The following is a 112,297-nucleotide window of genomic DNA, read 5'->3' on the forward strand; positions in this document are numbered from 1 at the left end:
ACCCTGAATGTGCCTTCGTGCGCTTTCATCGTTGCGTACTTCACTTGGGCTGTTTGGCGAAGTACGCCGCCGCTTTTTTTAGGAAAGCGTTCTCCTCCTCCAGCCGCGCCACTTCACGTTTGAGCCGCGCATGTTCGGCCAACTCCAAGCGTTGTGCCTGATCGTCCTGGTCGTGCCGCCGCGCCTGGGCGCGCCAACTGTACAGCTGGGCAGGCTGCAACCCCAGATCACGAGCCACCGTGGTTACCCCTTCTGTGGCCGCTCGCAACAGTGCCTGCTGCCTGAACTCCAGGCTGAACTCCTGCCCCTTTCTGCCTGCCTTGCTCTTGGTCATCGTCCACCTCCTATTGCGATAGTTAATCGCTTATAGGGGTGTCCGTGAAACGGGGGCAAGATCAATCAGCCATGCCCAAGGCTGACGGATGGAGAGGGCCTTCATGGTCAGCCCTCTTTGCCGACCTGCTGCTGGGCCTCGATCTGTGCGCGGCGCGTGTCGTAGTGCTCGCGGCAGCAGAAACCTTGCCCCATCCAGAGGCTGTTCGACGGCCTGCCGCAGCAGCAGGCTGGGAACGGGTCGGAGCGGTTGGCATCGAAGTACGCCTGCGCCTCCTTGCCGTAGGGTTCGTCTTCGTCGGGGATGAGGCCGGGGCCGACGAGGCCGTTGTGGATCCAGTTCATGGCTTCTTTGGCTCCCTTGCCGTGCTGCCATTCAATCCACGCGGCCTGCTGGGCCACCGTCATGTCGTGGATGATCTTGCCCAGGTCGTTGAGGGTGCGCTTCAGGCGCGTGACTTCATCGCCTTCCGCAGGTTGCGCCGGATGTTTCGGCCAGCCTGGCAGACTGGTGGCCACGGCACCGCCGGCGGTCGCATACCACTCGATCATTTCCGCCACGCGGCGCACGGCGCGCTTGTCCTCTTCCTGCTCGTCGCGGGTCTGTGGGAACATCGCACCGCGTCGCGCGGCCTCGTCGCCCACGGCGCGGATGGCGGAGACGATGCCCTGGTAGGCCACCGGCGCGCCGGGCTCCTGTTCGCCTTCGGGCTTCAGCAGCGTGGGCAGCGCGCAGACCAGCAGGAAGCGCCACACGCTGCGCCAGTCGTCGAAGCCGACTTCGGCACGCACCTTGTGGTACTGGTTGTTGTAGGCTTCGTGGCAGGCTTTCTCGTCATTGGCGAGGGCTTCGCAGCGTTGTGCGAAGGCAGGCTTGTTCTGTTCCATTGGGGTGTCCCTATCGTTTTTCGGTTGCAATCCTGGGGAACTGCATCGGCAGGATGTCGCCCGGCATCGTGCGTCCGTCCAGGTCGGTGTCGATCACGACGGCGCCGCATTTCGCGCACCACCGGACGACGGTGTAGGCGTCGGGGGCCATGCTGTACGGTTGCCGCCCGACTTCGCGCAGGTCATGCGCGCCACGGTCGAATGCGCAGGCCATAGCTATTCCGGCGCCACGCAGATGTGCTTGCCGTTCTTGTTTAGGCGCGGCGTGATTCCGCCGCCCGGCGAAACAAGGTATTGGCAGCCGGTCAGCGCGTCCGTGACGGGCTTGACGCCGCTGCGGCCGCCGCCCCATGAACCCTTGTCAGTGTCGTCGCGTCCGATGGGCGTGAGGGAAATGGCCCACGAAAAAACGAGGCCGACGATGAAAAGCCAGGACAGCCAGAGGGCGAATTGCTTGAGTGTTGCGAGTTCCATGTGCGGGGCTCCTTTCCCGCCCAGGCTTGCGCCCAGGCGGGGCGCTGGTGGTTACGGCTTGCCGGAGACGACAGGGAAGCCGGTCGCTTCCTTGATGCGGCCCAGCTCGTCGGTGACGGCGGTCTTGAACACGCGGTCGGGGCGGATGAGCTCGTACCAGAAGGTCAGCTTGCCGTCCTTCTCGCGGTACTTCAGGCGCGCTTCCAGCGGGTAGGCGCTGGTGCTGCCGTCGAACACCGGCAGGCCCAGGGTGAAACGCTCGAACGCCTGCATGGTCGTCCGGGTTTCCTGCGTCGAATCATCGACGAACTCGAACTGCACGCCGCCGTCTTGCAGATTGACCTTGCTGCGCAGCTTCTTGTCGGAGTTGGCCTCGAAGCCCAGCGCCATCTTCAGGATGTCGGCGCCGGACGGCATACCGGCCACGCTGGCGATGTCGGACAGGTTTTTTTCCAGCCAGGCCGCGAAGTCGATCTGGCTGAAGTGCTGCTTGTTGCGGGACAGCCAGCGTTTCCACTCCACGGCCTGCGCGGGCTGGAACTTGCACTGGTGGTCACGCCACTGGGCCGCGCCGGCGTCGGTGCCGTGGTCGTTGAGCACGCCGATCAGGTTGAAGCGGCTGGCCTCGGCGTCGATGTCCGCGAAGATGGTGGTGGTGTCGGTGGCGCCGTGCTTCTTCGTGTAGTGGATGAAGCTGTCGGTGTCGGTGATCGTGACCTCGGCGCGCTTGCGCGTGGGCACGGGCAGCAGGATTTCCAGGTCGTGGACTTTGTAGCCATCGGGCACGGCCACGAAGGGGATACCGCCGTGGCTGGTCACGGGCTGCACGCTGGCAGCGCCGGCGGCGAGCGCGGTCTGGATGTTGTCGGTGGTTTGTTCCATGAGGAATAGGCTCCTTGGTTGCGGGTGGTGGGACTACTGGACGGCCTTCAGCTCGCGCACCGGGTCGGGTGCGCCGGACTTGAGGTCGAGCTTGGTTTGGCGCGGGTCTTCGCCAATGAGGTTGCCTTCGGGCGTCGCCCAGAGCAGCGATTCGGGCGGCAGGCCCTTGGGCTTGGTGATGCTCACGTCCGCCTTGACCGCCATCGCGCCGGCGGTGGAGGGCTTGACGGCAATCTTCAGCGTCAGCGTGCCGGCCTTCTGATGCGAGGCGACGGCGTTGATGAGTTCGCTGAACTTCGCGCCCGCCACGTCCATGATGGGCAGCAGGTCGCCGTCCTCGGTTTCGAGGCGGACGGACGCGAGGTTTTCGTTAAGCGGCTTCGACATTTCGGGATTTCCTTTCAGGTTGGTGGGTGAAGCGGGCTACGCGGCCAAAGCCACGGCGTCCGCCGGGGCCTGGATGTCCGTGGCGTCCAAGATGTCGATGCCGACGCGGTGGGCGACGTGCATTTCCAGATGGGCACCTTCGGATTTCTGCCAGCCGGGCAACATGGCGATAGCGTCGCAGCCCAGCAGTTCGAGCAAATCGACCCGCAGGCAGTCCTTCCAGCCCTTGCCGGGGTCGGGGTTGAGGTCGGCGGGATTCACCACGTCGTAGCCCAGCGCGCGCAGGCGCGCAGCCTCGGCGTGGAAGGCCGGGAAGTTGTGCTCGGGCAGGCCGGACATCGGGCCGCTGATGTAGATGCGGCGCTTCTTCGGCTTGCTGTGCTCGATGGCCTTGTTGGGGTCAGCGGTACGCCAGTCGGGCCAGTCGCGGGCCTCGTTCTTGGCCTGCTTCGCAACCAGCGTGCGGATGATGACTTTCGGCGATGCGCCGGCGCGCCATGCGCCATCGAGGGCCAGAATCACCACGTCGATCCACTCTTCGATGTCGTCCGGCTTGCTGCCGATTTCGCGCAGCTCCTTATTGATGTGGTCGATCACGCCCTGGGTGCGGCGGCCCGGCCCGAAGGTCTTGCGCGAGAACTCGGCCTGGCGCTCCAAGTGCGCGTAGAAGTCGAAGGGCTTGCCGCCACGGCGCGGATACATGGCGTCGGGCATGGCACGCCCGAACAGGGCGTAGGGGCCGTCCTCGGTGTCGTAGATTTCCAGCAGCATCCAGCCGTCGCCATCGGGCGGCGTGGGCGTCCAGTAACTGCAATCCGGGTCGCCGGAATCGAAGTAGCGTTCCGAAACGTCGTGGGGCGCATCGGATTCCATGCCGACGAAGGCCGATTCGATGCCGAACACGGCCAGCAGGTCGTCGTAGCGCACGCCCTCGTCGCAGGCTGGCAGATCGGGGTGGGTGAGGCGGCCGTTTTCATCGCGCACAATGGCACGCGGCGCCAGCAGCTTTTCGCGCAGGTCTTGCAGGTCTGGGCAAGTGGATTTGCTCACGGGCAGTCCTTTCTTGGGGATAGTGATGTGGCCCCGCGTTCGTCCAGCTCCCGCCTCATGCGCGCCCAGGTGTCCGGGTGCATGATGAGAAAGTTGCCGACGAGCATTGCGTGGGGGTCGGGGATTTGCGGGATGACGGTTCGGGTTGCTCGCCACGGCTTCCACGGGCGCGAGAACAGGCGTTCCCGCCACGCGCGGCGAACCTTGACCGGCGGGCCGGCCACGGTGAGCAAGGGGTTTGTCCGCACCTGCATCCCAATGAGGGAGCCGGGCGGGTAGTTCATGGCTGCGGTGCTGCGCCCATGAAGTCGAAAAGGGCGATCAGTTCCGCGAACTCGCTTTGGCCGCCACCGCCTGGGTTGAGAAGCCCCGTGTCGTTCACGCTGGCAGGGTCGATGAAGCAACTGTCGGCGATCAGCCTGCGCAACTTGGCTTGCTCCCTGCTGCCAGAATCAAGCCGTTCGATATAGGCTTTGGCCTCTTGCCAGTCGCGCTCTTCCATCTGGAATCGGTTGCTCCGGCGCCATGCGAACCCGCCAAGTTCATAGGCCAGATAATCGGGCTCGGAGCTCCATGCACCTTCCAGCAGCGCCCCGGTGATGTCGCAGGTGTAGAGCGCGTAGCTGTCCTCTTTCCCGAAGTAGATGCGCCCATCGTCGGAATATCGGTCGTATCCCAGTTCTTCGAGCTTCTTGTCCAGGGCGGAGGAAGATAGCGTCATTGATTCGACGCTTCCCTTGTCGCCCTCGATTTCCAGCCAGTAGGCGTCTTCGAGCGGCTTGACGCATTGCCTTTTGATGAAGGCGATACGGCCCTTCAGCGATTTCGGCGGCTGCTTTCCCCACGCTTTCACGGGATCCGGCAGCGGTGCTGGCGGAAAAGCCTTGTTGTACGCCTCGATGCCAGCGTCCGTGAGCGAGTAGCCGAAGCACTTGAAAACGGGGTCATGGCGCTGAAGCAGGCCGGCATCGGCCATGCGTTCGGCTTCCTCCCAGTCCTTCTCGTCCAGCAGCATCGGGGCGCCGAAGTTCATCATGCTGGTGACAACCTGGCTAAGGATTCCGGTGCTGTCCCCGCTCATGCTTCGCCCCTTTCCTCGCTATCGGTGGCCACCAGCGGAACCGAATCGACGATGCCCAGGATTTCGTTCAGGGCGTCGTACTTGCTGATGCCGTTCGGTTCCAGGTAGCGGTGCAGGACGCCAAGCACCTTGCGCAGCGCCTGCTTGGCCTGTTCGCCATCGGCAGTCGGCGGCGAGCTGCGGCTCACCAGGTAGGGCGCGGCGGCCAGCAGGCCCGCTTCCGTGCTGATGGACGGGGCGATCAGCCGGCCAGCGGCGGCGTGCCGCTCTGCGCATTGAGCCTCGGCAATTTGGAAGGCGTCGGTGGCGCGCTCCATGCGCGGGCTGCCGGCTAGGGTGATGCGCTCGCCGCGCTCCCAGAGGAACATGCAGAAGTTCGCCACGTCGCGCGGGTCGCCCTTCCAGAGGTGGCCCACCAGCATGTCGGTCAGTTCGTCGCCGGACACTTCCGCCTTGTCCTCCCAGCCGCCGCGCCCCTTCGCGCGAGCCACGGCCAGCTTGTCCTTCAGCACGACGGCGAAGCGATCCACGGCCTCGTCGTCGGGGTGAATGGCTTGGGCGTGCTCTTCGCTGTGCCCGAGTTCGCCGCACGGCTCCCAGCACTGAGAGCGGTTCGTACAGGCGTGCTCGCCCATGTGAGCGCCGTCGGGGCAGACCGCCGGCGCAGCTTGTTGAACGGTGCTCATGGACTTCCCCTATGCGGCCATGCTGTCGGCGATGCGCTGGCTGGCGGCTTCGAGGTCGATTTCGAGCAGCCAGGACACCACGACGGATTCATGGACACGGAAGTGCAGCGCCAGCGCGTCGATGATTTCGTCGTCGCTGGGGCGGCTCTTGCTGGTGGGCGCCGGGCTGGCGCGGGATACCGACGGCGCGGCGGAAGGCCGGGCCGTGGTGGTGGTTTTGGCCGTGGCCTGGGGCGCCGGGTCGGTCAGCGGAACGGCGGGCGTGGCGGCCTGCTGTTCGGCGCGCAGCTTCGCTTCGGCTTCGGCCTTCGCCTTGGCCTCTTCCTCCTGCCGGATGCGCGCGCGCTCGGTTTCCAGTCGTTCGGCCTCGGCTTTCTTGTGCGCGTCGATGCGCGCCGTTACCGCCAGCTTGAAGTCGTCGAACGGCTTGGCCGCGAGCTGTTGCAAGTCGGCCAGCAGCGCTCGGTATTCGGCGGCGTTGGCCTCGATCCAGCCCAGCTTCGTGCGCAGGTCGGCGGCCTGTTGCTCGGCGGCGATCTTGCCGTTCGCCAGGGCCGTATCCAGCTTGTCCTGCATACTTTCCAGCGTCTTCAGGCCCTTGATGACGCCCGCGAAGTCCGGCGTGGAAACGTCCATACGCAGGCCGGTAATTTCGCGCTGAAGCTCGGCGACGTGCGCGACGAATGCCTTGCGGGCCGTCTCCACCTTCTCCGCGCGCCGGCGCGTCTTTTCGCTTTCCAGCAGCTTTTCGGCCATGAGGCGGTTGTCGCGCGTCAGCTTGTAGAGCATGTCCTTCTGACGCTTGGCTTCATCGACGGTCTGGATTTGCGCCAGCATCATCGTCTCGGCGGAGTTCAGTGCGTCCTCGGCCTTCTTCAGCGCCTTGATTTGCGCGTCCAGGTCGATGAAGTCCTTGTCGGTTTCCGGCTCACGGATGAGGCGGTTTTCGAGGAAGTCGCGCAAGGCGGCCTCGAACACCTTGAAGTTGTCGCGCACCGTGATTTCACCGCTGATCTGCACAGCCACCGTCGGCAGCGCCTGCACGACCTCGGCGACGATGACCGGCTTCGCCTCGGGCAGCACGTAGTCGGCAAGGTCGCGGTCGAACTGCGCCCAGCCCGCCTCGATGCGAACGAACCAGGCGGGATCCGGCAGCACTTCGACATGCACGCAATTCTCCGGCGTGCCGTCGGACACGGTGAAGATGACGCGCTTGGCACCCGTCACCAGCATGATTTGCTGGCACTGGGGCATGTGCTCTTCGGGCAACACGCCGGCGGCCACGGAAGCGGCCAGTTCGGCGGCCCATTGCTTGTGCTCGAAGGCGGTGTCGTAGCCCATCGCCAGGCCGTCGCACGACGCCGACAGAATGCCGCCGGTGTCCTCGTTCGAGCACGTCACCGGGTAGAGGTCTTCGCCGATCAGGTCTTCGATGATGGGCCGCGCCATCGCTTCGACTTCATGGCCGTAGTCGAGGATGTTCACCTGCACCCAGTCGCTGAACTCCTTGGACGTGCCGGTGTGCTTTATGCGCAGCAGTTCGGAGCGCGTCGTTTTCTTCGACAGGCCCAGCATCGCGGCGGCCTCGCTGGCGCCGTGGTGGGTCAGGCGGAAGGCTTGCCACTCGGGGCTGCCCTGAACCAGGTCATGGATTTTCATTCTTAGGCACCTCCGGCACTGGCCCATCCCGCAATCTCCATCTTCATGTCGGGCGTGAGCAGTTCTTTCGTTTCGATCATGGCGATGAGGTCATTCACCGGCTTGCCGGCTTCGACCTGCTTCTTCCAGCCCGGCGACTTCTTGGCGAAGTTCTCGGGGCTGCACGTCGGCAGGGTCTTCCCGCCGCCCTTGCCCGCGCCGCCGGTGTTGCCAGCACCAGCACCCTTGCCAGCCTGTTCGGCCTTGTTCTCCATGACGCTCTTCCACGAGGATTCGCCGTCGCGGATGGCACCGTAGATGCCCCGCAGATTCACCAGCTCGGCGGGCGAGCAGGTGTCCAGCGTGTGGCCCAGGTATTCGGTCAGGTCGGCGGCCTTGACGCCGATTTCGTTGAAGGCGTCGGCGATGCGCTTGCGTTCGGCGTCGGGGTCGCGCGCGGCCTCGTCGAGGCGGATGGCCTTGATGATTCCCTCGGCCTCGTCCTGCATGTCGCCAGGGATGATGCGCAGGCCCAGCGTGCGGATGGCCTTGGAGATTTGCGCGGCGCGCTTGTTCAGCAGGTCGTCGTCGGTGGCTGGCACCGTATAGACGTTGCGGTTGTAGCTGTTCTTGCGCACGCTGATGTAGCTGCCGTCGTCGGCGGGCTTCGAGCGTTCGACGGTCTTGGTCACGCGCACGTCGAGCGGGTAGGTGAGGTTGGATTCCAGGTCGGTCACGCTGACGCGGTGGATTTCCTTGCTCTCGTCCTCGAAGATCATGGTGGTTTCAACCAGGACGTTCGTCATGCAGCGCAGCGCGACTTCGACGAAGCGGATCCCCAGACCTTCCACGCCGTCGCCGATGGGCTTGCGGTAGTAGGCGCTCTTGTTGTGCGCGAAGCTGGGGCGGCGGCACTCCTTGAGCAGGTCTTGGCGCACCTGATCCCAGTTGCGCGGGCGGCGCAGCGCCATGACGTAGCGCGCTTCGACGACAGCCTTTGCTTGGGCGGCCACGTAGGCGGACGCGGTTTCGGTAGTGGCGAGCGTGACGGCGGAACCGCCGAACTCTTGACGGGCAGCGAGCGCGCCGCCCTGTTGCATGTTGTCCATGTGTTTTCCTTGATGATGGGATGGATGGGCGGCGGTTACAGCGTGACCTTGGCGAGACGCCAGGACTTGCGGATGCCGTACCCGCGTTTGAGGTAGTAGTGAAAATCGGCCAGCAGCTTCAGCGTCTTCTTCATCGGGCCGGCTCCACGCTGATCTTGGAAATGCCGAACCGTTCGAGCGCGTCGATGGCGGCGTCGCAGGTGCTGGTGAAGAGCGCGGCGTAGCGGAAGCGTGCGCCCGTGGTCGTCGTCACCTTGACCTGGCACTTGATGGGCGGCTTAGGCGTGCGAAGTCGCCCGCCAAGGCCGCAGCCTGCGGTGTGCTCATGGCTTTCCCTTTCAGATGGTTCCGAACGGATGCAGGCACCGCTTGGCGTCGATGTACGCCTGCTGGGCCTGCAATGGGTCGGAGAAGTGGCCCAGGAATTGACGCTCCCGGTTCAGCGTGATGTGGGCGCGGAACGTGCCCTCGCGCCGGCCTTGGCTGACGCCTATCAGGCCGGTGCTACTGTGCCGCGCTGCCCGGCGGCGGTTCTGCTGGTTCTCGGTATTCGAGAGCTCGCGCAAGTTGCCGATGCGGTTGTCGTCGCGCCTGCCGTTGATGTGATCGACCAGCTTTTCCGGCCAGACCCCATACATGTAGAGCCACGCGAGACGGTGCGCGTTGTAGTCCTTGCCCGCAATGCGGATGCGGACGTAGCCGTTTCGCATCGTTCCTGCCGGGCTTCCGGCGGGAGCGCGGTTCGACTGGGGAACGCGCCAGGTGAAGACGCCGGTGTAGGGGTCATAGTGCAGAAGGAGCCGAAGCACTTCCGCCGTGATCGCCAGAGTGCCATTTTTCGCGCCGCGAAAAAACCGGGCAGCCTGCTCGGCAGGCTCGCCCGGATACATGACACATGCCGACATGACCCATTACACCTTTGCGAGGCGACCGCCGACATGCGTGCCGACGTACGCCGCGGGACCGTTGACGCGCAGGCAGAAGAGCCCGCCGCTCGCGCCGTGGCCCCACCCGCCGCCGTGGTACGCCACGCCGCCAGACCAGAACCACGAGTAGTTGCCGTAGGCCGCGTCTTCTTGCTCGTCGCGGGTCTTCTTGGGCATGAACACCGCGCCCAGGTCGAAGCCCTCGCCAACGTTGCGCAGGCGCTTATGGATCCAGCCATGCTCCGGCGCTTCGATGCCGGTGTTGAGCAGGTTGCGGTGGCCGTCCTTGTCCCAGATGAGGAACTCGCGGTTCGCTCCGGTCTGCAAGCCGTCCAGCATCTGCCAGACGTTGCCCCAGAGGCCCGTGATGCCACGGTAGGCCGCCTGTACCACCTCGGCGTCATCGACCTTGCGCACGCCGTTCCCGTCGGTATAACCCTCGCCAAGGATGGACTTGACGTTGGGCGTGCCGCACTCGATCAGGGCCCGCGCCTGGATGGCCGCGAGCTGGTAGATGCTCCACAACATCCAGCCCTCGCCGCGCGCGGCGGCGCGCGCCTGCATGGTGGGGAAGTCGATGCGCGCCAGCGGCATCAGGCCGGCTTGCGAGCCCAGCTTGCCGTCGCCGTCCGGCGTGCCCTGGTACTTGCCCAGCCAGTATTGCGCGAGGTCGGTGCCGTTGTTGCGGAAGGCCGGATGCAGCGCGTAGCCTTCGGCGGGTTCGTCGCTCACCCAGAGCGCCTTCTTGCCCAGCAGCGGGCCGTCGCGCACGATGTCGGAGCGGTAGTAGAAGGCCGGCACGCGCACCATGCTCTGGCCGTCGATTTCCTCGTCGGCGATGCCGGCGAAGGTCGGGTGGTTGCTGAAGAAGCTGGCGTCCGGGGTGATGATGGCGCCGCTGTTGTCGATGCGCGTCCAGGGCGCGTGCTTTTTGCCGAAGACGATGCCGATTTGGCTCATGTTGATGTCCTTTGCGTTGATGGGGTGCTTGATGGGCGGGGCGGGGTTCCGGCTTTCACCATGTCCGGCATGGGCCTGTGCGCGTTCAGGCTCGCGTCCTACTCGCTGCGTCTGGCTGCGCACGACCGCCGAAGCAATCCCAGGCCAGCATCCGCTTTCGTTCCGGTTTCCACGACCTCCGGCTGGTCGAACAGACGTGCGCCCGGTTTGATTCCCAGTCCAGCCTGTCAGTGGGGTCGGAAGGTGGTAGCGGCGGCTGGAATCGAACCAGCGACCTCCGGCTTATGAAGCCGGCGAGCTGCCAACTGCTCTACGCCGCAATTCGGTCAATTGAGCCCGGTTTCGGGCGGCGCGGTGCGCACGATGCGCGCCGCTTCCTCGAAGGCTTTTGCAAGCTGTTCCCGGCGCGCCGGCGACTTGGGCAGCCAGAACGTCACGGCGCTGCGGTCATCGTCCTGCGGCGGGTGGTGCAGCCTGTCGCTGCTGTGCAAGATGAACTGGACGGCGTGGTAAGTGATGCCGGTGTTGCTCGGCTTTTCGACGCGCAGCACTTCGTCGGTCAGTTCCTGGCTGTAGATGTTGATGCGCATGTCCTACCCCTATGCTGTGCGATGGAAGCGCCCGGTGAAGGCGTAGCGGAAGTGCGCGCGGGCGCTGGTATTGCCGACGGTGCGCTGGCGGAAGGTGCGGTCGTCGTACTGACCGCCTTTCGCCATCCAGCCAAAGGCGATGCCAAGGTGCAGCGCGCGATCACGCCAGCCGCGCCCGCTGTTCTTGCGGAAGCCGCCAAGGATCCCAGGCGGGGTCGGGCCATCGACGGCCCAGCCGGTGCCGGCCAGGGCGATGCGACGGAAGAAGCGTTCGATGCGTTTCATCATGGCTTTGCTCCGGTGGTTGATGAGGTTGATGGCGGTCGGGCTACCTGCACCATTTGCAAGCGCGCTTGTCTCGGCCTGGCTGGCAGGCGTCATCGGAGCTCGTCCGCCGCCTGCCCGTCCTCACGGGTAGGGGATTCGGTCATGCGATCGCCATCAAGGGGCGCCCCGGAGACGGGCTCCAACTTGCCCGTGGGTGCTTCGCTCTGGGGTTGGTCGGCGCTGGATTTGCCCAGGGCGCCTCTTGATGGCCCCGGCGATTGCCGGGACGCATGGGATTACGCGGTGGCGGTTTCCTCACTGGCGGGCGGCTCGGCCACGCGCAGGTACGGGTGCTTCTCGGTTTCCTTCTTGATGTGCTGGCTGAAGTGCGTGCCCAGCGATTCGGCGCTGTCGAAGGTGGCGAAGTCTTCGGGGGTGAAGTTCGCGTAGTGGTACAGCGCGCCCTGGCTGCCGTCGCCGCGCTTGAAGCGGATGGCGAGGGTGTTGGTTTCAGCGTTGTGGCCGATCTCGGCGATGCGCGAGGATTCGACCGCCTTCATGGCGATGGGGCTGGCGTCAATTTGCATGGTTGGCCTTTCGGTTGTGGTTGAGGGGAGCATCAGCACCGGCGACTGGGTGCAATCGGCGGTGGTGATGGCCCTGTTTCCAGGGCATCACTCCGGACAGACGCTGGGCCTGGCCGGTTGCGGCATTGATGCGACGTAGTGCGCGCGCCGCGCCCCTGCTGTGCCCGCTGTCACGGGCGTCTCGCCCCGACTTCGCGGGGCCTGGTTGCAAGGGGCTTCTACTTCTGCCCGTCGTTACCTGCGCCACGGACGGGTGGGCGTTCGCAGTTCGCAAATAGCGAACGTGCAAACCGAATCTATGGTTTCAACGCAGCCCCACGGGCCACTCCCCCAGGGAGATTCGGGTTTCGCGCACTTTTGCTTCTGCCGTGCGCGCCACGGGGCAGGAGGTTGTCGCCGCGCCCTCTTGCGAAGGGGCCTCGCCTCTGTTCATCCACCAAGTTTTTAAGGAGCACCGCGCTCTGCATTTGCCTGCTGTTGCGCGCTTAAGTAAGGCGAATGATAGCACCGTGCTTTTCTTTGTCAATAGCACCGTGCTAAATTTTTCGACAAAAGAAAACCCGGCCAAATGGCCGGGCTTCTGGGCGGTGCGGGGGGGGGGAGGGGCGGCTATCTCATGCCGGCGCCCTGTAGGCCGGTCAGCATGGCGGGTACACCTGGCCGCAGGGTTTCATCGGACAGGGATTGCAGCACGTCGGGATTCAAGCCGGACAGGTCGGATATGCGCGCGCGGATGGCGTCGCCGGCGTACTGCGGGCTCGGGCCGCGCCGCTGCTTGCGTGCAAAGGATGCCTCGATCAGGCCGCCGGACATTGCCGCCGTGGCGCAGGCAGCCACCACGTTTTTGTCGGCGCGCTTGGTCTTCGATGCGTCGTCCCAGCACTTCATTTCGTCGGCGAACATTTGGGGCACGCCACCCTCGGCGTAGGCTTGGAACATCATCCCGGCAATCGTCGATATTTGCTGATCGGACAGCGCGGGTGGTGCTGCCTGCGCTACGCCGGCCAGCAGCACGGCGGCAAGGAGCGTGGTGCGAAGCATGGTCATGGTGCGATTCCTTTCTGTTCTTTCTTGGCCTGATACTCTGCCATCTTCTCAATGAGCGTGAGCTTCATTTCCATGCCCACGGCGCGTTCGGCGCGCTGCTTGGTGATGCCAAGGGCTTCCGCAATCTCGGCGATCTTCTTTCCGCTCGATTTTAATTCCTTCGCGCGCATCGGCCCTACACCGAACTCCCAGAACGTCACGGCCTGTTGCGCGATGGCCTGGGTGATGGACTCTTCCGATTCAGGCAACTCGCTCTGCGCAATAGGGCGCACGAAGTCGGCGCGTAGCTCGCGGTTTCGCGCTACGACACCGAAGCCACCGGCACTCGCCGCAATGACTGCGACGCGGTTGATGTCGTGCATGGTGGATGGTGGAGGAAGCATCGCCGGTTCTTCTTCCTCGTGCTCTTCGCCCTCATCCTCAAATACTGCCGTAGGGCTGATGCCGACGCATAGCCATGTGTCGGAGCCTTCCAGTTTCACCTTGACCTCGAACCCATCGAGCAAGGCACGGTCGTCGTGCTGGGCTGTATGCTTCTCCAACACGCAGATGGTGGCCGGCCCGTACAGCGCCTTGTGCGCCTCAAGGTTTGGGTCGTTCAGGAAGACATGGGATCCGCCGCGCAGCTTTCCTTCGACGCAAGGGATGCTCAGCTTGGCTACCTGGGCGGTGATGCGCGCCAAACCAGTTTCCACGACACGCTCGCGGTGTGCCGGCTCGATGCTGCACAGGTCGTCTGGCGCGCCCTCGTTGATGTGATAGAAGCCCAGCATGAAGCGCAGGATGGTTTCTATGTCATCGGTGGCGACTTCGATTTTTTCTTGCACTACGTTCCCCTCGACCAGACTAGCGTCAGCTTAGGCGGCGGGTTTCTTTTTTCTCTCGGCGCTGAAACTGTCGGCAGCTTCCTTCGTCATTCCAACGAGGAACTTAACTGCCGACGGATCCAGCCACGGCGGCGCGCTGCCGATGTTGAGGACGGCATTGACCAGCTCTCGGCGCACCTCGTCCGCGCGCTCGTAGGCCGCCCAAGGCCCTTGCGCATCACCGGCCTGAGCCGCTTCTTTCGGCTCGTGATCGAGGGTTCCGCGCTCCATCCCTAATTTTTCTTCGATTTCGCGCGCGAGGTCGCTGCCCATGCTCCTGACCTTCCCAGTCCGGGTATTGGGTGCTTTGTTCTTGATTTGGGTGAGGGTCGCGTCCGTGCGAGTGCGGCCCAGCGCGGCGTTCAGGTCGGCCACCGTGCCGTGCGTTTCAACCAGCCGCAAGAGCCAAGCGTGACGCACCTCTTCTATTGTTCTCATACCCTCTATTCCATAGCACCCTGCTAATTATTGAAAGACGCACGGTGCTATTGCTTTTGTTTAGCACCGTGCTATTATTCGCAGCATGAACCTGCGAACCTACATCGATCGGCAACGCGGACGGGCTGCCGCCCTTGGGCGGGCGCTCGAAGTTGCGCCCGTGCTCATTTCCCAGTGGGCGAACAACACCCGCCCCATTCCCGCCGAACGCTGCCCGACCATCGAGAAGGCCACGGGTGGCGCCGTGACGTGCGAAGAGCTGCGCCCCGACGTGGATTGGGCCTACCTGCGCGGCTCTGGCGCTGCTGCAAATAACGAGACGACTGGAAGCGAGGCTGCGGCATGACGGGTTTCCTTTCTTTCGACGAAGCCAGTTTCCACCACCGCCAAGCGCGGGACTAGACGAAAAAAAGGAGACGTTCGCCAATGCGCCGCCCCATCAAACAAGCCCACCGCGCCCTGTTTCTGGCCCTTCAGGCCGACGCCAAGGAATACCCTGGCGGCGTCCGTGCCATCGCCGAAACAATGGGCATAAACGGCAACACCCTCGCTAACGGCATCAACCCCGACCACGAGGCCCCGCCGCCGTCCTTCAGCGTCATCCTCGAAATCGTCGTTGTGGCCCAAGCCAAGCGCGCCATCTTCGCGCTGGCCCACCTCGTCGGGCAGGTTCCTATGGACTTCGAGCTGGAAGCCCGGCCGCCTGCCGAGGCCGTCAAGCTGTTTCTGTCCCTGGTGAAGGCGTCGTCCGAACTGTTCGGTGCCGGATCCGAGGCCGCGATGGATGGCCGCTTCGACGGCGACGAGCGCCGCACGCTGGAACCGCTGCTGCTGGCGCTGATGAAGGCCAGCGGCGAGCTTCTTCAGGCCATCCGGGGGAACTGACCATGATGGCCGCCGAAACCCTGCAACGCCCCTCGCACGCCCGCCGCGCCGCTACCGCGCGCCGTCTGGGCGAGCAACAGATGCAGCTTTCCTTCGACGCCGCTACTTCCGCTGACCCCAGCTTCGGCGCGCGCGCCTACGCCTTCATCGTCTCCTACGTGCGCGAGCAGGCCGCCACGCTGGGCAGTGTGCCCGGTGAGCAGGTGACGCTTGCGGCGCGCGAGGCTGGCATTCGCCCGAAGGACGACAGGGCTTTCGGCGCCATCTATGCCAAGGCCATCCGCAACGGCGACCTCCGCGTGGCGGGCACCTGCGCGCGCGTGCGCGGGCACGGCACCGCCGGCGGACGCCTCTATGCGCCTGGCAACGGGAAGCCGTCGGAGGGCCAGGCTTGAACGTCCTCTTTGAAACCGGGGAATCCGGCGCGACCGCGACGACGCATGACTGGCTGACCCCGCCCGAACTGCTGGCGACATTGGGCGAGTTCGACCTCGATCCCTGCGCCAGCGAATACCAGCCGTGGCGCACGGCGCGTCAGCAATTCACTATCCGCGACGACGGCCTGACCCGTGAATGGGATGGCCGCGTCTGGTGCAACCCGCCCTATGGCCCGCACGCGGCCCAGTGGTTGGAACGCTGCGCTGCCCACGGGAATGCTGTCGCCCTGGTGTTTGCCCGCACTGAAACCGCCGTCTTCCAAGATCACGTTTGGCCCAAGGCCGACGCCATGCTGTTCCTGCGCGGGCGTCTGTCGTTCAGGCTTCCTGGGGGGGGGACGTGCCGGAAATTCGGGCGCACCGTCCGTTCTGATCGCCTTCGGCAAGGGCAATGCCGACATCCTCGCCACCTGCGGGCTGGCTGGCGCGTTCGTGCGTCTTGGAGGTCGTGATGCGCATTGACCCATGCTACTTCGGTGACTGCCGAGATTCCATGCGCGCGATGATCGCTGCGGGGGGGCGTAAGGTGCAAACCATCGTCACTTCGCCGCCGTACTGGGGCCTGCGCGACTACGGCAACCCGCCGGGAATCTGGGGCGGGGATCCCGCCTGCGAGCACGCCTTCGACATGGAGCGCACCGAGCATGAGCACCGCACGGGGCTTGGCCTGGCCGACCTTGGCGAGAAATACGCCGGCGGTGGGCACAAGCAAGGCCAGATCGGCAGCATCGTGGTGGAGCAAGGCACCTGCCCGAAGTGTGGAGCATGGCGCGGCGCCCTGGGTCACGAACCAACGCCGCAGCTTTTCGTCGATCACCTGGTTGAGGTGTTCTGCTACGCCCGCGACCTGCTGGCCGATGACGGCACGCTCTGGCTGAACCTGGGCGACAGCTACGCCTCGAAACCGAACGGCCCGAAGGCGAGCGCATCTTGCGCGCTGAACTCGCAGGCGCACGGGAAATGGCGCAACGAACACGGGCAGCGCAGCCGTGGCCTTGCTGGCGGCTTGAAGCACAAAGACTTGGTGGGAATTCCGTGGCGCGTCGCGCTGGCCCTTCAGGACGATGGCTGGTATCTCCGGCAGGACATCATCTGGCATAAGCCGAATCCGATGCCGGAGAGCGTCGCTGACCGCTGCACGAAGGCCCACGAATACCTGTTCCTGCTGTCCAAGTCGGACAGGTACTACTTCGACAACGAGGCCATCAAGGAACCGGCGCGCTACACCGGCCTGGCGAATCAGGACGCCAGTGGCTTCAAGAACCCGATGGACTTCAACGGCAAACACGCCAGCGCCACAGTGCGAGGTGATCGCGGCAGCAAGCGCAACAGCTTCGCGCGCGTTACCAAGGACAGCGCCGGCGAGCACGGTCAGAAGCCCCAATTCCGACCTGACCGCGAGGACGTGGATTACGCTGGGCTGCGCAACAAGCGCAGCGTCTGGACGGTTGCCACCGAGGGCTACAGCGGTGCGCACTTTGCCGTGTTCCCGCCGGCGCTCATTGAGCCGTGCATCCTGGCAGGCAGCAGGCCGGGCGACATCGTGCTTGACCCGTTCCTTGGCTCTGGCACCACGGCGCAGGTTTCTCAGGCCCTTGGTCGGCATTGGGTGGGCTGCGAACTGAACCAGGAATATTCGCCGCTCCAAGATGCGCGCACGCGCCAGCGCGGCCTGATGCTGACCGTGGAAGGGGCTTGCGATGCGTGATTACTCGAAAGTCGGCCCCCAGTTCTGGATCGGCCCCACCGGCAAGAAGCTGCGCGCAGCAGGCATGGAGGCGCAAATCGTTGCCATGTACCTGCTTACCAGCCCGCACGCCAACATGCTGGGCCTGTATTACTGCCCCGTCATGTTCATTGCGCACGAAACCGGGCTTGGGATTGAAGGGGCTAACAAGGGGCTTCAAAGGGCCATCGAAGCGGATTTTTGCCAGTACGACGAGGCATCCGAAGTGGTCTGGGTGATGGAAATGGCCTCGTACCAAGTGGGGGAGGCCCTGAAAGCCAGTGACCTGCGGGTGAAAGGAGTGCAAAACGAGTACGCATCCCTGCCAGAAAACCCTTATTTGGCGCGGTTTTACGAGAAATACAGCGATGCTTTTTGCATGTCGTCTTGCCGTGGAAACAGTAGCCCCTCTGAAGCCCCTCTGAAGCCCCTTGCAAGCCAAGAACAGGAACAGGAGAAAGAACAGAAGCAGGAACAGAAAGATAAGGGCGCTGCCGCGCCTGCACCTTCGTCCCCTGGGCCTGACGGCGAAGGTTCGCCTGCTGAACCCGGCCAGCCTGACGGTGCCGGTGCTGCTGCACCTGCTGCCGATGGCGGCAAGGGCGGCGACAAGCTGCCGCGTGCTCTGGGCGTGCGCGATCTGGTTGCCGAGGGCGTGGAGCGCCAGCACGCCGAGGACTGGCTGAAGGTGCGCACCGCCAAGCGCGCACCGCTGACCCCGACCGCATGGGATGACGTGAAGGCCGAAGCGGCCAAGGCCGGCATCACCCCCGCCGATGCCGTGAAGGTTTCCGCGACGAACTCGTGGCAGGGGTTTAAGGCGACGTGGTACGCGAAGCTTGGGCAGGAGGGCCAAGCCCATGCCGGGCGCGGTGGTTTGCCCACCAACGGCACGCATGGCGGCTACGAGAACCGCAACTACGGCCAAGGGGGTGCGCTGTGAGCACGATGACCCGCACCGGCTTTCATACCCCGCCGCTGACCCGTCCCGCCACCTGCGAGAAGCACGGCGAATACGAGGCCCGCTGCTACCTGGGCGATGTTTGGACAAGCTGCCCGACCTGCGCCGCCGAAGAACAGGCCCGCCAGCAGGCCGAGGCTGACGCCAAGGTGCGCGCTGACGCGGTTGCGCGCTGGCAACGCAAGATCGGCGAGGCCGGCATCCCCGAGCGGTTTCGTGACCGCCGCCTTGCCACCTACGCCGTGAATTTGCCAGGACAGCAGCGTGCCATTGACTTCGCAAATGCCTACGTCGCCCAATTCGGCGAGATCCGCAAGACGGGCCGCTCTGCGCTGTTCATCGGTCTGACCGGCACCGGGAAGACCCACTTGGCCGTCGGCATCGGCCTGGAGGTTATGGAGCATCACGGCGCCGCCGTGCTTTTCACCAGCGTCATGCGAGCGGTGCGACGTATCAAGGACACATGGACGCGCGATAGCCGCAAGAGCGAAAGCGAGGCCATCGCCGAGTTGGTGTTCCCTGACCTGCTGATTCTTGATGAAGTTGGTACGCAATTCGGTTCCGACACTGAACGGCTGATCCTGTTCGACATCCTGAACGAGCGGTACGAGCGCCGGCGCCCGACCATCCTCATGTCGAACTTGGCCCTGAATGACGCCGAAGAAGGCGGGCGCGTGGTGCCGGGCATCAAGTCCTATCTGGGCGAGCGGGTGTTCGACCGCCTGCGCGAGGACGGCGGCCAGTCCGTCGTCTTCGACTGGCCCAGCCATCGGAAAGGGGGCGACCATGCCTAAGCCCGGCGAGCAGCACCACAAGGCCCGGCTGTCCGACGCCAAGGTGCGCGAAATGCGCGCCATGTACCACGGCTGGCAGGCCGGCACCTGCGCGCATCGCAAGGGCTACGGCGTTCTGGGCCGCCTGTTCGGTTGCAGCCCCTGGACGGCGCGCGACATCGTGACCTACCGCACGCGGATTGGAGCCTGACCATGAGCGACGTGGTTCTGGTGAAGACCCTCAACGGCGCGCTGGCTCCGGCGGACGCGGAGGCCGCCGCCTTCGTCGAAAAGCTGAAGGCCGGCCAGGGCGTGCGCGCAACGGTGCGCAAGGCGCGCAACGTCAAGTTCCACCGCAAGGCGTTCGCCCTGTTCAAGCTGGCCTTCGAGGTCTGGGAGCCGGTCACGCCCCTGGAATACAAGGGACTGCCCGTCGCCAAGGACTTCGAGCGGTTCCGCAAGGACGTGACCATCCTGGCCGGGTTCTACAAGCCGGTTTACAACGTGCGCGGCGAGCTGCGGCTGGCAGCCGAAAGCCTGTCCTTTTCCCGCATGGACGATGAGCGGTTCGAGCAGGTGTTCCGCGCCGTGCTCACGGTGGTCTGGGCTCGAGTGCTGAAGGCTGCCGGCTACGCCAGCGAGGAAGAGGTGGAGCGCGTCGTCAATGAGCTGATGAGGTTCGACCAATGAAGCGCGCCCCGACCGCCGCTGAGAAAAGCGCGCCCCGACCGCCGCTGAGAAGCGCCATATGGGCCGCGTCGCCGCGCTTGGCTGCATCCTCTGCGATCACCTTGGCCTGGGCGCCACGCCGGCGCAGGTGCATCACATCCGCGAGGGGCAAGGGGCCAGCCAGCGCGCCAGTAACTTTCTGACCGTGCCCCTGTGCCCGGAGCACCACCAGGGCAACACCGGCCTGCATGGGCTGGGCACCAACGCCTTCGAGCGCACCTACCGGCTGTCCGAGCTGGACTTGCTCGCCATGACCATCGAACGACTGGGGGCCGGATGCCGGTAAATGCCGACGACACCGTGAAGTGCATCGACTGCGGCCACTACCGGATGAAGGATGCCGGGCAGATGGGCCGCCTGGGCTTCGGCCTCTGCGCCATGAGCCCCAGCACGTCGTCCTTCCCGTCGTCGGTGTATCCCCGCCAGTGCGCGCAGTTCCGCCTGGCCGACGAGAAGACCCTGGGCGCGCGCCGCGCGTGGCTGGAAAAACGCGGGGAGGCTGCCTGATGGCCGCGAATACCTTGCGCTGGACGGAAGAGCAGCTTGCCGCGCACCAGAAGCGCACGGCGGAGCCGGCCCGCGCCGGTATGGCCGAAGGCGGGCAGGCCGCCGCGCTCCCCGTCGCCACGGGCACCGTGCGCGAGCCCGACATGAACAAGACCGAGGCCGAGTACGCCCAGATGCTGGAAGCCCGCCGCGTGAGCGGGGAAATCCAGTGGTGGGCCTACGAAGTCATGACCCTGAAGCTGGCGGACAACACGCGCTACACGCCGGACTTCCTGGTGATGCTGGCCGACGGGGCCTTGGAGGCACATGAAACGAAGGGCGGATTCATCCGCGAAGACGGGTGGCTGAAGTTGAAGGTGGCCGCCGGCATGTTTCCGTTCCGGTTCTTCCTCTGCCAAAAGCAGGCGAAGAAGGCGGGCGGCGGCTGGACTATCAGGAGGGTGTAACGATGGCAACAGAGAAGAAAACCATGTCCCTGACCACGCGCCAAGAGCAGGCGGCGGCGGTCAAGACCATCGGTGCCCGGATGCGCGCGGCGCGGGAACTGTGCAACCTGTCCCAGAGCGCGGCAGCGCGTCGTCTGGGGTATGCGAACCCCTCGAAGCTGTCGAAGGTGGAGCTGGCGACGGATACCAACAGCGTGCCCCTGTGGCTCATCGTGCGTGCAGCGCGCGTGTATGAGGTGTCCGTGGACTTCCTCTTCGGTGCTACCGATGACTGGGAGGTGGGCGCCCGGATGACCCAAGAGCGGGAAGTGTCCGCCTGGATGTTCGACACCTTCGACAAGCTGCGCCAGCGGGACATGGAAACCCTCAAGCGCCTGCATGACCGGGTGCAGACCCTGACCGATGCCGTGGCCGTCATGCTGGCTATGTCCGAGGATGCCAGCGTCGCCCTGGCCCGGTTCGCCGAGCTCAACCCCGCGTTCGAGGAAATGCGCGCCGGTTCCCGGCTGGTGTCCGCCGTGGAGCGCGCCAGCGATTCCGCCAAGGCGGCGAAGACCAAGATGGAGCGGTTCCGCATGGAGTGCGCCGTCGCCGCCCCCCAGACCCATCAATTGAGCCTGGCGCTCTGACCTTGAAGAAGACGAGATCCGTATGGCTGCACCCCCGAAGCTCTCCCCGCAGAAGTGGACTGCCGTTCGTGCCAAGTGGGAGAACGACCCGCGCGACGGCTACACCTGGCTGGTGGCCGAAATGGAACTGCCCGTGTCCGCCCCTGCCGTGCGCAAGCGCGCGACTGCCGACGGCTGGCTGAAGAAGGCTCCGCTGCACCTGCCGGGCGAGAAACCTACGCCCGAAACCATCGAAACCAAAGCAAAGACCGGCAAGAGCGGGAAGTCGAAGGCAAAGGTTTCTGGCCGCATGGTTTCCGAGAAGGGCGAAACCATCGCCGGAGAAACCATCGAAACCTTGCCGACCACGACCATGCAGGCCGTGGAGCGCGACCCGGACGAGTTCGGAGTGTTCGCCGACCTGACCGACCAGCAAGAAATCTTCGTGCGTGAATACCTTGTGGACTGGAACGCATCGGCAGCGGCAATCAGGGCCGGATACAGTCCCAAGAGCGCGATGACGCAGGGCTGGCAGCTTCTACAAAATCCGAAGGTGAGCCAAGCCATCGTCACGCTCGCCATGGCGCGCGCCCGCAGGCTGGGAATCGACGGCGACGAGCTCATGCGCCTGTGGGCCGCCATCGTCACGTTCGACGCGAACGAAATCTCCCAGCTTCGCCGGGTCTGCTGCCCGTACTGCTGGGGCGAGGGCCATGCCCGGCAATACACCCCGTCCGGGCTGGAAGAGGCCAAGAAGAAGCATGACCGCGAGCGCGCCCGCCGGAAGAAGGCGGACAGTGCCGACGACATCGGCGAGTTCCCCGACTACACCGACGCCTGGTATGACAAGCGCAAGGCCCCGCACGAGGACTGCCCGGAGTGTCACGGCCACGGCATCGAGGAAGTGTTCTTCAACGACACCCGCAACCTGTCGCCGGCGGCGCGCCTCGTCTATTGCGGCGTCAAGGTGGGCAAGGAGGGCATTGAGGTCTTGATGCTCTCCAAGGAGAGGGCGATGGACAACCTGGCGCGCGCGCTGGGCCTGTTCAAGGAGAAGGATGTCGAGGTCAACATCAACATGGTGTCGGGCGAAGACCTCTACCGCATCTACGAGGACAAGATGCACCAGGCGCGCACGCGGCAGGCGGCAGTGCTGTCCGAGCGCGGCCTGATCGAGGACGCCACGCCGGCAGCGAGCGGCGACGAGGACGAGCAGCAGCCGCAAGAGCCGGAATCCACGGACAGCTAGGCGCACGCATCATGGCGACCAAGAAGAGGAACCGGAACCTGCTGGAAGACCCGCGCTATGCGGAGTTCGTGGAGCGGTATCACGCCGACCCGCTGCGCTTCGCCGTGGAGGTGACGGGCTTCATGCCCAGCGCCGACCAGATGGACTTGTTCCAGGCCATCACGCCGGAGAATGCCAAGGTGTCCGTGGTGTCTGGCACCGGCACCGGCAAGACGGCCAGCTTCGCGCGCATCGCGCTCTGGCACTTGCTCTGCTTCCCCGTGGCGGTCTATGACGGCAAGGTGGAGGTGGGCAGCAACACCTACATCGGCGCGCCGTTCATCCAGCAGGTTGCCGACGGAATCTGGAAGGAAATGCAGGATGCCCGCATCGCCATCGCCAACGGGCCGCACGCTTGGCTGAACGACTTTTTCACCATCACGAAGACCCGCGTGCATGTGAACGGGTTTGCCGAGCAGTGGTTCATCACCCAGATCGCCATGAAGAAGGGCGAGGCCATCGGGGTAGCGGGCAAGCACCGATACTGGCAGCTCATCATCATCGACGAAGCCGCCGGCGTGTCCGACGACCACTTCGACGTGATCGACGGCACCCAGACCCAGGGCGGGAACCGCACGCTCATGGCGTCGCAGGGGGCGCGCAACGCCGGGCGCTTCTACGATTCGCACCATACGCTGAAGCGCGAGAACGGGGGGAGCTGGCACGCGCTGCGCTTCAATTCCGAGCTGTCGCCCTTCGTCACGACCCAATGGCTGCGCGAGCGCGCGAACGAGAGCGGCGGGCGTAGTTCCGTCGAATACCAGATCCGTGTGCTGGGCCTGTTCGCCCAGAGCAGCAGCAACGTCCTTCTGACCCGCGCCGACATCGAGGGCGCCTTCGAGCCGCGCAAGCTGATCGCCGACGACGAACCCTGCGGCCTGGTGGTGCTGTCCGACGTGGCCCTGGGCGAATACCGCGACGATTCGGTTGCCATCGTCGCCAAGATCATCGGCGACACCGACCACGGGCCGGACGCGCGCCGCGTGGAATACATCGAAATCCCCATCGCGGCCAACGACAAGAACGAAATCGACCTTGCCGGCGACCTGGTGAATCTCGTCGGCAAGCTGTCGAACGCGACGCTCTACGTCGATGCTGGTGGCGTGGGCGCGACCGTGTGCAAGCTGATCGAGCGTTCCGGCGCCACGGTGGTTCGGGTGAATTGGGGCATCCCCTGCTTCAAGAACGAATACAAGAGCCGGTTCTACAACCTGCGCGCGTGCGCGATGGTGCGCTTCCGTGATGCCGTCCGGCAGGGCCGCGTGGTGCTGCCGCAGGGTATTTCCAAGAAGCTGCGCGAGAAGATCATCGACCAGGGTTCCCGGCTGCCGTACCACTTCAGTGAGGCCGGCGGCCTGCGCTACGTGATGATGTCCAAGGAGGACATGCGGCGCGAGGGCATCAAGTCCCCCGACTTGATCGACGCCATGAGCTTTGCCTTCCTCGAAGGCGCTACCTACATGGTGAGCGACAGCGCCGGGGAATTGACCAACAGCCTGACCGACGAGGTGTCGAAGAAGGCCGCCGAAATGTTCGCCGACGTGTAGGAGAAACCCGATGATGAAGGACGCAATTACCCGCATCTTTGCCGTGGCCGTCACCGGCCTGGCCGTGTCTATGGCCGTCGTGAGCGCATGGCAGCGCGCCGGCGCGGAGGTGGATAGGTGGCTGCTGGCCGGGCTGTCGTCCGTGATCGTGCTGGCCGTGCATCTGCTTCCCGCGCTGCTGGGCCGCTTCTCCCGTCTGGTGGTCTGGCCGGTCTGGTGTCTATGCTTCCTGGCTGCGCTCTGGGGGCATATCTGGTTCTTCGCCAACGCCAGCCACGGCGCCGCCGAGGGCCGGGCCGCGTCATCCGCCAAGGCCAGCGCCATGCAGGAGCAGCGCGCCGCCATCGAGGCCGAGCTTTCCCAGAACAAGGCCCGCTCCGCCGCGACTGTGGCGGGCATCCTTGCTGGCACGAAAGACCCCCAGCGCCGCGCCGCGCTGGAAATCGAACTGGCCCAAGGCAAGCGGGCGAACGACCTGCGCGCCCGGCTGACCGCGCTGACCGACCAGGAAGCTGCCGGGGCCGAGGTGGATCCCGTGGTGGCGCGCGTGGCCGCCGTGACTGGCCTGCCCATCGAGGCTTTGAATACGTGGTCTGGGGTGGTGATCGCCATGCTGCTTGAAGTGCTGGGCTCCCTGCTGTGGGTGGCGGCGCTGGCCGGTCAGGCTGTCGCGCGGCGGGGCCAGCCGGACGACGCCGACATGGTGGAACGGCTCTACGCGGCTCTGGAAAACAGCGAAATCAGCCCGACCGCCGAGGACGTTTGCAAGTTCATCGGTGGCTGCAACCACGACACCGCCCACCGCCTGCTGCGCGGCCTTGAGGTGCGGATGAAGGCCAGGTAGCCCGCAAGAACGGGAAAAAGCGACCCTGCCAGGCGACGCCCGCGACCTACCATCAGGCGAGTGAAGAAAGGGGGCTCCCCATGCAAACCAACGTCATCACCTACAACCTGAAAGAGCGGGGCCGGCAGTATCGCGGCAAGGAGCGGCATTTCAACATCCGCGCCATCGTCGCCGCCATCAACGGCCCGGCCTGCCAAGAGCGCGTGCGCAACCGCGACATGCAGGGCTACTACGGTCACTGGCCGCGCATCAAGTTCGGCCTGAACCCTGCCGAGGGCGGACTGGAAGGCGGCAAACCGTCCATCGTCGAACCGGCTCTCGTGACCACGCTGCTACGCGCGCACGACGACGGCACCATCGAGCACCAAGCCGAGTTTCTTGATACCGATTCCGGCCAGGTGTCCGCAAAGCTGTACGCCAGCCGCACCGGCGGCTTTTCGTCCGCCATCGACCAGACCCGGCCCGAGTTCTTCGGCTTCGACTACGTGCTGGAACCGAACTACAGCACGAACCGGGGCTACACCCTGGACGACGTGCGCGACATGACGCTGGACGACATCGAGGCCGCCATCTACGACGAGCAGTTGCGCGGCATGGCCCGCCTGCTGGACGCCGCGAACAGCGAGCGCGAGCGGGCCTGCGAAGTGATCGAGCGGTTGAGCGCCGAAAACGAACAGCTTCTGTCCATGCTGGCCGCCAAGGGTATCGATGCTGGCACGGCGCTGGACGCCGCCGGGATTGCCCCGCTGGTGCTGGCCGGTGGCGTGAGCGAGCGCATGGCGCGCGACATGGCCGCCTTCCATAACGCCGGCGCACTGCCGCGCTTCATGGAACCGAAGCCGGAAGAGGCTCCCGCCGATCCGCTGTATGGCCGGCTTATCGGCAAGTTCACCCGCTGATAGGGCGCCGCGATGCTCCAACCCGTCAAGGAAGCCTTCGGGCAGTTCATGGGCCGCTTCTACGCGACCCTCGTGCCGACCACGAAGCCGCTGGAAGGCTATGTCACGCGCGGGGTAGCAAAAAGCATGGCCTGGGCACCGTCCCGCATGATCGACGCCGCCGAGGACATGCTTTCCCTCTGGATGCGCAGCGACATCCACGACGCTCCCACGCGCCCGCCTGACATGCCCGCCATCCTCGTTGCGCTGGCGAAGGACTACACCCCAACTGGGCGCGACTACACCCGCCAGGTGGCCGACCGGGAAATGGTCGTCATCCCCACCGACGAGAAGGAGCGCATGTTCGGCCTGCGCGCAGTGGCGGGCGACATCCGGGCGCAAATCGTCATCTTCGCCACGGACGAGCCCACGGCGCACTCGCTGGCCGCGCAATTCGGCCTGTTCCTCGATGCCACGCCGAACCGCCGATTCACGGCGCGCTACACCTTTGCCAGCCAGCCGATGGACTGGCCCGTGCAGGTGGCGCTTCCCGACGTGCCGGCCATGAACATCCCGACCGAGGCCAAGAACCTGACGGTGCTCGCCATCGACATCACCCTGCGCGCGGAAATCCCGCTCTTCGACGCTCCCAAGACTGGCGAGCCGAATGACGGCAAGGGCACGCCGGGCGACGCTGCGGATCCTGCCGGCTACCTCGTGGTGCAGCAAATCGGCATCACCAGCCGCGAGGCCGGGCCGAACGGCGGCGCGACCGACATCAGGCCCTACGGCGTGGCTGTGCCTGACGCCGGCGGCGAAGGGGGCGGGGCATGATCCAGATTCAGGCGACCTTCACCGGCTACGGCGGCCAGCCGTGCAGCCTGTTTTCGGCCTACGACACCGACGCCCGCGTGCTGGTGGTGAGCGCCGAGGCCGGATACCGCGCCGACCGCCGCGAGGGTTGCACCATCCTGACCAACGTGCCGGACATCACCCGCGACAAGCTCTTCGCCGATGCCGACCTGCTGCCTGCCATCGCCGCCTTCCAGTCCCTGAAGAACGGCGTGGCGGCGGACGGCAAGGCCCCGCGCCTGGTGTTCGGCGACCGGGCGAACCGGGCGAACCCCGGCAATGCCATCGAGCAGGACGGCATCGAAACCAGTGGCCCAAAGTACCGCATCAACGCCAGCGTGACGTGCGCGCAGGTGGCCGCGCTGGCGACCTGCCTGTACGCCCTGCGCTCCGACACGGTGGAAAGCACCGTCCGCATGGCTGAAGCCTTCCGGCACCTGGCCGGGGGCGGCATCCTGACCATCTGAAAGGCCCGGCCATGCTCGACCAAGACACCCGCGCCGCCAAGTCCTTCTACCGTGAAGTCCGCAAGTTCGCGGAGAGCGTCAAGCCCTGGGACACCACGGCCATCTACTACGAGACGAAGCCGGACGAAGCCCTCGACCTGACGCTGGTTGCCCAGCGCGTCTATGGCCGCCGCGACGAATACCTGACGGTCATGGCCGCCGCCGGCCTGGACAGCATCGACCAGCCGCTTCCCCAGAAGCGCATCGTGCTTCCGAACGAGGGCCAGCTCATCGCCATCAAGCGCCGCGTCGGGTTTGAATCCATCGCCGACCTGCGCGAAGCTGGCGCGCCGTCCTGGGCTGGGGCATAGGCATGGCGACCAAGAAGCCCACGGGCCGCTCCGGCGGCGGTTCCAGCCCCAGCGGCTGGCTGCCCAAGCTGCGCGGCTCCGCGACCGACCAGAAGGCCCGCGCCGCCGAGGACGCCGCCCAGCGCCGTGCCGCCGGCGAATCCGCAAAGTCCGTCATCCTCAACGCCAAGGACGTGCAGGGCGAGTACGACGCCCACCGGATGCTGATGACGACGATGGGCGGGAAGGTGCGCCCCCTGACGCATGACGACCTGGCGCAGTTCCGCCACAACGTCCGCATCGCCCAGGGCCGCTACAAGGGCGGCATCCGCGCCCGGCAGGTGCTTGACCTGTCCCTTCCTGATGACCGCGCGCGCGCCAATGCGGAGATTCGCACCGCCGTTCCAGTGGCCGCCTACGGGAGCAAGGTGCGGTTTATGACCAACGCCGGGCCGAACTCCGACGTGTCGCACCACCACGTCATCGTCGATTTTCTGTCCTACGCCTCTGCCGCGTCCGGCGCGCGCGGGGACGGGAAGAAGTCGGCAGCGTGGATGCGAAAGGAACCGCTGCGCATCGAGTGCGACTGCGGGCGCTGGCGCTACTGGTTCCGGTACATCGCCACCATCGGCAAGTTCAACGCCGGGCGCGACGAGACGGGCTACCCGAAGGTACGCAACCCGAACCTGCACGGCGTCGCCTGCAAGCACATCCTGCGCGTCATGGCCGAGGTGGAATCCTCGCCATCCATCCAGAACTTCCTCGCCCGGCTGATCGACAAGGCCCGCGCCCAGGACAACAACCGCGTGAGCGTGCAGATGTCCCAGGAAGAGGCCGAAAAGCTGGCCGGGAAACCTGCCGCCCGCATCCGCGATGTGGAAGCCACCATGCGCCAGCGACAGCGCGCACGGGAGCGCGCCGCGCTTGTCCGGGCCGCCAAGAAATCAGCGCCCCCGCCGCCGAAGAGGAAGGCGACCGCAACCCGCCGCGCCGTTCAGTCGTCGGCAAAGACCCTGGCCGCCCAGTTCGGCATGACGCCCGAGCAGGTGATGAAGCTGCTGGCCCAGGCCCAACAGAACCAGAAGGGATAGAGCGATGCTCAACAACGTGCCCGAGGCAATCAACCGCATGGCCCGCAATGTCGTGGTCAATCACCCCAACGCCTTCAACATCCAGCTTTTCCGCAAGAACGTCACGCGCTCCGGTGCCGGCGAGGAAACGGTGGATGGCAACCCGACGCTGGGCGGCCTGGCCGTGCTCAATACCGGCGATGAAGAGCAGTTCGAGTACGCCTACGTCGGCAACGGCTACGCCCTGCCGGCGGATCCCTTCGGGGCGTCGCCGATGATGGACAGGAAGGACGCGAACACGGGCGGTATCGACGAGTTCCGATTCCTCATCGAGCCGGAAGGCCCGTCGGGCAGCGCGGAGTGGTTCGACGTGCGCACCAACGACGTGATCTACGTGCTGCTGGGCGACGGCCCGAACCCGGCGCGCATCGCCTTCGAGGTCGTCGGCTACGAAACCACGTCCAACATCCCGCCATACACCACCCGGTATGTGACCAACCGCCGCGACGACCTGCACCTGCCCGCCGTGCCGGTGGAAGACATTGAAGACGGGGCGCTGGATGAATCCTGAACAGCTCCACATCATCCCGCTGGGCGACTTTCGGGAGCACGAAGTAAGCGATTCGTGCTGGTGTCGCCCGACATCCGACGATGATGAGCCAGGTCTGTTCGTACATCACGCGATGGACGGGCGCGAGCAATTCGAGAGCGGCGAAAGGCTCCCGTCGTAGCCCCTGGACGGGGTAGTAGAAAACCGGAAAAACCGCCTTTGGCGTGATTTTGCGGCCCGGAGAATGACCAGCAGTCGGCTACCAGTCGGCATTTCCTGTGTTTGAACTTCTCCGAAAGGACACGAAACCATGACCAAGCGCATCCAACAGGATTACTTCAAGCGCGAGACTGCCGAAGTATCCAATTTCATCACCTCCCTGAAGGACAACGTCGCCCCGAGCGGCACCTTCGATTCCGCCGCAGCCGCCGACTTCATGGCGACCGCGACGAGCCAAAGCTCGGGCGTCAAGATCCCCGAAACCCTGCAAGCCGTCCTCGACGACTGCAAGGACGATGCCGAAAAGGAGCGCGTCACCCGCGCCATCCTCGACGGCGTGAAAATCTACGAAGAGCAGCACGGCATGACCGTCCCCGCTGACGTGGCCGAGCAGGCTCTGCACCTGGCCTACGCCACCACCAGCGAAGCCAAGCGCAAGTACGGCGCTGCGCTGGATTCGGCCTCGTCCGTCCATCACGATCAGGGTTCCATCCAGCCGAACCGCGCTGTGGTGTCCATCCTGACCACCTTCGCCGAAGCCATCCCGTTTGCGCACTACCTGCCGGCGGACATCGGTTCCAACGAAGCCAAGCTCGCCATCGTCAGCCACCAGGCCGGCAATACCTTCGGCGCCTACTCGCAGAACGACCTGCTGGACGGCACCCACTCCGGCGGCGCCTACGTCGGCGCGTCCCGCGTCAATACCAGCACGCCGCTGACCGCTGACGGCACCGTGGGCGGCAAGCTGACCGTCGGCCAGGCCACCAGCGACACCTGCGACCAGAGCGCTACCGGCGTCAAGCTGCTGCGTGGCCGCTCGCAGGTGTACGTGAATGGCGTGCTCGCCGCGCAAGAGCCGATCAACAGCTCCGGCTCCGGCAACTCGCCCATCAACGGCAGCATCACCATCGCGGGCACCACCTATGTCATCGGCGGCACCATCAACACCGATACCGGCGTGTATGCGCTGACCACGACCCCGAAGATGCCCGACACCATCCCCGTGACGGTGGAAGGCTTCATCGACTTCGAGCGCGACCCGAGCGTGACGCCCTCGATCATCACGTCCGTCAGCACCTTCCCGCTGTACGCCGCCCCGTGGCGCGTCATCACCCGTCAAAGCATCGACGGTCGTACCCAAATGGCGAACGAACTGAACCTGGATCCGTACAGCGAAAGCATCATCGCCATCCAGAACCAGTTTGCCAACGAGCGCCACTACAACGTGCTGGCGAAGGCCCGCCGTTTGGCCGCGAACAACCAGTCCACCTACAACTTCGACTGGGCGAATCGTTCGACGCAGCTCAAGCGCAACGACATCTGGCACGACTTCGGCGCGGCTCTCGCCAATGCGTCGCAGCAGATGGCCGTCGATACCATGAACCACGGTATCACCCACCTGTATGTCGGCAAGGACATCGCTTCGCAGTTCCTGACGCTCGCCAACGACATCTTCGAGCCGTCGGGCATCGCCGTCCGTCCGGGCATCTTCCGTGTGGGCCGTCTCTTCGGCCAGTACGAGGTGTACTACACCCCGAAGGAAGTGGCCGAAACCGCCAACAGCGGCAACATCCTCTGCGTGGGCCGTGCTACCGACGTGGCGCGCAACCCCATCGTCCTGGGCGATGCCGTTCCCCCGACCGTCAAGCCCCTGCTGGCCGGCGATGACCTGCGCGAAGGCGCCGGCTTCTACGCCCGCAACTTCACGGCGGTCAATCCGCACGGCCCGTCCTCGCTGGGCTGCGCCACCATCAACGTGACCAACCTGCGCTAATCGCCCAGACCGGAAAGGAGCACCAACATGACCAAGATCGTCAAGCTGGGCGCTCCTTCCCTCACGGGGAAGGACGCCAACCAACTGGTGGCCGAGGCTTTCGCCGACGCCAAGTACCCGCTCACCGTCACGGTGAAGAACCACATGCCGCGCGATGTGGTTTTCCCCGAGGTGCCGGGCCTGTTCCTGAAGCACGTCGCCAACGACAAGGAAAGCGCGAAGACCGTCAAGGTTGCCTCGCACGACCTGTTCCAGCGCGTGGCTTCGAGCATCGAGCAGATCGCCGAGCTCAACCGCTACAAGCTGGCCGTGACCATTTCCGCCGGCGCTATCCCGGCTGAAACCGATGGCGATGCCAGCGGTGAAGGTGCCGGCGGCGCGGGTTCGGGCGAAGGTACGGGCGCCAGCGGCGAGGGCGGCGAAACCATCGTCAAGAAGCCGTCCGAAGGTCTGTCCTACGACCAACTCAAGGACGCGCTGAAGGCCAAGGGCATCGAGTTCCAGGCCAATGCCAAGAAGGCCGACCTGGCCGCGCTGCTGGACGCCGTTCCTGTTGCCCCCGAGGGCGACAAGACCGCCGACCCTGCCGCGCCGACCGGCGATGCCAGCGGTGAAGGTGCCGGCGCTGCCGGTCAAGAAAACGGCGCTGCCGACGGCCAACAAGCCACCGGCGCGTAATAGAAGGGAGAGGCCATGAGTACCGCTTTCGTGCGACAACTCGGTGCGGAATCCGGCGTTCAGCTCAACCCGCTGCGCGACAACTCCGAAATTCCCGCCGGCGATAACTCCGACCAGGTGTTCGGGATCATGATGCGGGCCACTCGTGGCCGTATCGACAAGCCGTTCGCCGTGGATCGCGGCAACGTGTTCAAGAAGCTGGGCAACGGCGAGCAGGTGCGCTTGTCCGCGCTCAACGAGGCGTGGGTGCATGTCGTGGAAGCCCTGAACAAAGGCGCTTACCAGGCCATCATCCAGCGTCTTTCCACGACCTCCGCCGCCATCAAGTGGCTGGTGGTGGCCGTCGAAATGACCGCCGGCGACCCGGCAGCCGAGCCGCCCGTGGCTCCGGCCCCGACGGGCGACTTCACCTACACGGTGATGACCGAAGACGCCTTCGAGGAACTGGAAACCCCGTTCCTGTTTGCCGTCAAGCACCTGGAATGCCACAACGACGGCATCCAGATCGAGTTCCGCGCGGAATCCGTGCAGGACGCCGGCCTGGATGTCGCCAACGACAAGCTGACCCTGCGTCTGCGCGACAAGGACGACAACCTGCTGTACGAGTTCTACGGCTCGCTGAAGTCCGATTCCAAGGACGACTACGGCAACTCGAACTACCTGCCGGACGTGGCCCAAGGCCAGACCGATGCTGTCGAATTGCAGACCGGCGTGCTGGGCGCTGCCGCTGTCATCGCCGCCGGCTCCGAAGCCTACGGCTACGACACCAACGGACGCCAGCAATGGGCGAAGTCCGGCGTGCAGGTGTGCTTCTCCGAAGGCGGCACGGCCTACACCACGCAGGACTACATGGGCGCGCGTGAAAAGCTGCAATACACGCAGTTCGACTACGCCTATATCTCGTCCGGCGGCACGCAGGCCCCGGCGCTGCTGGCCCAGCTCGCGCAACTGGCGTTCGACACGAACCGCCAGCTCCGCTTCGACATCCCCGGCAATCTGTCGGTGGAAGCGGCCATCGCGTTCGTCAATCAGCTCAACATGGGCGCCAGCCAGACCGCGCATCTGATGCACGCCTTCTGGGCTCCGCTGAAGTCCGACGACCCGACGGGCGTGAATCCCAACGGCTACTTCGGCACGGCGACGCTGAACATCGCCTACGCCTGCGGTCGTAACGCCCAGGTGAATGCCAAGGGCTTCGCGCCGAAGAATTACCCGATTGCGGGCCGCGAATGGGCTATCCAGCGCGTGAAGATCACGCAGACCGTCAAACTGCGCGACCAGGACTTGAACGCGCTCGCGCGCGCCAAGATCAACCCGGTGGCGTACGAAACCTACACCGGCGGCGGGCGCTACGTCTTCCGCGATTCGCTGACCTGCGCGCTGGTCGAATCCAGCCTCAAGAAGCTGATCGCGGTGGCCGACATGAGCACCAGCATCGACGAGGCCGTGACGCGCGCTGCGAAGGACAACCTGCAATTGCCGATGGACCTGTCGGTGAAGAAGACCAAGGACTTCCTGCAAACCCTCTTCGAGGGTGCGGAGGCGTCCAAGTGGATCGTGCCTTCCAGCGAGCCGGAAATGGGCGGCAAGGCGTTCGTGTATGACGTGCGGCCCAATGAAATGCGGCCCTACGAAGACATGGATGTGACCTACGCCCTGCGCTACGACGGCACGAACCGCCGCACCTTCGTGACGCAGACCTTGAGCAAGTAACCGCCACCCGCAAACCGTATAAAGGAAAGGAAGCAAAACCATGAACGTGACTGAAATGCTGCGTGGCGCGCTCAAGCGCCCGGATCCCGCTGCCAAGAAGACGCTGGACAGCGCCGACGACAAGGAGCCGAAGCTGTCCGGCGCCGACGACTACACCATCGCCGACATTTCCGTGTCGGCTGTGGCCGCCGTCCAGCAATGGGCCGAAACCGACGACCTGGACGATGGCGAAAGCTACGCCGACCGCCTGATGGCTCTCTTCGTGGGCATCGCTGATGCCAACAAGGACGGCGACATCACCGAAGACGAGCAGGGCGTCCTGCAAGTGGCGCTCAACACCGCCTGGGACTACCTCGTGAAGTGCGGCGTGTCCGAAGAGGACGCCGGCGCGCTGCTGAACGACTGGGACGGCGAGGCCGCCGACCGCGTGCGCGACCTGGTGGCATCCGTGCTGCCCGATGGCGAAGACGGCGCCGGCGATGACATCGACGCCTTCGTGTTCTCCGACGACGACCAAGAGCCTGCGCTGGACGCTGCCTACCGCAAGAAGGTGGTCATCCGTAGCGGGAAGAAGGTGCGCATCAACAAGCGTATCTCCGGCCACGTCCGCCTGTCTGCCAAGCAGAAGGTGGCGATCCGCAAGGCGCGTATGAAGAGCCATTCCGCCGGGGCGATGATGCGCCGCATGAAGTCCCTGCGCATCCGCCAGCGCGCGGGCCTGAAGTAAGAAGTTCTCCTTGCCATGATGGGGCCTTGGGCGCTGCTGCGAGAGCGGTAGCGCCCTTTTTATTCTATGCCGAACATCCCTTCCATTCTCCCGCCCACACTGGTAGGCGGCGGCCTATCCTCTCTCTGGGACGGGCTTTCGCCGCACCTTATCGCCAGCTTCTACGAGGTGGTCAAGACCGGCGACGATTCCTGGGGGCGCACCTCGCAGAGCGACGCGGCCACCGTGCTCGCGCCGCTGACCGAGGCGAACATGGAAATGGTGCTGAACTGGCAGAGCCCGTTCGAGCAGGCCGGGCCGGAATCGAAGGCTCCGGCGCTCATGGCGATGCTTCAGTCCGGCGCGCTTCAGCCCATCGTCGATGTCATGCTGCCCGGCAACAAGTCGGGGACGAAGACGGAGGGCGGCGCCCAGCAGAAGTCCAACGACTTTCTCAAGCAATTCGAGGGGCGCACCGGCATCACGAAGCTGAACAGCACGCAGGTGTTCAACGGGATGCCGCCGGTGAAGATCCAGGTGGTGGCCCTGTTCCGCGCTTGGCGCGACCCGGCAAGCGAGGTCGAAGCCCCGTTCAACAAGCTGATGGAGTGGGCCTTGCCAATCGAGCTATCGAAGGACGGCTCCCTGCTGGCGCGCGCCGCCGAGACGACGAAGGGCGACATGGGCTATGTCGAAGCCCTGATGCCGTCGAAGTCGCCCACGCGCGTCGCCATGAAGTTCAAGGGCCGTACCTACTCGCCGCTGGTGATCGAGTCCATCGGTATGCCCATGAACTCCCCCGTGGATGCGAACGGCCAGTACGTCGAGCTCGCCGTGCCCATGACCCTCTGCACGCTGACCGCCCTTGACCGCAAGGACTGGGCGAATTCCCAAAAAGTCAGCCTCACGTAGGAGCACCAGACCCCATGATCTACTTTCCCCCACTTCGCACGCGACGCCTGACGCTGCAACTGCGCGAACTGTCCATCGGCGATTCCCTGGCCCTGGCCGCCATGCCCGGCCACATGGAAGAGGCCAGCACCACGGCCTTCCTGCACGCCGCCGTCGATGCGTCGAAGGGCGGTGTCGATGACCCGGCCCGCTGGACGGTGCAGGAGCGCATCCTGGCCGTCTGCCACTATCTTTCCGCCACGACCGAGGACGGCCCCGACTTCTCGCTGGGTGCCGGACGCTACTCGGACTACCTGCAAGGTGAGGCCGACATCCAGACTTCGGTGCAGGCCGTCGAGGTCGGTGAGGTCGGCGGCGACACCTGGCACGTCCGGCACCTCACTGGCGCGATGGCCGAATCCATCGAGCGCATGGTGGGCGAGGTCGAGGGCCTTTCTGGCCGCCTGCATTGGTTGTTCGGCGCGATGGCCGCGCAACTGCTGCGCACCGGCGAGGACGCGCCCGAGGCCGCTGACGGCGAAGGCTCGTTCGACGAATACCTGCTGGCGCGCGTGCGCGTGCTGAAGAGCTACCCGGACAGCGATTTCACGCGGCTGATGGGCTTGTACCTGGAAGGCCGCGACAAGCTGCGCCATTTCTTCAAGCTGGAATTCACCGAGGACGGCATCGTGGCTATGCCGAAAGGAGGGGTGGCAAGCAACTTGCCGCCGGCCCGATTTCCGGTTCATTCCTGTCTCTCCCGAATGGCGCGCGAGTTGGTCGGAAAACCTGATGGGGACGGCATCTAGCCTCACCCTATATTCATCCACATCACTGAACGAAGCCTTGGCGATGCAGCCCAGCGTCGCCAAACGGTTCTTCGAGGGCAAGCCCTTCGAGGACTGGAAGAAAGTAAAGGAAGCCGAGTTGAAAACCCAAGCCGCAGCCGTTGATCGCCTGAACACCGTGATTCGCTCTATCGGCAATCTCGGCAAGGTGCTTGCCCGTCGGAGGATGTAAGGATGCTGGACGGACTTTCACCCGAACAAAAGGTAGGCGGCACCGCCGGCCTGATGCTGCTGGGCTTCATGATCCTTCGATGGATTGGCCTGCGCGTCAGCAAGGACGCCGTGACGCTCAAGGCCGATGCCTCTGACCGCGATGCCTTCACTCGCTTGCAGAAGCGGGTCGAGGACTTGGACGAGCGCCTTGCCGAAGTCGAGGCGGCGCGAAACCACATCTTCGGCTTCGTCACAAAGTGCATGGCGTACATCAGCCGTTGCGAGTGCGACGGCGTGGAACCGCCAACGCGCGAAGAGTTGCAGCGCGACTACTACGACCTGATCCAGGGCATGGCGGACAAATTCAAGAATGGGGGGTGATATGGCGACGCCTGAATCCAAACGGCTTATTCCCGCCGACTTCCATAAAGCCGCGCTGCTGCTGTCCGTGCCCGTGGCAGCGGTGAAGGCCGTCACCGAAGTGGAAAGCCGGGGCTCCGGTTTCTTCGACGATGGCCGCCCCGTCATCCTGTTCGAGCGGCACATCATGTATCGCCGCCTGAAGGATGCCATCGGCCCGCAACTGACCGAAACCTACGCCAAGAGCCACTCCGGCGTCGTCAATGCGACGCCCGGCGGATACCGTGGCGGCGTCGCCGAGTGCGACCGCCTGGACGAGGCGGCGAAGATTCACCGGGCCTGCGCGCTGGAATCGGCGAGCTGGGGCCTGTTCCAGATCATGGGCTTCCACTGGCAACTGCTGGGCTACGGCTCCGTGCAGGAGTTCATCAATGCCATGTACCGGGACGAGGCCGCGCAACTGGACGCCTTCGTGCGCTTCGTGAAGGCGAACCCGGCCATCTGGTCGGCGCTGAAGGCCCAGGACTGGGCGAAGTTCGCCAAGAACTACAACGGCCCGAACTACGCGGCCAACAAATACGACACCAAGATGGCCGCCGCCTTCGAGCGGCACGATACGGAACTTGCCTGACGGCAGAAAGGGGCACGATATGTCGCTCAAGGATCTCATCACCGACTACGACGGCGAAACGCTGGAAACGGGGCGAGTTGCCGCCATCGTCGGCATCGCCGCATTCATCGTCCTGGCTGCGTGGGGCGTGATCGCCCAGGGCAAGGACTTTGACATGCAGGCGTTCGGCATCGGCTTCGGCTCCCTTGTCGGCGGCCTGGGCGTGTACCTCATGGGCGACAAGAGCAAGCCCAAGGAGCACGCGCCGGGAGGCGAGGCGCAATGAACCCGCTCAACCCCTTGCTCTGGAAGGCGCTGGGCGTCATCGCCATGATCGCCGTGGGTATCGGGCTTGGCTACAAGGCCACGTCCGCTTACTACTCGCCCAAGGTGGCCGCGCTGGAAACGCAACTAAAGGCGGCCAACGACCGCGCCGATTCCTTTGAGCAGTCCTACAACGCCGTCGCCGCCGCCGCGCAGAAGCAGAACGACGAACTGACGAAGCTGGTTGCGCAGGCCGCCGAGCGCGAGCAGCAGGCCAAGGCCGCCGCCGACAAGGCAAAGGCCGAATCCGCCGGCTATCAGGCGCAGGCCACGAGCATCTTGCAGTCCCAGCCGCCAGTCGGCGCCAACGAGTGCGCCGCCGCGTCCGCCGCGTTCGACGCCGAACTGAAGACCGAGCGAGGGAAGCCATGAAGACCGCCATCCTCACCATCGCCCTTGCTGCGCTGACCTGCCTTGCCGGGTGCGCCACGCCCGCGCAGCGCGCGCCCGACGTGCAGCAGGTGCTTGTCCCTGTTCCTGTCCCGTGCAAGGTGTCCGCGCCGACGAAGCCGGCCTACGCCGTCGAGGCGCTTCCGCTGGGCTCCACCGTCTTCCGCCAGATGGCGGCCCTGCGCGCAGAGCGCAAGCAGCGCCAGGGCTACGAGGCCGAGCTGGAAGCCGCCATTCTGGCCTGTCAGTAGGCGGAAAACTGCGCCGGGTGCTGGGCAGGGCGTGCCATACAGTGCCTATGTACGTCTCCATCCCCTACGAAAGGACAACGACATGACCGTTTCTACCTCTGCCCTTTTGAAGGGGCACTACGACGCGACCCGCGCCTTGGGCGCGAAGGCCATTTCCAGCGACTTCTCTCTGGAAATCGAAGGCTTCGAGCAAAGCTGGCTCAAGTGCAAGCAGTTCCCGTGGCCGCAAACCGCGCCCGCCGGCGAAATCGAAGTGCCGATGCCGCTGGGTTCGATGATGTACCAGGCCCAGCAAAGCAAGATCGCCCACCAGGGCCAAATCTCCCTGCTGGAAGACGTGGCCGGCAGCGTCGATCAGATGCTGGTGAATCTCATCGCCAAGGGCGGCTACTTCAACGCCAAGGTGTACGAGGGCACGCCCCAGCAGTACCTGCGCGTCAAGCGCATCGTCGATTGCTTCATCCAGGTGGATGACCCCGACCGTGACTGGGAGAACCGCTCGCAGGTGCTGATGATTACCGGCACGGCGTTCTTCCACTACTTCGGCGAAATCGGCGCCGGCAACTCGAACGACTACCGCTAATGACGACGCTCTCCGCGCTGGCTACGCAGTTCGCCACGCAAGAGCGCCCCGCGGGCAATCTGCTGGACGAGGAAACGGTACTTGCGCAGGCAATGGCGGCTACCCGGTTCTATGCCGGGTACGCCGTCATACGCGCGCGCGAGAACGCCGACCCAGTGCCGGCCATCAATGGCGACCTGGAAATCACCGACCCCGAATGGGCGCTGATTCGCCCCCTGTTCCTGCTGTACGTCGAGCGTGAGACGGCCTTGCAGCTTGAAGCCTCACGCGGCATGGGTGTCGATCCCTTCGGGCGCAGCGCCAGCGAGATTGCCGGCGACATCGCCCAGACCGAAGCGGAAATGCCGCATAGGGCTTTCTTTCAACCCATCCTGACGGTGTAGCCGTGATCGTGACCTTCGCCGACGGTAAGCAGCTTCGCGGCGACCTCATCAAGTCCGCCACGCTGCGCTCCGACCTTTCCCCCATCCCTCTGACGCTGGAAGCCGAGATCCGGGCCGGCGATGAAGGGCTGGACAAGCGGCTGGCCGAGGGCCAGGTGCTGACCGTCGGAGGCGACGCGCTGCGCATCGTCAAGTCCAAGCGCATCGCCGGGCGCTCTTCCCAGGGGCAGCGTGACATGGAGGCGTACAGCGTGACCGCGCTGCTCGATGCCTGCCAGGGCGCGGCCTACGTGCGCCAGCGCGCCATCATAAAAGAGAACGCCTCGCTGGCCGCCATCTATCGGGCCGCCGGCGCGACCATCAAGGGCGTGGATGCCGACTTCCCCGTGCCGCGCTTCTACTGCCCCGTGGGCGACACCCCGACCTTCCATATTGCCCGCGTGCTTCAGGAAGAGGGCGGCGCGGTGCGCTGGAAGAACGGCAAGCTGCAATTCGTCCGGCTGGGCGACCTGTTCAAGCAGGCCACGGTGCTGACCCTGCCCGACAACACCAGCGAGGACGTGGAAAGCGGCTTCCTCGAACAGCATACCGTGCCCTGGTTCTTCTCGCTGGCCGCATCCGGCGCGGCTGTGTTCGGCAACCGCGACAAGCCGCGCGCGGTGCGCTACTCCCCATTCAAGGACGCGCAGCGCCTGCGCAACATGACGCGCTGCCTGGTGCATCGCAAGACCTCGCGGACAACCATGCGCGGGAACGTCGTGGCCGGCGACCTGATCGCCTACGCCGGTGGCGCGAAGCTGACCGTCATCACGGCGGCCCACGTCTTCAGCAGCGGCACGGACGACGGCGGCCAGCAGGAAGCCTATACCCGGCTCTGGGTGGGGAGCCTCGAAGAATGAAGGCGGGCGAAACCTACGGCTTCTGGCCGGGCCGCTATCCCGCCATCGTGCGCGGCTACGACGCGGGCGCGCGCATGTGCCGCGTGGAGATTCCGGGCCTGACCGATGGAGGCGACGTGCTGCCGCTGGCCGAGATCGAGTATTCCCTGGGCGACAAGTCGCGCACCGGCGAGAACGCTACCGAGGTCGAAATCACGGCGGGCGATACCGTCTGGGTGGCGTTCATCGGCGGCGACGCGCGCTACCCCATCATCACCGGCTACCGGAACCCACAGGCGGGAAATTCGACGGGCTGGCGGCGCTGGCACCATGCCAACATGGAGTTGCTCGCCGATGCGCTGATGAACCTGATCGCCCAGGGCGACGTGCTCATCAAGTCCGGTTCCCATGTGACGGTGCAGGCTCCTTCGGCCACGGTGCAGGCGGACGATACGCACGTCACCGGAAACCTCACCGTGGATGGCGCCATCGTCGGCAAGGGCGGCCTGGCCGTTTCCGGCGGCTCTGGCGTTTCGGTCGAGGGCAACATCGGCGTGCAAGGAAACATCGACGCCTCCGGCGCCATCATGGACGGCGGCGGAAACAGCAACCACCATTCCCATTGAAAGGGCTCACACCATGAAGAACCTGCTTTTCAGCTTTGAAGACCTGTCGGCCAAGGACAAGGCGGCCAAGCAGGCCGTTCGCTTCTTCTCGCGCGCCGGCGCGAACGTCGTGCAGCAGGACGTGCCGACCACCGTGAAGCGTTCGTCCGGCATCACCTACCGGGAAATGACGCTGACCTTCGCCGATTCCCAGCAAGTGGTGTTGCGCATCAAGCAGTCCGGCGACATCTTCCAGGTGCTGGTGAATGGCAAGGTGCTCCCCATCAAGAACCAGGACGACCATGTGAAGGCCATCGCCGAAATCGTGCAGGCGATGGACGCCGGGCGCGTGAAGTTCCAGAAGGTGCTCGCCGCCGCGAAGGTACAGCCGCCCGTCGGGATCCGCACCGCCGCACCGAAGATGGAGCAGGTGCTGACCCAGAAGCGCGACGCGCTGAAGGAATCTATCGCCTCCGTGCGCGAGCAGATCGCCAGCCTCGCGTCTGCCGCCTGATGCGATGAGCAGCAGTCCCGCGCCGCAGTCGCCGCCGGAAGCGCCGGCCAAGCGGCTGCGCGCGATGGCCGACGAAATGGCCGACATCGCCGCCGAGCTGGACTACTTCGGCGGCTTCTCCAAGAAGTCGCAAGCAGGCCGCGACCTGGCCGAAATCTGCATCCTCATCCATCAAGTTGCCGCCGACATTGAGGCGGAAAACCACCCGAAATAACGGGCAATGCGGGCCATACCATGCCTGCATGTCCCATACCCCTCTCCACCTCATCGAGCGCGCCGCCCACGAGGGCGCATTCGGCCAAAACCTGACGCCTGAACCGTCGGAAGCCCAGTGCCGTGCCGGCAGCTACAAGGTGGGGCGGGTGAGCCTGTACGGCCTGAATCTTGCCATCGAGCAGCCGCGCGGAAGCACGCGCTCCGGCGTGGATGAAAAGACTGGCAAGGCGTGGTCTAGCCGCATGGCGGCGCACTACGGCTACATCGGCGGCACAACCGGCGCGGACGGCGACGGCGTGGATTGCTTCATCGGCCCGCTACCCGAGTCGGAGCGGGCCTACGTCATCAATCAGAACATCGGCGGCCAGTTCGACGAGCACAAAGTCATGCTCGCCTTTCCCGACCTGGCATCGGCGCGCGCCGCCTACTTGAACAGCTACGAACGCGGCTGGGACGGGCTGGAAAGCATCGTCCCGGCTTCTCTTTCTCAACTCAAGTGGTGGCTGGACAACGGCGACCTGAAGAGCCCGCTTCGGGCCGACACCCTACCCAAGGAAGGACTTGACACCATGAAGAAAACTCACTGGAACACCGACGCGCTGCCCTACGACACCACCTTGGACAAGGTGCTGTACGACATCCGGCGCTCCGACAGCGGCGAGGGCCTTCTTCTGGATGCTGTGACCGCCCAGGAAATCATCGACGACGCCGAGGGCGCGCTGGCCTTCGACGCGCTGGTGACGCCCTACGCCAAGCTGGAACGCCGGATGGAACTGCTGCGCGGCAGCATGGAGCGCACCGGCGACAAGGTGAAGCCCATCGCCCTGCAAGTCACCGACCCGTTCAAGCAGCGCGGCGTCGCCAACGTGGCGGCCATTTTCGAGCTGTCCGACGGCCAGACCGTGACCATCTTCTTCCACAACCCCGACGTGACGCCGAACAAGATGGCGCCGGCGGATGAGGTTATCTCGTGGAAGTGGCTGCTGAACAAGAAGGACATCACCATCGTCGTCGCGCCGGAGCGCGGCGCCGACCTGAACATCCGCGAGGTGGCGCGCCGCATCATGCGCCTGGCCGAGAAAAACAGCGAGGCGTTCCAGCGCGTGAATGCCACGCGCGCGGCCCGGATGCAGAACATCCAGACCCTGAAGGAAGAAATCGCCACCCTGGAAACCGAACTGGCGACCGCCCAGCATGAACTCGAAGTGGCGAAGGTGGCCGCCGAGGGCAAGCCGGAGTTCGACCCGACCACGCCCGAGGGCTACGCCAAGGTGCGCGGCGACGAAGCCCTGCAACTCTACTGGCAAGACCGCCTCGACGCCTTCTTCCAGGGCCGCATCGTTGCCGTCCGAAATGCCCTGCGCGCGCTGGGCTGGGAGGGCCGCGAGCCGAGCGATACCCGCCTTTACAAGGGCGACGCCGAAGTACAGCCGACCTTTACGCACGTCGGCGCGGGCCGCAACGTCGCCGGCTGGGCCATGAACGGCATCGACGACGACCTGACCAAGACGCCGGAAGACTACGCCGCCCAGGTGGATGCGGCGGCGATGGCCGAGGTGGCGCGCCGCGTACAGGCCGCGAAGGAGGCGCAGCAGAAACCCGACATCACCTATCGCAACAGCGCCGACGGCCTCTTCACGTCGTTCTTCCCGAACACGCCGGAAGGCGAAAAGGCGTGGAACACTATCAACGCCACGCCGGGCGCTGAAGGCGGCAAGGTGCTGGCCGCCCATGCTGCACCGACCATCGCGCAACTGCGCGAGGCCGGCTACACCGTGGCCGAGGACACCAGCCCGGCGACGACGCCCGAAGAGGACGAAGCCATGCTGAAGGAGCTTGGCAGGGACAAAGCTGCTGCCGAGCAGGCCAAGAAGTCGGCCAAGTGGTGGGAGGGCTCTTTCGGCGAGAAATACGCCGCCGTGTACCTGCTGGGCAAGTCTCGCGGCAACGACTACCTGACGCTGACCGAGCAGGGCGGAGCCTACCTGGCGCACGTCAAGGACGGCACCCTGGGCCGCGAGCGGGTGGGCGCGCCCACCGAAATTGTGGAATGGTTGCGCTCCGATGTGTTCGTCGGCATGGGAGACGCCTTCGCCGGTAAGTCTCTGACCGTGGATGACGTGCGCGCCAAGCTCAAGCTGGTAAAGGGCGAGGACATCCTTTTTGGCAAGGCCGCCGGCCAGCAGGACGACGCCCAGAAGCTGATCGACGCCTACGTGCAGTCGTTCGCCGCCGCTGCCGCAGTGCTCAATGCCGCCGTCGCTGCGGTGAATTGGGACGGCATCATCGACACCCAGACCATGCGCGCCGAGCTCGACAAGCTGGGCGTCGCGTCGCGCACCGGCCAGTACGACATCATCGGCAAGGCGTCGCAGGCGCTGGAAGCTGGCGGCATCAAGACCTGGGACGAACGCCTTTCCAGCTTGCGCGAAGACCACGGTTTCGCCGCGTGGAGCACCGCCCTGGATGCTGCCGCTTCCGCGCGCGACCGGATTCAGTCCATCGCCAAGGAACGCCTGATCGCCAAGGGTACGTCGGAAGTTGCCGCGCTGACCCCCGAAACGCCGCTCGCCGACGTGGCTGCCGCCGTATTCCACAAGGCCGGCATCGACACCGGCAGTCAGACCCCGCAAATCGTCGCCGCCATCGAGGCGAAGGACGCCGCGCTGGCGTGGAGCATCTTGAGCAACCTCGACAACAAGTCCAGCGCCGAGATTTTCGAGCGCGCCACGGGCATCAAGCTGGCGAAGACCCAGCGCGACCGCCGCCCGCAGATCGACGAATGGGCGGGCATCACCGCCGAGAAGCGCGCCGAACTTGAAGCGCAGCGCAGCGAGGCCCAAGAGGCCAAGCGCCGCGACGATAACCTGAAGTGGGCATGGAACGGGCTGACTTCCATCAGCGTGCGCACGACCGACGGCACCGTGAGCAACGGGCAGGACTTCGTGAAATCGCTCTTCGAGCAGGGCTTCGGCGAGGTGGTGGCACGCAAGCGCGGCGCCGCGACCTCGTACTACGTCCGCAAGGGCGACCGCATCACGGGTCTGAAGAGCAAGAACTTCAACGGCTTCCTGAAAGCCGCGCTGGCCTTTGGCGGGCTGCGCCAGGCACTGGAATCGCTGGGCGTGGCGGAGCCGCAGACCGAGAAGACCGACGCCGAGAAAATCGCCGCCGTCGATGAAGCCTACCGCTTCACCAGTGCTACCGACGAGTTCAAGCTCTGGCTGTCGGAATCCGTGCTGAAGGGCGACTACTCGCCGTTCGTGACCGCGAAGGGCATGGACGAGGCCGCCAAGCGCCACGGTGCCGAAATCGAGTGGGGCGAGTTCGCTGGCGCCGCGATGGATTCCGTGCATACCGTCGCCGGTGAGCAGTTTGACGGCGGCGAGTTCGACACGCTGCGCGTCATGAAGAAGAACCCCAAGATCGAGGACGGCGACGTGCCGTCCAAGGCATCCCGCGATTCGCTGGTGGAGCGTGGCTACGTCGAACGCGGCGGCGGCTTCAACTGGCTGACCAACGAGGGCCGGGATCTTGTCGCGGCGCTCGACGACACCGGCCATGCCGTCGCAGCCCTGCAACAGGCGCTGGATGTGGTGAAGAACAATGAGCCCATCAACCGCAGCGAGGGGAACACCGAGCAAGCCGACCTCGAAGCCGAGGTAGCGGCCAGCATCGAGGAAGCCATCGCCATCCTGACCGAGGGCGACTACGAGCCGGACGAAGCCGAAGCCGGAGCCACGTTCGACGTGGAGACGGCCCTGGACAGCGCCGCCGGTTTTGAGGTGGAAACCGAGGTGCGCGCCATCGCGGCCACCAAGTCCTTGCTTAACGACTTCAGCGCCTTCCTGGCGTCGGATGCGAAGTTCGCCGCCGCGTTGGATGGCGCGCGTGAAATCGCCACCTTCGATAGCGCCATCGTGCCGCTGCGCTCCGTGATGTCCTTCGGCGCATCGCTCTCCGGCGTGGAAATGACCCAGGATGAAACCGAGCGCATGGGCGCTTTCGCGCGCGACGCCCGCACCATCAGCGACCACCTGACCGGGCGCGCCGTGGCGGAGAAGTCGCCCGCCCTGGACGGCGTGGATGACGACGGCTACGTGGGCAAGGTCAAGAAGGGCGACCAGGTGCTGGGCCGCATCAACATCGGCGACGACGGCAAGGCGATGGTGTATGTCGGCGAGGCCGGCGACGAGCGTGTGAAGGGCAACGAGGGGCGCCCGTTCATGTATTCCGAGGATGACGCCCCGGAAATGGTGGAAGCCCTGTTCGTCGCTGAAGAATCGCCCGCCGCATTCGTCGGCCCGGCAAAAGACCGCATGGACGCGCTCAAGGTGCTGACCGATACCGGCATGAACCGCTGGATGTCGGAAGCCCAAAACAAGGCCGTCATCGCCGGACTGATGGGCGAGGAATGGCAGTTCTTCGCGGACAAGATGAAGGAGCTGGCCGGCGTCATCGCCGCCATGCCGAAGACCTATGACCAGGACGGCAAGGGCGACGAGGCTGTGGCGCACCTGCACTACTTCCGTGGTGCGGGCGACTGGTGCATCACCGAGAAGGACATGGAAGGTCACGGCACCGAGCAAGCCTTCGGCTTGGCCGACCTGTACGGTGACGGCGGCGAGCTGGGCTACATCAGCATCATTGAACTCACGGAGGCCGGCGTGGAACTGGACTTTCACTTCAACCCCAAGACCATCGGGCAAATTCGCGGCAAGACTGCCGCCGAAGAGCAGCCCCAGCAGGCCGCAACCCCGGAAGCGACGCCTGCCGCTGCTGCGCCTACCAGCGACGCCGCCCAGGCTCTGCGCACCTTCGCCGCCGCCACCAACAACGAGCTCTACGACCCCGACTACAACGGCGGGGAGTGGATGATCGAGGCGGTGGAGACGCAGGAAAGCATCGCCGACTTCGTGACCGCATCCGCGAACTACCAGGAATCGACCGCTCCGAAGTTCGGCGAGATTGCCGGTTTCAAGTTCGTGGCCTTCTCGAAGGTGCAGGTGCGCAAGGGCGACCAGCGCCGCGAGCTGTCCGTGGTGGACTTCGGCTACGCACGCTTCGCGCTCAACGCCGACCTGACCAACTTCAGCTACGAGGTCTGGGACGGCACCTATCCCGACAAGACGGCGGCGGCTGACCAGAAGGAAGTTGATCGCGCGCTGTTCCAGTCCGTCATCGACGGCACGGTGCCCGACATTCTGGCCCCTGACCTCGCCGACACGCTGGAAGCCGCCTTCAACCGCAACCAAGGCGACCCTGCGCTTGTGACCCTGTTCGAGCAGGCTGTGTCCGCCTACCAGAACGCCATGCTGGCCGCTACCGCCAACCTCTCCTGAAGGGAAGAAAGACATGCTGAACCGTATCGCCTTCGATAGCGCCGTGGGAAAAGGCGGCGTGCTGGCGCGCCTGAAGCTGGCCGCGCGCGCGAACCAGATCCGCGTCGAACTGGGCGCAGGCCAAACGGCCACGGGGGGGCGCTACCGCCCAGGCTGAAGCCGCCGCGCCGCCGGATGCCGTCGCCGGCGATGACGCCCCGCCCGCGCCGCGTAACCAGACGGCCCAGTATTACGAGTTCGACCCGAACCGCAAGCCGGCCCAGCGCAAGAAGGACAACACCGCTGCGATGGCTTTGCTCCGTCGCATCGACGCTGGCGAGGTGGATGCGGCGCGCCTGACGCCGGAAGAAAAGCTGGTGCTGGCGAAGTATTCCGGCACCGGAGGCGCGCTCATCGGCGCCGACGGCAAGAAGGGCAGCGCCTACGAGTATTACACCCCCAAGCCCATCGCAGAGGGCGTCTGGGAGCTCATGGGCGAGCTGGGCTTCTCGGGCGGCAAGGTGCTCGACCCGTGCGCTGGCGTGGGCGTCTTCGGCGCGACCGCGCCCCTGTCTGCCGCTATCGATGCGGTGGAGCTGAATGAAACGTCGGGCCGCATCAACGGCCTGGTGAATGACGGCCCCGGCTACACCGCGACGGTTTCCCCGTTCGAGAAGGTGGCCGCAGCCACGCCGGACGAGCAGTACGACGCGGTGGTGACGAATGTCCCCTTCGGCGGTGTCGCTGACCGCGGCGGGAACCAATTGCTGGACAGCCGCTACCAGAAGAAACCGCTGCAAAACTACTTCATCCTGCGCTCACTGGAAAAGCTGAAGCCGGGCGGCCTGGCCGTGTTCATCACGCCGCCGCGCTGCGTCTCCGGCAAGGGCGGAAAAGAAGAAGAGTTGCGCGTCAAGGCCAGCTACGTGGCCGAGTTCTTGGGCGCCTACCGGCTCCCCAATGCCGTATTCGGCACGGCCAGCGCGGGCACCATGACGGACGTGATCGCGTTCCGTAAATACAGCCGCGACACCCTGGACAAAATCGCCGAGCTGCTCGAGCAGTCCCCCAAGGTGCTGATCGAGGCGAACGTGCAGTGGCAGCCCTTCATCGAGGGCCGCTACTTCGACGGCGAGGGCAAGCGGTTCGTGCTGGGCGAGTTCGTTCGCAAAGACCCGGCCAAGTTCCGCGACGTGGATCGCGTCATCACCAAGGCCCCCATCAGCGAAATCGCGCGGATGCTCAAACGCTTCCCCGATTCGCGCGTGAATTGGGACGTGCTGGGCGAGGCTGAAACCACGCCCATCATCTACCGCGACGGCGACACCATCACCCAGGCCGGGCAGACCCTGCAAATGCAGGACGGCCGCTGGGTTCCGATGGCGCGCAGCGAGGACAGCGCCAGCATGGCCGACCTCGTGGGCAAGATGCAAGACCCTTACGCCGCCTTCGAGGCTGGCGCCACCTGGCCGGACGCTGAAAAATGCGTCGATTACATGGTGGAAAACTCGCAGTCGCTGGACATCCCCGACTGGCTGCGCGGCGCAATGGCCGAGATTCGCCGCCTGAAGACCGACGGCGACCGCGCCCAGTTCTGGAATGCCGGCATCGTCGGCATGGCTGCCGCCCAGGTGCTGCAAGAACGTCTTGGCGAGGAAACCGGCGTCAATTTCTTGGCCGAGTATCCGGCCCTGTCCGACGCCATGCAGCGCGTCGCCGGCGTCGCCAAGAAGCGCCCGTCGGCGCTGGGCGGAAAGCTGCGCGACGGCCTGCTGACCATCGGCAACCACTACCAGAAGAAGACCGGATTTTCGGCAGTCTGGCGCGGCGACGTGCAGCAGGCAGCCCCGAGCGTCGAAACCACGGCGGATTCCACCTTCGCGGGCTTGCGCTACAAGACGAAATCCATCTGGGCCGGGCTGGACGACGCCAAGGCCATCTACGGCGAGGGCTTCGACCCGCACGCCGACCCGGCTTGGTGCCTGTCGCCGGACGGCAAGAGCGTCACGCGCGCGGACGATTACTACGTGGGCAACTACGCCGACTTCCTGACGCGCGTGGATGCCGACATCGCCAGCGCGGCCACCGAGGAAGTGCGGGCCAAGCTGCTGCGCCAGAAGATGGACGCCGCCGCCCGCATCGACAAGGTGGATGTGTCGAAGCTGACCTTCAACCTGTTCAGCCCGCACGTCTCCCTGGAAGAGAAAGCCGACTTCCTGCGCCGCTTCGTGCATCCGTCCGCCGCCGTCATCTACGACGAGCGCACGGGCGAGAAGCGCGTGGACATCGACGTGCCGGGGAGCAATCTCACCGACCGCGAAAAGCTGCTGAACCGCATCGGCGACTACCTGAAGAACGGCACGATCACCCTGGGCGGCGTCAAGCTGGGCATGGAGGACGCCAAGGCCCTGCAAGAGCTGCGCCGCATGGTGAATACCGCCAACGAGCAGTTCAACGGCTGGGTGCGCGGCAACCGCGCCATCGTGGCCCGGCTGGAAGCCATCGCATCCGACCCGGCGAAGCTGCGCTTCCGGCAGGTGGAGGACGAGGCCCCGATGCCGATTCCCGGCATGAACGCCGACCTGACCCTGCACGGCTACCAGAACGCCTACGTGCGCAAGACCAGCCGCGAGTTCGGCGGCATCAATGGTTTCGGTGTGGGCTTGGGCAAGACCTTCACGGCGCTGGCCGCGACCCAGTACGCCCAGAGCATCGGCGTCAAGGCCAAGACGGCCTTCGTCGTGCCCAACTCCGTGCTGTCGAACTGGCGCAAGGAAGCCTCGCGCGCCTATGCCAGCACCGATGATTGCCTGTTCATCGGCCTGCGCGTGGGCAAGGACGGCAAGGCGACCGTCAGTTCGTCCAACTTCGACGCCGACCTGACGGCGGTGATGGAGAACCGCCACAGCAAGATTTTTATGACCCTCGAAGCCTTCGAGCGGATCCGTCTGCGCGACGACACCATCAGCGCCTACGAGGCGTTCATGCGCCAGGCTGACGCCAGCTTCGCCGAGAGCATGGACAAGAAGGAGGACGAGCGCGCCAAGGGAAAGCAGGCGGGCCTGCTGGCCGTCCTGTCGGACAAGCGTGGCGGCGCGCCGTACCTCGAAGACATGGGCATCGACAGCGTGGTATTCGACGAGGCCCATGTCTTCAAGAACTCCGCCCAGACGGTGGACTTCAAGAGCGCCAAGTTCCTGTCCTTGTCGCCGGCGTCCCGGCGCGGTATCGACGCGCAGGCCAAAGCCTGGTTCATCCGTGGCAAGTCCGAGCGCAAGGACGGCGTGCTCATGCTGACGGCCACGCCGATCACCAATAGCCCGCTGGAAATGTATGCGATGCTGTCTCTGGCCGCCGGCCACGAGCGCGTCAATGATATGTGCCTGGGCATCCGGGGCGCCGACAACTTCATGGAAATGATGTGCGCCAAGGAGAACCAGGACGACGTGACGATGGACGGCGTGGCGCGCACCACCGACGTGTTCGTGGGCCTGAACAACGTGGGCGTGCTGCGCAAGGCCATCGGCGAGGTGGCCACCATCAAGAGCGCCGAGGACGTGGGCGAGCAAATCGTGGTTCCCGACCGCGAAGAGAAGGCCACGCCGGTAACGTTGCCGCCGGACATCGTGGATCGCCTGAAGCTCTACAAGGGCGCGTTCCGCTGGGCCATCGACCTCATTTCCGAGAAGTCGCCGAACCGTGGCGACCAAGCCGCCTACGACCAGGTGGCGGAGCACTTCGGTGAGGAATTGAACCTCATCGGGCACCCCTTCAATCTCATCAACAAGATGACGCTGCTGATTGCGGATCCCGAGCTCGACCAGCGCGCCACCTTCTACAGCTTCATCCAGACCCAGGCCGCCAAGGCCAAGGACGCCATCGCCCAGTTCAACGGCAAGAAGTTCATCGAGGAACGCCCCCGGCCCGGCCCCATGACCGACGAGAAGGCCATCGTCGGACACCGCACCATCAAGGACGCCGCCGGCCAGGAAACAGAACTGCTGAAGATTCAGGTGCAGGCCAAGGTCATCGACGGAAACCGCGTGGTGATCGACACCATCGACCCCGACACGCAGAGCGCCTTCGAGGCCATCGCCGAAAAGCTGGGCCTCGACCTCGACGTTTCCGTGCCGCCGAAGCTGGCCGCCATGCTCGAAAACTTCCAGCACGAGCAGGCCAGCCCGCGCGGCATCGACGAGAACGGCGCTACGGCGTCCATCGTCAAGCAAATCGTGTTCTGCGACATTCTCCCGCTGCACAACAAGATCAAGCGCCTGCTGACCCGTCGCGCCGGTATCCCGTCCGCTGCTATCGCCGTCATCACGGGCCGCACGAACAACTCGCCCGACGAGATTCTTGCGGTGCAGGACGGCTTCAACGCCGCCGGCGAGGACAACAAGTACCAGACCGTCATCGCCAACGAGAAGGCCGAGGTGGGCATCAACCTTCAGAAGGGCACGCAGGCAATCCACCACCTGACCATCGGCTGGACGCCGGACAGCCTGGAACAGCGCAACGGGCGCGGCGTGCGCCAGGGCAACAAGACCCAGCGCGTGAGCCTCTACTACTACGATGCCGACGGCACCTTCGACACCAGCAAGCGTTCGATGGTGAACAAGAAGGCGGACTGGATCGGCCAGGTAATGGACGTGAACGGCACCGGCAGCGTGGCCGTCACCGGCGGCCTGTCGAAGGAGCAGATGGAAGCCCTGATCGACGTGGTGGGCGACGCCGACGCCATGCGCCGGATGCAGGAAACCATCGCAGTCAAGGAGGCGCAGGCCCGCGCGGCCAATAACCGCGACCGCCAGATGATTAACCTGGACACCATCCGCAAGCAAAATGCCTTCCTGAACGACAACAAGAGTGCGGACAGCTTCATCATCCGCAAGGTCATCGGCCTCTGGAAACTGGAACGGCAGGCCGCCACCCTGCGCGACCGCATCAGCAACCCGAAGGCCACGGCTACCGCCGTCGCCAAGAACGAAAGCCTGCTGGCCGAGCTGACCGCCAGCATGGGCGGCCTGCGCCGGCAGATCGAGGAATCGGCAACCCTGTTCCGCACCGAGTGGCGCGCCGGCGGCCAGGTGAAGGAAGCGGCCACGCTGGACGCCTTCTTCTCTGCACTGCGCAGCAACCCGAGGAAGCAGAAGGACGACGACATCGAATCCATGCTGCGGGGCCGCACCTATCCGGCGTTCGCCATCGAGGCGACCGAGGGCGGCCCCATCACCAACGAATGGCAGGCCGAAGTGGATATGGCCCAGTCCATGATCGCGGAATCCAAGACCAACTTCGCGCGCCAGGCCGAGGAATCCGGCGGTTACCCGGCGGGCGTGGCCGAGGACATCGCCGCCGGCAACGGCATCATCTACAACGGGAAGCCGCTGCTGGACGGCACCTTCGTCCGCGTGAAGGGCGGGCTGGCCGTGCTGTCCCTGGTTAAGGGCGTCCCGCGCGCCTTCGGGCGGATGCTCAACGGCCAGCCGCTGGCGGCCAACACCCAGGACGTGCTCGCCGGCGAGTGGGTCTATCGCGGCACCGCCGACTACGATGCCTGCATCACCGACGCCGCCAAAATCGAGGACAAGGTGAATGGCGGCGGAACCATTGAAAACGGCTTCAACGAGGTCGTGCCCGAGGTGGCGCAGCGCCGCAAGAGCGAGGCGCTTGTGGCGTACAACACGCTTGGATACCTGTTGCCGCAGCCATTCTTCCCATACGTCATCGACGCGGAAGAAGCCGGCAAGACGCCGGTCATGCAGCGCATCTTCGACAGCCAGAAGGCCATCATCCGGTCGTTCAACAGCGATGGGCATTTCGTGGTGCCGAGCGATACGGCGGTGGAGCGCATCGCCGGCGGCTATGGCAACAGTGGCGACAAGCGCCGCGCGGCCATGCGCGAGTTCGCCACGGCGAACGGCCTGAAGCTGACCATCGCGGACTTCGACAACTTCGATATGTGGGTGCAGAACGAGATCGAGAGCAATGTCTCGCTGGATGCCCTGAAGGCTGCGCTGACCGGGGAGAGCGAGCCGGAAATCATCGAGCAGGCTTCCGCCTTCATGCGCGCGGCGGCGCCGTGGTTCGACTGGCAGGCGAAGGATCCGGCCAGCGACTATCTGCCGTACCAGTTCAAGTGCGCCATCGAGGAAGCTGTGCGCAAGGTGGTGACGGGCGGCCAGCCCAAAGGCGACCTGCCGAACGACGTGGTGGGCATCAAGGGCAACACCCGTGCCTGGAAGGAAACCATCAAGCAGTGCGCCGGCGTGGCCGGGAGCGGCAAATTCAAGTGGGACGGAGACGCCCTGACGTGGAACGTGTATCGTTCGACGTGGGAATACCTCATCAAGACCTACCCGAAGGCGCAGGAACAATTGGAGCTCGCCCCCGCCACCCGTGAAATCTGAAGGGAAACATCATGGCCTATACCGAATACAAGTTCGACAAGAACACCATCAAGGCTCTGGTGACGGAGCGCGCTGCGGGACTGCGCGCGAACCGGGGTTTCTCGAACCTGCTGGGCTTCGGGCTGGGCGTGGTGGCGGAGCGGTTGCAGAAAGACCCGCGCCGCTACCGCGACTATGGCCCGTACTGGTGGGCGCTGAAGGACGAGCTGAAGGCGGGTGGGTTCGATCTGGGCGACCAGAGCGACCCGCTCATCAAGCGGGCCTACCAGGGCGAAAGCGGCGAGGAAACCCTCATCATGGCCGACGAGTTCCGCGCGGCCTACCTGGCGTCGAACATCATCTACAGCAACCAGTTCCTGCTCGACGCCGACAGCCCGGACTTCTACACCCTGTTCGACAAGGACATGGAGTTTCCGACGCAGTAACCCTTCTCATGGCGCGGCGGTTGCCCGCCATTGCGCGTCCTTTATCGTGAGGCGGAAAACAGGCCGATAGTGGCACGGCGGGGCATCCTACCCTTGCCGCATGGCCGATATTTCCAACACCCCCGTTCCGCCCAAGCCCGGCTTCCTGGCCCGGCTTGGCCTGTCCCGCAAGCGGTGGGCATCGTCGCACATCGCGCCGGCGCAGCAGATCACGGCTTCCGATGCCTTCATGTACGGGGCCGGAACGACCACCATTGCATCGCTTCTGGGTTCCGGCAGCAAGGGCGCGCGGGCGCGGCAAATCATCTACGAAAAGTGGTCGATGATGGAGGGCGACCCCATCATTTCGACGGCTCTCATGCTGCTGGTCACTTCGGCCCTTGGTGGGCACGAAACCAACGGCGACCTCGTTTTCGTCGAAAAGAAGTCCGAGACGAAGAAGGACAAGCGCCTTTCAGCCATCGTCGATGACATCGCCGCCGAGTTGGCGCCGCTCTTCAACAAGACGGCCTTCCAGGCGGCTTACATCGGCGGTGCATTCGGGGATTCCTACGCGCGCCTCTACACGAACTCGCGCGGCGTGGTGGACATCCACATGGACGAAACGATCCGCCCGCCGATGGTGCAGCCGTTCGAGCGCGGCAGCCGCACGGTGGGTTTCGCGGTCTATACCGGCGAGAAGGGATTTGAGCGCCTTGACGTGTCACAGATGGCCCGCTTGAAGATGCCGCGTGTCCAGTGGGTGCCGCAGTACGGCGTCGTCGAAAAGGCGGTGCGCCTGGCAATCTCCGAGGACGACATCGACAGCCTGCCCATCATGCCCAGCATGGTCGGCGGCTCTCTGCTCTACAGCGCCGAAGGGCCTTACGACAATCTCACGGCGTCCCTGCTGGGCTTGGTCGGGCAGCGGTGGATGGATTCGATTGACGAGCAGATGGTGGCGGTCAATTTGGAATCCATGAACCTCGATCAGCAACAGCGGTTCGTCGAATCGGTCAAGGCTATGCTCATGGCGTCGAAAGCCTACGCCGAGCAGGCCGTGAAAACTGGCCGCCCGGTCATGGAGCGGATCCGCCACATCATCCCGGTTTTCAACGAAAAGCAGCTTTCCACGGTGGGGCCGGCGAACGGCGGCGCACCTGGCCGCGCTGCGACCATCAGCATCGAGGACGTGATGCTGCACGCCCGGATGCTGGCCGGCGCGCTGGGCGTCGATTTGTCCATGCTGGGTTTCGCTGACCAGCTTTCCGGCGGCTTGGGTGAAGGCGGCTTCTTCCGCGTGTCCGCCCAGGCTGCCGAGCGAGCGCGCATCATCCGCGTGGCGCTGGCCGACTTCTTCAACCACGTCATCGACATCCACACCATGCGCCGCTACGGCGTGGTGTTCGACCCAAAGGAACGCCCCTGGACGATCAACTTCTTCGGGTCTATTTCGGCCCTGGAAGCCGAGAAGCAGCGCACGCGCTCCGATTCGATGAATGCGGGAATGCTGCTGGCCCAGGCCATGCAGATGATGAAGGAGCTGGGCGCGAGCAAGGAGGTGATGACCGAATTCCTCGTGAAGACCATGATGCTTGACGAAGACCAGGCCAAGCTCTACGCCAGCGTCGTCGATGCGAAGCCGCCCGAGGACGACGGCGGCATGGGCGGCGGCGGATTCGGTGGCATGAGGGGCTAACCCATGTCCCTCTACAACAACATCGCGGAGAGCCTTTCCAGCAACGGCCTGTTCGGTTCCATCAAGTCGGGCCTGAACTCCGTGCTGGGCAGCGCCGGCAGCGCGGCATCCGATGCCTTGGGCGGCGGCAAGCTGGCGAAGACCGTAACCAGCATGGGCCAGAGCATGGCGTCGAACGCCGCCATGAACCTGGTCAATAAGTACGTCCCGCTTCAGGCCCAGCGCATGATTAACGTGGGCGGTGGCGCCCTGGGCGATGTCCTGCAAGGCAACTGGGAAGACGCCGGGATGCGCCTGCTGGATTCCGGCCTGCTGAACGACCTGCTGCCCGGCATGGGCGGCGTCGCCTCGCAGACCATGTATTGGGGCTCGCCCACGCCGCTGTTCGGCGGCATCAGCCCGACCGAGGCGCGCAACATCTACGACGACATGCGCGGCCAGAAGCTGGCGAAGAAGAACCTCTGGCTGATCGAGGTTTCGAGCCGTCTCAACGGCGATATGTCGCAGCGGTTCAACCTCTTCGCAACCGAGGTCGAATACGAGCCTTTCATCATCGCCGGCGAGAAGCGCCGCGTCGGCGGTGCCGTCATCGACGCCGTGCAGGGCGCGGAGCCGGTGGAGTTGCGCCTGACGACCATCGACGACCAGCAAGGCACGCTCAAGCGGTGGTTTGCCGCGCACCACGGCACGGCGGCCGCCCGCGACGGTACGGTGGGAGTGCCGGACAGCTACGCCATCACCATCAAGGTAGTCCATGCCTTCATCACCCGTGGCAGCAACCGGGGTGGATACGAGGACATCGGCATGTTCCGCCCGGCCAACATGGCCGTGAGCCTGTCCCGCCGCGAGGACGGGCTGGAAGAGGTGCAAATGTCCTTCTCCCAACTCGACACCTTTATGAGGCCGTAGCATGGCGCTCAAGCACGACGCACAAGGCTTCCTGACCGGCGACCCCATCGACATCGGGCGCGCGCTCAAGGTCTGGGATGACATCCACGACGATGTGCGCGCTATCCGGCGCGCGCTGACCAGCGGCACGTCCGGCGGGTCAGCGCGACCTGGCCGCGCCGACAAGACCAGCAACGAGGTGGCGCGCCCGATGGCGCCCGCCCCGAGCACTCCCCGCAGTTCCAGCCAGATCCCGGCGCTGCTGCGCAAGACCGCCACGCCGCAGACCGGCGGGGCCAGCGCCAGCGCAATCCGACGCGACGCCCAGGCGGTAGAAGTTGCCGGGCAGGCGGTGGCCGCAGTGCGCGCGGCCAGCCAGGCCACGCAGCGCGCCATCGCCAAGCCGGTATCGCGCGATGGGCGCGGGCGCTTCGTGCGTGGTGAGGGGCGCGGCGGCTCTGGTGCGCCCGGTTCTGGGGGCGGCAATGGCGGCGGCGGAGACGGAGAAGAAACCGGCGCTCTGCGCGGCGTCTCCGACCGCATCGCCGGGGCCATCAGGGAATCCGGTAGCGGAATGGAGGAAGCCGACCCTGCCGTAAAGGCCATGAACGAGGTGGCGCGCCCGATGGCGCGCGGCTACGAACTGCTGACCGGCGGCAGCCGCGAGAAGCGGCAGGAAGGCTGGCTGCGCCGCATCTGGACTTCGCTGACCGGCTTCCGCAAGGACGAAACGACCTTCAACAAGGCGGCCAACAAGAGCCTGAAGAACATCGAGGAAAAGCCGGACGACGGTGCGAAGGGCGGGTCTGGCCTGCTGGGCGGCCTGTTCGGCGGCCTTGGCCGCGCGCTGACGCGCATCCCGGTTGTGGGCGGACTGCTGGGAGCGGGCGGTGGCCTGCTCAAGGGCGCGGGCCGCCTGCTGGGCTTCGGGGGCAAAGAAGCCGCCGCAGCCAGCGGGGCCGCGAAAGAGGCCGGGCTGTTGGGCAAGGCCGGCGGCCTGCTGAAGGAGGGCGGCGCGCTCTCCAAGATGGGCGGGTTGCTGAAGCGTGTCCCGATTCTGGGGGCGCTGCTGGCCGGCGCCGGCGCGGCGGCGGATGTGTATTCGTCGGAATCCGATGACACCCTGTCGCGGCGCGAGAAGGACAAGAAGACCGGGGCCGCCGTCGGCGGGTTCGCCGGCTCGATGGCCGGCATGGCCGCCGGTGCGGCTGGCGGTGCGGCGCTGGGCACGCTCATCTTCCCTGGCATCGGCACGGCCATTGGCGGCGCTATCGGCGGTGCCGTGGGCATGTTCCTGGGCGACGACGCTGGGAAGATTCTCGGGGACACCGTAGGCGGCTGGGTCAATGACCTGCGCGCCGCCGACATCCCCGGCATGATCGGCAACGCCTGGAACGAGGTCAAAGTCACGGCGCTGGGCACCTTCGACTGGGTGAAGTCCGGCTGGGATTCGGTGGTTGGCTCCCTGCAAAAGGGATGGGACGCCACCATGACCGCGTTCGCCGCCGTGGGCGACACCATCAAGAAAGCCTGGGGCGGCTTTGTCGATACCGCGAAGGCTGGCTGGGAATCCGTGTCCGGCGCGTTCGCGTCGGCCTACGAAGGGCTGAAGTCCTTGCCCGGTATCGGCCCTGCCATCAAGGCCGCCGAGGCAGGCGCGCGCAAGATCGCTGAGGTGGCAGGCGCGGTGAAGGATGGCGCCGTCGAACTGGGCGGAAAGGCTGCCGATGCTGTCCAGTCCGGAGCGAGTACCGCATGGAACGCCACGAAGAACGCCGCCGGCAGCGCGTGGAGCGGCACCAAGGACTTCGCCGCCAGTATGGTGCCGCAGGGCCTGAAAGACCGCATCGCGGCGCGCCGCGCGATGGAAACCGGGGCCGATTACAAGCAGGGCAACATCGCCGGGCTGGACGATGCCCACACGCGCGCGCTGGTGGCATCCACCGCCGCGACCGAGAGCGCCGGCGGCAAGCTCGACGTGGTGAATTCCGCCGGTTACATGGGCCGCTACCAGGCCGGCGCGGGCTGGCTGGCGGATGCGGGCCTCATCAAGGGCGGCAGCGCAGCGGTGCAGGCCGTCATGAAGGCTGACGGCTTCAGCAACGAATACAAGTGGGGTCAGGCCGGCGGCATGTCGAAGTTCCTGAAGAACGCCGACAACTGGAACGGCGGCATGAGCTACGACAAGTACCTGGGCAGCGCCGACGCCCAGGATTCCGCTTTCAAGACCAACTCCGACAAGTCCTATGCCCGCCTGCTGGCGCGTGGCGTCATCAAGGAGGGCATGAGCCAGGACGAAATCGCCGGGATCCTGAAGGCCCGCCATATCGCCGGCGAGGGCGGCGCGGCGCAGGCTGCACGCGGCGAATCCGGCCCATCCGACGCCAACGGCACGTCGGCCCTGAAATACAAGAATGACCTGGCCGCCGGCAACATCTACGCCAAGGCATTCGCCGGCCCCGATGGTGCCCCGGCGACGCCCGCCGCGCCCGCGCGCCCGTCCATCGCATCGGTGGCCGCGCCCGCCGCGCCGGTGGTGGCGAGCGCCAGCGCGCCGGTGGTGCCGTCGGCGCCCAGCGTGCCGTCCGTGCCCGAGGCCCCGCCGGTGACGGTGCCGATGGCGTCCAACGATTCCGGCAAGCCCATCCAGGTATCCATGCCGTCGCCGGATGTTGGACAGGACGTGCGCGACCGGGGCATCGCCCACGTCGCCACGGGCGGATTGAGTGCATGAAATGAACAGCACTGCGCAACCCTGAACGACAAAAAACAACCCGGAAAACAGCGGGTTTCCTGTAGTTGCCAGCACCGCACACTTTCAGCATGGCGACGATCACGGGAAAAGACATTCAGGAAATGGTGCGGCACTGGCTGAACACGCCGGTGGAGGGCTATTTGGGCTCCGGTTACGGCCAGGACGCCAAGGCCCTGCTGCAACTGCCGCAGGCTGACGGTGCGCCCGAAGCCTTCCTCGAAAAGATGCGCCAGGACATCCCAGCGCTTCAGGCTCTTCCCCCCGGTTCGCTGAACCTCTACGCCGTGCGCACGCCACCGGACAGGGTTGATCTGTTCGTGGATGTGGCCGGCGTGGCAATTCAAGTGCCGGGGGCATAGAGCATGTACACCAAGGCAGACTTCCAGAAGAAAATCGCCGACACCATCGGCAACTACCAGTCCATCGCGCCGCTGTACCAGGCGGGCGACCCGCGCACCCTGCAACACCTGGACGCGATGGCGACCATGCTGGCGATGTTCTCCGCCCAGGTGGAAACCGCCCAGGCCGAACCCTACGACAAGGTACGTGATTCGACCGTGCTGGCCGACGCGGCCATGCGCGGCATCATCCGCAGCGGCACGCCGGCGCGCGTGCGCATCCGCGCCATCAACGGCGGCACCGAGGACTTCACCGTGGAATCGGCGCGCACGCTGCTGGATTCGTCCGGCCTGCTGTACCGCGCGGAAACCCCCGTCACTATCCCGCCGGGCGGCGAGGCCACCTTCGAGGCCAGCCAGCTTCGCGCCGTGACGACCACGCACACGGTTTCCGGCAGCGAGCCGTTCTATGCCGTGCCCGTGCCGGCGGCGGACGACGACGCCTTCCTGTGCTCCATCGCCGTGAGCGACGCGCAGGGTGGGTACGCCTACCGCAACCGCTACGTGAATACCGAGGCCGATGAGCGCGTGTTTCACGTCGAAGCCGACGACCGCCAGCAGGTCTATGTCCGCTTCGGCTTCAGCGGCGTGGTGGGCGTACAGCCGGCGGACGGGGCCGAAATCACCCTGACCACCTACTACACCAACGGCGCCGTGAGCCCAGCCTTCGGCAGCCCGTTCTCGTTCGAGTATCTTGGTTCGCCGCTGGAAGCCGTCGTGGAGCTCAAGATGGACGCGCTCTTGCAGCCCGGCCAGAACCCCATGCCCATGTCGGTGCTGCGCGACCTCGCGCGCTACCCGTCGGTCTATGACGACAACGCGGTGTTCCTGGGCGAGTTCGGGTTTCTGGTGCGCAAGAAGTTCCCGAACCTGCAATTCCTCTCGATCTGGAACGAAACCGAGGAAGAGCAGGCGCGCGGTGCGAGCCTCGACAACATCAACGCCCTGTTCGTGGCCTGTCTGTCTGAAGAGGGAGGCGAGGCCGTGCTCGAAGAAGCGGATCCCGCCGCGCCCGTGGCGCCGGTGAAAATCGCCGAGGACGACCTGACCGAGACGCAGCGCACCATCCGCGCCACGATTCTGGCCGCCGACAACAGCTACCGGGTCTATTTCTTCACGCCGGTGCGCTCGAAGATCGCCATGTCCGTGGGCGCGCGCGTGAGCACGTCCTACGTGGCTTCCGACGTGCGCCAGAAAATCATCGAGGCCGCCCTGGGCGAGTTCGGCCAGGCCGCCGCCGCGTCGCGCCGTGGGCGCAATCGCCCGCTCTACAAGCGCGTGTATGAGCTGCTGCGCCAGAAGGTAGCGGCGCTGGCAAGCGGCGATTCTGACCTGACCGTGAACATCGTGGAGCCGCCGTCGCTGGCCGCACGCCCTGAAATGTGGCGCTACGTGTCCGCCGACAGCCTGGCCGTGACCGTCGAAACGGCCAACATCGTCACGCCCACCTGGGGCGGGTGATCGCCATGTCCTTTGACTTCTCGAATGCCCAGCTCCCGCGCCTACTGCCGCTGGAAAACAGCTATGCCGAAAACGATGTTGAAGACGACCTGAAGCGGCTCTTCCTCGACCTCTTCAACGACATGCTGGCCCCGGATGTCTTCGACGTGAATGTATCAGGCGCCGCGCACCTGGGTTCCTTCGACCTCGTGCGCAAAGCCGTCAATACAGACGGCCTGGTGCTGCTGCAAGGCGACCGTGAAGAGGCGGCCACGCGCTACCTGTACCGGGCCTGGAAGTCTGGCGACGTGCAGGGGCGCGGCCTGCACTTCCTGAAGACCTACCTGCAAATGCTATTCCCGAACCAGTGCGAGATTGAGCAGCTTTGGCAGGACAAGGACTACCCGTATCCCACTGCGCTCTACACCTCGAAGCCGAGCTTCGCGTGGTGGCTGCATCAAGTCGGCGAGCCGGGCCTGAAGCTGGATGGCACCTGGGGCCTGGGCCGGCGCATCGAGGACGCGGACGAAAGCCGCAAGGACAGGGTGGTGGATACGAGCGGCATGTTCCTGACCAGCCGCATCATGATCTCGCTGGGCTTCGACGTGGATACCCAGTCCGTCGCCAAACTCATCCAGATTATCAAGGACGTGATTCCGGCACGCCTCGTGCCGGTGTTCCGTTTCTGGCTGAACGAATCGTTCCTGCTGACCATCCTCGCGTCCTACAAGTTCTGGATGCGGAAGGACATGCTGGCGCGCTACCCGTGGTGCGGGCGCGTCATCACCGATGATCCGTCCGGGCGCTGGAAGCTGGGGATTGACGGCGAACTGCCGCGCCTGCCGCAGCCGTTCGGAACCTTCAAGCTGGGCCACAAGTACGGCCAGAAGTCGAACTGGCACCTGCACAACTGCCGTGTCACCGGCGCACAGCGCGTGACCATCACCGCCGAGGCCCCGGCCTGGCGGGTCGAAACCTTGCCTCTGGAAGAGTTCGAGTACGTCACCCCTCCGCCACCAACGAAGCTCTACCACCACACGCGCCGCCTCGATGGCGGCTGGACGGTTGGTAGCGGCCTGCACATCGGTGCATTCCGTCTCGACGGCTCGCATCGGCTCCCCACTCGGAAAATGACCGAATACCCGCGCTTCGGTCAATTCAAAATCCGCAACTACCAGCAGCCCGTCCTGCTGCCGACCTCTCCCGCGCGCCTGACGCTCTCCGGCGCATGGAAGCTGGGCGGCCCCAGGAACGCGGAATTTGAGTTCTACAAGATCGAAGGAGCGTGACCGTGCCCGAAGCCGTAGTCGCCGATAGCTACCGCCGCCGCGTCGCCGCCCACATGGCCGGCACGGGCGTACTCAAGCCCATCGCATTCATCGCCTATGGCGACGGTGGCCACAACCCCGACAACACCGCCAAGCCCGCCGACAGCGGCGCCGCCGGCCTCTACCACGAGGTCAAGCGCAAGCCCGTCACGGCCTTGGTTCAAGAAGACCTGTATTCCGCCACCGGGAAGGGCGTCGTTGAATCCGACGACCTCAACGCCGGCGCTCTCTCCGAGGCGGCCTTGCTCGACACCGACGGCAACCTTGTTTGCTGGAAAACCTTTGCGCCGAAGTACCTGGAGAACGGGGAAACCTACGGCGTCAATCTGAAGATGCGATTCTGAAAGGAGCTCTCCCCATGTCCCTGCCCAACCAAAACATCACGCCGATTCCGAACAACGAGCCGGATGCCGTCCCCTCGCTGTGGAACACGCGCTACCAGGAAATCGACGAGAACTTCGCCGCCCTCGACGAGCGCCAGACGACCGTCGAAGACGAGCTGAACGCCGCCAAGGGCGACGCGCCCACCTTCGCCGACAAGATGAACCAGGTGGCGCAGGCCGTTGCAGACCTGGGCGGCGACATCGGCGACTTGCAGGGCATGACCGCGCCCATGCTGGCGCGCGCGGTGCGCCTGGACTGGGACTATTCGGGCAACAACATCAGCCTTGAAATGTGGGCCGGCGAATACACGCTGACCGACACGCAACCCATTGCCGTGACCTCTGCCGTCGCCGGCGACGATTCCATCGACGTGACCGACAGCAGCTTCTTCACGCCCGGCCAGAACTACGTCATCTACAACGCGACGCACGCCGAGCAGGTTCACGTCAATGCCGTACTGAACGGCACCCGCATCCGCATTTCCGATCCGCTGGCGAACGCCTACGGTGGCGCCGGCGCGTTCCTCGCCCGCACGTCGTTTGCCGTCGCCAACGGCACCGCGCAGGCCAAGCCGGGCGCGGCGTACTTCTCCAAGCCCATCAATCTGGGCTTCGATGGCGTCAAGCGCGCCGTCGTCATCCGCCGCACGCCCACCGCCTCCGTGGTGAACGTCGATTTTCTGATCGACGGTGAATGGGTGTCCGCGCCGCTGGCCTGGACGCGCGAAGGTGGCAAGGTGCCGGCGGGCTACATCGACTGCGAGTACGAATTGCTCGTCAATGGCGACACCGCGCTGCGCGTGACCGTCGTGGGCGGTGCTGGCAACACCGAGATCCAGCACATCATCGGCCTGGGCTCCACCACGGGCCTGCGCGGCACGCACACGCCGCCGCTGAAGCCCGCCATGTCCAACCCCGTCGATGGTGCTGAAAACCTGACCGACCGCCCGACGCTGGGCCTGACCGGCTACGTTTCGCCCACCGATACGCCCGTGGGCGCGGTGCAATTCCAAGTCTCCGCCACCGCCGACTTCGCCGAGGTCATCATCGACAGCGGCACGCAGGTGGGCGGCCTGTCCTGGCAGGAAATCGGCCTGCGCCTGCAAACCAGCCATGACTACTTCGCCCGTGGCCGCGCGCGCGACGCCGAAGGCGCGTGGTCGCCGTGGTCTGACCCGGTTTCGTTCTCCACCGCCGCGTCGTTCGTGTATGTGCAGGCACCGTCGAACGTCGGCCCGGCCAACAACCTGACCAACGTCGCCGACACGCCCACGCTGTCGTCCAGTGCCTTCGCGGTCTATGCGGGTGCGGACACCCAAGCGGCGGCCCAATGGCAAATCCGCGAGGCCAGCGCATCCTATGACGCTGCCACCTACGACAGCGGCGAAGATGCCACGCATCTGACCTCGCTGGCCGTCCCCGCCGGCCTGCTGCAGTCCTCGAACACGCAATACTTCTGGCGCGTCCGCCACAAGGGCGCAACCATCGGCTGGTCGGAATGGTCGGTGGAGACGAAGTTCACCACGAAAAAGATTTTCGGCACGGTGATCGGCATTGCCCTGGTTTCGACTGGTGCGACTTCCGGTTCATGGGCGCGCATCGACGAGGATGGCAACGCCAAAGCTACCGACGCCGCCTTCTTCAACGCCCACCCGACCTATGCCGGCATCGTCGATCAGACACTGGACAGCCAGGCGATGGTGAAGGTGCCCGCCTTCTACATCAAGACCGGCATCGTGGCGTCCGGCGCCTACGTCGGCAAGAAGGCCATCTGGGTTTCGGACAAGAAGGAAACCGGCTTCGAGATTCACCCGGCTTTCAAGAACGCCGGCGCTGACCTGGCCCAGTATTGGGTCGGCAAGTACCAGGGCTCGAACGCCTCCGGCAACAAGCTGGCGTCCGTGGCCGCCGTCGGGCCGCTGGTTTCCATCGACTTCCCGACGATGCAGGCTCGCGCGAACGCGCGCAACACCGGGGGCGTTACGGGCTTCTCGCTGTGGAGCATCTACCAACTCTCCGCCATCCAGATGCTGGCCCTGATCGAACTGGGCAACCCTGACGCCCAGACCTTGGTCGGTCAAGGCAATTCGAACAGTTCCGGCGCTACCAACGTCGATGCGTCTCCCACCTCGCAAGCCTCGTGGCGCGGCATCATCGGCCTCTGGTCGAACGTCTGGCAGATGGTCGATGGACTGCAAACCGACGCCAGCCTGAAATACAAAATCTGGGACAAGCAGGGCAACAAGACCTACATCACCACGAACCAGGTGGCGCCATCGGCTTCGGCCTCCTACCCGGTCACGATGTCCGTGGATGCCGGCGCGAACTACGACCTGTCGCAAGTGTTCCTGCCCGCCACCATCGACGCTTCGGCCTCGAACGGCACGTATGCGGACGCCTTCTGGTCGGCTGCGAACTGCGTGGCGTACCACGGCGGCAATTGGGGCCACGGCGCGACCGACGGGCTCTTCTGCCTGCACGTCGGCCTTCCCGCGTCGGGCGTCGACCCGAGTATCGGCGGTCGCCTCGCAAAGGTGTAATGGGTCATGTGACCTGTGTCATGTAGCAGTTGGGCGAGCGCGCCAAGCGCGCCGCCCCTCTCAAGAAAGGAGCAGTAAATGCAAATCGAAAACGGGAATCTGGTGGTGGAAGTCGAAGGCTCCACCATGACCGTGCCGCTGCCCGAGGTGGCAACCGCCGCCAAGGTCAAGGCGTACCTCGTCCCCGAGGCGTACCGCCCTGGCCGCCTGTTCATTTCGGTCACGGTTCCCGGCCAGCCGGAAGACGTGCCGGCGTGCAGTCAGGATCTGGTCGAACTGCTGGGCGAGGACATCCTCGAAGTCAGTGACGCGGCCATCCTCAATGCCGCCAAGGCCGCCAAGCTGACCGAAATCAACGGCGAGTGTCAGAAGGCGGTGGCCGCGCTGGCCGCCGACTACCCTGATAGCGAAGTGCAGTCCTGGCCCCAGCAGGTCAAGGAAGCCACGGCGCTGTCCGCTGACCCGCAGTCCGACGCGCCGCTGCTGACCGCCATCGCCACGGCGCGCGGGCTGCCCGTCGCGGAACTGGCCTCGCGCGTGCTTCAGAAGATGAACGCCTATGTGGCGGCATCCGGCGTGCTCATCGGGCAACGTCAGGCCGCCGAAGACCTCATCACCGCTGCCGAAGACCTGGAAGCCCTGTCCGCCATTTCCTGGTAACTGGGCGGGGCGCCAGGTGAAGCAATACTGCGCACGCCTTGCCCTGCTGCTGGGCTCCATGCTGATGACGCTGACCGGCAATCTGCTGGCGCTGCTGTCGGCCATCGCGGGAAGTGATCGCGCTTTCCGCGTCGCCGTCTCCAACGACCAGACCCTGAACGCCGCGCTGGATGGAAGCGAGGACGAAACCATCAGCAGCCGCGCCGGCAAGGCCGCCCGAGAGGGCAAGCGGTGGGGCTGCGTCCTGTGCAGGCTACTCAATGTCTTCGACAACGACCATTGCCAGAAGACCATCGAAGAGGACGAAGGAGAGAGGCTGGTTTGAAAAGCAACGACGCATACCTGAAGCTCATCACCAAATTGGAAGAACTCGACGCCTACACGCACACCGTCCTGCATCAGTTCCCGAAGCTCGAAAGGCATCTGCTCTGCGCTGAAATGCGCGCCGCCATGAACAAGGTATGCCGCCTGGCCGTCGTAGCGTGGAAGCGCCGACAGAAGGCTTCATCGCTTTTCGACTTGGACGTGGAAATCGAGGTGTTCCGACACTTCATCCGCAAGGCCCATCGCCTGGAATACATCAACACGCATCGCCTGGAAGTTTGGATGAAACACACGAACGAAATTGGCCGCATGGTCGGCGCGTGGATCAAGCACGAAGGAGCCGCCATGTAGTAGCACCCACCCGGTTTTTTTGAATGGGCAAGGGCTTATAACGGCGGCAATTGGGACAACGGCGCGAACGACGGGCTCTTCTGCCTGAACGTCAACAATCCCGCGTCGAACGTCAACACGAATATCGGCGGTCGCCTCGCAAACGAATAGTGCCAGAAGGCGCGTGGCCCAAGGGTCGCCGTCCAGTGCATATCCTTTGGGGCCTTTGTCCTGACCATGTTGTCGAAGATGAACAGGGCGCTGCGGCCAGTAGCCGGGAAACCGGCGGACGTGGCAGCGCCCGACCACACCGAATAGGAAGACATGCCGCGCACTGTGAATGGTCTTTGGGACGAACTCGCCTCCTTTGAAAACCTGCACCTGGCCTACATGGGCGCCCGCGACGGAAAGCGGTATCGCAACGAGGTAATGCAGTTCGCGGTAGAGGCTGAAGAGCACCTCTTCAACATCCAGAATCACATGCTCTGGAAGACTTGGAAGCCCGGCCCGCAACGCGAGTTCGTGGTGCGCGAGCCCAAGCTACGCCTGATTCAGGCGCCACCGTTTCAAGATCGCGTCGTCCATCATGCCCTGGTGCAGGTGGTGGAGCCGCACTTCGAGCGCCGCTTCATTTTCGACAGCTACGCTTGCCGCGAGGGCAAGGGCACCCAGCGCGCCGTCATGCGCGTGCAGCACTTCCTGCGCGTGGCGAAGCGGAACTGGGGCGATGGCATCTACGTGGTGAAGGCGGACATCAGCAAGTATTTCGCCAGCATCCAGCATCACATTCTCATGGACGAGGTGGAGCGCGTCATCGCGGATCCCGACGTGCTCTGGCTCTGGCGGCAAATCATCAGCGGCTACGGCCACGAGGCCGGGCTGGGCCTGCCCGTCGGCGCGCTGACCAGCCAGCTCGGGGCGAACGTCCTGCTGAACCGCCTCGATCACGTCGCCAAGGACGACATGGGCCTGCGCTTCTACGTGCGGTACATGGACGACTTCGTGGCGGTGGTGAAGGACAAGGCCGAAGCGCAGCGGGTGCTACAGGCCCTGGAAAGGGTTGTCAATGCCCTGGGCCTGTCGCTGAACCCGAAGACGGCGATTCACCCGTGGCAGCGCGGCGTTGACTTCTGTGGCTACCGTATCTGGCCGGCGCACATCCTCCCGCGCAAGCGCAACATCAAGCGCGCCCGCGCGGACTTCCGCCAGCTTATGACCCAGTATTTCGCCGGCGAAGTCGAGCTGCCCGACGTGCGCCAGCGCGTGATGTCGTTCCTCGCCTACGCGAAGCACTGCCAGGCCCACCGCACCGTCGAAGGCGTACTTGGCGACTTGGTGCTGGTGCCTGGCCTGCGTGACATCCCAGCCAAGCTGGCGCTAGGCCGCTGACAGCAGGCGGATGACGTTGCTCCCCTGCGTGGGCTTGACGAACGCCGGCGTGGGGGCGCCGGTTTCGCAGGCCACGATGAACTCGCACCACTTTTCCAGCGCCTCGCGGCGCTCTGGCCTTTCCTCGCGCACGTCGTAAATCTCGTCCAGCTCGCCCAGCTTGTGGTTGAGCGCCACCTCGGATTCCTCCCAGGACACACTCATGTTGCGCAGGTGGCCCTTGGCCGTTGAGCGGGTATCGTGCGGGGTGAATTTGCGTATCTCGATGTCGTGCCGCTCGAAGGCGCGGCGGATGGCCGCCCAAAGGGTCGTACCCCCGACGTGGGTATCGCCGCCCTTGTTGCGGCGCCGGCGCTCTTGGCGCGCGGGCAGCACGTAGATGGATTCCCCAGACATTTCAAATAGGGCGCGGAACCACTCGATCACCACGGGCGTGAGTGGCACGAGGAAGCCCCGACGAGTTTTCACCGATTCGTCCGGTATCCACCACATGCCCATGTCAAGGAAGATGTGCTCTTTCTTGGCCTTCGCCAGTTCGATGCCGCGCACGCACGTTGCCAGCAGGATACGGAAGGCGTAGGCGTTCTCCGTGCCGATGATGTCGATGTCGGGCAGCAGTTCGCGCAGCTCTTCTTCCAGCAGCATGACGCGCTTGCGGATGGGTGGTCGCGGCCCCTTGATGGACTTCAGCTTGACGCCAGTGCAGGGGTTGGCGGCGATGATTTTCAGGCCGCAAGCATGGTCGAACAGCTTGGATGCGGAGGTGAGGATGCGCTTCGATACCGTCCAGGTGCGCTTGCAGTCGGTGAGCATCGCCACGATGTCGATGGACGTGACGCGCTGCACGGGGCGCGCGCCGATGTAGGGGATGATGATTTGGTCGTAGTCGCGGTTTCGGTAGTCGATGGTGTCCTGGGCGTACTCGGTGAGCAGCAGGCACTTTTCCCTGTAGTCGGCGATCAGGTCGCGCACGCTCCACGCGGCCTGCACCCGGTTCTTTTCTTCTTGCTTTTCGATAGCCGGGTCGCGGCCCTCGTCGATGGCGACGCGGGCGACGCGGGCCTTCTCGCGTGCGGAGGTCAGGGAAACGTCGGGGTAGTTCCCGATGGTGAGTTCGCGCCGGCGGCCTTTGCCGATGCGGTAGCGGAGAATCCATGTCGCCGTGCCGGCGCCGGATAGGGTAAAGGTGAGGCCGTCGCCATCAGAGCGCGCGATGGCTTCGCCTTTCGACACCCAGTTCCTGATCTGGATGTCATTCAGTAGGTGTGTGAGTTTTGCCAAGTAGCCCCTCCCTTCGGGGTGGGTAGCTAGTTGGCCGGGAGCTTCTAGCTACCCACCTAGCTACCCACTTTATGCGCGATGTAGGGGCGCATCTTGACACGCTACGAAACGATGATTCAAGAGGTTGAGGGGAGAAGCCGGGGAGTTAAAAACGTATTGAGACGTTATGGAACGCTAATTTAGTTCGCAGGTTTCGAGCTTGACGCCCGGGTCGGCCTTGAGCCTGGCCAGGCCGTCGCGGCCGTCCACCGCGAAGGCGACGGTAAGGCCGTTGGCCTGGAGGAAGTTGCCCACTTCGTTGCGGACGGTGCTGGAGTCGTCGACGACGAGGATCTGTGCCATGTGCGTAAACCCTGCGGGAAGATCAAAAGAGTTCGAGTTCGCCGGCCGTCTCGGCGGGCGCTTCGTCATGCCAGTCGAAGTCCAGCGGCTCGTGCGCGTCCACGCAGAGGCTGGCCCGCACGATGACCGCGTCGCCCGCCGCCAGCTCGAAGTGCGCCAGGTGCTGGTGCGGCAGCGCCCGCAGATGCGGCCCGCTGCGGCTGTCGATGGTGTGCGGCGTGGACATGCCCGTGTGCCGGAAGAAGCGGCCCAGCGCGCGGTTGACCATGCCGCAGCACATGTTGCCGCGCTCGGACAGCGCATCGCGGAACACGCGGTCGCGTTCGGCCGCCGTACCGGCGGGCAGGCCCTGCGGCACGAAGTACGCGCGGCTCGCGGCCGTGTCGGGCACGTGCAGCGCCATCACCAGCCGCAGGTGGTTCGAGACGATCATCAGCACGACCATGTGCGAGCCGGCGCCCTGGCCCGGGTCGTCCACACGGGCCACGTCGGGCAGGCCGCCGTCCGGGCGCGCGAATGCATCCCGCAGCCCCTGGACCGCCATGCGTTCCAGGCTGTCGCGTGCATTTGGGCTGATGATCATGCGAGTTCGAACGCGGCGGCGGGCAAAGCCAGCGATTCGCTGTTCTTGCGGCTGACCAGTTCCAGGCTGCGCACGGCGCCGAGAATCATGCGGCCGCCGGCCTGCATGTCCTGGAAGGTGGTGGTGGTGATCAGGTCGTTCTCGTAGAGCGTGCGGCGGTAGTCGGCCGACAGCGCCTCGGCCCGCGCCGACAGCGAGCGCATCTCGTTGGCGACGATGCTGAAGCCGCGGCCGGTGGCGCCGGCGCGCGCGGCCTCGATGGACGCGTTGAGCGCCACTATCACCATCTGCCGCACGATGTGCGAGAACTCGTCGTTCTTGTGGTGCATGCCGCGGTTGTGGTCGAGCAGCACCTTCATGTCGTCGTGCCAGCGCTCGAAGGTCTTCTCGGCGCCGTACAGGTCGGTGATGCCCGCGGCCAGTTCACGCGCATGGCCGAGCGCCACGCCGCGCAGCCGATCGGCCTGGCCAAGCACGTCCTGCACGGCCGCCTGGCGGTCGGCCCGGGCTTCGGACCAGCGCTGCTCCCAGGTGCCGGCGGCCTGGCGATGGGCCGCCTGCTGGGCGGCCAGCTCGGCACGCAGCATGTCGGCTTCGGCGCGGGGAACGGCCAGTTCGCGGCGCGCCGACTGCACCTGCCGTTCATGCGCCTCCAGCCGCGCCCGCAGGCGCAGCAACCAGGGGACCGCCGCCAAGCCGCCGGCCAGCATGCCGGCGATGAAGTTCCACACCGGTGTCATGCCGCGATCAGCGCCTTGTCGCCGGGGCGCACGCCGTGCCGGGCGGGCAGCGTGATGACGGTGCGAAACGGGCGCACGCGCGCGCCCTCGATGCCCAGCAGTACGATGGCGATGCTGCCGCCCTCGGCCTCGACCAGGCCGCGCACCGCGTCCATGCCGACGCCGCGACCGGAGATCTCGGTGACCTGCTCGGCCGTGGAAAAGCCGGGCGCGAAGATCAGCTGGGCGGTCCCGTCGGCGGAGGGTGCGGCGTCAGCCGGCAGCAGGCCCTGGGACAGCGCCTTGGCGCGGATGCGGTCGAGGTCCAGGCCCTGGCCGTCGTCCTGCAGCGCGATGCGCAGCGCGTCGTCGTCGAGCGCGAGGGTCAGGCCGATGGTGCCGGCGGCCGGCTTGCCGTGGGCGATGCGCGCCAGCGGCGGCTCGATGCCGTGGTCCACGGCGTTGCGCAGCAGGTGCATGAACGCGTCGCGCAGCATGCCGCAGACCGGCGGGCGCACGGCGATGCCGTCGTCCTCGATCGCCACGTGCGGCTCTTCCTTGCCAAGTTCCACGGCCAGCGCGGGCAGCGCATCGATCACGCCGCGCAGCGCCTCGCCGATGCGTTCGGGCTCGCCGCGGCGGACCGCGCCGCCGCGGCCGAGCTTGGCGGTGTGGATGTGCAGGTACTCGTCGAGCGCCGCGCGCACCTCGGAGATCTGCGCGCGCAGTTCGTCGGGCACCCAGGCGGCCCGGCCGCTGCGGACCGCGTCGTAGTGCTGCTCCACGCGGTGCACCACCTCGGTCAGGTGCTGCAGGCCATAGGTGCGCGCGTTGCCCTTGATGGTGTGCATGTTGCGGAACAGCAGGCCCACGGCCTCGGCCTGGCCGTGCGTCTCGACGATGCGGGCGTTCTCCTGGAGGTAATGCGCGGCGCCCTCGGCGAAGGCATGAAACTTCTCCGGCTCCACGGCCAGGATCTCTCCGATGAGACCCAGTTCGCGGCGCTGCGCGGTGGCGGCGCGGGCCAGGCTGCGCAGTTCGGTCACGTCGCGCACGCACAGAAGCAGGCGCTGGATCGTGCCGTCGTCGCCGGCGATCGGCGCCCAGCTCAGGTCCAGCGTCTTCACGCGGCCGTCGGGCATGCGGCGCTGCACTTCGGTGGGCAGCAGGTGGGCGTTGAATTCGAAGTTCATCGCGTCCTCGCCCAGGCAGGCGTGGAGCGCGGCCTCGGTCTGCGCGCGCAGGTCGGCGCCGAGGTCGGTGTGGTCGAATACCAGGGCCATCGCGTCGCGGCCGGCGATCTCGTCGGTCTCCAGGATGGTGCGCAGGAAGTCGGAGAACTCCGGATGCACCGTGCCGCCGGCCTGCACCGTCAGGATGCCCTGCGGCACGTGGTGCAGCAGGGCCTGGATGTCGGCCGCCTTCTGCCTGACCAGCGCCGTGCTCTCCTCGATCTTCTGCAGCATGGCGTTGAAGGCGGTCATCGAGCGGCCGATCTCGTCGTTGCGCGTGACCTCCAGGCGGTGGGTGAAGTCCTGGCTGGCAGCGATCTCGGTCATCTTCGACTCCATCTGCGCGATCGGGTGGATGACCTGGCGGTACAGCAGCCAGCCGATGGCGCCGAGCGCCAGCACGGCGATGCCGCTGATGGCCGTGAGCATGGTCGAGGTGTGGGTCAGCTCGCCGTTGAGCGCGGCGATGGCGGCATCCTTGCTGCGGCGCTTCTCGACCTGCACCGCGTCGATCATCTGGCCCTGCTCGCGCAGGTACTGGTCGACCGTGGCGCCCATCGTGGCCTCGGCCAGCGCGGTCTGGCCGGCGAGTTTGAACTGCGCCGTGTCGTTGATCGACGAGAAGTAGTTCTGCAGGCTCTCCTGCGCAGCCTTGATGAGGCCGCTCTGGGCCGGGCTGTCGGCTTGGGCGAGCTGCTCGGCCAGGGCCTTCTGCAGGCCGTCCTTCCTGGCGTTGACCTCGTCGAGCAGGCGCCGGGCCGTGTCGTTGTCGGGCGCGGCCACCATGGCCAGCGTGGCGATCTGCACGTCCTTGAGCTGGGTCATCAGCTCCACCGACTTGATCGCGCTGGGCACGACGCCGTCGGTCACCGTGCGCACCTGGCCCGAGTTGCTGCGGGCCTGCACGATGGCGTAGCCGCCGATCACGCCCAGCGCGAGGAAGACGAGGACGACGAGGAGGATGATGCGCTGGCGGATGCTCATGAAGGCAGGCTCGAAAAAAGGGCCACGCCAGCCCGCAGGGAGCCGGCACATGCATCCAATTATTTCGGGCCGACATTGCGCTTTCGTGACGGCCTGCGGCCCGCGCCGGCCCCGGACCGCATACTCCCATCTCTAATGCCTTCTAGCGCACGATTTACGCGCTCTATCGGCCTATACTCCCCGCAGCCGGTCCACCTCGGCGTGCAGATCCTGCGCCCAGGCGCGGCGGTCGCGGCCCTGGGCGCGCTGGGGCGTGCCGTAGCGCACGACGGCCACGATGCTGCTGGCGCCGAGCGTGCGCCACAGCGATCCGATCAGCACCTCGTCGCCGGTGTAGCTCGGGGCGAAGCTGGTGGCGCCGGTGCGGCCGTCGGCAAAGCGCAGGGCCACCGGCACGACCGGCGCGTCCGCCTCGATCGCCGACTGCAGCAGGTTGGCATGGAAAGGCAGCAGCGTGCGGCCATCGCCCGTCGTGCCTTCGGGGAAGACCGCCAGCAGGTCGCCGGCGCGCAGCCGCTCGGCCATGCCCTGCACCACGCGCGCGGCGTCGCGGCGCGAAGTGCGCTCCAGGTAGAGCGTGCCCGCAGCATCCGACAGCGTGCCCAGCAACGGCCAGCCTTTCACGTCGGACTTGGAGATGAAACGGCAGTAGTGCGCCGCATGCAGCGTGGGGATGTCCAGCCACGAGATGTGGTTGGCCACGATCAGCCCCGCCTGGCCGGCCGGCGGCTCGCCCGCCACACGCAGCGTGATGCCCGCGCGGTGCAGGAAGCCGCGGGCCCAGTGCCGCACCGCGGCCTGGTGCTCGGCCTCGGACATGCGCGCGAGCCGGGTGTGGATGATCCAGATCCCGTGCAGGATGTGGGCGAGCACCCGCACCAGCCGGGTGGCGGCGATCAGGTGGCGCCGGGGCCGCACGGCCGCTTCAGCGCGCGAAGGCGATCTGCCCGCCCACGAGCGTGGCGCGCACGCGGCCCGGCAGCTCGTAGCCGGAGAACGGCGTGTGCCTCCCCTGGCTCGCGAGCGCGGCGCCTTCCACCGTCCAGGCGGCGGCCGGGTCGAACACCACGAGGTCGGCCTGGCCGCCCTCGGCGATGCGGCCGACGCTGGCCGCCAGCGTGCCGAGCGCCGGGCCCAGCACCCGCGCCGGGCCGGCGGTGACCGTGCCGAGCGCCTGGGCCAGCGGCACGCCCGCGTCGCTGGACCACTTGAGCGCCAGGCTCAGCAGCAGCTCCAGCCCGGTGGCGCCGGGCTCGGCCTCGGCGAACGGCAGCGTCTTGGCGTCCTCGTCGACCGGCGTGTGGTCGGACACCAGCGCGTCGATGGTGCCGTCAGCCAGCGCGGCCGCGAGCGCCTCGCGGTCGCGCTGCTGGCGCAGCGGCGGCGACAGGCGCGCGCGGCTGTCGAAGTAGCCGATGTCCACCTCGGTCAGGTGCAGCGAATTGATGCTCACGTCGGCCGTCACCGCCAGGCCTCGGGCCTTGGCCGCGCGCAGCAGTTCGACGCCGGCGGCACTCGACAGGCGGCACAGGTGCACCCGCGCGCCGGTGGCCTGCTGCAGCTCGAAGATGGTGTGCAGCGCGATCGTCTCGGCCGCCACGGGGATGCCGGGCAGGCCGAGCCGCGTGGCCAGGGCGCCGCTGGCCGCGGCGCCGCGGCCGAGGTGGTGGTCCTGCGGGCGCAGCCAGACGGTGTAGCCGAAGGTGGCCGCGTACTGCAGCGCGCGCTGGAGCACCTGGGTGTTCTGCAGCGCCACGTCGGCCTGGCCGAAGCCCACGCAGCCGGAGCCGGTCAGCTCGGCCATCTCGGTCAGCACCTCGCCGGCCAGACCGCGCGTGAGCGCGCCGAGCGGGAAGAGCCGCGCGCGGTGCAGCTTCTCGGCGCGGAACTTGAGCATCTCCACCAGGCCGGGCTCGTCGAGCACCGGGTCGGTGTCGGGCGGACAGACCAGGCTGGTCACGCCGCCGGCCACGGCCGCGGCGGTCTCGGATTCGAGCATGCCCTCGTGCTCGTGGCCGGGCTCGCGCAGGCGGGCGGCCAGGTCCACCAGGCCCGGCGCGACGACGCAGCCGGCGGCGTCGATCACCTTGTTGGGTGCGAAGTCGGCCGGCGCGGAACCGATGCCGATGATGCGGCCGGCGGCCAGCGCCACGTCGGCCACGCGGTCGAGGCCGCTGGCCGGGTCGATCACGCGGCCGTTGCGGATGAGGGTTTTCATGCTTCTGCCCTCCGCCGGGCCGCCCCAAGGAGGGCACGCCCCCTCGGGGGGCAGTGAACGAATGTGAACGTGGGGGTCATTGGTTCCCTGCGACGATGGACATGACGGCCATACGCACCGCGATGCCGAAGGTGACCTGCGGCAGGATCACGCTCTGCGCGCCGTCGACCACGGCGGAGTCGATCTCCACGCCGCGGTTGATCGGGCCCGGGTGCATGACGATGGCGTCGGGCTTCGCGAGCAGCAGCTTCTCGGGCGTGAGGCCGAAGCTGCGGAAGTATTCCTGGCTCGACGGCAGCAGCGCACCGCTCATGCGCTCGTTCTGCAGACGCAGCATGATGACCACGTCGGCGCCGCGGATGCCGTCCTCCAGGTTGTGGAACACGCGCACGCCCATCTGCGACAGGTCGCCCGGCACCAGCGTGCGCGGGCCGACGACGCGCACCTCGGCCGTGCCGAGGGTGGTGAGCGCATGGATGTCGGAGCGGGCCACGCGCGAATGCAGCACATCGCCCACGATCGCCACCGTGAGGTTGCTGAAGTCCTTCTTGTAGTGGCGGATCGTGTACACGTCGAGCAGCCCCTGCGTGGGATGCGCGTGGCGCCCGTCGCCGGCGTTGACCACGTGCACATGCGGCGCCACGTGCTGCGCGATCAGGTAGGGCGCGCCCGACTCGCTGTGGCGCACGACGAAGATGTCGGCGGCCATCGCGCTCAGGTTGGCGATGGTGTCCAGCAGCGACTCGCCCTTGCTGGCCGAGGAGCGCGCGATGTCGAGGTTGATCACGTCGGCCGACAGCCGCTTGGCCGCGATCTCGAACGTGGTGCGGGTGCGGGTGCTGTTCTCGCAGAACAGGTTGAACACGCTTTTTCCCCGCAGCAGCGGCACCTTCTTGACCTCGCGGTCGTTGACGCTCACGAAGTTGGCCGCCGTGTCGAGGATCTGCGTGAGCGTCTCGCGCGGCAGTCCCTCGGTAGAGAGCAGATGGATCAGCTCGCCATGGGCATTGAGCTGGGGATTTCGTCGAGCCATGGTGTCGTCGTTGTCAGAGGCTTTCGATGTGGAAGCTGAAGACACCGGCCTCGGTGCGCGCCAGCGCGAGCTGCTGCGCGGCCGGCAGTGCCACGCGCGCGGCGGCGAAGTCGGCGGCGACAGGCAGCTCGCGCCCGCCGCGGTCCACCAGCACCGCGAGGCGCACGCGCTGCGGGCGGCCGTAGTCGTACAGTTCGTTGAGCACGGCGCGGATGGTGCGGCCGGTGTAGAGCACGTCGTCGAGCAGCAGGATGTCGGCGCCCTCGACGTCGAACGGCAGCTGCGTCTGCGCCGCGGCCGCCAGGCCGCGCTGGGCGAAGTCGTCGCGGTGCATGGACGACGAGACGACGCCGTGCGGGCCGTCGCGGCCCAGGTCGCGCTGCAGTCGCTCGGCCAGCCAGGCGCCGCCGGAGGTGATGCCGGCGAGCTGCGTGGCCGGCTCCAGCAGGCTGCGCACGCCGCGCAGCAGCTCGCCGTACAGGGCCTCGGCATCGAGGGTGAGAGTGCTCATTCAGGAAGACTCCTCAGGAACTGGTCCAGGATGATGGCGGCAGAAGCCGCGTCGGCATCGCGTGCGCCCGCGGACAGCGCCTCGGTCGTGCTGTAGCGCTCGTCCACCTCGAACACCGGCAGGCCGAAGCGCCCGCGCAGCTGGCGGGCGAAGCGCCGGGCGCGTGCGGTGTTCTCGTGCGGTGCGCCGTCCGGGTGGAAGGGCACGCCGACGACCAGCGCGTCGGGCGACCATTCGCGGATGCGCGCGGCCACTTCGGCAAAGCGCGCGTCCTGCCCTTCGGCGCGGATGGTGCGCTGCGGCGTGGCCTGTCCGAGGAAGCGGCTGCCGCTGGCGACGCCGGTGCGCTTGGCGCCGAAGTCGAAAGCCAGGAAGGACTGCAGATTCGCCGGCACGGCGGGCACCGGTGCGGCATCGCCGCTCACGGGCCTACCCCTCGTTGCATGGCTGTGCTCATGCGTGCCCCGCCTCGGACAGCAGCATCCAGGGCTGCAGGCCCAGCAGCGACAGGGCGCGCTCGTAGCGCTCGCCCACGGGCGTGTCGAAGATGACCGAGAGGTCGGCGCCGACGGTGAGCCAGCTGTTCTCGGCGATCTCGGATTCGAGCTGGCCTTCGCCCCACGACGCATAGCCCAGCGTGACCAGCACACGGCGCGGGCCGGCGCCGGTGGCGATGGCTTCGAGCACGTCCTTCGACGTGGTCATCTCCAGCAGGCCGCCTGGCACGGCCATGGTGGAGGCGTAGGCGGGCTCGTTCTCGGGCGGGTCGGCCTCGCCCTCTTCCAGCACGATGCCGGCTTCGCCCTCGGCGGATGCGGCGCGCACCGACATCGGCTCATGCAGCACGAAGCCGCGCTCGGTCTGCACCGGGCCGCCCTGCAGCACGGGCGCGTCGGTTAGGTCATCGCGGCGCAGCGACAGATCGACCTTGTCGAACAGGTGCCGCATGTTGATCTCGCTGGGTTTGTTGATCATGAGCCCGAGCGCGCCCCTTTCGCTGTGCTCGCACAGGTAGATCACGCTGCGGGCGAAGGTCTCGTCGCGCAGACCCGGCATGGCGATGAGGAAGTGGTGGGTCAGGTTGAAAGACGAGGGGGCGGAATCGGCGGCCATAGCCCTCGATTTTATGACACCCCCCACGACGGCTCCGTCCGCCCCGCCTCCGATGCTCATGTGGTTCCGCCGGGACCTGCGGGTGGCCGACAACGCGGCGCTGTACCACGCGCTGCGAGCGGCCGGGGCGAGCGGGGGCGCGGTGCACTGCGCCTTCGTGCTGGACACGGCCATCCTCGATGCATTGCCGCGCAGCGGCCGGCGCGCCGCATGCGGGGCTGATCGTGCGACACGGCGCGGCCGCCGAAGTTATCCCGAAGCTAGCGCGCGAACTCGGCGTGGCGGCGGTGTTCGCCAACAACGGCGGCTGGCAGTGGGCGGCCAGCGGGCTTGAGGTTGGCGTCCTCCAGCACCTGTCGATGCGCTGCACGCGTCGCAGGTGGCGCGCAGCGCCATGGATCAACGACACGTCCGTTGCGGGAGTCCTTGCCTGCTTCGATGATGGCATACTCCGCGCCGATTTCCGCCGGAGGAGGAGCGCGTGGCACCGTCTGCCCTTGCTGCGGAGTCATGCCCGGCTCGCGGCGCAAGCCCGGAGCTTCGGCCCGTGCCGCCTCGCCTTGACCGGCCCTTTTTCTTCCGCCCCGCGCATGCCGCTCGACACCGAACCGCTCTTCCCCGTATCTGTGGAACCCGATGCCTGGCGGCACTTTCCGCGCGCCATGCGCCGCTGGAGTATCGGCCTGCTGCTGGACCGCGTGGCCAAGCCCTTGGACCGCTGGCGCGCCTGTGTCCGCAATACGCTGGGCACTGCGCCTTACCGCCGCGATCCGGCTGCGACGATCCTCGCCGACGGCCAGGGCTGCGTCGTGGCCGTCGGCGATTTCCGGGGCAGGACCGGGCTCAGCCGGGCAGCGCAATACGAAAGCAACAAGCTGCGGCTGCGCCATCCCGGCCTGATTCTGCTGGACCTGTCACGGCAGCCGGACGGCTCCGCTGCGGTGAGCGCGCGCGATCTGCCGCTACCGGTGTCATGCATCTACCTCTTGTGCGAGCCGCAGCGCATACGGCGTGCGCTGCGCATGTTTCGCCCGGAGCAGTTGGCCGGCGCGCGCCGCATCGGCCTGTGGGCCTGGGAAAACGAGGTATTCCCGCGCGCTTGGCATTTCGCGCTGAAGCTGGTGGACGAGGTGTGGACGCCGTCGGCTTTTTCTAGCCTCGCGATCCGTTCGGCTTCGCCGTTGACGGTCAAGGTGGTTCCCCATAACGTGGCCGTCGACCGGAACGTCGCAGCGGCCCGGCGGGCAGACTTCGGCGTGCCGGAGCGCGCCTTTCTGGGCCTGGCCATTATGGACATCCGGGCTTGCCCGGAGCGCAAGAATCCCTGGGCGCATGTGGCCGCTTGGCAGAAGGCCTTCGGCTTCAGCGCGGACCATGTGCTGCTGATGAAGGTGCGCTGCTCGGACAGGACACGCATCGTGGAGCGGGAGTTGGAAGAAATGATCGGCCAGGCCGGCAACATCCGCTTGATCTGCCGGGACTTCACCGATGCGGAGCAACTGGCCTTCCAGCGCATGGCCGACGTCTACCTGTCGCTGCACCGGGCAGAGGCCTACGGGCTCAATATCCACGAGTTCCTGGAACTCGGTACGCCGGTGGTCGCCACCCACTGGTCCGCCAACGCCGAGTATGGCCCCGCCTACCGGCACTACCACGGCGTGAAAGCCTCGTTGGTGCCCTATGAGGACTGGATGCGCCACTTTTCCGACCGCCGCTTCCATTGGGCCGATGCCGACACCGATCATGCGGCGCGACTGCTGCGGCAGGTGACGCACGACAAGGTGCGGGAGCCGGGGCAAACCGCGAGCCACCCCGCGGCGGCCTTCGCGGCTGCAGCGGCGGGGTGACCTCCGCGCCACCGCGGCACAGGAAGGATGGACACCGCCGGCAGCACGTCTCGGCGCACAAGGCGGGCAGCCGGGGTTCAGCCTGCAGCCGCCTCCGCCCCCTCCACCTGCTCGCTCGCATACCGCCGCACTAGCCCCAGCAGTTCCTCCTCGGAATACGGCTTGCCCAGGTAGTGGTTCACGCCGAGCGACAGCGCATGCTCCCGGTGCTTCGCGGCGATGCGCGAGGTGATCATCACCACCGGCAGGTCGGCCAGCGCCGCGTCGGCCCGGATGTTGCGCACCAGGTCGAAGCCGTCCATGCGCGGCATTTCGATGTCCGACAGCACCAGTGTCGGCCGCTCTTCCTGCAAACGCTCCAGCGCCTGCAGGCCATCGGCCGCGAGCGCCACGCGATAGCCTGCGCGCAGCAGCAGCCGCTGGGTCACGCGGCGCACGGTGATGGAATCGTCCACCACCAGCACCAGCGGCACCCGCGGCGCGCCATCGGCAGCCGCAGCAGCGGGCGCCTCGGCCTGCGCCGGCGCCGCCAGCGCGGCGGCGGTGCGCTCGCGGGCCTGGTCGCCGTAGACCGTCGCCAGGGCCACCGGGTTGTAGATCAGCACCACCGCGCCCGAGGGCAGCATCGACATGCCGGCCAGCCCCGGCAGCCGCGCGAGCTGCGGGCCCAGGTTCTTGACCACGACTTCCTGGTTGCCCAGCACTTCGTCCACGTGCAGCGCGATGCGCTGCGCCGCGCTGCGCAGGATCACCACCGGCCGCGTGCGGCCGCCGGCGGCGTCGGTGCTGCGCGGCGTGGATTCGAGCAGCGCGCCGGCCCAATGAAACGGTAGCGTGTCACCGTCGATGCCGTCGTCGTCCAGCACGCCGCTGCGGTAGGCCGCCTCCAGCGCATCGACCGGCACCCGGCGCACGATCTCCACGAGCCCGGCCGGCACGCCGAAGGACAGCGGCCCGGCGCGCAGCAGTACGACCTGGGTGACGGCCGTGGTCAGCGGCAGCACCAGATTGAAGCGGGTGAACCTGCCGGGCTGCGTGGCCGTCTCGATGCGCCCGCCCAGCGCCTGCACCTCGGAACGCACCACGTCCATGCCGATGCCGCGGCCGGCCAGGCCGGTCACCTCGCTGGCGGTGGAGAAGCCGGAGCGGAACACGAGTTCGGCCGCCGCCGCGCCGTCGAGCGCGGGCGCGTCCGCTTCGAGCAGCCCCTGCGCGATGGCCTTGTCGCGGATGCGGGCCAGGTCCAAGCCGCCGCCGTCGTCCTCCAGCTGCACCGACACGTCGTTGCCTTCGTGGTGCAGCGCGATGGCGATGGTGCCGCCGGCAGGCTTGCCGGCCCCGGCGCGCGACCCGGGGCTTTCGATGCCTTGCACCACCGCGTTGCGCAGCAGGTGCTCGAAGACCGGCACCATGCGGTCGAGCACACCGCGGTCCAGCTCGGTCGTGCCGCCGGTGATGTCCAGGCGGATCTGTTTGCCGGCCTCCTTGGCCGCCTGGCGCACCACGGCGTAGAGCCGCTCGGCGATGGAGTCGAACTCCACCATGCGGGTGCGCAGCAGGTCGCGCTGCAGCGCGCGCGCCTGGCGTCCCTGGGCGATCAGGTCGTCCTCGGCCCCTTCCATGGAGCGCTGCAGGTTGCGCTGGATGGTGGCCACGTCGTTGACCGACTCGGCCATCATGCGGGTGAGCTCCTGGACCCGCGTGAAGCGGTCGAATTCCAGCGGGTCGAAGGCGGCCGCCTCCTTCTGCGCCTGCGCCAGGCGCGACTGCATCTGCGATTCGGCCTGCACCTCGATGTCGCGCAGCTGCTGGCGCAGGCGGTCGAGGTTGCCCGACAGGTCGGCCAGCGAACCGCGCATCTGGCCCAGGCGCGCTTCGAGGCGCGAGCGGCTGATCATCACCTCGCCGGCCTGGTTGACCAGCCGGTCGAGCAGCGGCGCACGCACGCGCACCAGCGCGCCGGGCGCGGCACGCGGCGCCGGTGCGGCGGCAGGCAGCGGCGCCAGCGGCGCGGCCGGCGGCACGTCGGACGACGCCGGGGCCGGCAGCGCATCGGACGCCTCGGCCTGCGCCGGCACGGCCGCGCCGGCGCGCAGTCCGTCGAACGTGGCGGCCAGCGCATCGAAGCGGCCGAGCAGGCCGGCCGCGTCGGCGTCCTGCAGATGCTGGCCGCCGCCGATCAGCTCGATCGCCGATTCGAGCCGGTGGGCCAGTTCGCCCAGGCGCAGCGCACCAGCCAGGCGGGCGCTGCCCTTGAGCGTGTGCAGGTTGCGCAGCGCCTCGCTGCGGGCGCTGGCGTTGTCGGGCCGCGCGGCCCACTGGCGTAGCGCGCCGCCGAGCTGCGGCAGCAGCTCCAGCGCCTCTTCCTCGAAGATCGGGAACAGGTCCGGATCGACCGCATCGGCCACGTCGGCGATGTCGTCGAACGCGCCGGCTGCTGCCAGCGCCAGGCCGGCATCGGGCGGCAGGGTCGGCGCCGCGGGTGCGGGGCTGCTGCGTGGCACCGCACGGAGCCGCTCCGCCGCCTCCCGGGCCGGAACGGGCGGCGGCCCGCCGGCAGGCACTTCGGTGGCGAGGATGGCGCGCAGTTCGGCCAGCACGCGCGCGCCCGGCTCCTTCAGGAAGCCGGCGGCGAACTGGTGCAGCAGGTGGCGGATGTCCTCGGCCGCGTCGACGAAGACGCCGGCCTGCCCGGGTGTGCCGCGGCCCTGCAGCTGCACGTGCTGCAGCGCATGCTCCAGCAGCCGGGCCAGGTTCGACAGGGCCTGGAAGCCGACGGTGGCCGAACTGCCGGCCAGCGAATGGGCCAGCGCGACGGCGGCGTCGGGCAGCGGCCGGTGGACTTCGAGCGCCCATTCGCCGACCTCTCCCGCCAGCCGGCGCGACCATTCGTCGGCCTCGGCCAGATAGACGTTGTAGAGCGGGATGCCGATGCGCAGCGGGCCGACGACCTTGGTGTGCTCGTCGGCCGGCCCGGCGTCGAATACTGGTTCGGCCGCGGGTTCCGGCCCGGGCGGCAGGTCCTCCTGCGACGACGCGGCTTCGAAGACCGCGGCCGCGGTTCCGGATTCGGGCTCCGCCGGCTCCGGCCGGGCCTCTGCGGCCGCCACTTCGATCGGCTCGGCGCCGGCGTCTGCCTCGAATGCAGGGGCCGCTTCGGGCGCGGGCCCGGCCTGCGCGTGCGCCGCGGATTGTGCCGCCGCCTGCTCCTGCGCCACCGCCGGGGTGTCGGCGACGATGTTGAAGCTGTCCCAGGCCGCCTGCAGCTCCGCGGAGAGCGACGGTTCCTGCAGCAGTTCCTGCGACCCTTCCTGCGCCACCAGCCCTGCCAGGTCGGCTATGTCGGTGGTGACGGATTCGTCGGCCGGCTGGGCGTCGGCCACGTCGTCACCGCCGCCGTCCGGAGCGACGGCCTGCGCGGCCTGCGCCGCCGCAGGCGCCGCGCCGCTGTCCCAGGCGAACTGCAGATCGGGCGCCAGCGCCGGCTCCTGCGGCGGCGGCAGTGTGCCGTCGGCCTCGCCGTCTTCCTGCGGCTCCAGGCCGAAGGCGGCGATGTCGGTGTCGGAGAACCCGGTGTCCCGCGCCTCGTCTTCGAGCAGGCGATCGAAGACCGGCTCGGCGAGCGCGTCGGCCGGCGGCGCTTCGGCGGCCGGCTGCAGCACGTCGAACGAGGTCTCGCGCAGGGCCGCGGCGAACGCGGCGAAATCGACCTCCTCGGCCTCGACGGCGGCCGGCGTGTCGGAAGGCCGTTCGCTCGCCAGAATCGGCGGCACTTCGGATACTGTGGGGGGAATATCCTCAGAGCGCGCGTCGTGCTGTCGCCTGGACGCAATACTCCCGGGGATTTCAAGCGGGACGACTTCGCCACGCAGGCGCAGCGCATCGGCCGCGGCGCGGAACGGCGCGGCCTTCCAGTCGGCGTCATCGTCCGCGGCGATGGCCTCGACCCAGCGGCCGAAGCCGCCGAGCGATGCGCGCGACAGCGCGAGCAGCGCCGGCTCGACGGCCTTCTGCTCGGCCAGCCAGGCGTTGAGCAGCTGCTCCAGCGCCCAGGCGGCCTCGCCGAACTCGTGAAGCCCGACCATGCGCGAGCTGCCCTTGAGCGTGTGGAAGGCGCGGCGCAGCGTGGTCTGCCGGCTCAGGTCGCCGGGGGCCGCGGCGAGCACGTCGAGCGCCTCGCCGCCGTGGCCGAGCACCTCGCGCGCCTCTTCGAGGAAGACGTCGCGCAGGTCGTCCTCGTCGACCGGCTCGGGCGCGGCGGCGGGCGGCGGTGCAAGCTCGACCGGTTCGGCCGGCGGCTCGACCAGGGCCTGCGCCTCGGGTACGGCGGACAGCGCGGCCGGCAGCGCCGCGCGCTCTTCGACGTGGAACACCGCCTCCTCGCGGCTGTCGCCGGCGCGCGGGCGCTGGCGGCCCATGAGGGTGCGCAGTTCGCCGGCATCCTCGTCGTAGACGAACAGCTTGCGCGCCAGCGTGGGCTGGTAGCTCAGCATGTCGATCAGGAAACCGAGCGCGCCGATGCTGTTGCCCAGCCGCTCGAACACCTGACCGCGCGCGGCCTCCTCGGCCGGCTCGCCGGCCAGCAGGCGGTCGACCGTCCCGCGCATGCGGCTCGCCGCATGCTGCGCCTGGTCCAGCCCCAGCACCGACAGCACGCCGCGCATGCGCGAGAGGTGGTCCGGCACCGGCACCAGCAGGCCGCGGTCCCCGGGATGGCGGAAGAATTCGTCGAGCGACTTCTCGGCCTCGGCCAGCGTGGCGCGCAGCTCGTCGACCACGCTGCCCAGGGTCTGGCTGTCGCTCACGCGGCGGTAGAGCTCCTCCATCCAGCTCTCCAGCGGCTCGGCGGCGCCGCCGGCGCGCACGTGGTCGAGCCGGCGGGCCAGCTGCGCGGCGCGCTCGCCGACGCCCTCCTCGCCGGCGCCGAGTTCCTTGAATGCGGCCTGCAGGTAGAGCACGGCCGTGGCGACCTCCATCGCCAGCGCGGGCGGCGGCGCCTCGCCGCTGAGCAGCGTGGAGTCGGCCGCGCGGTCGAGCGCGTCGGCCAGGGCCGCGGCCTGCGGCTGCAGGCGCCGCAGCGACTCGCCGACCAGGCTGAACTGGTCGGACGCGGGCTTGAGCTTGGCCAGGTCGCCGCCGGCCAGGGCCGACCAGGTTTCGGTGGCGGTGCCGATGCGCTTGCGCGCCTGGGCCAGCGCCTGCGGATCGAAGCGGCCGAAGCGCGGCGTGGCGTAGTCGACCGGGCGGTGGCGCGCCAGGCCGTAGGCATCGCGCACCGCGGCCAGCAGGAGCGCCTCGCCCGGCGCCGCGGGCTGGGCCTGGGCACAGAAGAACAGCAGGTCCTGCAGCAGCCGGTCGGCGATGGTGAGTTCGCCCTTGGCGAGCGACGCGTACTGCAGCAGCACGCGCGATGCCGCCCGCTTGGCGTAGACGTCCGGCCCGATCAGGCCGTGCGCCAGGCCGTCGAAGAAGCCGGCCGCGATCTTCCAGAAGGTGCGCGGCGCACGTTCGGACTGGCCGTTGGCCAGGCCGGCCGCCATCCCGGCGATGGCGCGCGCCGCCGCCGGATCGGCCGATTTGATGAACTGCAGCACGGCCTGGTCGAGGCGCGCGCGCACCGGCGTGCCGTAGGTCAGCGGTGCGACGGCTTCGCCGCAGGCCGCGGCAGCCGGCTCGCGCAGGCGGCGCTCCACCGGCCACAGGTCGGCCGGATGCACCCGGTCGCCGCCGGCGATGGCCTGCACGTCCTTGTACTGGGGGAACAGCGCGACCGCGCTGACCGGCTTGCCGGCGAGCACAGCTTCGAGGTATTCGACGAGCGCGAAGCTCGCGCGCTCCAGCGCGTCGGCCGCGGCGTCGGTGCACAGCTCGGGCCGCTGCACGAAGCGCTGCACGGCCGTCTCCATGGCACGCAGCACCAGCGCGGGCGACTCGTGGCCGACCATCTGGAGCGCGCCGCCGGCCTGGTGCAGCTGCTGGCGGGCCACGCGCAGCTGGCTCGCGTCGAGCGTGGCCAGCTCCGATCCGCGGGCCGACTCGGCATCGCGCACGAAGCGGCGCAGCGACTTGACCGCGCTGTCGAGCGACTTGCGCAGTTCGCCCTGCACCCAGGCCAGCGGCCCGAGGTCATGCTCGCCGCCCTGGCCGGCACCGGCGTCGGGTTCGTGAACGGCGTCGGAAATCGGCATCGGGGCGTCCGGTGGAGATCAGGAGATTTTGAACCGGGCCACGGATTGGCGCAGTTCCTCGGCCATGTGCGACAGCTCGCGCACCTGCTGGGCCGTGGTGCGCGTGCCCTCGCCGGTCTGCTCGGTCACGGCGAAGATGTGCTGGATGTTGTCGGCCACGCCGTTGGCCAGTTCGGCCGCGCGCGAGGTGGAGCTGGAGATCTGCTCGATCAGCTCGGCCAGGCGGCGCGACACGCGGTCGATCTCGGAGAGCGCCGTGCCGGCCGAGTCGGACAGCCGGGCCCCTTCGACCACGCCCTGGGTGGAGCGCTCCATGGCGGCCACGGCATCCTGCGTGTCGGTCTGGATGGCCTTCACCAGCGCCGAGATCGGGCGCGTGGCGTCGGCCGAGCGTTCGGCCAGCCGCTGCACTTCCTCGGCCACGACCGAGAAGCCTCGGCCGGCCTCGCCGGCCGAGGCGGCCTGGATGGCGGCGTTGAGGGCCAGCACGTTGGTCTGCTCGGTGATGTCGGAAATCAGCTCGGTGATTTCGCCGATCTCCTGCGACGACTCGCCCAGGCGCTTGATCCGCTTGGAAGTGTCCTGGATCTGGTCGCGGATGGCATTCATGCCGCCGATGGCGTTCTGCACGGCCTGGAGGCCGGAGTCGGCGGCCTGGAGCGACTGGCGCGCCACCGCGGCCGATTCCTGCGCCTGGCTGGACACGCCGTTGATGCGCGAGGCCATGTCGAGCACCGAGCGGCCGGTCTCGCGGATCTCGCGCAGCTGCTCGGTCGAGGCGGCCAGCAGCTCGGTGGAGGTGCTGTCCACCAGCGCCGTGGTCTGGGCCACGCGGTCCACCGTGTTCTGCACGCTGCCCACGAGCAGGCGCAGTTCCTCGACCGTGTAGTTCACCGAGTCGGCGATGGCGCCGGTGATGTCCTCGGTCACCGTGGCTTCCTGGGTCAGGTCGCCTTCGGCGACGTTCTGCAGCTCGTTCATCAGCCGCAGAATGGCCGCCTGGTTGGCGTCGTTGACGCGCTTGGCCTCCTGGCCCTGGAGCTGGGCTTCGCGCTGCTGCGCCTCGGCCGCGACCTGCCGGGCACGGCTGTCGAGCAGCTGCACGCGCGCGATGCCGATGCCGCAGAGCACGACGAAGAGCGCCGGCACGGCCAGCGCCAGCACCGAGGCCACGCCCAGGCCGCTTTCGGCCGACAGGCGGCCCTGGAGGTCCTGCAGCTGCCGGCGCAGCGGCTCGCTGTCGGCCAGGATGGCGGCCTGCGCCTCGCGGGCCGACACCAGGCCCTGCAGGTTGCCCAGGATGGCGCCGGCCTGCACGCGGGTCTCCTCGTACACCTTGATCAGCGACGCGAGCTGCTCGCGCGTCTGCGCATCGCGCGTCGCGGCCAGGCGCAGCTCGGCGCTGCCGTCGAGCAGGCCCTGGGCGATTTCCTTGAAGGAGTTCAGGTCCTTGCCGAGCAGGAAGACGGCCTCCGGGCTCACGCCCTCGGTGGTCTGGAATTCGTTGGCCGACTTGCCGATGCGCTGGGTCAGCATCACGAGCTGGCCGGCGGCCGAGATCTCGCCGGCCGGCGCGTTCTGCTGGAGCTTGAGCGAGGAGACGGTCTCGGCGATCTCCAGCAGGTCGGACGACTGGCGGTTGATGGTGCGCAGCGCATCGCCCACCTGGGTCAGCACCTTCTGCTGGCCGATCACCACGGCGGCGCTGCGTTCGGCGCGCTCCACCAGCGGCGTGATCGCGCCGAGCGGCTCCGCATAGGCGCGGCCCAGCGCCGCCACACCGGACTCGGCATCGCCCTGGTTGAGGCCGCGCACCGAGCGCGCGAGCACGCCCGAGCTGTCGACCACGTCGGGGAAGGCCTGCGGGTTGCCGACCAGCGCCTGCGACACCGCCTTGGCCAGGCGCTGCGACTGCATCAGCGCCTGGCCGGTGGCGGTCAGCTGCAGGCCGACCTTGTCGGTCTGGCGCAGCACCCAGAAGGCCAGCACGCCCAATACCACGAGGCCCACGGCCAGCGCCGCGACGAGCACGCGCTGGTGGCGCTCGGTCGTGCCGCGGCCGAGCAGCGGGAAGTCGATCAGGTCGCCCGCGCCTTCGGCGGATGCCGCGGCCGCCGGCTCGACGACGCGGCTCTCGCCGTAGCCCTGCACGCTGGCCAGTTCGTCGGGCTGGGCCGAATGCGCGAGGTCGAGGTCGGTCGACAGGCGCAGGGCGGCATCGCCCGCCGAGGACAGGGATGCTGCGGCCGGGCGGCGCTGGAAGATCTTGCCCAGATGGTCAACGACGGACATGGTTCAGCCTCAACAAGAAGGGTCAGGCACGGATGTTCAGGAAACCGGGATGGCGGGAGACGGCCTGCAGGTCGATCTCCTGCCAGGCCGCGCCCTCGCGGTCGGTATACGCGGCGCCCTGCCAGGCCGGCGCGGAGCCGTCGGCCGCGGCCGGGCGGGCGTGCACGAAGGCATCGGCGCCGCGCAGGCCGACCAGGCGGTCCACCAGCAGGGCCGCGTTGACTTCGAGCGCCGGGTTGAAGACGACCAGGCTGGCCTCCGCCAGGGCCTGCTCGCCGCGCGCGGCGGGCGGCGGCGCATGGGCCTCCTGCGCCAGGAAGCCGGCGAGGTCGGCCACGCCGTAGAGCCCGCCGCGCAGGTTGGCCACGCCCAGGAACCACGGCCGCGCGTGCGGCACGGAATGGGGTGCGGTCCAGGAGAAGATCTCGCCGGCCTGGGCGAGCGGCAGCAGCAGGCGCCGGCCGGCGGACTCGATGGCCAGCCACGAGACGGCCAGGCCCTCGCTGCGGGCGGCCTGCAGGCGGGCGGCGAGGCGGGACTGGAGTTCCCGGAGGGCTTCGCGGTTGGCCATGGAACCTGCGCGGGCGCCCTTACAGGGCGGCGATCTTGGCCTTGAGTTCGGCCGGATCCACCGGCTTGGTGATGTAGCCGCGCGCACCCTGGCGCAGGCCCCAGACCCGGTCGGTCTCCTGGCTCTTGCTGGTGCACATGATGATGGGCACGTCCGCGTACTGCGGGTCGCGGCTGATGGAGCGGGTGAGCTGAAAGCCGTTCTGGCCGGGCATGACCACGTCCATCAGGATCAGGTCGGGCTTCTCCTCGGCCAGACGGCGGAAGGCTTCCTCGCCGTTCTCGGCCGTGCGCACCTGCAGCCCCTGCTTCTGGAGCAGTTCGGTGAGGAACATCAGTTCCGTCTTCGAGTCGTCCACGATCAATACCTTCTGGATGGGCATCAGGTCGCTCCTTGGGCTGCGCCGAACTGCTGCACGGCCTGCAGCAGCTGGTCCTTGGTGAATGGTTTGGTGAGGTAGTCCTGGCAGCCGACCATGCGGCCGCGCGCCTTGTCGAACACGCCGTCCTTGGACGACAGCATGACCAGCGGCGTCGTGGCGAAGCGCGGGTTGCGCTTGATGATGGCGCAGGTCTGGTAGCCGTCGAGCTTGGGCATCAGGATGTCGCAGAAGATCAGCTGCGGCTGGTAGTCATTGACCTTGGCCAGCGCGTCGAAGCCGTCGTCGGCCAGCAGCACGTCATGGCCGCCCTGCTTGAGGAAGATCTCGGCGCTGCGCCGGATGGTGTTGCTGTCGTCGACCACGAGGACCTTGAACGACGCTGCGCCAGTGTTCAATTCGATAGCTCCCGAGGTCCGGCTGACGGAAGGGGGGATGGAGGGCGGCACCGGGCGGCCGGATCAGATCTGCACCATCTCGAAATCTTCCTTGCGGGCGCCGCATTCGGGGCATGTCCAGTTCATCGGAACGTCCTCCCACACGGTGCCGGGCGCGATGCCATCTTCCGGCACGCCGGCCGATTCATCGTAGATCCACCCGCAGATCAAGCACATCCAGGTTCTCGGTTCCGTCACGATTCGAAATGGCCCAGCTTAAAGGGCCTTCACATAGAATGCAACGATTGTATCGAGGCCTCACGTGCGGGCCGATGACACCTGTCACACTGGTTTTTTGGCCCTCTCCTGCGGCAGTCCATGACCTATTCCCCCGCCACGCCGACCGGCACCCCCCCGGGCACCGACGACGAGGAAAGCAGCGTTCCCGCGAGCGTGCTGGCCTTCAACGCCAGCGACCCGAGCGGCGCCGGCGGCCTCGCGGCCGACATCGCGGCGGTCGCCTCGGTCGGCGGCCATGCGCTGCCGGTCGTGACCGGCGCCTATGCCCGCGACACGGCCGAGATCTTCGACCACTTCCCGCTCGACGACGAGGCCGTGGCCGAGCAGGCCCGCGCCGTGCTCGAGGACCTGGCGGTGCAGGTCATCAAGGTCGGCTTCGTCGGCAGCCCCGAGACGCTCGGCACGATCGCCGAGATCGCCTCCGACTATGCCGATGTGCCCTTAGTGGCCTACATGCCCGACCTGTCGTGGTGGGGCGAGGACCAGCTCGACCAGTACCTCGACGCCTTCCGCGAACTGATGCTGCCGCAGACCACGGTGCTGGTCGGCAACCACAGCACGCTCTGGCGCTGGCTGCTGCCCGACTGGACCCACGACCGCAGCCCCACCGCGCGCGACATCGCCCGCGCGGCCGGCGAGCAGGGCGTGCCCTATACGCTGGTGACCGGCATCCCGCTGCCCGAGCAGTTCGTCGAAAACGTGCTGGCCTCGCCGCAGGCGGTGCTGGTCACCGCCAAGTTCGAACTGTTCGACGCCACTTTCACCGGCGCCGGCGACACCCTCTCGGCCGCACTGGCCGCGCTGCTGGCCGCCGGCAGCGACCTCGGCGAAGCCACGGCCGAGGCCCTCGCCTACCTCGACCGCTGCCTCGACGCGGGCTTCCGCCCCGGCATGGGCCACATCGTGCCGGACCGCATGTTCTGGGCCCAGCCCGATGCCGAAGGCGGGGAAGAGGAAGCCGACGACCTGCCCGCCACCGACGGGTTCGTGATGCCCCCCCATGACACCAAGCACTGACCGCAACCTTCCCCTCTTCGAGCGCGCCCGCGCGCTGATCCCCGGCGGCGTGAACTCGCCGGTGCGCGCCTTCCGCGCCGTCGGCGGCACGCCGCGCTTCGTGCAGCGTGCGCACGGCGCCCACTTCTGGGACGCCAACGGCCAGCGCTTCATCGACTACATCGGCTCCTGGGGCCCGATGATCCTGGGCCACGGCCACCCGGCGGTGCTGCAGGCGGTGCAGCAGGCCGCGCAGGACGGCCTCAGCTTCGGCGCGCCGACCGAGCGCGAGATCGAGCTGGCCGAGGCCATCATCGCGCTGGTGCCGTCCATCGAGATGATCCGCCTCGTCAGCTCGGGCACCGAGGCCGGCATGAGCGCGATCCGCCTGGCGCGCGGCGCCACCGGCCGCAAGGTCATCGTCAAGTTCGAAGGCTGCTACCACGGCCACGCCGACGCACTGCTGGTCAAGGCCGGCAGCGGCCTCGCCACCCACGGCCATCCCACGAGCGCCGGCGTGCCCGAGGAAGTGGTGCGGCACACCCTGGTGCTCGAATACAACAACGTCGCCCAGCTCGAAGAAGCCTTCGCCGAGCACGGCCGCGACATCGCCGGCCTGATCATCGAGCCGATCGCCGGCAACATGAACTTCGTGCGCGCCTCGGCCGCGTTCGCCGCCCGCGCCCGCGCGCTGTGCACCGAGCATGGCGCGCTGCTGATCTTCGACGAGGTCATGACCGGCCTGCGCGTGGGCCGCGGCTCGGCCCAGGGTCTGCTGGGCATCACGCCCGACCTGACGGTGCTCGGCAAGGTGATCGGCGGCGGCATGCCGCTGGCGGCCTTCGGCGGCCGGCGCGACGTGATGGAGCAGCTCGCGCCGCTGGGCCCGGTCTACCAGGCCGGCACGCTCTCGGGCAACCCGGTCGCCACGGCCTGCGGGCTGGCGACGCTGGCCGAAGTCGCCCGACCCGGCTTCTACGAGAGCCTGTCCGCCCGCACCCGTGCGCTCACCGACGGCCTGGCCGACGCAGCGAAGGATGCCGGCGTGCCCTTCGCGGCCGACAGCGAAGGCGGCATGTTCGGCTTCTTCCTGCTGCCCGGACTGCCGCAGAACTACGGCCAGGTGCTGCGCACCGACGGCGCGAAGTTCAACACGCTGTTCCACGGCCTGCTGGACCGCGGCGTCTACATCGCGCCGGCGCTGTACGAGGCCGGCTTCGTCAGCGCGGCGCACACGCCGGCCGATATCGAGGAGACCGTGGCCGCGGCGCGCGAGGCGTTCCGGCTGCTCTGAAACCCCTCAGGGTATAGACCCAGAGCAGGCGCCAACTGCCGGCCTCCAGGTCATACTCCTCAGGTCGGTGCGGCGACCCGACGCCGACAGCCTCAGGCTGTCCGTCACACACCGCAGCTCGCCCTGCGCGTCGATCAGCACCGTGGCGAACATCGCGCCCCGGCGCGCCGCGCGGCAGCGGTGCGGCGATGGCCGCGTCAGAAGGAGTGTTCACCGCGATACCTTCCCATCAGCGCCAGCGATTGCGCATAGACCACGAGCCACATCACGTTGAACGAGGCTGCGGCGATGGCCTGGAATGGCTGCATCGGCAGCAGCAGCTGCGTGCAGGCGATCGGCGCGCCGAGCACGATCGGGTTCACCGTGATCGCCATCCAGCGCGGCCATGCGCTGCGGCCGCTCGCAATGGCGAAAGACAGCCACAGCATGCCGAGCATCTGGCACAGCACCGCCGGCATCCAGGTGATCAGCAGCACCTGGCGGAACTCGTCGGCAAGCGCCAGCAGCGCCGCATGCGCCTGCGGCGGCGCGACGAGCAGTTCCTGGTAGGTCGCGCCGACGAAGTAAAACGCCGCGTGCGGCAGCGGCGACAACGCGCAGCCGACGAAGATCAACGCGATCGCGGGCATCTTCCAGATGCGCCCGCAGGCGCGCATCCCGCACCACAGATGCCAATTGCCGACGAGATACAGCCAAACGCTGAACACGCCGCACAGCGCGCCGGCGATCAGGCGCGCGGTCGGCACGCCGACGACGTGCTCGGCCATGTCCGCGTCGATGCGGCCGGCCCAGGTCTGGAACAGCAGCGGGAACGCCGCGCGATCGGCGACATGGCCGACGATGAGGACATCGCCGGCGATCCAGCACAGCGCCGCGAGCACGCCGGCCCAGCCGGCCCACGCCGCCCGTTTCCGCGCGCTCACTGGACTACCCTCCGTCCCGCGGACTTCGGAGGCGGGCGCCTTGGGAGCGGCCGGGCGGCGCTCATGCCCTTGCTCCGGCGGTGGTCACATGGACGATCGCGGACGCGACGTTGCGCAACAGCGGGACCTGCATGCGCAGCAGCAGCCCGGCTTCGTCCCCGCCCATGCCCCACGGCATGGCCGGCGCGCGGCAGCGCGCCGTTTGCCCGCCGCCCTTCAATGTCCTTTTCGAGAACCAGCGCACAAAGTTCTTTGCGTTCACGACATGGTTCCGGCAAGGTTGATGGAGGTTTTTGCATTCACGACATCCACCCTGCGCCGGCGCCCCGCGCAGCGGGCACGCGCAGCCGCCACCAGCGCCATGCGCCGACCGCCAGCGGCAGCGCCGTCATCGCGAAGAACAGCCAGTCCCAACCGCCGTCGGCCAGCAGCATGCCGACGATGCCGCCCACGCAGGCCAGCGCCAGCGCCACGGCGGCGGCCAGGGTGCGCGCGCCGGTCATGGTGCGGCCTCCCCCGCCGCCGTGCGGACCGCGGCCGCCGCCGGCCGGCTGCGGCCGCGCCGCCGGTCCCACCACATCCAGGCGCCGTTGGCCGTGATGTAGAGCGTGAGCCAGGTGCTGAGCGTCCACAGCAGCTTGAGCGGCAGGCCGCCGTAGTCGCCGAAGTGCAGCGGCTGCGACAGGACGATGGCCTGCATGTACCAGGGCATCTCCAGCAGCGCCGCGACCTCGCCGCTGCCGGCATCGACCAGCCCGGCGCGGAACAGCCGGCTCTCCAGCCCCGCTGGCGCCCTCACCAGCACCGCGTAGTGCCGAGGCGTCGAATACTCGGTGCCGGGATAGATGACGGTGCCGACCTTCCAGCCGGCGGGCGCCCGGCGTTCCACGGCCGCGACCGCGGCGTCCAGCGGCACCGGCGGACGCCGCACATCGACCGGTTCGGATGCCACCTGGCCGCGCAGCTCGCCCAGGGCCGTGGCCGTCCAGAGGCCGGTTGCCACCGTGCCCAGGCCCAGCAGCACGCCGGTCAGGCTGACGGCGAAGGCCCAGCCCAGCACCACCACGCCGATGAAGTTGTGCAGGTCCAGCTGGCGCAGCCGCGGCCCGCGCCCGCGCCGCAGCAGGCCGAAGGCGACCTTCTTCGCATGCGGCCAGTAGACCACCAGTCCCGAGACCAGCGACACCAGCACCAGCAGCGCGATCACCGCGCCGATCAGCTCGCCCACCATCCCGAGGAACCAGCGCGCATGCAGCTCCAGCAGAAAGCCGGTGAGCGTGGCGGCCGGATCGACCGCATGGGCCGTGGGCCGCGCCGTGGCCAGTTCGGCATAGCGCAGCCTGGTGTTCTCGAATTTGCGCGCCTCGCCGGGCACCATCGCTGCCATCAGCACGCCCGGATGGTCCTGCGCGTCCAGCCCGACGCTGGCCACCCGCTCGCCGGCATGGGCGGCCAGCAGGTTGTCGATCGATTCCTGCAGCGGCCGGTGCGCCGCCCCGCCCGGCTGCACCGCCGGCACGTGGCCCAGGGCCGCGTCGATCTCCTCGTGGAAGACCAGCACCGTGCCGCTCAGGCAGAGGATGAGGAACGGCAGCGTCGCCACCAGGCTGCACCAGCGGTGCAGCCAGAGGTTGGCGCGGAAGAAGCGGGAGGGGGTACGAGGGGCCACGGTCATAGAGGGGAAGGCCGATACCAAGCCCTTGCGGGATCGTGAACGGGCTGCGCGGCCATCGGGCAGCGCCGGGAGAACCCGTCGGATGCCGGCTGGCCGAAAGCATGCATGGCCGCGCAGCATAACCCAGTCAATACCAATCAATCGTATTTACGATGCAAAGAGCGGCATGGACGCAGGGGCGTGCGCGTCCGCATGGGACCGCCGGCTGAGGCGCCCGATGCCATCGCCCCAGACGCCAACGCACGCCCGACCTGCTTTGGAAGGTGCTTACTGCCAAGCGGCGGACGCTGCTCCAGGCGCTGGTGGGCGGGGGCATGGCGTCCATCCGTGAGGCCGCACAGCGCGTGGGACGCGATGTGAAAGTGGTTCACGGCGACGTGACAGCGCTGATGGACGCAGGCGTGCTGGAGCGCGCAGAAAGCGGCATCGTGTTCCCTACGATGTGGATTTCATGCTGAAGGCGGCGTGATTACGGCTCTGCCTGTGTGGTTGAGGAACGAGGACAGCCTGAGGTGCGGACACCGCGTTTCGAGGCGTCCTGACCGATGAACGCGATCGCCCGGCAGTCCCCCTGCGGACCAGGATCAAGTCACTGTCGCCCGAGCAAGCAGTCCAGGCGGCCGGGGTATGGACTGCAAGCGGCGGGCGGTCGCCCGGATTCCACCCCATCCCCGAGAGCCTGTCATCAGTACCGGTAAGTCAGCGTCGCCAGGAGGTTGCGCGGCGCGCCATAGGTTCCGCTGTTGGAGGCGTAGTAGGCCCAGTACGTCTTGTCGAACAGGTTGTTGACGTTGACCTGCAGCGACACGCTGGGCGTGAACGCGTAGCGCGCCATGAGGCCGACCATGGCGAACGCGCCCTGCCCATAGCGGTAGCTGGCACCGGACGCCGCGAAGCTGAAGTCGTCGTGGGTCGCGTTCTGCCACTTCAGGTTGCCGCCCACGGTCAGCTTGCTCCAGGCGCCCGGCAGCCGGTAGCTCGTGCCGAGCTTGAAGAGCGTCTTCGGCATGTAGGGGTTGAACTCCGCGCCGTATTGGTCGCGGACGATGGTGCGCGAGATGCCGGCGGTCAGGTTCCATTGCGGCAACAGCTGGCCGGACAGTTCGGCTTCGAAGCCGCGGCTCTTCACGCCGCTGGCGGCCCGGTAGGCCTGGTCGCTGGTGCCCGCCACCATGTTCGTGCCGTCAGCCGTGGCGACGTTGTCCTGCAGCGTCCTGAACACGGCGAGCGAGGCATTCAGCCGCCCGTCCAGGTATTCGCCCTTCACGCCAACCTCGTAGTTCTTGCCGGTGACCGGGTCGAGGTAGTTGCCCGAGGCGTCGCGGTAGTTCTGCGGATTGAAGATCTCGGTGTAGCTGGCATACAGCGAATGGTCCCTGCCCAGGTCGTAGAGCGCGCCGACATAGGGGGCGAACGCCGAGTGGGAGCGCGTGGTGCCGTCGGCCGTGCTGCGCCATTCGGTATGGCGCCCGCCGATGATGACTTTGAGCGGATCGGCGAGCGACAGGCGCGCTGCGGCGTAGAGCGCGTTCTCGCGCGTGCGCGTGATGCTGGTGTCGGGATAGTCGGTCCAGCTGGGTTCGGCATAGGAGCCGTCCCAGGCGCGGTAGTCGGCGATGTCCTCGATGGCGTATTTCTGGTTGTAGGTGTGCGAATGCCGCCGGTTGGCGCTGTAGCCCACGATCAGTTCATGCCGGCGCCCGAGCAGCGAAAACGGCCCGCTGGCCTGCAGCGATCCGGTGGTCTGCTTGTGGGTGTCGTCTGCCATCCAGGAATAGGCCGACAGGCCTGCGCCGGTACTGCTGTCCAGCCCGGTGCCGTACAGGTCGTAGGGCAGGACCAGCTTGCTCTGGTAGTTCTTGTCCACCTGGGTCAGGCTGCCCTTCAGGCTCCAGCCGTTGTCGAAGCGGTGCTCGACATCGACGAACGCCGACTTGATGGTGGAGTTCCAGTACGTCCAGCTAGCGCCTTCGTTCTTCGACCGCGACAGGTTGGTGGCCGTGCCGTCGCTGAAGAGCACCGGCAGGCCGCCCCAGGTCGCCCCGTCGATCTTGTCGCGGGTGTAGTCCGCGCCGACCGACAGCTTCGTTCGCGGGGTCAGGTCGGCCTCGATCGTGCCGTAGATCCCCTGCTTCTTGTTTTTGTAGAAGTCGAGGTGGGACTCCTTGTCCTGCGCCACGGCCACCAGCCGGCCGCGCACGCGACCATCGCTGGTCAGCGGCGTGGACAGGTCCACCTCCGCGCGCCGGTTGCTCCAGGAGCCCAGGCTCAGTCTGGCGCTGCCCTGGAAGGTCTTGCTGTCGGCACGCTTGCGCACGTAGTTGACGGTGGCCGACGGCTCGCCCGCGCCGGTCAGCAGGCCGGTGGCGCCGCGCACGATCTCGACGCGGTCATAGAACGCCAGATCCTGGGCGTTTTCACCATAGATGCCGCCGCTGCCATCGTTGGTGACGACACCATCGAAGGACACCCGGTCGATGCTGAAGCCACACGCATAGTAGTAAGTGCGCTTGGTATCCCAGTCGTTGCCATACACGCCGGTCACGCTGTCCAGCGCGTCCTTGGCCGTGATGTAGCCCTGGTCCTCGATCTGCTGGCGCGTGACCACGCTGACGGACTGCGGCGTCTCGCGCAGCGACAGGCCCAGGCCCGTGGCCGTGGCGGTGGCACGCGTGGTGTAGGACTCTGTGCCCTCGGTCGTGCCGCTGCGGTCAGCCTGGGCGCTCACCGTCACCTCGCCGAGCGAGCGGGCGGCCTGCGGAGCCCGTTCGACCACCAGCGTACGGCCCTGCACCCTGCCCTGCAGCCCGCTGCCGGCCAACAGTACGCGCAGAGCATCGGCCACTTCGAAGTTGCCGCGCACGGCGGCGGACTGCCGGCCTTCGGCCAGTTCGGGCGCGAAGGCGAGCTGCAGGCCGGCCTGCGATGCCAAGGCGGCCAGGGCCGGCGCGAGCGGCTGGGCGGGCACGTCGAAGCTGCGGGCCTGGGCCATGGTGCACTGGATCTGCAGCGCGAGGCCCACGGCCATGGCCGCCCGGGCCAGCGTATGCAGACGGAAGAAAGAATCGGAGATCATGCTGAAGCGTCCTTTGGCAAGACAGGTCGAAGAAAGGCTCTCAACCTGCTGGACGAACGAACTGCCGGATCCCTGAAGATTTTTTCTAGTGCGCAGCGATCCACACCACGCCGTCGCCCTGGCGCGCCACGCGCACCGGCAGCACGGCATGCAGCGACTGCAACCATTCGCCCAAATGGGCCACCTCGACAGTGCCGCTGACGCGCAGGCGGGCCGCACGCGGCTCGGCCTGCAGCTCGAAGCGGGCATAGCGCGCCAGGCGCTGCACCACCTCCCCGAGCGGCACCGCGTCGAAGTGCCGTATGCCGTCGCGCCAGGACGCGGCCGCGCCGGCCGCCGGCTGCCCGCGGCCATCGGCACCGATGCGCAGGCCCTGGCCGGCCGTCAGCTCGACCGCGGCGGCTGCCGCATGCTCCACCCGCACCCGGCCCGATTCCACCTGCACCAGCACCGCGCCGCCGGGTTCGCGGTCCACCCCGAAGCGCGTGCCGAGCACGGTCGCCGTCACGCCGCCGGCCTCCACCAGGAACGGGCGGCCGGGATCGCGCTGCACGCCGAAGAAGGCAGCCCCCGCCAGCAGCCGCGCCACGCGGCGGCCGGCGTCGAAGGCGAATTCGATGCGCGTGCCGGCATCCAGCACCACCTCGGAGCCATCGGGCAGCGTCTCGGTGCGCCGGCCGCCGCGCGGCACGGCGAACGCCTCCTGCCAGTGCAGCGCCTGCGCACGCCAGTGCTGCCACAGCAGCGATGCGCCGAGGCTCAGGCCCGCCAGGCTCAGCAGCGAGGCCAGGCCCTTGCGCCGGCCGCTGCGCGGTGCGGCGGCGCCCGGCCGCTCGCCGCGCCAGTGGTGCAGCGCCGCCTCGATGCGATCCGTTGCCGCCGTCAGGTCGCGCTCGACCGTGTTGAGCGACACCCCGAGCTGCCGGGCGATCAGCGCCTGGCTCTGGCCATGCAGGCGGTGGGCGACGAAGGCGCTGCGGACGCGCTCGGGCAGCGCGGCCAGCGCCGCCTCTACTGCCGCCAGCGCCTGGCGGTACATCAGGCCGTCGGCCACGTCCGGCGCATGCGAAGCCGCGGCGCCGCTGGCCAGCGCCTCGTCGGTGTGCGTCCGGAGCCACCGGCTGCGGCGGTACCGGTCGAGCAGCAGGTGGGCCGCGACCGTGTTCAGGTAGGCGCGGGCATCGGCCGGCAGCGGCCGCCCTGCCCCGGCCGACTCGGCCAGGCGCAGCCAGGCGCAGCCAGGCGTCGTGCGCTATCTCGCGCGCCTCGTCAGTATTGCCTGTGCGCCCCCGCAGGAAACGCACCAGCGCTTCATACTGGAGGGGGAATTCGTCAAGCAGTGGAAGGCGGGCCGGCGTGCTCATGGCCGGCAATGATAGCCATCAAATAGGAATCACTATCAAACGATGGCTGCTGGGCCAGCACCACGGACCCCCAAAAGGGCGCCGCGGGCGCCCTGCTGTTGGTGCAGCGGTTCTCAATGCCGGAAATGGCGCACGCCGGTGAAGACCATCGCCACGCCGCGCTCGTCGGCCGCGTCGATGACCTCTTGGTCGCGCACGCTGCCGCCGGGTTGGATGACGGCGGCGGCGCCGCCGTCGATCACCACGTCCAGCCCGTCGCGGAACGGGAAGAAGGCGTCGCTCGCGACGACCGAGCCTTGCAGCGAGAGGCCGGCGTTGGCGGCCTTGATGCTGGCGATGCGGGCCGAGTCGATGCGGCTCATCTGGCCGGCGCCCACGCCCAGCGTCATGCCGCCGGCGCAGTAGACGATGGCGTTGCTCTTGACGAACCTGGCGACGTTCCAGGCGAACAGCAGGTCGTCGATCTGCTGCGCGGTGGGGTGCAGCGCGGTGACGACCTTCAGGTCGGCGCGGGTCAGCTCGTGGTTGTCGGCCGACTGCACCAGCAGGCCCGAGCCGATGCGCTTGACGTCATGGCTGTTCAGGCCGCGCTCCCAGGCGGTCCTGCCGTCGCGCTTCACGCCGTCGAGCGGGATCTCCAGCACGCGCACGTTGGCCTTGGCCTTGAAGACTTCGAGCGCCTCGGGCGTATAGCCCGGCGCCAGCAGCACCTCGACGAACTGCCGGGCGACCTGCTGGGCCGCCGCGCCGTCGAGCACGGTGTTGAAGGCGATGATGCCGCCGAAGGCCGAGGTGGAATCGGTTTTGAAGGCCTTGGAATAGGCTTCCAGCGGGTTGGCGCCCACGGCCGCGCCGCACGGGTTGGCATGCTTGACGATCACGCATGCAGGCGTGTCGAAGCTCTTGACGGCCTCCCAGGCGGCATCGGCGTCGGCGATGTTGTTGTAGCTCAGCTCCTTGCCCTGCAGCTGCCGGGCGGTGACCAGCGAGCCCGGCGCCGGGTACAGGTCGCGGTAGAAGGCAGCCTGCTGGTGCGGGTTCTCGCCGTAGCGCAGATCCTGGAGCTTGACGAAGCTGCCGTTGCTCTGGCCGGGGAACGCGGCGCGCGCGCCGTCCGGCCCGATGGAGGAAAGGTAGTCGCTGATGGCCGCGTCGTATTGGGCGATGCGGTTGAAGGCGGCGACCGCGAACGCGAACCTGGTCCTGTCGCCGAGCCGGCCGTCGGCCTTCAGCTCGGCCAGGGCGACGTCGTACTGGGCGGCGTCGGTCAGCACGCCGACGTCCTTCCAGTTCTTGGCGGCGGAGCGCACCATGGCCGGGCCGCCGATGTCGATGTTCTCGATCGCGTCTTCCAGCGTGCAGCCCGGTTTGGCGACGGTGGCCTCGAACGGATACAGGTTGACGACCAGCAGGTCGATGGTCTCGATGCCGTGCTGCGCGATCGCTGCCACATGGGCCTGCAGGTCGCGGCGGGCCAGCAGGCCGCCGTGGATCCTGGGGTGCAGCGTCTTGACGCGGCCGTCGAGCATCTCCGGAAAGCCGGTGTGCTCGGCCACCTCGGTCACCGGCAGGCCGGCCTCGGCCAGCAGCCGGGCGGTGCCGCCGGTCGAGAGGAGCTTGATGCCCAGCGCGTGCAGGCCCTGCGCGAACGCGAGGACGCCGGTCTTGTCGGAGACGGAGAGGAGTGCTGTCGTCATGGTGTGGGATGGAAAGGGAATTCGAAAATGATGGGCGGCGACAGCGGCGCGCTCACTTCAGGAGCTTGTGCTCCACGAGTTTTTTTCGCAGCGTGTTGCGGTTCAGGCCCAGCCATTCGGCCGCGCGCGACTGGTTGCCCTCGGCATGGCGCATGACCACTTCGAGCAGCGGCTTTTCGGCGATGCGCACCAGCATGTCGTACATGCCGTCGGGCTGCTCGCCGCCCAGGTCGTCGAAATACCCCTCCAGGCTGTCGCGGATGCATTCTTCGATCTGTTTCTTGCTCATACCGTCGGGATTCCGAGTGATGCTTCTTCGTCCGGGACTGGTGCCGGCGCGGCCGGCAGGCGGTCCATGCGGCCGGCCAGCGTGTCGAAGAAGCCTTCGACCGCGCGCAACTGGGCGGCGCAGTCTTCCAAAGTGTTCATGTGGCGGCGGAACTCCTCGCCGCCCGGCATGGCGCGCACGTACCAGCCGATGTGCTTGCGCGCGCTGCGCACGCCGGTCGGCTCGCCGTAGAGCGCGTAGTGGGCATGCAGGTGCTCGACCAGCAGGCGGCGCACCTCGGCCACCAGCGGCGGCGCGAGGTGCTCGCCGGTCGCGAGGAAGTGCGCCACCTCGCGGAAGATCCACGGCCGGCCCTGGGCGGCGCGGCCGATCATGACCGCATCGGCGCCGGTGGCCGCCAGCACGTCGCGCGCCTTCCCGGGCGAATCGACGTCGCCGTTGGCCACCACGGGGATGGCGACGGCCTGCTTGACCTCGCGGATCGTGTCGTATTCGGCGAAGCCGCTGTAGCCCTGTTCGCGCGTGCGGCCGTGCACCGTGAGCATGCGGATGCCCACGCCCTCGAACCGGCGGGCCAGCGCGACCGCGTTGCGGCCGGCCTCGCACCAGCCGGTGCGCATCTTGAGCGTGACCGGCACGCCATGCGGCGCACAGGCCTCGACCACGGCGGCCGCGATGGCCACGGCCAGCGGCTCGTCCTGCATGAGCGCCGAGCCGGCCCACTTGTTGCAGACCTTCTTGGCCGGGCAGCCCATGTTGATGTCGATGATCTGCGCGCCCCGCTCCACGTTGTAGGCCGCGGCCTCGGCCATCATGGCCGCGTCGGTGCCGGCGATCTGCACGGCGATCGGCGCGGTCTCGCCCTCGTGGTTGGCGCGGCGCGAGGTCTTCAGGCTCGCCCACAGGTCGCGCCGCGAGGTCACCATCTCGCTGACCGCATAGCCCGCGCCGAGTGCCTTGCAGAGCTGGCGGAACGGCCGGTCGGTCACGCCGGCCATGGGCGCGGCAAAGACGTTGTTCGGCAGGACGAATGGGCCGATCTGCATGGCGGGCAAGCGAGGGCGGGGAAAGGAGGAAACGGGCGGCGGGCGCGGAAGAGGCGGGATTGTACCTGCTGAAAAATTCAGCAACCACGAACGGTGCAATTGTTTTCCTTTCACGGCGTGCCGGCCGACAGCCCGGGCGCTCGTCGGTTCCTATACTCGCGGCCCATGCTGCAAGACTGGCTCGCCTCCCTGACCGCGCTGCTCGCGCTGCCCGAGTACGGACTGAGCACCCTGTTCATCGTCTCGTTCGTGTCGGCGACGCTGCTGCCGCTGGGCTCGGAGCCGGCGCTCTACGGCCTGCTGCGGCTCAACCCGGGGCTGTTCTGGCCGGCCATCCTGGTCGCCACCGCCGGCAACACGCTGGGCGGCGCCTTCGACTGGTGGCTGGGCTGGGGCGCCCACAAGGTGGCCGACAAGTACAGCCACAGCAGGCACCACGCGCGCGTGCTGGTGTGGCGGGAGCGGCTCGGCCCCAAGGCCTGCCTGCTGAGCTGGCTGCCGCTGGTGGGCGACCCGCTCTGCGCCGTGGCCGGCTGGCTGCGGCTGGCGTTCTGGCCCTGCCTCATCTACATGGCGATCGGCAAGTTCCTGCGCTACCTGGCGATGACGGCGGCGCTGGTCTACGCCTTGCCGGGCTGAGCGGCGGGCCGCTTTCGACTTGAGGGAAAATCACGGGCTTTAGGCCGGGCCTTCCGCAGGAGAGCCGCTCAGGCCGTTTCCGCTGCCCGGCTTCCCTGAAACGCCAAGAATGTCCTCGAACCTTGCCCTGAACCCGCAGATCTCCGTCGAAAAAATCGGCGGCACCTCCATGACGGCTTTTGGTGACGTGCTGCGTCACATCGTGCTGCACGACCCCGAGCGCATCTACGGCCGGATCTACGTAGTGTCGGCGTATTCCGGGGTGACCAACCAGCTGCTGGAGCACAAGAAGACCGGCGAGCGCGGCATCTACGCGCTGTTCGCCGAAGGCCAGGGCTACCAGGACGCGCTGGCGCAGCTGGCCGCAAGCCTCAAGAAGCTCAACGCCGGCTTCGCCGGCCTGCGCCTGCCGCTGGACGTGGCCGATGCCTTCGTCGACCACCGCATCGCCCAGGCCCGCGAATACCTGGGCGCCATGCACCACGTGCTGGCCAGCGGCTACCTGAGCCGCCGCGACGTGTTGCTGGCCGCGCGCGAGGTGCTGGCCTCCATCGGCGAATCGCACAGCGCCTTCAACTCGGTGGAAATCATCAAGGCCCACGGCGTGAAGGCCGTGCTGCTCGACCTCGCCGGCTGCGACGACAACGAGGCCTGGACCATCGACGAGCGCATCGCCCACAGCTTCAAGGGCCTGGACCTGGCCAACAACGTGATCGTGGCCACCGGCTATACCAAGGGCACCGAAGGCATCATGCGGGAGTTCGACCGCGGCTACTCCGAGGTGACCTTCAGCAAGATCGCGGTCGAGGTCCGGCCGGCCGAGGCGGTGATCCACAAGGAGTTCCACCTGTCCTCGGCCGATCCCAACCTCGTGGGGCTGGAAAACGCCATCGTGGTCGGCGCCACCAACTACGACGTGGCCGACCAGCTGGCCGACGTGGGCATGGAGGCCATCCATCCCAAGGCCGCCAAGCCGATGGAGCTGGCCGGCATTCCGATCCGGCTGAAGAACACCTTCGAGCCGGACCACCCCGGCACCCTGATCACCAAGGACTTCGTCGGCCAGCGCGCGCGCGTCGAGATCGTGACCGGCAGCGACAAGGTGACGCTGCTGGAGATCCACGACCCGAGCATGGTCGGCACCGTCGGCTTCGACGCCGGGCTGCTCGAAGTCATCTGCCGCCACGGCGTGAGCTACCTGCTCAAGGCCACCAATGCCAACTCCATCGCCCACCTGGTCTGGGACAACCAGATCACGCCGGAGCTGGTGGAAGAACTCCAGGGCCGCTACCAGGTGGTGACCGTCAAGAAGAGCGCCATCGTCTGCGCGATCGGCTCCAACATCGGCATCCCGGGCGTGCTGGCCAAGGCCGCGCAGGCACTGGCCGATGCGGACGTGAACGTGAACTGCGTGTCGCAGACGCTGCGCCAGGTCAGCATGCAGTTCGTGATCGAACGCGAGGACTACAAGACGGCGGTGAAGGCGCTCAACCAGGCGCTCTGCGTCAACGCCTGAACCCGGCAGGCGTCCGCGGCCTTCCGCCATATCAGGGGGTATATGCCCCAGCCGCCCGTCTGATGCGCGCCCAAGGCAGTCTACCTCGGGGGTATTGGCTCAGTTGGCCGCCGGGGGATCGGCCGCCGACTCCGGCAGATAGCCGCGCGGCGAGCGCCCCATGCTGCGCCGGAACATCGCGATGAAGGCGCTGGGTGCGGCATAGCCCAGGTCGGCCGCGACCTTGGCGACCGGCTCCCTCTCGGCCAGTTTGGCCAGCGCTTCCATCAGCCGCACCTGCTGCCGCCAGGCACCGAAGCCCATGCCCAGCTGCTGCTGGAACAGCCGGCGCAGCGTGCGCGGGCTGGCGCCGACGCGGTCCGCATGGTCCTCCAGCGTGCGGGCGTCCTGTGGTCGGGCCAGCACCTCCTCGCACAGGCGGAGCAGGCGCGCATCGGCGGGCAGTGCCACGTGCAGCGGCAACTGCTCCATGCCGGCGATCTCGATGAGCAGCAGGTCTTCCATCGCCCGCTGGCGCGCCCCGGGCGGCGCCGCGTCGCGCGGATCGTGCAGGGCCAGCTCGCCCAGCAGCCGCTGCAGCAACGCCGGCACCACGACGACCGCGCAGGCCTCGCACGGCGCCGGCATGGCGTGCGCAGCCACGTAGAGCGTGCACATCGACACCGGCCCGACCATGTGGATCGCATGCGGCATCCAGGCTGGTATCCACATGCCCCGACCCGGCGGCACGACCCAGTAGCCGCCGGGCGTGGTCACGCGCATCACGCCGCGGACCGCATGCAGCAACTGCGCAACGTCGTGGCGGTGCTGCGGCTGGGCCGAACTGGCCGGGTAGTCGTGGGCGAACACCAGGCTGCGCCCGCCGCCGAAGAAGGGGTAGAGCGGAATCTCCTCGCCATGCGCTCCCGGATGTGCTTCGGTACCTGCCATGTCCGCTTCTCGCTATTTCTTGGCCAGACTTCCTCTGGCGGGCAATTCTACATTTCGTGGTGCGATCCATTCTCAATTGCATCCATGACCCGCCCTGACCTGACCGCCTCCGCGCAGCGCCGCCGGACACGCGCATCCCGGGCGTTGCTGCTGGCCAGCGTCCTGCCCTTCTCGGCCCTGGCTGCCGACGCCGATACCGCACAGGCCGAGCTGCGCGCCGTCACCGTGACCGCCACCCGCGCCGAGACGGCCACCAAGACCGACACGCCGCTGATCGAGACGCCGCAGGCCATCTCGGTCGTGACCGGCGCGCAGATCGAGCGCCAGGCGGTGCAGACCGTGGACCAGGCCCTGCGCTACACGGCTGGCGTGGTGGTCGAGACCCGCGGCGCATCGGCCGCGCGGGAGGACTTCCAGTACATCCGCGGCTTCGGCCCGTTCGGCTCGGTGTACCTCGACGGGCTGAAACAGCCGTATGCGAGCTTCGGCTTCTTCCAGAACGACCCGTACTTCATCGACCGCATCGAGGTGCTCAAAGGCCCGTCGTCGGTGCTCTACGGCCAGAACAGCCCGGGCGGACTGGTCAACCTGGCCAGCAAGCGGCCGCAGCGCGAATCCAGCCACGAGGTGTTCGTGCGCGCCGGCAGCTTCGGCCGCGTGGAGGCCGGCGGCGACTTCACCGGCCCGCTGGACGCCGACGGCCAACTCACCTACCGGCTGACCGCTGTGGGCCACACGGGCGACACTTCGGTGGACCACACGCGCTCCGAGCGCTTTGCCATCGCGCCCTCGCTGACCTGGCGGCCGGACGCGCGCACCACCTTCACCGTCCACGCGCGCTACCTGCACGACCCGGCCACCGGCTCCTTCGGCTACGTGCCGGCGCAGGGCTCGCTGCTGTCCAATCCCAACGGCCGCATCGCCCGCAGCTTCTTCGACGGCGAGCCCGGCTTCAACCACGACCGCCGCACCCAGTCGGCTGCCGGCTACGAGCTGGACCACCGCTTCGACGGCGGCTGGCGCCTGCGCCAGAGCCTGCGTTATGCGCACCTGGATTCGGACCTGGCACTGGTCTACGGCCTGGGCCTGGCGTCCGACCAGCGAACGCTGACCCGTGCCGCCTTCACCGACCGCGACCGCATCGGCGCCTGGACCTTCGACAACCGGCTGGAGCGCGAATTCGACACCGGCGCGGTGCACCATGCGCTGCTCCTGGGCGTGGACGAGCAGGCCACCCGGTCCGACGTGCGCTGGCTGTTCGGCACGGCTTCGGCGCTCGACGTGTTCGCGCCGCAGTACGGCCAGGCCGTGGCATCGCCCAGCATTGCGCTGACCGACCAGGTGCGTCGGCTGCGCCAGACCGGCCTCTACGTGCAGGACGAGGTGCGCTGGGACCACTGGATGCTGCTGGCCGGCCTGCGCCATGACCGCGCGCGGGCCGATACCGACAACCGCAGCCCCGCCTCCCGCCTTTCCGTGCGCGACCAGGCCGGTACCGGCCGGCTCGGGCTGTTGTACGAAACCGACAGCGGGCTCGCGCCCTACCTGAGCTATTCGACCTCGTTCCTGCCGACCACCGGCACCGACTGGCAGGGCCAGCCGTTCAAGCCGACCAGGGGCCGGCAGTGGGAGGCCGGTCTGAAGTACCAGCCGGCCCGCGCACGCGCCTTTGCCACCCTGGCCGTGTTCGACCTGGTGCAAGACAACGTGCAGACCTCCGATCCCGACCTGTCGCACGGCCTGTACGCCCAGGTGCAGAGCGGCCGGGCCCGGGCGCGCGGCATCGAGCTCGAAGGCCACGCCGACATCGGCCGCAGCCTGTCGCTGGTCGCCGCCCTCACCTACCTCGACAACAAGGTGGCGCGCAGCAACGGCTCGGACCTGGGCAAGCACCCGGTCTCGGTGCCGCGCGACACCGCATCGGCCTGGGTCGACCAGCACATCCACAGCACCGCCTTCGCTGGCGAGTTCGGCTGGCATGCCGGCGTGCGCTACGTCGGCCGCTCGTTCGCCGACACGGCCAACACCCAGCCGGTCGCCGGCTTCTTCGTGGCCGACGCGGGCGCGCGCTACGAGCAGGGCGGCTACCAGCTCGCGCTCAACGTGGCCAACCTGTTCGACCGCCGCGCCGTCGTCTGCTCCAACGGCTATGCGGCCTGCAACTACATCCAGCCGCGCACCGCGACCGTGACGCTGCGCCGCCGGTGGTGATGGCGATGAAGGCCGCTGCGTTACGCCGCTGGGGCTGGGTGCACCGCTGGAGCAGCCTGGCTTGCACGCTGTTCCTGCTGCTGCTGTGCATCACCGGCCTGCCGCTGGTCTTCCACGACGAGATCGACGACTGGCTGGGCTACGGCGTGCGCAGCCACGACGCCACCGCCGCACCGCTGCCCACCGACGCGATCGTCGCAAACGTGCTGGCCGGCCATCCGGGCCTGCACGTGCAGTTCGTGCTGTGGGACGACGATACGCCCGGCGTGGTCGGCCTGGCACTGGGCCGCGCGGCCGATTCGCCGCCCGGCGAGAACCTCGCCGTCCATGTGGATGCAGCCACCGGCGCGGTGCTGGGCGAAGGCGCCCTCGACCGCGGGCCGATGGGCTTTCTGCTCAAGCTCCATGGCGAGCTCTTCCTCGGCCCGGCCGGGCCGCTGGCCATCGGGCTGATCGCGCTGCTCTTCGTCGCGGCGCTGGTCTCGGGCGTCGTGGTCTACCTGCCGTTCGCGCGGCGCATCCGCTTCGGTGAACTGCGCCGCAGCAGCCCGCGCATCCGCCGCCTGGACACGCACAATCTCGTCGGCATGGCCACCCTGGGCTGGGCCGCGGTGGTCGGCGCCACGGGCCTGGTCAACAGCTGGGGCGACCTGGCAGTGCAGGTCTGGCAGGCGCGCGAGCTCACGCAGATCGCCGCCACCGCCGCGCCCGCGGACACCGGCCGGCCGGTCACGCTCGACGCAGTACTGGCCACCGCGCGCGCGGCAGCGCCGCAGATGCAGCCCTACTTCATCGCGCTGCCCGGCTCGGTGCTGACCAGCCGCGCGCACTACGGTGTGTTCCTGCGCGGCGGCACACCGCTCAGCAGGCATCTGCTGCAACCGGTGCTGGTGGACGCGGCCACCGGCGCACTGGCCGGCACGCGCCGGCTGCCCTGGTACATGCAGGCGCTGTTCCTGGCACAGCCGCTGCATTTCGGCAACTACGGCGGCTGGCCGCTCAAGCTGCTGTGGGCCGCGCTCGACCTGGCAACCATCGTAGTGCTGTGGACCGGGCTGCGGCTGTGGCTGGGGCGGCGCCGCGGCACGGCGGCTGCGGCGCCGCCGGCCCCCGATGCCCCCGCACGCAGCGCACCGCCACGGCGGCACTTCGCCGAGCCGGTCGCGCTGGGCCTGCTGGCCATCGCGGGGCTGGTCGCCTGCCTCGTCGGCGACGGCTTCCTGCAGGCGGCCGGCATCGTCGCCGTCGCCCTGCCGCTTGCCGCCATCGCCCGCCACGCGCTGCGTGCGCGGCGCAGGGCGATCCCTTCCCGAACGCTTCCCACGCCATGACCCTCTCTCCTCTGCTCGATCCCCGCGTCGAGGCGGTGCTGACCCGCCTGCATGCGCAGGACAAACGCCAGCTGCCGTCGATGGTGCTGCGCTATCTGCCGCGCGTGCTGCTATCGCCCTTCACCCGCCGGTCCGGCGTGGACGTGTCCTCGGCTGCGGACCAGGCCTTCCTGCGCGACAAGCTGGTGGCGCTGGACCCGGACAAGGGCCGGCTCGCCTACACCTTCTGCCGCGCGCTCGATGCGCGGCGCGTGGTGGAGGTCGGCACTTCGTTCGGCGTGTCCACGCTCTACCTGGCGGCCGCCATCCGCGACAACGGCGGCGGCCAGGTGATCGGTACCGAGATCGAACCCACCAAGGCCGCGGCAGCCCGCGCCCACCTGGCCGAAGCCGGGCTCGACGCGCATGCGCAGGTGCGCGAGGGCGATGCGCTCCAAACCCTGCGCCACATCGACGGACCGGTCGACTTCGTGCTGGTCGACACCTGGATTCCGCTCGCGCTGCCGGCCCTGCAATTGCTGGCGCCGCACCTGCGCAGGGGCGCTGTCGTCATGTGCGACAACGTGCGCCAGTTCGCGAAGAGCTACCGACCCTACACCGACTATGTGCGCGATCCAGCCAACGGATTCCGCTCGATGCTGTGGCCCACGCTGGGTGGGGTGGAGCTGTCGGTGCGGGACTGAGGCCAAGAACGGCGTCGGTTCAGCCGACGCGCCGAAAGAAACGGCGCGACTGCGTTCGAAGGCGCGTGCCGCTGGTCTGCCAGGGGCAGGCCGTCGACCCAGCGGGCGGGAGCGGGTGCACACGGCCCCCGCGATGCCCGGTGGCAGAATGTGCAGCGGCCGCGCAGGCCGCTCGAGGCCGCTCGGCCCTGACGCCCCCCTGAGGAGTATTCCGGATGGTTCATTTTCTGAAAGACAGGACCGTGCTGGTCGTGGGTGGCAGCTCCGGTATCGGCCGCCGTGTGGCCGAACGGGCCGCGGAGGACGGCGCGCGGCTCATCATCGTCGGCCGCAACGCAGACCGGCTGGCCGAGACCGCCGCCGCGCTGGGCGGCAAGGCGCCGTTCGTGGCGACTATCCAGGTCGATGCCCATGACCATGCCGCGCTGGAGGCCGCATTCCAATCCCTGCCGCCCGTCGATCATGCGGTATCGATGGTGGGCGACGTGATGGGCGGCGGCTTTCTCGGCGCGGACCTGGCGGTGATCCGCCACGTGATCGAATCGAAATTCTTCACCAACGTGCGCCTGGCGCAGCTGCTGGCGCCGCAGCTGCGCGATGGCGGCAGCCTGGTCTTCACCTCCGGCACCGGCGGCCGGGCGCAGGACGCCTGCGCCAGCTACGTGGGCAACCTCGGCATCAACGCGCTGGTGGAAGGGCTGGCGGTGGAACTGGCGCCGCGCGGGGTGCGGGTCAACGCGGTCAGCCCGACCTGGACGCTCACACCCTTCTGGCGCGACGTACCTGCCGAACAGATCGCGGCCATCCGCAGCCGGTTCGAAAACACCATTCCGCTGCGCCGGCTGGCCGAGATCGACGAACTGGCCGACGCCTACCTGTTCCTGATGAAGAACGGCTTCATCACCGGTCAGCATGTGGCGGTCGACGGCGGCATCATGCTGGGCGGCTGAGCGCCCGCCCTGCGCGTGGATGGCCAGCCGCCGGAGGGCGGAGCTCGGGCGGCTTGGCGCTGGCCGAAGAGCGGCTCAGACGTTGAACAGGAAGTTCAGCACGTCACCATCCTTGACGACGTAGTCCTTGCCTTCGGCGCGCATCCTGCCCGCGTCCTTGGCGCCCTGCTCGCCCCGGTACTGGATGTAGTCGTCGAACGAAATGGTCTGCGCGCGGATGAAGCCGCGCTCGAAGTCGCCGTGGATCACGCCGGCCGCCTGGGGCGCGGTGTCGCCGACATGGATGGTCCAGGCGCGCACTTCCTTCACGCCGGCGGTGAAGTAGGTCTGCAAGCCCAGCAGGCGGAAGCCGGCGCGGATCAGGCGGTTGAGGCCCGGCTCGTCCTGGCCCAGCTCGGACAGGAACAGCGCGCGGTCCTCGTCGCCCATCTCGCTGAGGTCGGCCTCGATCTTGGCGCAGATCGCGACCACCGGGGCGTTCTGGCCGGCCGCGTATTCGGTCAGGCGGTCGAGGAAGGGGTTGTTCTCGAATCCGTCCTCGGCCACGTTGCCGACGAACATCGCCGGCTTGGCGGTGATCAGGCACAAAGGCTTCAACAGCGGCAGCTCTTCCCTGGTGAACTCCACCGTGCGCACCGGCTTGCCCTGGTCGAGCGCGGCCTGCGCCTTGGTCAGCACCTGCACCAGCCGGGCGGCTTCCTTGTCGTTGCCGGACTTGGCGGCCTTGGTGTAGCGCTGCAGCGCCTTCTCGACCGTGGCCAGGTCGGCCAGACAGAGTTCGGTCTGGATGACCTCGATGTCGGAGATCGGGTCGACCTTGCCGGCCACGTGGATCACGTTCGGGTCCTCGAAGCAGCGCACCACGTTGACGATGGCGTCGGTCTCGCGGATGTGGGCGAGGAACTGGTTGCCCAGGCCCTCGCCCTTGCTCGCGCCGGCCACGAGCCCCGCGATGTCCACGAATTCGACGATCGCCGGCACGACGCGCTCGGGCTTGACGATCTCGCTCAGCGCATCCAGCCGCGGGTCGGGCACCTCGACCACGCCGACGTTCGGCTCGATCGTGCAGAAGGGGTAGTTCTCGGCCGCGATGCCGGCCTTGGTCAGGGCGTTGAAGAGGGTCGACTTGCCGACGTTGGGCAGGCCGACGATGCCGCATTTGAGGCTCATGGGAAGGGTTCCGTCCGGCCGCGGGCAGCGCCCCGGGCCGTGAAAAGAGGTATCAGAGGGGATGAGGGGATGGCGCGGATTGTAGAAGGCCGCGCCGCCCTGCCCTGCGGACGGGCCTCAGCCCAGCCGCCGCACCAGCGCCGCCGTCGAAGGATCGAGTCCCGCCACGTCGCCCGACGCCAGCCGCGGCTCGATGTCCTTCGCGAGCACCTTGCCGAGTTCCACACCCCACTGGTCGAAGCTGTTGATGCCCCAGACAGCGCCGCTGGTGAACACGCGGTGCTCGTAGAGCGCGATCAGCGCGCCGAGGCTCGCCGGCTCCAGCCGCTCCAGCACGAGGAAGCTGCTCGGCCGGTTGCCTGGAAAGTCCTTGTGCCCGCCGGTGTCCGCCTGGCCCTGCAATAGCGCCTGCGCCTGCGCAATGGCATTGGCCAGCAGCTTCGGCTGGTGGCCGTCGAGCTTGTGGGCCGCCTCGCGCACCGCGATGAATTCGAGCGGCACCACGTCCGTGCCCTGGTGCAGCTGCTGGAAGAACGCATGCTGTCCGTTCGTGCCCGGCTCGCCCCAGACCACCGGCGAGGTGGCGAAGGGCAGCGCGTCGCCGTTGAGGTCCACGCGCTTGCCGTTGCTTTCCATCTCCAGCTGCTGCAGATAGGCCGGCAGCCGGCGCAGCCCCTGGTGGTAGGGCGCGACGCAGCGGCTGGTGAAGCCGTGGAAGTTGCGGTACCAGACGTCGAGCAGGCCCAGCCTTGCAGGCAGGTTGGATTCGAGCGGCGCGCTGCGGAAGTGCTCGTCCACCGCATGCGCGCCGGCCAGCAGCTCGCGAAAAGCGCCGGCGCCGATGGCAATCGCGATCGGCAGCCCGATGGCCGACCAGAGCGAATAGCGGCCGCCCACCCAGTCCCAGAAGCCGAAGGTCGTGGTGATGCCGAAGTCGCGCGCGGCCTCGACGTTGGTGGTCAGCGCTGCGAAGTGGCGGGCGATGTCGCTGCCGCCCTGCGCCTCGAACCATCGGCGGGCCGAGCGCGCATTGGTCATGGTCTCGGCCGTGGTGAAGGTCTTCGAA

At 67.3% G+C, this 112,297-nt stretch carries 114 protein-coding genes, 1 tRNA gene and 3 pseudogenes (1 of these 118 cut by a window edge); 67 read left to right on the top strand and 51 right to left on the bottom strand.

What is annotated here, in order from left to right:
• Positions 1-40 precede the first annotated feature (40 nt).
• From GAK38_RS01705 to GAK38_RS01810, 22 genes are all read right to left on the bottom strand, one after another.
• On the bottom strand, positions 41-334 hold the full coding sequence (locus GAK38_RS01705) for a transposase (RefSeq protein ID WP_291780923.1): 294 nt from the start codon (positions 332-334) through the stop codon (positions 41-43).
• 107 nt (positions 335-441) lie between these two features.
• Positions 442-1,221, bottom strand: a complete 780-nt coding sequence (locus tag GAK38_RS01710) for a hypothetical protein (RefSeq protein ID WP_325340898.1) — start codon at positions 1,219-1,221, stop codon at positions 442-444.
• Positions 1,222-1,231: 10 nt separating this feature from the next.
• On the bottom strand, positions 1,232-1,435 hold the full coding sequence (locus GAK38_RS01715) for a hypothetical protein (protein ID WP_325340899.1): 204 nt from the start codon (positions 1,433-1,435) through the stop codon (positions 1,232-1,234).
• A 2-nt stretch (positions 1,436-1,437) separates the two neighbouring features.
• Positions 1,438-1,695 carry a hypothetical protein gene (locus GAK38_RS01720; protein ID WP_325340901.1) on the bottom strand — a complete coding sequence of 86 codons (258 nt, stop codon included), beginning with the start codon at positions 1,693-1,695 and terminating at the stop codon, positions 1,438-1,440.
• Between the two features lie 51 nt (positions 1,696-1,746).
• Positions 1,747-2,577, bottom strand: coding sequence for a DUF2303 family protein (locus GAK38_RS01725; RefSeq protein ID WP_325340903.1), 831 nt, complete (start codon positions 2,575-2,577; stop codon positions 1,747-1,749).
• Between the two features lie 33 nt (positions 2,578-2,610).
• Positions 2,611-2,964, bottom strand: a complete 354-nt coding sequence (locus GAK38_RS01730) for a hypothetical protein (protein ID WP_325340905.1) — start codon at positions 2,962-2,964, stop codon at positions 2,611-2,613.
• Between the two features lie 36 nt (positions 2,965-3,000).
• Positions 3,001-4,014 (bottom strand): dATP/dGTP pyrophosphohydrolase domain-containing protein, encoded by a 1,014-nt coding sequence (locus GAK38_RS01735; RefSeq protein ID WP_325340906.1) that lies wholly within the window; start codon positions 4,012-4,014, stop codon positions 3,001-3,003.
• Positions 4,011-4,298 carry a hypothetical protein gene (locus GAK38_RS01740; RefSeq protein WP_084656255.1) on the bottom strand — a complete coding sequence of 96 codons (288 nt, stop codon included), beginning with the start codon at positions 4,296-4,298 and terminating at the stop codon, positions 4,011-4,013. Before GAK38_RS01740 ends, GAK38_RS01735 begins: the two co-directional genes overlap by 4 nt.
• Positions 4,295-5,095, bottom strand: coding sequence for a hypothetical protein (locus GAK38_RS01745; protein ID WP_325340910.1), 801 nt, complete (start codon positions 5,093-5,095; stop codon positions 4,295-4,297). The genes GAK38_RS01740 and GAK38_RS01745 overlap by 4 nt, the downstream gene beginning before the upstream one ends.
• Complete coding sequence (locus GAK38_RS01750; protein WP_325340912.1) at positions 5,092-5,781, bottom strand: hypothetical protein; 690 nt, start codon at positions 5,779-5,781, stop codon at positions 5,092-5,094. The genes GAK38_RS01745 and GAK38_RS01750 overlap by 4 nt, the downstream gene beginning before the upstream one ends.
• 9 nt (positions 5,782-5,790) lie before the next feature.
• Positions 5,791-7,467: a YqaJ viral recombinase family protein gene (locus GAK38_RS01755; protein WP_325340914.1), complete on the bottom strand. Its 1,677-nt coding sequence runs from the start codon at positions 7,465-7,467 to the stop codon at positions 5,791-5,793.
• Positions 7,443-8,528 (bottom strand): hypothetical protein, encoded by a 1,086-nt coding sequence (locus GAK38_RS01760; protein WP_325340915.1) that lies wholly within the window; start codon positions 8,526-8,528, stop codon positions 7,443-7,445. The genes GAK38_RS01755 and GAK38_RS01760 overlap by 25 nt, the downstream gene beginning before the upstream one ends.
• Before the next feature lie 130 nt (positions 8,529-8,658).
• A complete protein-coding gene (locus GAK38_RS01765; RefSeq protein ID WP_325340917.1) occupies positions 8,659-8,781 on the bottom strand; it encodes a hypothetical protein in 123 nt (40 codons plus the stop codon).
• Positions 8,782-8,866: 85 nt separating this feature from the next.
• Positions 8,867-9,418, bottom strand: coding sequence for an HNH endonuclease (locus tag GAK38_RS01770; RefSeq protein ID WP_325340919.1), 552 nt, complete (start codon positions 9,416-9,418; stop codon positions 8,867-8,869).
• Positions 9,419-9,439: 21 nt separating this feature from the next.
• Positions 9,440-10,414 (bottom strand): hypothetical protein, encoded by a 975-nt coding sequence (locus GAK38_RS01775; protein WP_325340921.1) that lies wholly within the window; start codon positions 10,412-10,414, stop codon positions 9,440-9,442.
• 244 nt (positions 10,415-10,658) lie between these two features.
• A tRNA-Met gene (locus tag GAK38_RS01780) sits at positions 10,659-10,734 on the bottom strand.
• Between the two features lie 6 nt (positions 10,735-10,740).
• Positions 10,741-11,004 (bottom strand): hypothetical protein, encoded by a 264-nt coding sequence (locus tag GAK38_RS01785; RefSeq protein ID WP_325340923.1) that lies wholly within the window; start codon positions 11,002-11,004, stop codon positions 10,741-10,743.
• 9 nt (positions 11,005-11,013) lie between these two features.
• Positions 11,014-11,385 (bottom strand): hypothetical protein, encoded by a 372-nt coding sequence (locus GAK38_RS01790; RefSeq protein WP_325340925.1) that lies wholly within the window; start codon positions 11,383-11,385, stop codon positions 11,014-11,016.
• 182 nt (positions 11,386-11,567) lie between these two features.
• Complete coding sequence (locus tag GAK38_RS01795) at positions 11,568-11,858, bottom strand: KTSC domain-containing protein (protein ID WP_325340927.1); 291 nt, start codon at positions 11,856-11,858, stop codon at positions 11,568-11,570.
• 609 nt (positions 11,859-12,467) lie between these two features.
• Positions 12,468-12,905, bottom strand: a complete 438-nt coding sequence (locus GAK38_RS01800; protein ID WP_325340929.1) for a hypothetical protein — start codon at positions 12,903-12,905, stop codon at positions 12,468-12,470.
• Positions 12,902-13,732 carry a hypothetical protein gene (locus tag GAK38_RS01805; protein ID WP_325340931.1) on the bottom strand — a complete coding sequence of 277 codons (831 nt, stop codon included), beginning with the start codon at positions 13,730-13,732 and terminating at the stop codon, positions 12,902-12,904. Before GAK38_RS01805 ends, GAK38_RS01800 begins: the two co-directional genes overlap by 4 nt.
• A gap of 30 nt (positions 13,733-13,762) precedes the next feature.
• The gene (locus GAK38_RS01810; RefSeq protein ID WP_325340932.1) at positions 13,763-14,146 is read right to left on the bottom strand and encodes a hypothetical protein; all 384 of its coding nucleotides are present in this window, start codon (positions 14,144-14,146) and stop codon (positions 13,763-13,765) included.
• 148 nt (positions 14,147-14,294) lie between these two features.
• Between GAK38_RS01810 and GAK38_RS01815 the strand changes: the two genes are divergently transcribed.
• From GAK38_RS01815 to GAK38_RS02090, 56 genes and pseudogenes are all read left to right on the top strand, one after another.
• The gene (locus GAK38_RS01815; protein WP_325340933.1) at positions 14,295-14,555 is read left to right on the top strand and encodes a transcriptional regulator; all 261 of its coding nucleotides are present in this window, start codon (positions 14,295-14,297) and stop codon (positions 14,553-14,555) included.
• Positions 14,556-14,635: 80 nt separating this feature from the next.
• Positions 14,636-15,094, top strand: a complete 459-nt coding sequence (locus GAK38_RS01820; protein WP_325340935.1) for a phage regulatory CII family protein — start codon at positions 14,636-14,638, stop codon at positions 15,092-15,094.
• 2 nt (positions 15,095-15,096) lie between these two features.
• A complete protein-coding gene (locus tag GAK38_RS01825; RefSeq protein ID WP_325340936.1) occupies positions 15,097-15,489 on the top strand; it encodes a hypothetical protein in 393 nt (130 codons plus the stop codon).
• Positions 15,486-15,983: a DNA N-6-adenine-methyltransferase gene (locus GAK38_RS01830; RefSeq protein WP_325340937.1), complete on the top strand. Its 498-nt coding sequence runs from the start codon at positions 15,486-15,488 to the stop codon at positions 15,981-15,983. The genes GAK38_RS01825 and GAK38_RS01830 overlap by 4 nt, the downstream gene beginning before the upstream one ends.
• 41 nt (positions 15,984-16,024) lie before the next feature.
• Positions 16,025-17,239, top strand: a complete 1,215-nt coding sequence (locus tag GAK38_RS01835; protein WP_443089142.1) for a DNA-methyltransferase — start codon at positions 16,025-16,027, stop codon at positions 17,237-17,239.
• Positions 17,232-18,200 carry a hypothetical protein gene (locus GAK38_RS01840; RefSeq protein WP_325340939.1) on the top strand — a complete coding sequence of 323 codons (969 nt, stop codon included), beginning with the start codon at positions 17,232-17,234 and terminating at the stop codon, positions 18,198-18,200. The genes GAK38_RS01835 and GAK38_RS01840 overlap by 8 nt, the downstream gene beginning before the upstream one ends.
• A gap of 5 nt (positions 18,201-18,205) precedes the next feature.
• A complete protein-coding gene (locus GAK38_RS01845; RefSeq protein WP_325341222.1) occupies positions 18,206-19,012 on the top strand; it encodes an ATP-binding protein in 807 nt (268 codons plus the stop codon).
• Positions 19,005-19,202, top strand: a complete 198-nt coding sequence (locus tag GAK38_RS01850; protein WP_325340940.1) for a hypothetical protein — start codon at positions 19,005-19,007, stop codon at positions 19,200-19,202. The genes GAK38_RS01845 and GAK38_RS01850 overlap by 8 nt, the downstream gene beginning before the upstream one ends.
• Positions 19,203-19,204: 2 nt before the next feature.
• Positions 19,205-19,681 (top strand): DUF1367 family protein, encoded by a 477-nt coding sequence (locus tag GAK38_RS01855; RefSeq protein WP_325340941.1) that lies wholly within the window; start codon positions 19,205-19,207, stop codon positions 19,679-19,681.
• Between the two features lie 46 nt (positions 19,682-19,727).
• Positions 19,728-20,006: pseudogene (locus GAK38_RS01860) on the top strand (Ref family recombination enhancement nuclease); the annotation flags it as partial.
• Positions 20,007-20,020: 14 nt separating this feature from the next.
• Complete coding sequence (locus GAK38_RS01865; RefSeq protein ID WP_325340942.1) at positions 20,021-20,227, top strand: hypothetical protein; 207 nt, start codon at positions 20,021-20,023, stop codon at positions 20,225-20,227.
• A complete protein-coding gene (locus GAK38_RS01870) occupies positions 20,227-20,673 on the top strand; it encodes a DUF1064 domain-containing protein (protein ID WP_325340944.1) in 447 nt (148 codons plus the stop codon). The genes GAK38_RS01865 and GAK38_RS01870 overlap by 1 nt, the downstream gene beginning before the upstream one ends.
• Before the next feature lie 23 nt (positions 20,674-20,696).
• The gene (locus GAK38_RS01875) at positions 20,697-21,302 is read left to right on the top strand and encodes a helix-turn-helix domain-containing protein (RefSeq protein WP_325340945.1); all 606 of its coding nucleotides are present in this window, start codon (positions 20,697-20,699) and stop codon (positions 21,300-21,302) included.
• Between the two features lie 22 nt (positions 21,303-21,324).
• Entirely contained in the window at positions 21,325-22,530 is a 1,206-nt protein-coding gene (locus GAK38_RS01880; RefSeq protein ID WP_325340947.1) for a terminase small subunit, read from the top strand.
• Positions 22,531-22,541: 11 nt separating this feature from the next.
• Positions 22,542-24,116, top strand: a complete 1,575-nt coding sequence (locus tag GAK38_RS01885; RefSeq protein ID WP_325340949.1) for a hypothetical protein — start codon at positions 22,542-22,544, stop codon at positions 24,114-24,116.
• Between the two features lie 10 nt (positions 24,117-24,126).
• The gene (locus GAK38_RS01890; protein ID WP_325340951.1) at positions 24,127-24,960 is read left to right on the top strand and encodes a hypothetical protein; all 834 of its coding nucleotides are present in this window, start codon (positions 24,127-24,129) and stop codon (positions 24,958-24,960) included.
• A gap of 80 nt (positions 24,961-25,040) precedes the next feature.
• On the top strand, positions 25,041-25,859 hold the full coding sequence (locus tag GAK38_RS01895) for a hypothetical protein (protein ID WP_325340953.1): 819 nt from the start codon (positions 25,041-25,043) through the stop codon (positions 25,857-25,859).
• Between the two features lie 48 nt (positions 25,860-25,907).
• Positions 25,908-26,672, top strand: coding sequence for a hypothetical protein (locus GAK38_RS01900; RefSeq protein ID WP_325340955.1), 765 nt, complete (start codon positions 25,908-25,910; stop codon positions 26,670-26,672).
• Positions 26,669-27,157 carry a hypothetical protein gene (locus GAK38_RS01905; protein ID WP_325340957.1) on the top strand — a complete coding sequence of 163 codons (489 nt, stop codon included), beginning with the start codon at positions 26,669-26,671 and terminating at the stop codon, positions 27,155-27,157. Before GAK38_RS01900 ends, GAK38_RS01905 begins: the two co-directional genes overlap by 4 nt.
• Before the next feature lie 11 nt (positions 27,158-27,168).
• A complete protein-coding gene (locus GAK38_RS01910; protein ID WP_325340959.1) occupies positions 27,169-27,507 on the top strand; it encodes a hypothetical protein in 339 nt (112 codons plus the stop codon).
• Between the two features lie 2 nt (positions 27,508-27,509).
• On the top strand, positions 27,510-28,577 hold the full coding sequence (locus GAK38_RS01915) for a hypothetical protein (protein WP_325340961.1): 1,068 nt from the start codon (positions 27,510-27,512) through the stop codon (positions 28,575-28,577).
• A 4-nt stretch (positions 28,578-28,581) separates the two neighbouring features.
• Positions 28,582-29,127, top strand: coding sequence for a hypothetical protein (locus tag GAK38_RS01920; protein WP_325340963.1), 546 nt, complete (start codon positions 28,582-28,584; stop codon positions 29,125-29,127).
• A gap of 289 nt (positions 29,128-29,416) precedes the next feature.
• Positions 29,417-31,099, top strand: a complete 1,683-nt coding sequence (locus GAK38_RS01925; RefSeq protein ID WP_325340964.1) for a hypothetical protein — start codon at positions 29,417-29,419, stop codon at positions 31,097-31,099.
• 27 nt (positions 31,100-31,126) lie between these two features.
• Positions 31,127-31,777: a HeH/LEM domain-containing protein gene (locus tag GAK38_RS01930; RefSeq protein WP_325340966.1), complete on the top strand. Its 651-nt coding sequence runs from the start codon at positions 31,127-31,129 to the stop codon at positions 31,775-31,777.
• Positions 31,778-31,792: 15 nt separating this feature from the next.
• The gene (locus tag GAK38_RS01935) at positions 31,793-33,490 is read left to right on the top strand and encodes a hypothetical protein (protein WP_325340968.1); all 1,698 of its coding nucleotides are present in this window, start codon (positions 31,793-31,795) and stop codon (positions 33,488-33,490) included.
• A 55-nt stretch (positions 33,491-33,545) separates the two neighbouring features.
• Complete coding sequence (locus GAK38_RS01940; RefSeq protein ID WP_325340970.1) at positions 33,546-34,217, top strand: hypothetical protein; 672 nt, start codon at positions 33,546-33,548, stop codon at positions 34,215-34,217.
• 168 nt (positions 34,218-34,385) lie between these two features.
• On the top strand, positions 34,386-35,108 hold the full coding sequence (locus GAK38_RS01945; protein WP_325340972.1) for a hypothetical protein: 723 nt from the start codon (positions 34,386-34,388) through the stop codon (positions 35,106-35,108).
• Between the two features lie 14 nt (positions 35,109-35,122).
• A complete protein-coding gene (locus GAK38_RS01950; RefSeq protein WP_325340974.1) occupies positions 35,123-35,896 on the top strand; it encodes a hypothetical protein in 774 nt (257 codons plus the stop codon).
• A 43-nt stretch (positions 35,897-35,939) separates the two neighbouring features.
• Positions 35,940-36,107: a hypothetical protein gene (locus GAK38_RS01955; RefSeq protein WP_325340976.1), complete on the top strand. Its 168-nt coding sequence runs from the start codon at positions 35,940-35,942 to the stop codon at positions 36,105-36,107.
• A gap of 2 nt (positions 36,108-36,109) precedes the next feature.
• Positions 36,110-36,469 (top strand): hypothetical protein, encoded by a 360-nt coding sequence (locus tag GAK38_RS01960; protein ID WP_325340978.1) that lies wholly within the window; start codon positions 36,110-36,112, stop codon positions 36,467-36,469.
• Position 36,470: 1 nt separating this feature from the next.
• Positions 36,471-37,079: an N-acetylmuramidase family protein gene (locus tag GAK38_RS01965; RefSeq protein WP_325340980.1), complete on the top strand. Its 609-nt coding sequence runs from the start codon at positions 36,471-36,473 to the stop codon at positions 37,077-37,079.
• Between the two features lie 19 nt (positions 37,080-37,098).
• On the top strand, positions 37,099-37,344 hold the full coding sequence (locus GAK38_RS01970) for a hypothetical protein (protein WP_058379123.1): 246 nt from the start codon (positions 37,099-37,101) through the stop codon (positions 37,342-37,344).
• The gene (locus tag GAK38_RS01975) at positions 37,341-37,754 is read left to right on the top strand and encodes a hypothetical protein (RefSeq protein WP_325340984.1); all 414 of its coding nucleotides are present in this window, start codon (positions 37,341-37,343) and stop codon (positions 37,752-37,754) included. The genes GAK38_RS01970 and GAK38_RS01975 overlap by 4 nt, the downstream gene beginning before the upstream one ends.
• Positions 37,751-38,023, top strand: coding sequence for a hypothetical protein (locus tag GAK38_RS01980; protein ID WP_325340986.1), 273 nt, complete (start codon positions 37,751-37,753; stop codon positions 38,021-38,023). The genes GAK38_RS01975 and GAK38_RS01980 overlap by 4 nt, the downstream gene beginning before the upstream one ends.
• A gap of 82 nt (positions 38,024-38,105) precedes the next feature.
• Positions 38,106-38,606 (top strand): hypothetical protein, encoded by a 501-nt coding sequence (locus GAK38_RS01985; protein WP_325340988.1) that lies wholly within the window; start codon positions 38,106-38,108, stop codon positions 38,604-38,606.
• Positions 38,606-38,989, top strand: coding sequence for a hypothetical protein (locus GAK38_RS01990; RefSeq protein ID WP_058379119.1), 384 nt, complete (start codon positions 38,606-38,608; stop codon positions 38,987-38,989). The genes GAK38_RS01985 and GAK38_RS01990 overlap by 1 nt, the downstream gene beginning before the upstream one ends.
• Positions 38,990-38,991: 2 nt before the next feature.
• Positions 38,992-39,888 (top strand): hypothetical protein, encoded by an 897-nt coding sequence (locus GAK38_RS01995; RefSeq protein WP_325340992.1) that lies wholly within the window; start codon positions 38,992-38,994, stop codon positions 39,886-39,888.
• Entirely contained in the window at positions 39,885-40,493 is a 609-nt protein-coding gene (locus GAK38_RS02000; RefSeq protein ID WP_325340994.1) for a hypothetical protein, read from the top strand. The genes GAK38_RS01995 and GAK38_RS02000 overlap by 4 nt, the downstream gene beginning before the upstream one ends.
• 13 nt (positions 40,494-40,506) lie before the next feature.
• Entirely contained in the window at positions 40,507-40,986 is a 480-nt protein-coding gene (locus GAK38_RS02005) for a hypothetical protein (RefSeq protein WP_325340996.1), read from the top strand.
• 4 nt (positions 40,987-40,990) lie between these two features.
• Positions 40,991-41,200: a hypothetical protein gene (locus GAK38_RS02010; RefSeq protein WP_325340997.1), complete on the top strand. Its 210-nt coding sequence runs from the start codon at positions 40,991-40,993 to the stop codon at positions 41,198-41,200.
• Positions 41,201-41,228: 28 nt separating this feature from the next.
• Positions 41,229-46,544: a hypothetical protein gene (locus GAK38_RS02015; RefSeq protein ID WP_325340998.1), complete on the top strand. Its 5,316-nt coding sequence runs from the start codon at positions 41,229-41,231 to the stop codon at positions 46,542-46,544.
• Between the two features lie 13 nt (positions 46,545-46,557).
• Complete coding sequence (locus tag GAK38_RS02020; RefSeq protein ID WP_325341000.1) at positions 46,558-46,701, top strand: hypothetical protein; 144 nt, start codon at positions 46,558-46,560, stop codon at positions 46,699-46,701.
• Between the two features lie 130 nt (positions 46,702-46,831).
• Positions 46,832-52,933: an Eco57I restriction-modification methylase domain-containing protein gene (locus tag GAK38_RS02025; protein ID WP_325341002.1), complete on the top strand. Its 6,102-nt coding sequence runs from the start codon at positions 46,832-46,834 to the stop codon at positions 52,931-52,933.
• An 11-nt stretch (positions 52,934-52,944) separates the two neighbouring features.
• Positions 52,945-53,358: a hypothetical protein gene (locus tag GAK38_RS02030; RefSeq protein ID WP_325341004.1), complete on the top strand. Its 414-nt coding sequence runs from the start codon at positions 52,945-52,947 to the stop codon at positions 53,356-53,358.
• Between the two features lie 100 nt (positions 53,359-53,458).
• Positions 53,459-55,036 (top strand): hypothetical protein, encoded by a 1,578-nt coding sequence (locus GAK38_RS02035; RefSeq protein WP_325341006.1) that lies wholly within the window; start codon positions 53,459-53,461, stop codon positions 55,034-55,036.
• 3 nt (positions 55,037-55,039) lie between these two features.
• A complete protein-coding gene (locus GAK38_RS02040) occupies positions 55,040-55,945 on the top strand; it encodes a hypothetical protein (RefSeq protein WP_325341008.1) in 906 nt (301 codons plus the stop codon).
• 1 nt (position 55,946) lies between these two features.
• On the top strand, positions 55,947-58,658 hold the full coding sequence (locus GAK38_RS02045; protein WP_325341010.1) for a hypothetical protein: 2,712 nt from the start codon (positions 55,947-55,949) through the stop codon (positions 58,656-58,658).
• An 89-nt stretch (positions 58,659-58,747) separates the two neighbouring features.
• Positions 58,748-59,038 (top strand): hypothetical protein, encoded by a 291-nt coding sequence (locus GAK38_RS02050; RefSeq protein WP_058379109.1) that lies wholly within the window; start codon positions 58,748-58,750, stop codon positions 59,036-59,038.
• Positions 59,039-59,041: 3 nt separating this feature from the next.
• The gene (locus tag GAK38_RS02055) at positions 59,042-60,538 is read left to right on the top strand and encodes a hypothetical protein (protein WP_325341012.1); all 1,497 of its coding nucleotides are present in this window, start codon (positions 59,042-59,044) and stop codon (positions 60,536-60,538) included.
• Positions 60,539-60,543: 5 nt separating this feature from the next.
• Positions 60,544-61,806, top strand: coding sequence for a hypothetical protein (locus GAK38_RS02060; RefSeq protein ID WP_325341013.1), 1,263 nt, complete (start codon positions 60,544-60,546; stop codon positions 61,804-61,806).
• Positions 61,803-62,189: a hypothetical protein gene (locus tag GAK38_RS02065; protein ID WP_058379106.1), complete on the top strand. Its 387-nt coding sequence runs from the start codon at positions 61,803-61,805 to the stop codon at positions 62,187-62,189. The genes GAK38_RS02060 and GAK38_RS02065 overlap by 4 nt, the downstream gene beginning before the upstream one ends.
• 14 nt (positions 62,190-62,203) lie before the next feature.
• Positions 62,204-64,768, top strand: a complete 2,565-nt coding sequence (locus tag GAK38_RS02070) for a hypothetical protein (RefSeq protein ID WP_325341015.1) — start codon at positions 62,204-62,206, stop codon at positions 64,766-64,768.
• Positions 64,769-64,846: 78 nt separating this feature from the next.
• Entirely contained in the window at positions 64,847-65,428 is a 582-nt protein-coding gene (locus GAK38_RS02075) for a hypothetical protein (RefSeq protein WP_325341017.1), read from the top strand.
• A 58-nt stretch (positions 65,429-65,486) separates the two neighbouring features.
• Positions 65,487-65,753 carry a hypothetical protein gene (locus GAK38_RS02080; RefSeq protein ID WP_325341019.1) on the top strand — a complete coding sequence of 89 codons (267 nt, stop codon included), beginning with the start codon at positions 65,487-65,489 and terminating at the stop codon, positions 65,751-65,753.
• The gene (gene avd / locus GAK38_RS02085; RefSeq protein ID WP_325341020.1) at positions 65,750-66,103 is read left to right on the top strand and encodes a diversity-generating retroelement protein Avd; all 354 of its coding nucleotides are present in this window, start codon (positions 65,750-65,752) and stop codon (positions 66,101-66,103) included. The genes GAK38_RS02080 and avd overlap by 4 nt, the downstream gene beginning before the upstream one ends.
• A gap of 303 nt (positions 66,104-66,406) precedes the next feature.
• The gene (locus GAK38_RS02090; protein WP_325341022.1) at positions 66,407-67,471 is read left to right on the top strand and encodes a reverse transcriptase domain-containing protein; all 1,065 of its coding nucleotides are present in this window, start codon (positions 66,407-66,409) and stop codon (positions 67,469-67,471) included.
• Here the strand turns inward: GAK38_RS02090 and GAK38_RS02095 are convergent.
• The 11 genes and pseudogenes from GAK38_RS02095 to GAK38_RS02145 all read right to left on the bottom strand — a co-directional run bounded on the left by GAK38_RS02095 (position 67,460) and on the right by GAK38_RS02145 (position 77,487).
• Complete coding sequence (locus GAK38_RS02095; RefSeq protein WP_325341024.1) at positions 67,460-68,752, bottom strand: tyrosine-type recombinase/integrase; 1,293 nt, start codon at positions 68,750-68,752, stop codon at positions 67,460-67,462. The two genes, GAK38_RS02090 and GAK38_RS02095, sit on opposite strands and share 12 nt — an antisense overlap.
• A gap of 177 nt (positions 68,753-68,929) precedes the next feature.
• Positions 68,930-69,094: pseudogene (locus tag GAK38_RS02100) on the bottom strand (response regulator); the annotation flags it as partial.
• A gap of 22 nt (positions 69,095-69,116) precedes the next feature.
• Positions 69,117-69,677: a hypothetical protein gene (locus GAK38_RS02105; RefSeq protein ID WP_325341026.1), complete on the bottom strand. Its 561-nt coding sequence runs from the start codon at positions 69,675-69,677 to the stop codon at positions 69,117-69,119.
• Complete coding sequence (locus tag GAK38_RS02110; RefSeq protein ID WP_325341027.1) at positions 69,674-70,417, bottom strand: methyl-accepting chemotaxis protein; 744 nt, start codon at positions 70,415-70,417, stop codon at positions 69,674-69,676. Before GAK38_RS02110 ends, GAK38_RS02105 begins: the two co-directional genes overlap by 4 nt.
• Complete coding sequence (locus tag GAK38_RS02115; protein ID WP_325341029.1) at positions 70,414-72,612, bottom strand: ATP-binding protein; 2,199 nt, start codon at positions 72,610-72,612, stop codon at positions 70,414-70,416. Before GAK38_RS02115 ends, GAK38_RS02110 begins: the two co-directional genes overlap by 4 nt.
• Positions 72,613-72,783: 171 nt before the next feature.
• Positions 72,784-73,530 carry a lysophospholipid acyltransferase family protein gene (locus GAK38_RS02120; RefSeq protein WP_325341031.1) on the bottom strand — a complete coding sequence of 249 codons (747 nt, stop codon included), beginning with the start codon at positions 73,528-73,530 and terminating at the stop codon, positions 72,784-72,786.
• A gap of 7 nt (positions 73,531-73,537) precedes the next feature.
• Entirely contained in the window at positions 73,538-74,830 is a 1,293-nt protein-coding gene (locus GAK38_RS02125) for a dihydroorotase (RefSeq protein WP_325341033.1), read from the bottom strand.
• A 76-nt stretch (positions 74,831-74,906) separates the two neighbouring features.
• The gene (locus GAK38_RS02130; RefSeq protein ID WP_325341035.1) at positions 74,907-75,863 is read right to left on the bottom strand and encodes an aspartate carbamoyltransferase catalytic subunit; all 957 of its coding nucleotides are present in this window, start codon (positions 75,861-75,863) and stop codon (positions 74,907-74,909) included.
• 13 nt (positions 75,864-75,876) lie between these two features.
• Entirely contained in the window at positions 75,877-76,374 is a 498-nt protein-coding gene (pyrR, locus tag GAK38_RS02135; RefSeq protein ID WP_325341036.1) for a bifunctional pyr operon transcriptional regulator/uracil phosphoribosyltransferase PyrR, read from the bottom strand.
• Entirely contained in the window at positions 76,371-76,799 is a 429-nt protein-coding gene (ruvX, locus tag GAK38_RS02140; protein WP_325341038.1) for a Holliday junction resolvase RuvX, read from the bottom strand. The genes pyrR and ruvX overlap by 4 nt, the downstream gene beginning before the upstream one ends.
• Before the next feature lie 28 nt (positions 76,800-76,827).
• Entirely contained in the window at positions 76,828-77,487 is a 660-nt protein-coding gene (locus GAK38_RS02145) for a YqgE/AlgH family protein (protein ID WP_325341040.1), read from the bottom strand.
• Between the two features lie 58 nt (positions 77,488-77,545).
• Here GAK38_RS02145 and GAK38_RS23805 point away from each other — a divergent pair.
• Together GAK38_RS23805 and GAK38_RS23810 are read left to right on the top strand one after the other, a co-directional pair.
• Positions 77,546-77,611, top strand: a pseudogene (locus GAK38_RS23805) (deoxyribodipyrimidine photo-lyase); the annotation flags it as partial.
• A gap of 55 nt (positions 77,612-77,666) precedes the next feature.
• Positions 77,667-79,334 (top strand): hypothetical protein, encoded by a 1,668-nt coding sequence (locus GAK38_RS23810; protein WP_443089146.1) that lies wholly within the window; start codon positions 77,667-77,669, stop codon positions 79,332-79,334.
• Positions 79,335-79,411: 77 nt separating this feature from the next.
• Here GAK38_RS23810 and GAK38_RS02155 read toward each other — a convergent pair whose 3' ends face one another.
• The 6 genes from GAK38_RS02155 to GAK38_RS02180 all read right to left on the bottom strand — a co-directional run bounded on the left by GAK38_RS02155 (position 79,412) and on the right by GAK38_RS02180 (position 89,378).
• Positions 79,412-85,522, bottom strand: a complete 6,111-nt coding sequence (locus GAK38_RS02155; RefSeq protein ID WP_325341042.1) for an Hpt domain-containing protein — start codon at positions 85,520-85,522, stop codon at positions 79,412-79,414.
• Positions 85,523-85,540: 18 nt separating this feature from the next.
• On the bottom strand, positions 85,541-87,814 hold the full coding sequence (locus GAK38_RS02160) for a methyl-accepting chemotaxis protein (RefSeq protein ID WP_325341044.1): 2,274 nt from the start codon (positions 87,812-87,814) through the stop codon (positions 85,541-85,543).
• A gap of 22 nt (positions 87,815-87,836) precedes the next feature.
• Positions 87,837-88,385 (bottom strand): chemotaxis protein CheW, encoded by a 549-nt coding sequence (locus GAK38_RS02165; protein WP_325341046.1) that lies wholly within the window; start codon positions 88,383-88,385, stop codon positions 87,837-87,839.
• Between the two features lie 19 nt (positions 88,386-88,404).
• Positions 88,405-88,767 carry a response regulator gene (locus GAK38_RS02170; RefSeq protein ID WP_325341048.1) on the bottom strand — a complete coding sequence of 121 codons (363 nt, stop codon included), beginning with the start codon at positions 88,765-88,767 and terminating at the stop codon, positions 88,405-88,407.
• Positions 88,767-89,162, bottom strand: coding sequence for a response regulator (locus GAK38_RS02175; RefSeq protein ID WP_325341049.1), 396 nt, complete (start codon positions 89,160-89,162; stop codon positions 88,767-88,769). Before GAK38_RS02175 ends, GAK38_RS02170 begins: the two co-directional genes overlap by 1 nt.
• Positions 89,163-89,225: 63 nt before the next feature.
• Positions 89,226-89,378: a rubredoxin gene (locus tag GAK38_RS02180; protein WP_325341050.1), complete on the bottom strand. Its 153-nt coding sequence runs from the start codon at positions 89,376-89,378 to the stop codon at positions 89,226-89,228.
• A gap of 141 nt (positions 89,379-89,519) precedes the next feature.
• On the opposite strand from GAK38_RS02180, the gene thiD reads away from it, so the two are divergent.
• Both thiD and hemL read left to right on the top strand, forming a co-directional pair.
• The gene (thiD, locus tag GAK38_RS02185) at positions 89,520-90,458 is read left to right on the top strand and encodes a bifunctional hydroxymethylpyrimidine kinase/phosphomethylpyrimidine kinase (RefSeq protein ID WP_325341052.1); all 939 of its coding nucleotides are present in this window, start codon (positions 89,520-89,522) and stop codon (positions 90,456-90,458) included.
• On the top strand, positions 90,442-91,731 hold the full coding sequence (gene hemL / locus GAK38_RS02190) for a glutamate-1-semialdehyde 2,1-aminomutase (RefSeq protein WP_325341054.1): 1,290 nt from the start codon (positions 90,442-90,444) through the stop codon (positions 91,729-91,731). Before thiD ends, hemL begins: the two co-directional genes overlap by 17 nt.
• Positions 91,732-91,928: 197 nt before the next feature.
• Here hemL and GAK38_RS02195 read toward each other — a convergent pair whose 3' ends face one another.
• From GAK38_RS02195 to GAK38_RS02210, 4 genes are all read right to left on the bottom strand, one after another.
• Positions 91,929-92,654, bottom strand: a complete 726-nt coding sequence (locus tag GAK38_RS02195; RefSeq protein ID WP_325341055.1) for a DUF6796 family protein — start codon at positions 92,652-92,654, stop codon at positions 91,929-91,931.
• A 61-nt stretch (positions 92,655-92,715) separates the two neighbouring features.
• Positions 92,716-92,916 (bottom strand): hypothetical protein, encoded by a 201-nt coding sequence (locus GAK38_RS02200; RefSeq protein WP_325341057.1) that lies wholly within the window; start codon positions 92,914-92,916, stop codon positions 92,716-92,718.
• Positions 92,917-92,953: 37 nt separating this feature from the next.
• Positions 92,954-93,157 (bottom strand): hypothetical protein, encoded by a 204-nt coding sequence (locus tag GAK38_RS02205; RefSeq protein WP_325341058.1) that lies wholly within the window; start codon positions 93,155-93,157, stop codon positions 92,954-92,956.
• A complete protein-coding gene (locus GAK38_RS02210; RefSeq protein ID WP_325341059.1) occupies positions 93,154-94,323 on the bottom strand; it encodes a PepSY-associated TM helix domain-containing protein in 1,170 nt (389 codons plus the stop codon). Before GAK38_RS02210 ends, GAK38_RS02205 begins: the two co-directional genes overlap by 4 nt.
• Before the next feature lie 257 nt (positions 94,324-94,580).
• Between GAK38_RS02210 and GAK38_RS02215 the strand changes: the two genes are divergently transcribed.
• Positions 94,581-94,787, top strand: coding sequence for an HVO_A0114 family putative DNA-binding protein (locus tag GAK38_RS02215; protein WP_443089145.1), 207 nt, complete (start codon positions 94,581-94,583; stop codon positions 94,785-94,787).
• Positions 94,788-95,014: 227 nt separating this feature from the next.
• Here GAK38_RS02215 and GAK38_RS02220 read toward each other — a convergent pair whose 3' ends face one another.
• The 5 genes from GAK38_RS02220 to dusB all read right to left on the bottom strand — a co-directional run bounded on the left by GAK38_RS02220 (position 95,015) and on the right by dusB (position 101,801).
• A complete protein-coding gene (locus GAK38_RS02220; RefSeq protein ID WP_325341063.1) occupies positions 95,015-97,405 on the bottom strand; it encodes a TonB-dependent siderophore receptor in 2,391 nt (796 codons plus the stop codon).
• An 85-nt stretch (positions 97,406-97,490) separates the two neighbouring features.
• Entirely contained in the window at positions 97,491-98,633 is a 1,143-nt protein-coding gene (locus tag GAK38_RS02225; protein ID WP_325341224.1) for a FecR domain-containing protein, read from the bottom strand.
• 249 nt (positions 98,634-98,882) lie between these two features.
• A complete protein-coding gene (gene purH / locus GAK38_RS02230) occupies positions 98,883-100,466 on the bottom strand; it encodes a bifunctional phosphoribosylaminoimidazolecarboxamide formyltransferase/IMP cyclohydrolase (protein ID WP_325341065.1) in 1,584 nt (527 codons plus the stop codon).
• Between the two features lie 52 nt (positions 100,467-100,518).
• The gene (locus tag GAK38_RS02235) at positions 100,519-100,755 is read right to left on the bottom strand and encodes a helix-turn-helix domain-containing protein (protein ID WP_325341067.1); all 237 of its coding nucleotides are present in this window, start codon (positions 100,753-100,755) and stop codon (positions 100,519-100,521) included.
• Positions 100,752-101,801, bottom strand: coding sequence for a tRNA dihydrouridine synthase DusB (gene dusB, locus GAK38_RS02240; RefSeq protein ID WP_325341068.1), 1,050 nt, complete (start codon positions 101,799-101,801; stop codon positions 100,752-100,754). The genes GAK38_RS02235 and dusB overlap by 4 nt, the downstream gene beginning before the upstream one ends.
• Positions 101,802-101,969: 168 nt before the next feature.
• On the opposite strand from dusB, the gene GAK38_RS02245 reads away from it, so the two are divergent.
• Positions 101,970-102,440, top strand: coding sequence for a YqaA family protein (locus GAK38_RS02245; RefSeq protein ID WP_325341226.1), 471 nt, complete (start codon positions 101,970-101,972; stop codon positions 102,438-102,440).
• Between the two features lie 109 nt (positions 102,441-102,549).
• On the top strand, positions 102,550-103,956 hold the full coding sequence (locus tag GAK38_RS02250) for an aspartate kinase (protein ID WP_325341070.1): 1,407 nt from the start codon (positions 102,550-102,552) through the stop codon (positions 103,954-103,956).
• Positions 103,957-104,055: 99 nt separating this feature from the next.
• Here GAK38_RS02250 and GAK38_RS02255 read toward each other — a convergent pair whose 3' ends face one another.
• Positions 104,056-104,886: an AraC family transcriptional regulator gene (locus tag GAK38_RS02255; protein ID WP_325341072.1), complete on the bottom strand. Its 831-nt coding sequence runs from the start codon at positions 104,884-104,886 to the stop codon at positions 104,056-104,058.
• Between the two features lie 84 nt (positions 104,887-104,970).
• On the opposite strand from GAK38_RS02255, the gene GAK38_RS02260 reads away from it, so the two are divergent.
• From GAK38_RS02260 to GAK38_RS02275, 4 genes are all read left to right on the top strand, one after another.
• Positions 104,971-107,097 carry a TonB-dependent siderophore receptor gene (locus GAK38_RS02260; RefSeq protein ID WP_325341074.1) on the top strand — a complete coding sequence of 709 codons (2,127 nt, stop codon included), beginning with the start codon at positions 104,971-104,973 and terminating at the stop codon, positions 107,095-107,097.
• A 5-nt stretch (positions 107,098-107,102) separates the two neighbouring features.
• On the top strand, positions 107,103-108,428 hold the full coding sequence (locus GAK38_RS02265) for a PepSY-associated TM helix domain-containing protein (RefSeq protein WP_325341076.1): 1,326 nt from the start codon (positions 107,103-107,105) through the stop codon (positions 108,426-108,428).
• Entirely contained in the window at positions 108,425-109,111 is a 687-nt protein-coding gene (locus GAK38_RS02270; RefSeq protein ID WP_325341077.1) for an O-methyltransferase, read from the top strand. Before GAK38_RS02265 ends, GAK38_RS02270 begins: the two co-directional genes overlap by 4 nt.
• A gap of 215 nt (positions 109,112-109,326) precedes the next feature.
• Positions 109,327-110,061, top strand: coding sequence for an SDR family NAD(P)-dependent oxidoreductase (locus GAK38_RS02275; RefSeq protein WP_325341079.1), 735 nt, complete (start codon positions 109,327-109,329; stop codon positions 110,059-110,061).
• Between the two features lie 75 nt (positions 110,062-110,136).
• Here the strand turns inward: GAK38_RS02275 and ychF are convergent, their stop codons facing one another.
• Positions 110,137-111,231, bottom strand: coding sequence for a redox-regulated ATPase YchF (ychF, locus tag GAK38_RS02280; RefSeq protein ID WP_325341081.1), 1,095 nt, complete (start codon positions 111,229-111,231; stop codon positions 110,137-110,139).
• Positions 111,232-111,348: 117 nt separating this feature from the next.
• Positions 111,349-112,297 carry the 3' portion of a glucose-6-phosphate isomerase gene (pgi, locus tag GAK38_RS02285; protein WP_325341082.1) on the bottom strand. It continues 614 nt past the right edge of the window, so only the last 949 of its 1,563 coding nucleotides appear in the window; its start codon lies beyond the right edge, outside the window; the stop codon is at positions 111,349-111,351.

This window comes from Xylophilus sp. (genome assembly GCA_009914555.1).
Lineage (GTDB): Bacteria > Pseudomonadota > Gammaproteobacteria > Burkholderiales > Burkholderiaceae_C > WNDY01.

What these genes read in the sequence shown, in the direction of transcription:
- GAK38_RS01960 (WP_325340978.1), top strand. Translation starts at nt 36,110, where the DNA reads ATGCTGGACGGACTTTCACCCGAACAAAAGGTAGGCGGCACCGCCGGC.
- GAK38_RS01975 (WP_325340984.1), top strand. Translation starts at nt 37,341, where the DNA reads ATGAACCCGCTCAACCCCTTGCTCTGGAAGGCGCTGGGCGTCATCGCC.
- GAK38_RS02000 (WP_325340994.1), top strand. Translation starts at nt 39,885, where the DNA reads ATGAAGGCGGGCGAAACCTACGGCTTCTGGCCGGGCCGCTATCCCGCC.
- GAK38_RS01705 (WP_291780923.1), bottom strand. Translation starts at nt 334, where the DNA reads ATGACCAAGAGCAAGGCAGGCAGAAAGGGGCAGGAGTTCAGCCTGGAG.
- GAK38_RS01915 (WP_325340961.1), top strand. Translation starts at nt 27,510, where the DNA reads ATGGCGACCAAGAAGCCCACGGGCCGCTCCGGCGGCGGTTCCAGCCCC.
- GAK38_RS01755 (WP_325340914.1), bottom strand. Translation starts at nt 7,467, where the DNA reads ATGGGCCAGTGCCGGAGGTGCCTAAGAATGAAAATCCATGACCTGGTT.
- thiD (WP_325341052.1), top strand. Translation starts at nt 89,520, where the DNA reads ATGACCTATTCCCCCGCCACGCCGACCGGCACCCCCCCGGGCACCGAC.
- GAK38_RS01875 (WP_325340945.1), top strand. Translation starts at nt 20,697, where the DNA reads ATGTCCCTGACCACGCGCCAAGAGCAGGCGGCGGCGGTCAAGACCATC.
- GAK38_RS02005 (WP_325340996.1), top strand. Translation starts at nt 40,507, where the DNA reads ATGAAGAACCTGCTTTTCAGCTTTGAAGACCTGTCGGCCAAGGACAAG.
- GAK38_RS02270 (WP_325341077.1), top strand. Translation starts at nt 108,425, where the DNA reads ATGACCCTCTCTCCTCTGCTCGATCCCCGCGTCGAGGCGGTGCTGACC.
- GAK38_RS02165 (WP_325341046.1), bottom strand. Translation starts at nt 88,385, where the DNA reads ATGGCCAACCGCGAAGCCCTCCGGGAACTCCAGTCCCGCCTCGCCGCC.
- GAK38_RS02020 (WP_325341000.1), top strand. Translation starts at nt 46,558, where the DNA reads ATGCTGAACCGTATCGCCTTCGATAGCGCCGTGGGAAAAGGCGGCGTG.
- purH (WP_325341065.1), bottom strand. Translation starts at nt 100,466, where the DNA reads ATGACGACAGCACTCCTCTCCGTCTCCGACAAGACCGGCGTCCTCGCG.
- GAK38_RS02035 (WP_325341006.1), top strand. Translation starts at nt 53,459, where the DNA reads ATGGCCGATATTTCCAACACCCCCGTTCCGCCCAAGCCCGGCTTCCTG.
- GAK38_RS02030 (WP_325341004.1), top strand. Translation starts at nt 52,945, where the DNA reads ATGGCCTATACCGAATACAAGTTCGACAAGAACACCATCAAGGCTCTG.
- GAK38_RS02155 (WP_325341042.1), bottom strand. Translation starts at nt 85,522, where the DNA reads ATGCCGATTTCCGACGCCGTTCACGAACCCGACGCCGGTGCCGGCCAG.
- GAK38_RS02075 (WP_325341017.1), top strand. Translation starts at nt 64,847, where the DNA reads ATGCAAATCGAAAACGGGAATCTGGTGGTGGAAGTCGAAGGCTCCACC.
- GAK38_RS01990 (WP_058379119.1), top strand. Translation starts at nt 38,606, where the DNA reads ATGACGACGCTCTCCGCGCTGGCTACGCAGTTCGCCACGCAAGAGCGC.
- GAK38_RS01745 (WP_325340910.1), bottom strand. Translation starts at nt 5,095, where the DNA reads ATGAGCGGGGACAGCACCGGAATCCTTAGCCAGGTTGTCACCAGCATG.
- GAK38_RS02235 (WP_325341067.1), bottom strand. Translation starts at nt 100,755, where the DNA reads ATGAGCAAGAAACAGATCGAAGAATGCATCCGCGACAGCCTGGAGGGG.
- GAK38_RS02265 (WP_325341076.1), top strand. Translation starts at nt 107,103, where the DNA reads ATGAAGGCCGCTGCGTTACGCCGCTGGGGCTGGGTGCACCGCTGGAGC.
- GAK38_RS01800 (WP_325340929.1), bottom strand. Translation starts at nt 12,905, where the DNA reads ATGACCATGCTTCGCACCACGCTCCTTGCCGCCGTGCTGCTGGCCGGC.
- GAK38_RS02250 (WP_325341070.1), top strand. Translation starts at nt 102,550, where the DNA reads ATGTCCTCGAACCTTGCCCTGAACCCGCAGATCTCCGTCGAAAAAATC.
- GAK38_RS01815 (WP_325340933.1), top strand. Translation starts at nt 14,295, where the DNA reads ATGAACCTGCGAACCTACATCGATCGGCAACGCGGACGGGCTGCCGCC.
- GAK38_RS01870 (WP_325340944.1), top strand. Translation starts at nt 20,227, where the DNA reads ATGGCCGCGAATACCTTGCGCTGGACGGAAGAGCAGCTTGCCGCGCAC.
- GAK38_RS02115 (WP_325341029.1), bottom strand. Translation starts at nt 72,612, where the DNA reads ATGAGCATCCGCCAGCGCATCATCCTCCTCGTCGTCCTCGTCTTCCTC.
- GAK38_RS02220 (WP_325341063.1), bottom strand. Translation starts at nt 97,405, where the DNA reads ATGATCTCCGATTCTTTCTTCCGTCTGCATACGCTGGCCCGGGCGGCC.
- GAK38_RS01880 (WP_325340947.1), top strand. Translation starts at nt 21,325, where the DNA reads ATGGCTGCACCCCCGAAGCTCTCCCCGCAGAAGTGGACTGCCGTTCGT.
- GAK38_RS01950 (WP_325340974.1), top strand. Translation starts at nt 35,123, where the DNA reads ATGATCTACTTTCCCCCACTTCGCACGCGACGCCTGACGCTGCAACTG.
- GAK38_RS01835 (WP_443089142.1), top strand. Translation starts at nt 16,025, where the DNA reads ATGCGCGCGATGATCGCTGCGGGGGGGCGTAAGGTGCAAACCATCGTC.
- dusB (WP_325341068.1), bottom strand. Translation starts at nt 101,801, where the DNA reads ATGCAGATCGGCCCATTCGTCCTGCCGAACAACGTCTTTGCCGCGCCC.
- GAK38_RS23810 (WP_443089146.1), top strand. Translation starts at nt 77,667, where the DNA reads ATGCATTGCCGCGCAGCGGCCGGCGCGCCGCATGCGGGGCTGATCGTG.
- GAK38_RS02090 (WP_325341022.1), top strand. Translation starts at nt 66,407, where the DNA reads ATGCCGCGCACTGTGAATGGTCTTTGGGACGAACTCGCCTCCTTTGAA.
- GAK38_RS02045 (WP_325341010.1), top strand. Translation starts at nt 55,947, where the DNA reads ATGGCGCTCAAGCACGACGCACAAGGCTTCCTGACCGGCGACCCCATC.
- pyrR (WP_325341036.1), bottom strand. Translation starts at nt 76,374, where the DNA reads ATGAGCACTCTCACCCTCGATGCCGAGGCCCTGTACGGCGAGCTGCTG.
- GAK38_RS01985 (WP_325340988.1), top strand. Translation starts at nt 38,106, where the DNA reads ATGACCGTTTCTACCTCTGCCCTTTTGAAGGGGCACTACGACGCGACC.
- GAK38_RS02125 (WP_325341033.1), bottom strand. Translation starts at nt 74,830, where the DNA reads ATGAAAACCCTCATCCGCAACGGCCGCGTGATCGACCCGGCCAGCGGC.
- GAK38_RS02015 (WP_325340998.1), top strand. Translation starts at nt 41,229, where the DNA reads ATGTCCCATACCCCTCTCCACCTCATCGAGCGCGCCGCCCACGAGGGC.
- GAK38_RS02260 (WP_325341074.1), top strand. Translation starts at nt 104,971, where the DNA reads ATGACCCGCCCTGACCTGACCGCCTCCGCGCAGCGCCGCCGGACACGC.
- GAK38_RS01790 (WP_325340925.1), bottom strand. Translation starts at nt 11,385, where the DNA reads ATGACGCCTGCCAGCCAGGCCGAGACAAGCGCGCTTGCAAATGGTGCA.
- GAK38_RS01930 (WP_325340966.1), top strand. Translation starts at nt 31,127, where the DNA reads ATGACCAAGATCGTCAAGCTGGGCGCTCCTTCCCTCACGGGGAAGGAC.
- GAK38_RS02205 (WP_325341058.1), bottom strand. Translation starts at nt 93,157, where the DNA reads ATGACCGGCGCGCGCACCCTGGCCGCCGCCGTGGCGCTGGCGCTGGCC.
- GAK38_RS01965 (WP_325340980.1), top strand. Translation starts at nt 36,471, where the DNA reads ATGGCGACGCCTGAATCCAAACGGCTTATTCCCGCCGACTTCCATAAA.
- GAK38_RS01760 (WP_325340915.1), bottom strand. Translation starts at nt 8,528, where the DNA reads ATGGACAACATGCAACAGGGCGGCGCGCTCGCTGCCCGTCAAGAGTTC.
- GAK38_RS02105 (WP_325341026.1), bottom strand. Translation starts at nt 69,677, where the DNA reads ATGATCATCAGCCCAAATGCACGCGACAGCCTGGAACGCATGGCGGTC.
- GAK38_RS01905 (WP_325340957.1), top strand. Translation starts at nt 26,669, where the DNA reads ATGATCCAGATTCAGGCGACCTTCACCGGCTACGGCGGCCAGCCGTGC.
- GAK38_RS01970 (WP_058379123.1), top strand. Translation starts at nt 37,099, where the DNA reads ATGTCGCTCAAGGATCTCATCACCGACTACGACGGCGAAACGCTGGAA.
- GAK38_RS02050 (WP_058379109.1), top strand. Translation starts at nt 58,748, where the DNA reads ATGGCGACGATCACGGGAAAAGACATTCAGGAAATGGTGCGGCACTGG.
- GAK38_RS01840 (WP_325340939.1), top strand. Translation starts at nt 17,232, where the DNA reads ATGCGTGATTACTCGAAAGTCGGCCCCCAGTTCTGGATCGGCCCCACC.
- GAK38_RS02040 (WP_325341008.1), top strand. Translation starts at nt 55,040, where the DNA reads ATGTCCCTCTACAACAACATCGCGGAGAGCCTTTCCAGCAACGGCCTG.
- GAK38_RS01740 (WP_084656255.1), bottom strand. Translation starts at nt 4,298, where the DNA reads ATGAACTACCCGCCCGGCTCCCTCATTGGGATGCAGGTGCGGACAAAC.
- GAK38_RS01895 (WP_325340953.1), top strand. Translation starts at nt 25,041, where the DNA reads ATGCAAACCAACGTCATCACCTACAACCTGAAAGAGCGGGGCCGGCAG.
- GAK38_RS01725 (WP_325340903.1), bottom strand. Translation starts at nt 2,577, where the DNA reads ATGGAACAAACCACCGACAACATCCAGACCGCGCTCGCCGCCGGCGCT.
- GAK38_RS01850 (WP_325340940.1), top strand. Translation starts at nt 19,005, where the DNA reads ATGCCTAAGCCCGGCGAGCAGCACCACAAGGCCCGGCTGTCCGACGCC.
- GAK38_RS01720 (WP_325340901.1), bottom strand. Translation starts at nt 1,695, where the DNA reads ATGGAACTCGCAACACTCAAGCAATTCGCCCTCTGGCTGTCCTGGCTT.
- GAK38_RS02275 (WP_325341079.1), top strand. Translation starts at nt 109,327, where the DNA reads ATGGTTCATTTTCTGAAAGACAGGACCGTGCTGGTCGTGGGTGGCAGC.
- GAK38_RS01855 (WP_325340941.1), top strand. Translation starts at nt 19,205, where the DNA reads ATGAGCGACGTGGTTCTGGTGAAGACCCTCAACGGCGCGCTGGCTCCG.
- GAK38_RS02145 (WP_325341040.1), bottom strand. Translation starts at nt 77,487, where the DNA reads ATGGCCGCCGATTCCGCCCCCTCGTCTTTCAACCTGACCCACCACTTC.
- ychF (WP_325341081.1), bottom strand. Translation starts at nt 111,231, where the DNA reads ATGAGCCTCAAATGCGGCATCGTCGGCCTGCCCAACGTCGGCAAGTCG.
- GAK38_RS02070 (WP_325341015.1), top strand. Translation starts at nt 62,204, where the DNA reads ATGTCCCTGCCCAACCAAAACATCACGCCGATTCCGAACAACGAGCCG.
- GAK38_RS01910 (WP_325340959.1), top strand. Translation starts at nt 27,169, where the DNA reads ATGCTCGACCAAGACACCCGCGCCGCCAAGTCCTTCTACCGTGAAGTC.
- GAK38_RS02025 (WP_325341002.1), top strand. Translation starts at nt 46,832, where the DNA reads ATGGCTTTGCTCCGTCGCATCGACGCTGGCGAGGTGGATGCGGCGCGC.
- hemL (WP_325341054.1), top strand. Translation starts at nt 90,442, where the DNA reads ATGACACCAAGCACTGACCGCAACCTTCCCCTCTTCGAGCGCGCCCGC.
- GAK38_RS01845 (WP_325341222.1), top strand. Translation starts at nt 18,206, where the DNA reads ATGACCCGCACCGGCTTTCATACCCCGCCGCTGACCCGTCCCGCCACC.
- GAK38_RS02255 (WP_325341072.1), bottom strand. Translation starts at nt 104,886, where the DNA reads ATGGCAGGTACCGAAGCACATCCGGGAGCGCATGGCGAGGAGATTCCG.
- GAK38_RS01955 (WP_325340976.1), top strand. Translation starts at nt 35,940, where the DNA reads ATGCAGCCCAGCGTCGCCAAACGGTTCTTCGAGGGCAAGCCCTTCGAG.
- GAK38_RS01820 (WP_325340935.1), top strand. Translation starts at nt 14,636, where the DNA reads ATGCGCCGCCCCATCAAACAAGCCCACCGCGCCCTGTTTCTGGCCCTT.
- GAK38_RS02130 (WP_325341035.1), bottom strand. Translation starts at nt 75,863, where the DNA reads ATGGCTCGACGAAATCCCCAGCTCAATGCCCATGGCGAGCTGATCCAT.
- GAK38_RS02055 (WP_325341012.1), top strand. Translation starts at nt 59,042, where the DNA reads ATGTACACCAAGGCAGACTTCCAGAAGAAAATCGCCGACACCATCGGC.
- GAK38_RS02010 (WP_325340997.1), top strand. Translation starts at nt 40,991, where the DNA reads ATGAGCAGCAGTCCCGCGCCGCAGTCGCCGCCGGAAGCGCCGGCCAAG.
- GAK38_RS01730 (WP_325340905.1), bottom strand. Translation starts at nt 2,964, where the DNA reads ATGTCGAAGCCGCTTAACGAAAACCTCGCGTCCGTCCGCCTCGAAACC.
- GAK38_RS02180 (WP_325341050.1), bottom strand. Translation starts at nt 89,378, where the DNA reads ATGTGCTTGATCTGCGGGTGGATCTACGATGAATCGGCCGGCGTGCCG.
- GAK38_RS01885 (WP_325340949.1), top strand. Translation starts at nt 22,542, where the DNA reads ATGGCGACCAAGAAGAGGAACCGGAACCTGCTGGAAGACCCGCGCTAT.
- GAK38_RS02160 (WP_325341044.1), bottom strand. Translation starts at nt 87,814, where the DNA reads ATGTCCGTCGTTGACCATCTGGGCAAGATCTTCCAGCGCCGCCCGGCC.
- GAK38_RS01900 (WP_325340955.1), top strand. Translation starts at nt 25,908, where the DNA reads ATGGGCCGCTTCTACGCGACCCTCGTGCCGACCACGAAGCCGCTGGAA.
- GAK38_RS01920 (WP_325340963.1), top strand. Translation starts at nt 28,582, where the DNA reads ATGCTCAACAACGTGCCCGAGGCAATCAACCGCATGGCCCGCAATGTC.
- GAK38_RS01750 (WP_325340912.1), bottom strand. Translation starts at nt 5,781, where the DNA reads ATGAGCACCGTTCAACAAGCTGCGCCGGCGGTCTGCCCCGACGGCGCT.
- GAK38_RS02170 (WP_325341048.1), bottom strand. Translation starts at nt 88,767, where the DNA reads ATGCCCATCCAGAAGGTATTGATCGTGGACGACTCGAAGACGGAACTG.
- GAK38_RS02060 (WP_325341013.1), top strand. Translation starts at nt 60,544, where the DNA reads ATGTCCTTTGACTTCTCGAATGCCCAGCTCCCGCGCCTACTGCCGCTG.
- GAK38_RS02110 (WP_325341027.1), bottom strand. Translation starts at nt 70,417, where the DNA reads ATGACACCGGTGTGGAACTTCATCGCCGGCATGCTGGCCGGCGGCTTG.
- GAK38_RS02080 (WP_325341019.1), top strand. Translation starts at nt 65,487, where the DNA reads ATGCTGATGACGCTGACCGGCAATCTGCTGGCGCTGCTGTCGGCCATC.
- GAK38_RS01935 (WP_325340968.1), top strand. Translation starts at nt 31,793, where the DNA reads ATGAGTACCGCTTTCGTGCGACAACTCGGTGCGGAATCCGGCGTTCAG.
- GAK38_RS01890 (WP_325340951.1), top strand. Translation starts at nt 24,127, where the DNA reads ATGATGAAGGACGCAATTACCCGCATCTTTGCCGTGGCCGTCACCGGC.
- GAK38_RS01940 (WP_325340970.1), top strand. Translation starts at nt 33,546, where the DNA reads ATGCTGCGTGGCGCGCTCAAGCGCCCGGATCCCGCTGCCAAGAAGACG.
- GAK38_RS01980 (WP_325340986.1), top strand. Translation starts at nt 37,751, where the DNA reads ATGAAGACCGCCATCCTCACCATCGCCCTTGCTGCGCTGACCTGCCTT.
- GAK38_RS01925 (WP_325340964.1), top strand. Translation starts at nt 29,417, where the DNA reads ATGACCAAGCGCATCCAACAGGATTACTTCAAGCGCGAGACTGCCGAA.
- GAK38_RS01785 (WP_325340923.1), bottom strand. Translation starts at nt 11,004, where the DNA reads ATGCGCATCAACATCTACAGCCAGGAACTGACCGACGAAGTGCTGCGC.
- GAK38_RS01825 (WP_325340936.1), top strand. Translation starts at nt 15,097, where the DNA reads ATGATGGCCGCCGAAACCCTGCAACGCCCCTCGCACGCCCGCCGCGCC.
- GAK38_RS01775 (WP_325340921.1), bottom strand. Translation starts at nt 10,414, where the DNA reads ATGAGCCAAATCGGCATCGTCTTCGGCAAAAAGCACGCGCCCTGGACG.
- GAK38_RS01795 (WP_325340927.1), bottom strand. Translation starts at nt 11,858, where the DNA reads ATGCAAATTGACGCCAGCCCCATCGCCATGAAGGCGGTCGAATCCTCG.
- GAK38_RS01715 (WP_325340899.1), bottom strand. Translation starts at nt 1,435, where the DNA reads ATGGCCTGCGCATTCGACCGTGGCGCGCATGACCTGCGCGAAGTCGGG.
- GAK38_RS01770 (WP_325340919.1), bottom strand. Translation starts at nt 9,418, where the DNA reads ATGTATCCGGGCGAGCCTGCCGAGCAGGCTGCCCGGTTTTTTCGCGGC.
- GAK38_RS01710 (WP_325340898.1), bottom strand. Translation starts at nt 1,221, where the DNA reads ATGGAACAGAACAAGCCTGCCTTCGCACAACGCTGCGAAGCCCTCGCC.